The organism is Amycolatopsis sp. NPDC101161, assembly GCF_044768185.1.
Classification (GTDB): Bacteria; Actinomycetota; Actinomycetes; order Mycobacteriales; family Pseudonocardiaceae; genus Amycolatopsis.
In genome coordinates this window covers 109,270-221,222 of record NZ_JBIWPI010000001.1, presented here as the reverse complement: position 1 = coordinate 221,222, position 111,953 = coordinate 109,270, and the positions used below count along the sequence as shown (strand labels likewise).

The window sequence follows — 111,953 nt, the reverse complement described above, 5'->3', positions numbered from 1 at the left end:
GAGTCGCGCGGCCCGGCCGCCGGCCCGGCACGAGGCCGACTTCGCCGCGCTGATCGCCGCCGACCTGAAGATCGAGCCCCGGGACTGGATGCCGGCGGGCTACCGCGCGGCGCTGGTCCGCCAGCTCGCGCAGCACGCGCACTCCGAGGTCGTCGGGATGCAGCCCGAGGCCAACTGGATCACCCGCGCGCCGGACCTGGCGCGCAAGGCCATCCTGGTCGCCAAGGTCCAGGACGAGGCCGGGCACGGGCTCTACCTCTACTCCGCCGCGGAGACGCTGGGCGTGTCCCGCGCGGAGCTGCTCGACGCGCTCCACAACGGACAGCAGAAGTACCTGTCGTTCATCAACTACCCGACGCTCACCTGGGCCGACACCGGCGCGCTCGCCTGGCTCACCGACGGCGCGGCAGTCGTCAACCAGGTCACCCTCTGCCGGACGTCCTACGGCCCGTACGCGCGGGCGATGGTCCGCGTCTGCCGCGAGGAGTCGTTCCACCACCGGCAGGGCTTCGACTCGCTGCGCGCGCTCACCCACGGCACCCCGGCCCAGCGGAAGATGGCCCAGGAGGCCGTGAACCGCTGGTGGTACCCGGCGCTGGCGATGTTCGGCCCGCCCGACGAGCACTCGACGCACTCGGCCCGGTCGATGGCCTGGCGGATCAAGCGCTGCGGCAACGACGAGCTGCGGCAGCGGTTCGTCGACCTCTGCGTGCCGCAGGCGGCCGCGCTCGGCGTCGAGCTGCCCGACCCCGCCCTGCGCTGGGACGCCGAAACCGGCCACCACGTCTTCACCCCACCCGACTTCGCCGAGCTCAAGCGGGTCGTCGCCGGGCACGGGCCGTGCAACCGGCAGCGGCTGCGCCACCGGCGGGCCGCCCACGAGGACGGCGCGTGGGTCCGGGCGGCCGCGACGGCCTACGCCGCGAAGCGCCGGGACGCCGTGGCGGTGGCGGCATGACCGGCGCGACGGGCGACTGGCCGCTGTGGGAGGTCTTCGTCCGGGCCCGGCGCGGCGTCACCCACGCCCACGTCGGCAGCCTGCACGCGGCCGACGCGACGCTGGCCCTGCAGCACGCCCGCGACCTCTACACCCGCCGCGGCGAAGGCGTCTCGATCTGGGTGGTGCCGACGGAAGCGATCACCGCGAGCAGCCCGGACGAGAAGGACGCCTACTTCGACCCCGCCGCCGACAAGGCCTACCGCCACCCGTCGTTCTTCACCCTGCCGGCGGGGGTGGAGAACCTGTGACCGGGATCGTGCTCGAGCTGGCCGACGACGCGCTGATCGCCGCCCAGCGGCTTTCGCAGTGGTGCGCGCGGGCGCCCCAGCTGGAGGAGGACGTCGCGCTCGCCAACATCACGCTGGACCTGCTCGGCCAGGCCCGGGCGCTGCTTTCGCACGCCGGGGACCTCGAAGGCGCGGGCCGCGGCGAAACCGAGCTGGCCTTCCTGCGCGAGCCCGAAGAGTTCCGCAACGCGCAGCTGGTCGAGCTGCCCGACGACGACTTCGCGACGGCCATCGCGAAGCTCCTCTTCTTCGCGGTCTTCCAGTCGCTGCGCTACACCGCGCTGCGCGACGCGGACGATCCGGTGCTGGCCGCGATCGCCGGCAAGGCCGCCGTCGAGACGCGCTACCACGTCGAGCACGCGCACGCCTGGACCGTCCGGCTCGGCGACGGCACGCCTGAGTCGAAGCGCCGGATGCAGGCCGCGGTCGACGACGTCTGGCCCTTCACGCACGGGCTCTTCGAACCGGGCGCGCCGGGCTTCGACCCGGAGTCGCTGCGGGCGGCGTGGACCGGCCGCGTCGAGAGCGTGCTGCGCGAGGCGACGCTGGAGCGCCCGGCCGACGGCTGGACGCCGACCGGCGGCCGGCGCGGCGAGCACACCGAAGCGTTTTCCTACCTCGTCCAGGAGATGCAGGGCCTGCACCGCGCGCACCCGGGGGCCCGGTGGTGACCGCGGCGGTGCGGGCCGCCATCGCCGCCGTCGCCGACCCCGAGCTGCCCGTGCTCACCATCGAGGAGCTGGGCATCCTGCGGGACGTCACCGCCGAGGCGGACGGCCGCCTGGTCGTCACGGTCACCCCGACCTACCTCGGCTGCCCGGCCCTCGACACGATCCGCGCGGACATCCGGGCCGCCGCCCGCGCCGCCGGCTGGCCGCGGGTCGACGTCGTGACCGCGTGGGACCCGCCGTGGACCACCGACCGGATCACCGAGTCCGCCCGCGTCAAGCTCGCCGCCGCCGGGATCGCCCCGCCGCGCCCGCTGCTCACCCTGCACGTCGAGGCGCCGCCGTGCCCGCGGTGCGCCGCCCCGGGGTCGGAGGAGATCGCCCGGTCCGGCGCCACGGCCTGCACGGCGATCCGCCGGTGCACCGCCTGCCTCGAGCCGTTCGACCACCTGAAGGAGCTGCCATGACCGCCGTCGCGGACGCACGCGCGCACTCGGAAGCCGACGGGACCGCGGTCGAAGCGTTCCTGCGCCGGCTCGGCGTCGACCACCCGGGCCGGCCCACCCTGGCCGCCCTGCGCCGGATCCACGAGCGGCACGTGCTCACCGTGCCGTTCGAAAACCTCGACTTCGTGCTGCGCAAGCCGATCGCCCTCGGCGCCGCGGCGCTGCCGAAGCTCGTCGAGCAACGCCGTGGCGGCGGCTGCTACGAGCTCAACGGCTGCCTGGCCGAGGTGCTGCGCGCGCTCGGCTACGACGTGACGATCTACGGCGCCCGCGTCTACATCGACGACGTCCCCGGTCCCCTGCTCGGCCACCTCGTGCTGCGGGTCCTCGCCGAGGACTCCGCCGAGCCGTGGCTGGTCGACGTCGGGTACGGCCGCAGCTTCCGGTTCCCGCTGCGGCTGGACGACCGCGAGCCGCAGCCGGACCCGCAGGGCGTCTACCGGATCGCCGAAGCCGCCGACGGCGACCTCGACGTCCTGCGCGGCGACGTGCCGCAGTACCGGCTCGAGCCGCACCCGCGCACGATCGCGGACTTCGAGCCGACGCTCTACTGGTTCCAGACCGCGCCCGAGTCGCCGTTCCTCACCGGCCTGTTCTGCTCGCTGCACACCGAAACCGGGAAGATCACGATCAGCGGCGACACGCTGGTGCGGCTGCACGAGGGGCAGCGCACCAAGACCGTGCTCGGCAGCGAGGCCGCCCGCCGGGACGCCTACCGCACCTGGTTCGGCTTCGACCTCGCCGAAGTGCCGGAGCCACCGCGATGACCCGGACCCGGTTCCACCGCCTGGCCGTCCTCGGCGCCGAGCGCGTCGCGGCCGACGGCAGCGCGGTCGCGCTCACCTGCGCCGTGCCGCCGTCGCTGCGGGAGGCGTTCGCCTTCCGGCCGGGGCAGCACGTCACCGTGCGCGCCACCGGCGACGACGGCGGCGAGCTGCGCCGGTCCTACTCGGTCTGTTCCACTCCCGCGGACCTGGCCGGGCGCGGGCACCTGCGGCTGGGGGTCCGGATCGTGCCCGGCGGCGCCGTGTCCGGCAGCCTGGCCGACGCGGACGCGCTGGACGTCCTCCCGCCGGTGGGCGCGTTCGGCACGACACCCGACCCGGACCGCCGTCGCCGCTACGGCGCCGTCGCGGCCGGCTCGGGGATCACGCCGATTCTGTCCATTGTGGACTCGGTGCTGCGGACCGAGCCGTTCAGCACGTTCACCGTCTACTACGCCAACCGCACCACCGACTCGGCGATGTTCACCGAGGAGCTGGCCGACCTCAAGAACGCCCACGCCCGGCGGCTGCACCTGGTGCACGTGTTCTCCCGCGAGGAGCGGCCGGCCGGGCTGGCTCCCGGCCGGCTGGACGCGGCCACCCTGCCCCGGCTGCTGGCCGGCCTCGGCACGCCGGCCCCCGGCCGCGAGTGGTTCGTGTGCGGCCCCGACGGTCTCGCGACGGCGGCCCGGCGGACCCTGCTCGACCTGGACGTCCCCGCCCGCGCCGTCCACACGGAGCTGTTCGGGCTCGCGGTCCGGCCGGTGCCGCCGGCCGCGGAGGGCGGGCGCGTCCGGATCGTGCACGACAGCCGTACGTCCACTGTGGACATGACGGCCGCCGGGTCCATCCTGGACGCCGCGCTCGCCGTCCGGCCGGAGCTGCCCTACTCGTGCCGGACCGGGGTGTGCGGCACGTGCCGGGCGCGGGTGCTGAGCGGCACGGTCCGGATGAGCGGCGGCTTCGCGCTCGGCGCCGACGAGGAAGCCGCGGGGTTCGTGCTGACCTGCCGGGCGCAGCCGGCCGGCGACGACGTCACCGTCGAGTTCGACGCGGCGTGAGGAGACGGGGATGACCGGGTACCAGTGGCCGCCGTACCGGCTGGAAGGCGAGCTCGCCGAACGCGTCGAGAGCGTGCGGGCGGTGCTCGCGGAGACCGAGGCCGACGCGGAACAGCGGCGCATGCTGCCCGAGGAGGCGTTCGGCACGCTCGCCGACGCGGGCCTGTTCCGGCTGGCGCTGCCCACCGAGCTCGGCGGCCTGGAAGTGCCGCCGCTGGTGGAGATGGAGGTCTACGAAGCGGTCAGCCGGGTGAGCACGGCGGCCTGCTGGAACCTCTCGGCCGGCTGCCTCTACTCGTCGTGGGCCGCCGCGTACCTCTCCGACGACGCCGTCCGCGAGATCTTCGGCTCCGGCGGACCGGCCGTGGTCGCCGGCCAGGGACCGCCCCGCGGGACGGCCGTCGCCGCCGAGGGCGGGGTCCGGGTGACCGGCCGCTACGGCTTCGGCAGCGGGATGAGCCACGCGACCTGGGTGCTCGGCGGGTTCACCGCCCCGCCGCCGGACGACGAGTGGCGGGCGTTCGTCGTCCCGAAGGAACGCGTCGACGTCCTGGACAACTGGCACGCCGTCGGGCTCGCCGGCTCCGGCAGCGTCGACTACGCCGTCCGGGACCTCTTCGTCCCCGACGGCTACTGGTTCCCCCTCGGCCGGCCGCGGCCCTTGCGGGGTGGGCCGCGGTTCGCTGCGCCGATCGCGGCCCAGGTGGCCGCGGCGCACTGCGGGGTCGCGCTCGGCGCGGGCGAACGGGCCCTCGACGCCGTCGTGTCGGCCGCCCGGTCCGCGGGCTCGCCGCTGGCCGCGCGCGGCGCGTTCCACCGCGACCTCGGCGAAGCCCACACCCGGCTGAGCGCCGCCCGCGACCACGCCGCGCGGTTGCTCGGCGCGCTCGGCGACCGGCTGCGCCACGGCCCGCGCCCGGACCGCCTGTTCGTCCAGCAGCTGGTCGCCGCCGAAACGTACGTGACCGAGGTGGCCACCGACGTCACGACGATGGCCTACCGGTACGCCGGCACCGCGGCGATCCGGCTGGACCACCCGCTGCAGCGGATCCTGCGCGACCTGCTCGTCGCGCTGCAGCACAAGTTCATCGCCGACACCAGCTACGACGTGCTCGGCACGACGCTGCTCGACGACGTCCGGCGCACCGCCTGACGCACCGATGGAAAGGGAGATCATGGGCAAGCCCCAGAACACCGACGAGTACCTGGCGAACCTGGCCGAGCCGTTGCGGGAGATCGCGAACCGGCTGGCCAAGGTGATCGACGCGAACCTGCCCGACGCCCACGGGCTGCTCTACTACGGCCACCCGTGGTGGGGCCACAGCGAGACCCCGGGCAAGCAGCTCGTCACCTACCTGAAGGCGTACAAGGCGTACGTCACCTTCGGGTTCTGGCGCGGGCAGGCGATTTCGGACTCCTCCGGTCGCCTCGAAGCCGGCTCGGGCGGCATGGGCCAGGTCAAGATCCGCTCGGTGGACGAGATCGACGAAGAGCTCTTCGGCGACTGGCTGCGCCAGGCGGCCGCGCTGGAGCGCGCCGGGAAGTGATCAGCCGGGCCGATGGGGATCGGCCCGCTGGGGGAAGGACGACCAGATGGCACACCTGCGCGCCGCCGACGTGCCGGCCGAGTTCAACCTCGCCGCGCACTTCCTCGACCGCAACGAAGACGGGCGGACCGCGCTGCACACCGCGGCCGGCCCGGTCACCTACGGCGAAGTCAAGGCGCTGGCCAACCGGACCGGCCACGCGCTGCGGGTGCTCGGCGTCCGGCGGGGCGACCGCGTCCTGCTGGCGCTGGGCGACGGCACCGAGTTCGTCGCGACCTGGTTCGGGGTGCAGAAGGTCGGCGCCGTGACGGCCGAGGTGTACACGTTCCTCAAGCCGGCCGACTACCGCTACTACCTGGACTACAGCCGGCCGGCGGTGGTCGTCGCGGACACGACGACGCTGGGTCCGCTGCGCGCGGCCGGCGCCCGGAACCTGCTGGTGGTCGGCGCGGACCCGGAGTCGCTGCGCCCGGGCGAGCACGACTTCGCCGCGGTCACGGCGGAGCAGCCGACGGCGCTGGAGGCCGCGCCGACGCGCAGCGACGACATCGCGCTGTGGCGGTTCACCACCGGCAGCACCGGCTCCCCCAAGGCGTGCCTGATCCACGCGCGCAGCCCGCTGCTGAGCTTCGAGTGGTACGCCCGCGCCGTCATGGACATCCGGCCGGACGACGTCGTGCTGCCGGTGCCGAAGCTGTTCTTCGGCTACGCCAACAACATGGCGGTGACGTTCCCGTTCGGCATCGGCGCGGCCGGGGTCGTGTTCCCGGAACGCAGCACGGTGGACCGGATGTTCGCGCTGATCGCCCGGCACCGCCCGACCGTGCTGGTCAACGTCCCGACGATGATGAACGCGATGCTGGAGCACCCGGCCGCGGCCGAGCAGGACTTCGGCTCGCTGCGCCTGTGCGTCTCCGGCGGCGAGCTGCTGCCGCCGGACCTGCACCGCCGGTTCGCGGACACGTTCGGCGTGGACACGATCGACGGGATCGGCGCGTCCGAGTCCTACCACGGCTACATCTCCAACTCCCCCGGCCGCTCCCGGCCCGGCACCCTCGGCCGCGTGATCCCCGGTTACCGCGTCCGGGTGGTGGACGACGAAGGCACCGAAGTCCCGCGCGGGGCGACGGGCCGCTTGGAGGTGACCGGCGAGACCGTGGCGGCCGGCTACTGGCAGGCACCGGACAAAACCGCCGAAGCGTTCCCGGCCCCGGGCACGGTCCGCACGAGTGACTTGGTGTCCCAGGACGCGGACGGCTTCTTCCGCTACGAAGGCCGCGCCGACGATCTGCTGAAGGTGGGCGGCCTGTGGGTCTCCCCGACCGAGATCGAGAAGTGCCTGGCGACGCACCCCGCGGTCGCGGAGTGCGCGGTCGTCGGGTTCCAACGGGACGGCCTGACCCGCACGCGGGCCTTCGTCGTCGCGCGCGACGACGTGTCCGGCGAAGCGTTGCAGCAGTACGTGAAGGGACGGTTGTCGCCGCACAAGTACCCGCGGGAAGTGCGGTTCGTGCCCCGGCTGCCCCGGACCGCCTCGGGGAAGGTCGACCGGATCGCCTTGCGGGCCGAGGAGCTCCCGGAAGCGGCGTGAATCAGGCCACGAGGTCGGCCAGCACCGCGGCGGCCGCCCGCTGGCCGGACACGAGCGCGCCCTGCACCGACGGCGTGTCCCGGTGGTCTCCGCAGACGTACCGGCCCGGGCCGATCCGCACCGGGCGGCGCAGCGGCGCACCGGGACCGAACACCGGCAGCGCGTTCGGGATCGCGTACGTCTCGAGCAGGTCCCACCCGCGCGTGTCCGTGTCGTAGATCCGGGCCAGCCGCTGCCGCACCCGCGGTTCCAGGCCCGGGTCGGCGCGGTCGGGCACCGACGCCGCGATCAGCGCCGAGCCGGCCGGAGCGTAGGCCGGGGAGACCTCGCTGAGCACCGCCGTGTTCAGCAGCAGGTCGTCGAGGCTGTCGACCAGCTGGGTCGGCGAGCGCAGCGGGGAGGTGTCCGCGCGGTAGTAGAACGTCGTGACCGCGTGCCAGCCCGGCGCTTCGACCCCCGGCAGCAGCCGCGCGGCCGTGTCCCCGTCGGTCGCCACCACCACGGCCCGCGCGCGGATGTCTTCGCCGTCCCGCGTGCGGACGCCGTCCTCGGTGACCGCGTCGACCTCGACGCCGGTGCGGACCGTCAGCCCGGTCGCCAGCTGCCGCGGCAGGGCCTGCATCCCCTCGGCGGGCAACGCGCCCCCACCGCGCAGGAAGCTCCGCCAGAGCAGGTGGAACAGGCGGCTCGACGTCGCCAGGGCGGGGTCGAGGAACACCCCGGCCAGGAACGGCCGCAGCACCTCCTCGACCGTGGCCCGGGTCAGCCCCCAGCGGCGCAGCTCCTCGGCGGTGCTGCGCCCGGTGTCCGTGCGATCGGCCGCCAGGACGTCCTTGGCCGCCAGCGCCGCCATCCGCGCGCCGTCGAAGGGCCGGCTCACCGCGAACGCCGCGGCCCCGCGCACCGCGGGCAGGCCGTGCCACGGCCCGGCGAGCCACCGGCGTCCGGAGCCGGTCATCGCGATCGTGCCGCGCGTGAACGGCCGCGGCCGCAACGCCGGCACGTCGGTCAGCCGCCGCAGCGCCGGGTACGCGGGCAGCAGCACCTGGAACCCGCGGTCGAGCCGGAACCCACCGACGACGTCGGTGCGCACCCGGCCGCCGACGTCGTCCCCCGCCTCCAGCACCGTGACCTCGGCGCCGGCCCGGCGCAGCCGCCGCGCCGCGCTCAGCCCCGCCACCCACGACGACGACGTCCATGCCGCGCTCCCTCCGTCTGCACCGAGGGTGCCCTGATCGCCGGGGGCCAACCACTCGAGCGCCGGATCTGGCACGATCGGGCCGTGGCCACGACGCGGCGGAGGCAGGTGCTCGCGATGGCGGCCGCCCTGGTCCTGGTGCTCTCGGCGTGCAGCTCCGGGTTCGGCGACCTGAAGCTGCGGATCGCCGCGGGCAACCCCGGCGGCGTCTACGACAAGCTCGCCCAGACCCTCGCCACGGCGTGGGCCGCGGGCCTGGACATCGACCGGCCCACCGTGCTGCAGACCCAGGGCTCGCCCGACAACATCGACAAGGTCCTCGCCGGGAAGGCCGACGTCGCGTTCGTCGCCGCCGACGTCGCCGCCGACCGGTACAAGACCGACCCGCGGCTGACCACCCTCGCCCGGATCCACGACGACTACCTGCACATCGTCGTCCGCACCGACTCCGACATCCAGAACGTCCGGCAGCTGCGCGGCCACCGGATCGCGACCGGCTCGCCGTCCTCGGGCGTCGAGTACATCGCCCGCCGGCTGCTGCAGGCGACCGACCTCACCGGGGCAGTCACCACGAGCGCCCGGGGGCTCGACGACTCCGTCAAGGCCCTGCTCAACGGCGACATCGACGCCTTCTTCTGGTCCGGCGGCCTGCCGACGCCGGTGCTGGCCGGCTACAACGGCAAGCAGTCGCTGCGCCTGCTCGACATCGCCGACGTGATGCCGAAGATGCAGGAGATCAACCAGGTCTACGGCACCGCGTCCATCCCGGCGAGCACCTACAACCAGCCGGGCCCGGTGACGACGCTGCTGGTGCCGAACTTCCTGATCGTCCCGAAGTCGATGAGCGACGACGTCGCCGAGGCGCTGGTCCGCGGGCTGTTCGACGCGCGCCAGCAGCTGGCGCTGGCGAACCCGGCGGCGCTGTCGATCGACGTCCACCCGGGCATCGAGACCCAGCCGATCCCGCTGCACCCCGGCGCGCTGAGGTACTACCGCGACAAGAAGACCTAGGCGGCCGGGAACGTCATCGTGATCCGCAGGCCGCCGCCGTCGGGCAGGTCGAGCGCCAGCTCGCCGTCGGAGTGCGCGGTCAGCTCGCTGACGATCGCCAGCCCCAGCCCCGACCCCGGCACGTTCTGGTGCGCCGGGCTGCGCCAGAACCGGTCCAGCGCGCGGTCGAGCTCCTCGGGCGGCAGCCCGGGGCCGTGGTCGCGGACGGACAGGCGCACCCGGTCGCCGTCGCGTTCGACGGCGACCCGGATCTCGGTGCCGGAAGCGGTGAACTTCAGCGCGTTGTCGAGCAGCGCGTCCAGGATCGTCTCGGCGCCGCGCGGCGGCATCCGGACGCGGGCGCCGTCGCCGGCCGCGTCGACAACCAGCCGCACGTCCCGGGCCTCGCCGACCACCGACCAGTCGGCGACGCGCTCGGCGACGGCTTCGTCGAGCACCACCGGGTCCAGCTCGCCGCCGGAAGCTTCGGCGCGGGCCATCGAGAGGAGGCCGTCGAGGATCTGGTGCAGCCGTCCGGCGTCGACCCGCGCGGCCTCCAGGTCGGCGGCGGACTGGTCGTCGACGACGTGGCCGTCGAGGTTGCCGAGCCGGATCTTCAGCGCGGTCAGCGGGTTGCGCAGCTGGTGGGAGGCGTCCGCGACGAACGCGCGCTGCGCCGCCAGCGCGCCCGAGACGCTCTCGGCCATGCGGTCGAAGGAGCGGCCGAGCTGCCGCAGCTCCGGCGGTCCGCCGCCCTCGCCCACGGGCTCGGCCTCGCGTCCGCTGACCACGGACGCCACCAGTGCGCCGGTCGCGTCGTCGAGCCGCTTGACCGGCTTCAGGATCCACCGCACGACCGGGATCGCCACGGCCAGCGCCAGCACGAAGGCGAGGATGCCTCCCGCGGCGAGCAGCAGCCACCACCACAGCACGGCGGCGCGTTCGGAGTCGGTGGTGGACACGGTGAGCACCGCCCCGCGCACCTCGCCGTCGGCGAGCACCGGCTCGGCGAGCACCAGCGGCGTCGAGTCCCACGGCATCAGCACGCCGGCGGGCTGCGACCGGCGGCCGGCCAGCGCCTCGTGGACCGGGTCGCTGATCCGCTCGTCCTTGAGGTCGATCCGCGCGGCGGCCGGGCCGAGCGCCGTGACGACCGGGCGGCCGTCCTGGTCGACGACCACCACCTGGACGCCGTACACCTCGGTGTAGCGGCGCACGTCGGGCTCGATCAAGTACGGCTTGTTGTCCAGCAGCGGCCGCTGCGCCAGCGACGCGAAGCGGGCGGTGTCGGTGAGCCGGTCGAGGAAGAGGTCCTGCTGCGCTCCGGCGGCGATCGAGATGGCCAGCGGGATGCCGAGGCCGAACACCAGCAGCGCCACCAGCGTCAGCACGATGCCCTGCAGCCGGACGCGCACGCCCCTCAGCTCCGGGCGGCCGCGCCGCCGAGCCGGTAGCCGACCCCGCGGACCGTTTCGATCAGCGCGGGGCGGCCCAGCTTCGTCCGCAGCGTCGCGACGTGGACGTCCAGGGACCGGCTCTCCGCGGCACCCCGGTGGCCCCACACCTCGGTGAGGACGTGCTCGCGCGAGCACACCGCGCCACGCGCGCCGGCGACCAGCGCGAGCACCTGGAACTCCTTGCGGGACAACGCGATCGCGCGTCCGTCGACCAGCACCTCGTGCCGGGCGAGGTCGACGCTGACGTCGCCCACCTCGATGACCACCGGCTCGGTGACCGTGTGCTCCGGACGGCGGCGCCGCACCGCCTCGACGCGGGCGAGCAGCTCCTCGACGTCGTAGGGCTTGACGAGGTAGTCGTCGGCGCCCGCTCGCAGGCCCCGGATCCGGTCGTCGACCTCGCCGCGGGCGGAGACGACGATGATCGCGACGTCGCTGACCGCGCGGATCTGGGTGCACAGGGTGACGCCGTCGATGTCCGGCAGGCCCAGGTCGAGCAGGATGACGTCGACCTCGTGGACGCGTTCGAGGACGCCGGCGCCGGTCGCCAGCCGGGCGATCGCCAGGCCGCGGCGGGTCAGCGCCGGGATCAGCGCGCCCGCGACCCGGTCGTCGTCCTCCACCAGCAGCACCCGCACCCGTCCGCCTCCCATGGTGACCCCGCTCCACCGGCCGGTAGCGCCGAACTCTAGGACGTCCCGGCTCACCGCGCACGGGCCACCCGGACGGTGACTGTGGGTTACGCTGATGCCGATACCCCCAAAAGGGACATCGATACGCAGTTGAAACCCTAAGTATTGCTCAACTCGGCTTGCCAGCCGGGGAAGCAACGGTAGGTTCTCGCCATCGCGTGGTGACCCACGCCGCATTCGAACGACCCTGGAGGCCAGATGACCGCGGAGGTGGCGGCGCCGATGATCAAGGCGTCCGCCGTGAACAAGTACTTCGGCGACCTGCACGTACTGAGGGAAATCACGCTCGAGGTGCCTCGCGGCCAGGTCGTCGTGGTGCTGGGTCCGTCGGGGTCGGGCAAGTCGACCCTGTGCCGGGCGATCAACCGGCTCGAGCCGATCAACTCGGGCGAGATCGCCGTGGACGGTGTCCCCCTGCCCGCCGAAGGCAAGGCCCTCGCGGCCCTGCGCGCCGACGTCGGCATGGTGTTCCAGTCGTTCAACCTGTTCGCGCACAAGACCATCCTCGAAAACGTGATGCTGGCGCCGACGAAGGTCCGCAAGGCCTCGAAGGACGAAGCGCGCAAGACGGCGATGGAGCTGCTGGAGCGCGTCGGCATCGCCAACCAGGCCGACAAGTACCCGGCCCAGCTGTCCGGCGGCCAGCAGCAGCGCGTGGCGATCGCGCGGGCGCTGGCGATGCGGCCCAAGGTCATGCTGTTCGACGAGCCGACCTCGGCGCTGGACCCGGAGATGGTCCAGGAGGTCCTCGACGTCATGACCGGCCTGGCCAAGGACGGCATGACGATGCTGGTCGTCACCCACGAGATGGGCTTCGCCCGCCGGGCAGCCGATCGGGTGATCTTCATGGCCGACGGCGAGATCGTCGAGGACACGACGCCGGAAGCGTTCTTCACCGCGCCCAAGAGCGAGCGCGCGAAGGACTTCCTCGGCAAGATCCTGACCCACTGAGCATTTTTTTCCCCGGCCCCGGGTGGCCGGTCGAGATTCGGAAGGAACCTGAGAGACGATGCGGTTGAACCGAGTTCTGCAGGTCGGCGCGGTCGTGATGGCCGCCGGGCTGGCCCTGACGGCCTGCGGCGGCGGGTCCGGCAGCGGCGCGAGCGGCGACAAGAACCTGGTCCAGCGGGCCAAGGACAACAAGAAGCTGACCATCGGCATCAAGTTCGACCAGCCGGGCCTCGGCCTGAAGAAGCCGGACGGCACCTACGCCGGCTTCGACGTCGACGTCGCGAAGTACATCGCGAAGCAGCTCGGTGTCGAAGAGTCGGGGATCACCTGGAAGGAAGCGCAGTCGGCGCAGCGCGAGGACCTGATCAAGAAGGGTGAGGTCGACTTCATCGTCGCCACCTACTCGATCACCGACAAGCGCAAGAACGACGTCTCCTTCGGCGGCCCGTACTTCGTCGCGCACCAGGACCTGCTGGTGCGCGCGGACACCACCGACATCACCGGCCCCGAGTCGCTGACCGGCAACAAGAAGCTCTGCTCGGTCAAGGGCTCGACCCCGGCGCAGAACGTGAAGTCGAAGTACGCCAAGGACGTGCAGCTGCAGGAGGTCGGCAAGTACACCGACTGCGTCACCGCGCTCCTGAACGGCACCGTCGACGCGATGACCACCGACGACGTCATCCTGGCCGGCTACGCCGCGCAGCAGCCCGGCAAGCTGAAGCTGGTCGGCAAGGGCTTCTCCGACGAGAACTACGGCGTCGGCCTGAAGAAGGACGACGCGGACGGCAAGGCCGCGATCAACAAGGCGATCCAGGCCATGGAGCAGGACGGCTCCTGGGAGAAGGCGCTGCAGACCAACGTCGGCCCGTCGGGCTACAAGATCCCGGCCGCCCCGGCGATCGCTCCCTGATATCCGGTTTGTGAAGACGAACGGTGCGCCGTGAAAGCGGCGCACCGTTCCCATACCGAGGCCAGGTTGGACAACCGTGTTCGATTTCCTCAAAAACCCTGACTACGACCTCGTCGGCGCGTTCTGGACGACGCTCCAGCTGACGTTCTTCTCCGCGATCGGGGCGCTCGTCTGGGGCACGATCCTCGTCGCGATGCGGGTCAGTCCGGTGCCGATCATGCGCGGCTTCGCGACGGCGTACGTGAACATCTTCCGGAACACCCCGCTGACCGTGATCATCATCTTCACGTCGCTGGGTCTTTCGTCCACGCTGGGCATCAACCTGGCCGCCGCGAACTCGCCGACGTCGCTGGCCGACAACGCGTTCCGGCTGGCCGTGCTGGGCTTCGTCGTCTACACGGCGACGTTCGTGTGCGAGTCGCTGCGGTCGGGCATCAACACCGTCCCGGTCGGGCAGGCGGAGGCCGCGCGGGCCCTGGGGCTCAGCTTCGTGCAGGTGCTGGGCCTGATCGTGCTGCCGCAGGCGTTCCGCTCGGTGATCGCGCCGCTGGCGAACGTCCTGATCGCGCTGCTCAAGAACACCACGGTCGCCTCGGTGATCGGCGTCGCGGAGGCGTCGCTGCTGATGTCGACGATGGTGGAGAACGAGTCCGACTCGCTGTTCCTGGTCTTCATCCTCTTCGCCCTGGTGTTCGTCGCGCTGGTGCTGCCGCTCGGCCTGCTGCTCGGCTGGGTCGCCAAGAAAGCCGAGGTCAAGCGATGAGCACGCAGTCCGTCCTCTACGACGTCCCGGGCCCGAAGGCTCGCGCGCGCAACTGGATCTACACGGTCCTGTTCGTGCTGGTGCTGCTCCTGGTGGCCTGGTTCGTCTACACCGGCTTCGACGAGAAGGGCCAATGGGCGGGCGCGCTCTGGAAGCCGTTCATCGAGGGCTCGACCTGGACGCAGTTCCTGCTGCCCGGCCTGCTGAAGACGCTCGAAGCGGCCGCGCTGTCCATCGTGATCGCGCTGCCGATCGGTGCCCTGCTCGGCATCGGCCGGCTGTCCCAGCACAAGTGGGTCCGGATCCCGGTCGGCGCGGTGGTCGAGTTCTTCCGGGCCATCCCGGTGCTGCTGCTGATGGTGTTCGGCGCGGCGCTCTACGCGTACTACACCCCGATCGAGGCGGACACCCGGCCGCTGTTCGCCGCCGTCACGGGCCTGGTGCTCTACAACGGCTCGGTGCTGGCCGAGGTGTTCCGCGCGGGCATCCTGTCGCTCCCGAAGGGACAGACCGAAGCCGCCTCGGCGCTGGGCCTGCGCAAGACGCAGCTGATGACCAACGTGCTGCTCCCCCAGGCCATCACGCTGATGCTGCCGGCCCTGGTGAGCCAGCTGGTGGTCATCTTGAAGGACACGGCGCTCGCCGGTCAGCTGACCATCGGCTACGACGAGCTGATCCGCGGGTCCGGGCCGATCACCGGCAACTTCAACAACACGATCCCGACGCTGATCGTCATCGCGATCATCTTCATCACGCTCAACCTGCTCCTGTCGTGGTTCGCCTCGTGGCTGGAGCGCAAGCTCTCGCGGCGCAAGAAGGCACCGCGGGGCGCGAAGCCGCTGGAAGCCGCTCCGGCGGCCGTGACGGCGGCGACCGACTACGCCACCGGGAACAGCTCGGCCTGATCGCCGGTCAGCCGGAAGCGGGTGGGTGCGCGCGTCGCACCCACCCGCTTTTTCGTTGCCCTGGGTTGTCGTACCCGGGGGTCTCCCCTAGCGTCGGGCGCATGGGTGTCGCACTGGTGACCGGCAGCTCCCGCGGACTCGGCCGGGTGATCGCGCGCAGACTGGCGCGCGACGGGCTCGCCGTCGCGGTGAACGGCCACCACGACGACGCCGACCTCAAGACGGCGGCGGAGGGCATCCTCGCGGAGGGCGGCAAGGCGGCGGCGTTCGCCGCGGACGTGACGGACCGGCGTCAGGTCGGCGAGCTCGTCGACGGCGTCACGGCGCTCCTGGGCCCGATCACGGTGCTGGTGCTGAACGCGACCGGCCCCCAGCCGGAGGCGCCGGTGTCCCAAGTGGACTGGCCGGACCACCTGGCGCAGCTGGACTTCTTCGTGCGCTCCCCGGTGCTGCTGGGCCACGCGGCACTGCCGGGCATGCGCGCCCGCGGCTTCGGCCGCATCGTGCACATCGACTCGGAGGTGGCGGACCGCCCCCCACCCGGCCGGTCGGCGTACGCGACGGCGAAGAGCGCCCAGATCGGCCTGACCCGCGCCTGGGCGCGCGAGCTGGCCCCGGACGGCATCACGGTGAACACGGTGGCCCCGGGTTTCATCCCGGTGGAGCGCCACGCAGAGGTCGACGAGGAGGAGCGCGAGGCATACCGCGCGACGGTCCCGTCGGGCCGCCTCGGAACCCCGGAGGACGTGGCGGCGGCGGTGAGCTTCTTCGCCTCGGAGGAGGCGGGGTTCATCACGGGCCAGCGCCTGCTGGTGGACGGCGGCCGAGCCCTCGGCTGACCGGCCCTCACGCCGCCGGCGCGGCCTCGCTCCGGCTTTGGCGGTACTCGAAGGCTTCGGGTTCGTCGCGGTAGATTCCCGGCCAGGTCGTGGAAGGCGTGCACGTCGAACCGGAAGGGCACCGACGCGTCCCCGAGCTCGCGCACCCGGTCCATCGGCTCGAACCGGACGTAGCCCGCACGGATGTTGGCCTGCCGCTCTTCGATGCCGTTCAGCGCGGCCTCGATCTCGTCGAGCTTCCGCTCAAGGTCGGCCGCTCCTTCCGCAGGTACAGGTTCTCCCGCTGCGCGGCCTCGGGCCCGAAGATCACCTGGTGTCAGGCGGAGTCGCGGCCGGCGGCCGGCTTCGGCTGACCTGCAACACCGCCAGCACAACGAGGATGAGCACCAGGGCCAGCGCCAGCGCCGTCCACATGGCGACGTGCAGCTGCAACAACCCCCCGGCCAGCGCACCCACCAGCATCGCCCCCACCGCCGCCACCTTCCGCAGCGGGTGCGACCCCGGTCCACCGGCCGCCTTCGAATCCGCCGCGAAACCCGTCAACGTCATGGTCAACACCGTCGTCGTCAGGTCGGGCGCGCCGATGCGGCGGACCGCCGCGTTCTGCAGGCCCATCGCCACGCCCAGCACGACGATCAGCAGCTCGCTGCCCACCCGCGTCCCGCTGCCGAGCGTCGCCGACAGCACCACGGCCACCGCCACCAGCGCCGCCTGGACCGCGGTCGCCTGCCGGAGGGCGTCGTAGTCGTCGTCACGGCGGGCCAGCCGGCCGCCGGCGAGCGCGCCCGCCAGGAACGCCAGCACCGCGGTCAGCGACGCGAGCACCGACAGCGTCGCCTCGCCCGCCGCCGCGAAGCCGAGGAACACGACGTTGCCGGTCATGTTGGCCACAAACACCCGGCCCAGCCCGAGGAAACTGACCGCGTCGACGACCCCGGTCACGACGGTCAGCGTCAGCAGCAGCGCGGCCAGGTCGCGCGGTTTCGGTTCAGCCATGCGCGCAGTCAACCACCGCGCGGGTCAGCTCGCGGTGTCCGAGCGCGTCGGTGCTGTCGACGAACTGGTCGATCGCCCCGATCACCGGCGTGTCGCCGGCCAGGGAGCGGACGAACCGCTCGGCGTGGATCACCTGGAACGGGCGGTCGAAGAAGCAGCTCACGCGCGGCTCGACCGGGTCGGTGAGGCCGAGGGCGTTGTGCTGCTCGGCGACGTTTTCGCAGGCCGCGACGAGGTGCCGTTCGCGCTCCCGCCAGTCCGTCGCCGCGAGGGCGCCGGTGAGGTGCGGGGTCAACGCCGTCGCGGCCGGCAGCCGCGCGAAGGCGCTCCCGAGCCACTTGCTGTACGGCGGGTACCGGCGCGCCATGAGCAGGCACAGCCGCATGAGGTCCCGCACGAGCCGCGCCGCGACGACGGCGGAGCCCAGCTCGTCCCCGACCTCCCCGCACCGGCCGACGAACGCGTCCTCCTGGCCGATGCGCTGCCATTGACCGGCGAGGACGTACCGCCAGACGTCGTCGGGGTACCAGGCGACGCACTGCCGGAGTTCGTCGAACCCGAGGTCGTCGTGGTGCACCGCCCCGCCGGTGAACTCGGCGAAGACCTGGGTCGGGGTGGCGAGCCAGTCGTGGCGGCCGGCATGCCGCGGGTCGAAGCCGAGGAAGCCGCGCACCCATTCGTCGAGCGTCGCGACTTCGAGTTTCGTCGGGTGGCCCAGGAAAGTGTCCGGGATCGGGATGTCCCGGACCTCCGGGAGGAAGAGGAAGACGCGGGCGGTCCAGTCGTGATCGGTGGAGCGCGCGGTGTCGAAGCCGAGGACCTCCGAGCCGGGCCCGACCAGCGCGGCGGTGTGCGGCCCGCCGACGACCGGCGCGACGGCGTCGGCGTAGAACCGGCGGCTCAGGTCGATTCCGGAAAGCGACGTCATGAATGCCAGTGTGGCTTACTAACGCGCGAAGCGCGCTTCATTATGCGAAGCTGCTTCGCAGGCGCTTCGCGGGCGGAATCCGTTGTCGCACAGGCAGAACAGCAACATCCGTTCCGGTGAACCCCTGCGCGGCAGGGGCCGTTTTGTCGGTGGTTGCCTTTAGCGTGCGGGCATGACCGAAAAGAGCACGGTGCGCACGCGGGAGATGGGCGTCGAGTTGAAGGCCCAGCGCGAGGCGAAACAGATGTCCCTGCGCGAGGTGGCCCGGCGCGCCCACTGGTCGGCGTCGAAGGTGTCCGGCTGGGAGAACGGCAGGCGCATCTCCCCGATCGACCTGGCGATCTACCTCGCGCACTGCGGCACCGAGGCACCCGAGCGCGAGCGGCTGCTGCACCTGACCCGGCCACCGAGTGAGCTGTACTGGGTGCGGCCGTACTTCGACGAGCTCGTCGACCCGATGAAGTCCCTGATCATCCAGGAAAACTTGGCGACGGCGGTGATCTCGAACAGCCCGGCGGCCCTGCCGGGCATGCTCCAGACCGAGGACTACGTGCGCAGCATCTACGAGCTGTCCGGCCGCTACACGACAGATCGCCTGAAGACGCTGGTCCGCGCGAGGATCGACCGGCAACGGCTGCTGCAGCGCCGAAACCCGCCCCACTGCGTCTACTTCCTGTACGAGCACACGCTGCGATCGATCCTGCGCGACCCGGCATTGATGCACGAACAGCTGCAGTCGTTGGTACTGGCCACGAACCTCCCCCACTGCACGATCCGCGTCGTGCCGGCGTCGGCACCGCCGTACCACTTGGTCGGCAGCCGGTTCACCATCTTGGAGTTCGCGGAGCACCCACCGGTGGCGTACGAGGAGACGTTCGCCGCGGGGCTGTTCGTCGACGACCGCGTGGCGGTCGAGGCGTTCTACGTCCTGCGCACGCGCCTGGAGCAGGCGGCGTTGTCCGAACGCGAGTCGCGGGAGTTCCTGGTCCGCCTGACGGAGGAGTTCGAACGCATGGAGAAGTAAGCGATCCGTTTGGTCCCACCAAGTTCCGGCGCGCTCAGCCCACCCGCTCCCCGTCACGCCAAACCGCCCGCACCCGAGCAGGCAGATCCGACACGTCGAGCCCCACGCCGTCCAGCAACACCAGATCCGCCCGCAACCCCGGCTCGATCCGGCCCCGGTCGTCGTCCAGCCTGAGCAGCCGCGCCGCCTCGGAGGTAGCCGCCTTCAACGCCGCCGCGTCGCCCAGTACTGCGGCCAGCAACCTCAGCTCGGTCGTCAAGTCGACATGGGGACGCGGCGCCAGGTCCGACCCCGCGGCGATCCGGACCCCCGCCTCCACCGCGAGGCGCAGCGAACGCCGGTGCGTCTCGGCGAACTCCGTCTCGCTCAACGGCGACAACGTCGGCACGTACCAAGTGTCCGCCAGCGCCGCGACGGCGGAGTCGTCGAGGAACGTTCCGTGCTCGATGCTGCGCGCCCCCGCGCGGGCCGCCGACTCCACCGCCGCCGCGGTGTGCGCGTGCGCCAGGACGTCGCGGCCGCAGCGGGCGGCCTCGTCGACCACCACGGCGAGCTCCTCGTCGGTCGGGCGGACGTCCACGCCCGCGCGGACCGCCCGCATCGAGCCGCTCGCGCCGACCTTGATCCAGTCGGCGCCCGCGCGCACCATCCGGCGGACGGCCGCGCGGGCGGCGTCCGGCCCGTCGAACAGCGGGTCCGGCAACGACGGGTCACCGTAGTTGTCGACGGCGCCCGCGGCCGGGTCCCACACGTCGCCGAGCCCTCCGGTCGGCCCCAGCTGGCGCAGGCTGACCAGCAGGTCCGGCCCGGAAATCCACCTCTGGGCCAGCGCGTGCTTGAACCCGGCGTCGGCGCCCCACGCGTCCCGCACGGTCGTGATCCCCCGCGCCAGCAACCCCCGCAACACCGGCACGGCCTCGAGAATCCGGGCACTGCGCGGCAACGATTCGGGCCGCCGGAACGCGACGTGCACGTGGCAGTCGATGAGCCCCGGGATGAGCAGCCCGCCGGAACAGTCGACGGGCGGCCCGTCGAGACCCGGCCCGACTTCGGCGATCCGCCCGCCGTCGAGCCGGACGTCCGCGCGGGTCGTCTCGCCGGTCTCGGGGTCGAACACGCGCGCCCCGGCGAGCACCGTCACGCGAAAGCCTTGCGGTAGACGAGGAAATCGCACGGCGTGGCCAGCGACGGCGCGAGGTGCGGGTAGTCCACGGCGAGGTCGGCGCGGTGCGTGACGCGGTAGCCGAGCCGGTCGTACCACTCGGCGAGGAACTGCTTGGCCGGGTGCGTCCACTCGCGCGGCACCAGCAGTTCGAGCTGCATCTCGCGGCAGCCCGCGTCCCGGCTCACCCGCTCGGCGAACGCCACCAGCTCACGCCCGATGCCGAGGCCGCGCCGCGCGGGGTCGGCCGCGAGCATGCCGAACTCGCCGGTCGCCTCGCCAGGCCGCTGGACGCGCACCGACCCGGCGAGGTCACCGTCCACGAAGGCGACGGCGATCTCGCCGGCCCGCACGAGCCCGGCCACCTCGTCGGCGGACGTCCGGTCGGCGTTCCCTTGCCAGAGCCCCTTCTCGGACTCGGCGTAGACCTGGTTCACCAAGCCGGCGATCCGGGCGATCAAGGCGAGGTCGGCGGACGGCGGCAGCAGCTCGATCTCCAGCACCCCACCATCCTGCCGGGATCACGGCTTGAGCGCTCGCACGCAGTGCAGGAATCCACCGGTCCAGCTTTCCGACTCCACTTCGAAGCCGGCCTCCGCGAGCATCGGCGCAATCCGTTCGACCGGGTTGTCCCGCATCTCCGGCCCGGCGATCGCGCCCACGAGGTGCCGGCCCAGACGTCCCCGAGGCGGGCGGAAGTCCGCCAGCAGGATCCGGCCGCCGGGACGAAGGACCCGGAACATCTCGCGGAACGCCTTGCCTCGCACCGCTTCCGGGATGTGGTGCACGGCGAGGCTGGACACCACGACGTCGAACGAGCCGTCGGGCGCGGCGAGCGCCTCGGCCCGGCCCACTTCGAACGAGCAGTTCGCCGTGCCGCGCAGGCGGCGCGCCTGCCCGACCATCGGCTCGGACGGATCGATCCCCACCGCACTCCCGCCGGGCGCCGCGGCTTCGGCCGCCAGCGCCGTCAGGTACCCGGGCCCGCAGCCGACGTCCAGCACCCGGTCGCCCGGCGCGACGCCCGCCAGCGCCACCAGCCGGCCGAACGTGCGCTTCCGCCGGCCGGCGAACACCGCCATCGACAGCACTTCGTACGCCAAGGCGTGCTGGATCGCCCCCGGCGCCTGCGCGTCCGGCTGTCCGTGCACCAGCTGTCCCAGTCTCATGACCGGCTCCCTAACTTAGTCGTGACTAAGTAATTGAGGTTAGTCGTCACTAAGTTCGAGGGCAAGGGGCACTAGGCTGAGGCCGTGACCGAGTCAGCCCGCAAGCTCCGGATGAGCGCCCCGGACCGTCGCGAATCGATCCTCGCCGCCGCCATCGAGGTCTTCGCCGAGGTCGGCTACCTGCGGGGCAAGACCTCGACCGTGGCGCGCCGGGTCGGCGTCAGCGAGCCCGTCGTGTTCCAGAACTTCGGCACCAAGGCCGCCTTGTTCGCCGCCGTGGTCGACCGCGCCGCGGACCACGTCTGCCGGCTGATCGACCGCACGACCGACAGCGCGGCGCCGGTCGCCGGACTGCTCGAGACGATGCTGGACCCCGGTCACCTCGACGAGGTGCACAGCGCGGGCATGATCGGCGCGATCTTCGCCGACGCCGCCGCCGTCACCGGGGAACCCGAGGTCGAGGCGGCCGCGAAGAGGTCCACCCAGCGCTTCGCCGGCTCGCTCACCGCGTTGCTGGAGCGCGGCCGGGCCGAGGGCGAGCTGCGCGCGGACCTCGACGCCGAGGCCGCCGCCTGGTGGCTGCTTTCGCTGGTCGCGTCACAGAAGTTCCGGCGCCGGACCGCCGCGGAACCGGCCGCGGTCGAAGCCAAGCTCGCCGCCGGCACGCTCGGCTTCCTGCTGGCGCCGCGGAAATGAAGACGCTCGCGAACCGGCTTGGTCGCACGGTTCGCGAGCGTCGGGAGGGAAGCGTTACTTGTCGCGGCGGAAGAGCTTGTTGCCCAGCCACACGATCGGGTCGTACTTGCGGTCGGCGACGCGCTCCTTCATCGGGATGAGCGCGTTGTCGGTGATGTGGATGCCTTCCGGGCAGACCTCGCTGCAGCACTTGGTGATGTTGCAGTAGCCGAGGCCGTGCTCCTCCTGAGCCGCGTCACGCCGGTCCGCGACGTCGAGCGGGTGCATCTCCAGCTCGGCGATGCGCATCAGGTACCGCGGCCCGGCGAAGGCTTCCTTGTTCTCCTCGTGGTCGCGGACCACGTGGCAGGTGTTCTGGCACAGGAAGCACTCGATGCACTTCCGGAACTCCTGCGACCGCTCGACGTCCACCTGCTGCATCCGGTACTCACCGGGCTTGAGGTCCGCGGGCGGGGTGAACGACGGGATCTCCCGCGCCTTCGTGTAGTTGAAGGACACGTCGGTGACGAGGTCGCGGATCACCGGGAACGTCCGCATCGGCGTCACCGTGATCACCTCTTCCTCGGTGAACGTCGACATCCGCGTCATGCACAGCAGCCGCGGCTTGCCGTTGATCTCCGCCGAGCACGAGCCGCACTTGCCCGCCTTGCAGTTCCAGCGCACCGCGAGGTCCGACGCCTGGGTGGCCTGCAGCCGGTGGATGATGTCGAGGACGACCTCGCCCTCGTTCACCTCCACCGTGAAGTCCTGCAGCTCGCCGCCCGTGTCGTCGCCGCGCCAGACCCGGAAACTCGCCTTGTAGCTCATGCCTTGCTCCCGGGGTGCGCTTCGAGCTCGTCGTCGGTGTAGTACTTCCCGAGTTCGCCGAATTCGAACAGCTCCAGCAGGTCCTGCCGCAGCGGCACCTGCTCCTCCACCGTGACGCTGATGTCCGGGACGACGGGGTTGTCGCCCTCCGACGCCGCGCACACCAGCAGCTTGTGCCGCCACTCGGCGTCCATGCCCGGGAAGTCGTCGCGGGTGTGCCCGCCACGGCTCTCGGTCCGCGTCAACGCGGCCTTCGCGACGCACTCGCTCACCATCAGCATGTTGCGCAGGTCGATCGCGAGGTGCCAGCCCGGGTTGAACTGCCGGTGCCCTTCGACCGTGACGCGCAGGATCCGCTGCCGCAGCTCGGCGAGCTTCGTCAGCGCCTGCTCGATCTCCCCGGCCTTGCGGATGATGCCGACCAGGTCGTTCATCGACTGCTGCAGCTCGGTGTGCAGGGTGTAGGGGTTCTCGGCCGTGGCGCCCTCGGGCGGGTCGAACGGCGCGAGCGCCATCCGCGCCGCGGCGTCCACATCGGACTGCCCGACCGCGGGCCGCTCGGCCAGGCCGAGCACGTACTCGGCCGCGCCGAGTCCCGCGCGGCGGCCGAACACCAGCAGGTCGGACAGCGAGTTGCCGCCGAGCCGGTTGGACCCGTGCATGCCGCCCGAGCACTCGCCGGCCGCGAACAGGCCGGGCACGCTCGCCGCGGCCGTGTCCGGGTCGACCTCGATGCCGCCCATGACGTAGTGGCAGGTCGGGCCGACCTCCATCGGCTCCGCCGTGATGTCGACGTCCGCCAGCTCCTTGAACTGGTGGTACATCGACGGCAGCCGCTTCTTGATCTCCTCGGCCGGCAGCCGGCTGGCGATGTCGAGGAAGACGCCGCCGTGCGGGGAGCCGCGGCCCTCCTTGACCTCGGAGTTGATCGCGCGGGCGACCTCGTCGCGGGGCAGCAGGTCCGGCGTGCGCCGGTTGTTGTCCGCGTCGGCGTACCAGCGGTCGGCTTCCTCTTCGCTTTCCGCGTACTGGCCCTTGAAGACGTCGGGCACGTACTCGAACATGAACCGCTTGCCGTCGGAGTTCTTGAGCACGCCGCCGTCGCCGCGCACGCCCTCGGTGACGAGGATGCCCTTGACGCTCGGTGGCCAGACCATCCCGGTCGGGTGGAACTGGACGAACTCCATGTTGATCAGCTTCGCGCCCGCCCGCAGGGCCAGCGCGTGGCCGTCGCCGGTGTACTCCCACGAGTTCGACGTCACCTTGAACGACTTGCCGATGCCGCCGGTGGCGAGCACGACCGCGGGCGCCTCGAAGAGGATGAAGCGGCCGCTCTCGCGCCAGTAGCCGAACGCGCCGGCGATCTTCCCGTCGGTGGTGAGCAGCTCGGTGACCGTGCACTCGGCGAAGACCTTGATCTTCGCTTCGTAGTCACCGGTCTCGGCGAAGTCCTCCTGCTGCAGCGAAACGATCTTCTGCTGCATCGTGCGGATCAGCTCGAGGCCGGTGCGGTCACCGACGTGCGCCAGCCGCGGGTAGGTGTGCCCGCCGAAGTTGCGCTGGCTGATCCGGCCGTCGGCGGTGCGGTCGAACAGGGCGCCGTAGGTCTCGAGCTCCCAGACGCGGTCCGGCGCCTCCTTGGCGTGCAGCTCGGCCATCCGCCAGTTGTTGAGGAACTTCCCGCCGCGCATGGTGTCGCGGAAGTGGACCTGCCAGTTGTCGTTCGAGTTCGCGTTGCCCATCGACGCCGCGCAGCCGCCCTCGGCCATCACCGTGTGCGCCTTGCCGAACAGGGACTTGCAGACGACGGCGACGCGGAAACCGCGTTCGCGCGCCTCGATCACAGCTCGCAGACCGGCGCCACCGGCACCGATCACCACCACGTCGTAGCTGTGCCGTTCGACCTCGGTCATAGAAGAATTCCACCTCGGAACTGGGGACGTCGTTGTCGGGAGGGGCAGGGCGTCAGTTCACGAATCTCAGGTCCGTGATCGCCCCGCTGGCCACGAGCATGACGTAGAAGTCGGTCAGCACCAGCGTGCCGAGCGTCGTCCAGGCCAGCGCCATGTGGCGGGTGTTGAGCTTCGAGACCTTCGTCCAGATCCAGTAGCGCACCGGATGCTTGGAGAAGTGCTTCAGCCTGCCGCCGGTCACGTGCCGGCACGAGTGGCAGGAGAGCGTGTACGCCCACAGCAGGACCACGTTGCCGAGCAGGACGATGTTGCCCAGCCCGAACCCGAAACCGCCGGTCTTCCCGTGGAACGCCGTGATCGCGTCGTAGGTGTTGATCAGCGAGACGATCAGCGCGACGTAGAAGAAGTAGCGGTGGACGTTCTGGATGATCAGCGGCAGCCGCGTCTCGCCGGTGTACTTCGCGTGCGGTTCCGCGACGGCGCAGGCGGGCGGGGAGAACCACACGGCCCGGTAGTAGGCCTTGCGGTAGTAGTAGCACGTCAGGCGGAACCCGAGCAGGAACGGCAGCACGACGAACCCGAGCGGGATGAACCCGGGCAGGTCGCCGAACCAGTGACCGAAGTGGCTCGAACCCTCGACGCAGGAAGTGGACAGGCAGGGCGAGTAGAACGGCGTCAGGTAGTGGTAGTCGGGCACCCAGTACGCGGTGCGCACGAACGACCGGACCGTCGCGTAGATGATGAACGCCGACAGTCCGAGCACGGTCAGCAGCGGCTGGAGCCACCACCGGTCCGTGCGGAGGGTGCGCTCGGCGATCCGGGCCCGCTTGGGGGCCCGGACGCCGGTGCCGACGCCGTTGTCAGCGGGAGCGCTCACCGCTGGTCGCGCTTGTAGCCGCCGACGCCTTCGTCATCGGCGCCGTGCCACAGCGACGGGTCGTACGGCGTGTCGGGTACGGGGACGCGTTCGGCCGCCTTCGCCTGGGCGGGCACCGCGAGCGGCGTGCCGTCGAGGTCCGCGGTGTCGATGTCAAGGCGCTCAACGTCGTTCGCGAGCCGGCGGACCGCCGACGCGTCGCCGTAACGAGAGCGCAGTGCGCCGACGCACTGCCGGAGCTGGCCGATGGTTCGCCGCAGCTCGGCGATCTCGGAGGTGGACATCAATCCTCCCGGTGTGGTGGGGCCGGCGAAGCCGGGCGATCACTCGCCCGTACGGCTTTACCGTGCGTCGTGCAGTGTGACAACTAGCACACTAACGGTTCTGGGGGTGATCGGGGTCACGCGGGTCGATCTTCTGAATCGATTTTGATTCGGCGTTTTCGCGAGGTACTGTGGCCAGTGTCACGACCCAGAGGCGCCAGCGCTGCCGTCCCGCGGACCACCCCACACCAGTGATCCGGAGCCGGACATGAGCCCCACCCCCACCACGAAGCTGCACCGAGTCGTCGCCGACGTCACCGAGCGCATCGCCGCGCGCAGTGCCGCGACCCGCACCGCCTACCTCGGCCGGATGGCCGCCGCGTACGAAGAAGGCCCGGTCCGCCGCGGTCTCGCGTGCAGCAACCTCGCCCACGGCTTCGCCGCCATGGACGGCGTCGACAAGGAAGCCCTGCGGGCCGCGCGCGCCCCGGGCGTCGCGATCGTCTCGTCCTACAACGACATGCTGTCGGCGCACCAGCCGATGCAGGAGTACCCGGCCTGGCTGAAGAAGTCCGTCCGTTCCGCCGGCGGCGTCGCCCAGTTCGCCGGCGGCGTGCCCGCGATGTGCGACGGCATCACCCAGGGCCGCGCCGGCATGGAGCTGTCCCTGTTCAGCCGCGAGGTCATCGCGATGTCGACGGCCATCGCGCTCTCCCACGACATGTTCGACGCGGCGCTGCTGCTGGGCGTCTGCGACAAGATCGTGCCCGGCCTGCTGATCGGCGCGCTGTCGTTCGGGCACCTGCCCGCCCTGCTGGTCCCGGCCGGCCCGATGAGCTCCGGGCTGCCGAACAAGGAGAAGGCGCGCGTCCGGCAGCTGTACGCCGAAGGCCTCGCGACGCGCGAAGACCTCCTGGACGCCGAAGCTGCGTCGTACCACTCGGCCGGCACCTGCACGTTCTACGGCACGGCCAACTCCAACCAGATGGTCGTCGAGGTGATGGGCCTGCACCTGCCCGGCGCCAGCTTCGTCCAGCCCGGCTCGGCGCTGCGTCAGGCGCTCACCGAAGAGGCCGGGCGCCGGATCGTCGCCATCTCGCGCGGCGAGGAGTACACGCCGGTCTCGCGGATCCTCGACGAGAAGGCGTTCGTCAACGGTGTCATCGCGCTGCTCGCCACCGGCGGGTCGACCAACCACACGATGCACCTGGTCGCGATCGCCGCGGCCGCGGGCATCCAGCTGACCTGGGACGACTTCTCCGACCTCTCGGCCGTCGTGCCGCTGCTGGCGCGGGTCTACCCGAACGGCAGCGCCGACATCAACCACTTCCACGCCGCCGGCGGCATCCAGTTCCTGGTCGGCACGCTGCTTGACGCCGGGCTACTGCACGAGGACGTCCACACCGTCGCCGGGTTCGGCCTGCACCGCTACCGCGCCGAGCCGATCCTGTCCGACGGCGAGCTGGTCTGGCGCGACGTGCCGACCCGCAGCCTCGACGAAGAGGTGCTGCGCCCGGCGTGGCGCCCGTTCGCCGCGGACGGCGGGCTGCGGATGGTCGAGGGCAACCTCGGCCGCGGGGTGGTCAAGGTGTCGGCGGTCGCGCCCGAGCACCGGGTCGTCCAAGCGCCGGCGCGGGTGTTCACCACCCAGGAGGCGTTCAAGACCGCGTTCGAGGCCGGCGAGCTGGACCGCGACGTCGTCGTGGTGCTCCGGCAGCAGGGGCCGCGGGCCAACGGCATGCCGGAGCTGCACGGCCTGACCCCGGCGCTGGGCGTGCTGATGGACCGGGGGCACGCCGTGGCGTTGCTCACCGACGGCCGCATGTCGGGCGCGTCGGGCAAGATCCCGGCCGCCATCCAGGTGACGCCGGAAGCCGCGGCGGGCGGCCCGATCGCGCGCATCGCCGACGGCGACGTCGTGCGGCTCGACGCGGCCACGGGCAGCCTCGACGTGCTCGTCGGTGACGAAGAACTCGCCCGCCGTGAGCTTGTGGACTCGCCGCCGTCCGAAGCATCCTGGACCGGCACCGGCCGAGAGCTGTTCGCCGCGTTGCGCCGTGCCGTCGGCCCCGCTGACCAGGGCGCTTCCGTCTTCGGCGGCTTGACGCCGGAGCACTTCGGAACGCCCGCTTTCACAATCCAGGAGGTCGGTCAGTGACCACCGGTCAGGACCTGCTCGAGCTGTCCCCCGTGATGCCCGTCGTGGTGATCGACGACGCCGACGACGCGGTGCCCACGGCCCGGGCCCTGCTCGCCGGCGGGATCGGGGTCATCGAGCTGACCCTGCGCACCCCGGCGGCGTTGTCGGCGATCGAGCGCGTCGCCACCGAGGTGCCGGAGATCGTCATCGGCGCCGGCACCGTCACGGCGGCGGACCACGCGAAGCAGGCGGCGGACGCGGGCGCGAAGTTCCTCGTGACGCCGGGCTGCACCGACGCGGTCGTCGACGCGTGCTTCGAGACCGGGCTGCCGTTCCTGCCCGGCGCGAGCACCGTGTCCGAGGCGATGCGGCTGGCCGAGCGCGGGCTCACGGCGTTGAAGTTCTTCCCGGCCGAGGCGTCCGGCGGGGTCGCGTACCTGAAGTCGATCGCGGGCCCGTTGCCGTCGTTGAAGTTCTGCCCGACCGGCGGGATCACGGTCGCGTCGGCGCCTTCGTACCTGGCGCTGCCGAACGTCGGCTGCATCGGCGGTTCGTGGCTGACGGCCTCGCTCGATCCCGTCACGATCGAGAAGCTGGCCGCGGAAGCCGCACAGCTGTAGCGGAGATCACCCCGTGTCGTAGCCGCGCCCCGAACGGCGGAATACGCGTCCGCATCGCGGGAGCACCGTTCCAGTTCCCTGGAACGGTGCTCCGAGCGGGTGTGGCGGCAGTCATGAATCCCGCTGAATGGAGCAATCGCGGCCCCGGTGGGTGATTTACCGGCCTGTTATCGTTTCCCCTCGCTGTTTCGAGCGAGGAGATCCGGTGTCCCTGACCGATGTGGTCGCCCCCAGTCCTGCCCCCGAGAACGTCGCCGCACTCATCGGCGAACGCCTTTCGCTGTCCGCCCTCCACCAGCTGGGCGGCACCCTCGGCGGCTATTCCTTCGTCAAGGTCGTGGTCGACCGCGAAAACGCGGTGATCCACTTCCTGAACGACGCCCGCCATTCCTTTCACGCGATCTATATCGGGGAAGAGATCCTCGGAGTCCCCGAAGAACGGGTGCGCGCGGAGATCGACTCCTACAACCAAGACTTCTACCACGCACCGGACCGCCGGTTCCTGCTCGGCATTATCGCCCGCCACCCGCAGCTGCTTTCCCTGGAGACGGTCGAGGTCGACACGATGCCGGCCGCGCTGATCCGCGAGTTCCACGCGTTCGTCGCGCGGTACGTCGACCCGGCGCTGCCGCTGGTGTTCAAGCCGGCCAACCAGCTGCAGGAGCGGATCGTCCGGGAGATCCCGCCGAGCGAGCTGCCGCGGGTGTTCGCGCACGAACTGTTCTCGACGGCGCCGTTCGTCCCGCTGAACCCCGGCACGGCCACGGGCCGGCTGCGCGCGTTCCGCACCGACGCCGAGTACCGCGCCGCGACGCTGGACTGGTCGGACATCATCGTGATGGACCGCGTCCCCGACGACATCCCGCGGCTGTCGGGCATCGTCAACGCCCGCCACACGACACCGTTGTCGCACACCAACGTGCTCGCCACCGGCTGGCAGATCCCGAACGCCGTCCAGGTCGGCGCCCTGGCCGACATCGAGCAGCGCGGCCTCGACGGCAAGTGGGTCGAGTACACAGTGGACGCTCAGGGGCTCACGCTGCGGGAGGTCCCCGAGCCGGCCTCGGCGGCCCCGCCGGTCTGGTACGCCCAGCGCGTCAAGCTGGAGGAACCGGAGTCCGAGCACAGCCCGATCGTGAACTTGACGCGGCTGCGCGCGGCCGACCGCTACCGGTACGGGACGAAGGCGGCCAACCTCGGCGAGCTGCACCACGTGCTGGCGCACGGTTCGCAGCGGCTGCTCGGCTTCTACCAGGTGCCGCGTCCGCCGCGCGAGAACCTGCTGCCGTACCTGGCGCGGCTGCTGGACGTCCCGCTTGACGCCGATCTGGGCGCCGCGGCCCGGCGGCTGCTCGACGAGCGCGTCCGCGTGCCGCGCGGGATCGCGCTGCCGTTCTCGCTGCAGCGGCGGTTCCTCGAGTCGTCGCCGCGGATCCAGCAGGCCATCGGCAAGCTGAAGATGGCCCTGGAGCTGGGCGCCCGCGAGATCGAGCCGCTGTGCGTCGAGCTGCAGGGCCTGATCCGCTCGGCCCGGATGCCGGGCGCGCTCGCCGGGGAGATCGACTCCGCGCTGGTGTCGCAGCTGGCCGGGGTGCGGTCGTTCGTCGTGCGCAGCTCGTCGAACGCCGAAGACCTGGCCGGGTTCTCGGCGGCCGGGATCTACGAGTCGCTCAACCACGTCACCACGGCCGAGCGGATCTTCGCCAGCGTCAAGGAGGTGTGGGCGTCGCTGGTGTCGGTGCGCAGCGTCCGGCTGCGGCGCCAGGCCGGCATCTCCCTCGACGAGTGCTACATGGGCGTGGTGATCCAGGAGCAGGTCGCGGCCGACTTCGGCGGCGTGCTCGTGACGACGAACCCGATGAACCGCGCGGACTTCCGCACGGTGTACGTCAACGTGTCGCCGCGCGTGACCGACGTCGTCGAGGGTTCGGCGCTGCCCATGCAGTACCTGTACTCGACGGTCGAGGGCGGTGGCCGCACCGTGTCGCTCGGCGACGCCACGTCGGACCTCGACTCGCGCGCGCACGACCAGCTGCAGCGGCTCGCGATCGCCGGCCGCCTGCTGCAGGGGCACTTCTCGCCCGACTACACGTTCGACTCGCCGGTGGACGTCGAGTGGCTCGCCGACGGCGAGCACCTCCACCTCGTGCAGCTGCGTCCGTATTCCGTTTGAGCTCCAGGAGAAACCGCCATGCTGGGCCTTCGCCTGCCCGCGAACCCCGCCGTCCGGCGCACCGTCCGGCTGACCTACGGGTTCCAGTTCTTCTTCGGCCTGCTGCTGTGGGTGCCGATCTTCTACCAGTACCAGAAGCTCGTCGGCCTGTCCGACGGCGAGATCTTCGGCATCCAGAGCATCTACTACGTCGTGTTCTGCCTGCTGGAGATCCCGACCGGGATGATCGCCGACCGGTTCGACTACCGCACCTCGCTGGCGGCCGGCGCCGGCGTGCTCGTGGCGGCGAACCTGGTGCCGGTGTTCCTCGGCTCGTACACGGGTTTCCTGCTGCACTTCATCCTGATCGCCTTGGCGCGGTCACTGGTCTCCGGCGCGCAGAGCGCGTACCTGTACGAGTACCTCCACGCGTCCGGCGCCGGTGAGCACTACCTGCGCGTGGAAGGCGTCGGCCGCGCGTACAGCCTGGTCGGCAAGATCGTGTACTGGCCGGTGATCGGCTTGCTGATGGCGTGGAACCTCCCTTCCCCGTATTGGCTGACGGCGATCAACGCCGGCGTGGCACTGGCGTTCGCGCTGAGGCTCCCGCCGATCCCCGGCGGCCGCCGGGTAACGGGCAAGACGGCGTCGCTGCTGGCCGGTGTCGGCGGCGCGCTGTCGGCGCTGCGGTCGTCGCGGTGGCTGATGCTGTTGATGGTGCAGGGCATCGCGATGTTCACGCTGGTCCGGATCTGCCAGGTGAACCTGTTCCAGCCGATCCTGGAGTCGAAGTCGCTCTCGGTGAACTGGTACGGCGCGGTGCTGGCCGCCATGACGGTCTTCGAAGCCCTGGGCGCGGCCCGCCCGCACCGCCTCCGCCGCGCGATCGGCCCGGTGGGCTCGGTGTTCACGCTGACGATCGTGATGGCGTTGTGCCTCGGTGTGGTCGTGTTCGTAGGTTCCTTCGCGACGGTGGTCCTGTTGTGCGTCTTCGCGGTGGCGACGGGAATTTCGTTCCCGGTGCAGAAGCAGCTGCTGAACGACTCGATCCCGGACTCCCGCTACCGCGCGACGCTCCTGTCAATGGAGTCCATTGTGGACCGAGCCGTGTGCGCCTTGGTGGCGGTGGCACTGGGCGCGTACCTGGCGGCCGGACAGCTCGACGAGTTCCTGGTGCACTCGGCGGTGGTGACGTGCGTGGCGATGGGGTTGCTGGCGGTGTTGCTGCTGGCGGTCCGCAAGCACCGCTCGGACCGCCGGGTACCGGTGGCTCGCCGAGGCGACCAGTCACCCGTCCGCGAAGCTGCGACGCATCGCTTCCCGCCGACTGGCGCAGAACGCCGGCCCACGGAGCTCCGCCGGCCGGAGGAGCTCCACAACTGACCCACCCGACCATCCCTCGCGTCGACCCGAAAGCTCGCCGCAGAGGCCAAAGCTCAGCTGATCAACACCCACTTGCGTGAGCGCCGCGAAACCTTAGGACTTACTCAGCAGCAAGCAGCAAGTCGTTCAGGGGTGTCAGTAGCCACATGGCGTCGCCTCGAATCCGGCGACGGACCACTCGTCCCACCTGGCGGCCTGCAGGCCCTTCGTGCTGGCGAAGATGTCCCGCCGCCGCCGGGAAAAACTCGATCACCGGATAGAGAGTGGATCAGGAAGATTGGTCGCTCTTTCTCTGGTGATCCACTGACTCCGCGTCCGTACCCCCGATGCATGGCCGAGCAGGTTGCGCTGTGGATCACACTCTTGTGGGCGCATGACAGGAGCGATGACATCACGGCTGACATGATCGATGACGACGAGGAGGTAGCTGAAGCCCTGCCGGAAGTTCCCGACCTCGACGACGACTGGGAGAAGGCCGAGGACGGCCTTTTTGATGACGACTTCGACTTCAAGATCATCTGGCTGAAAAACTTCACCAAAGTCATTTTTGGCGAATCCACTGCCGCGTTCTCCAGCCGCTTCGGCGTTGATGCAACGTCGTATCACCCATTTCGCTGGTGGGAGACCGTAGACAACGACCAGTAAGACGCCCTGCCGCCGCACGCCGCTCCCAAGCCGCGCCGGGACCGGTCAGTCGATGACGGCGTCGTCCAGGAGGGTGGACTCCGCGCCGTACTCGCGGAGTTCCTCCCTGATCACCGTGTACGCCAGCCCCTGCGGGTAGCCCTTGCGGGCGAGGAAGCCGAGCAGCCGGCGTAGCGCCGTCTGCTCGTCGACGTTGCCCAGGGACCCGAGGCGCTTGCGGACCAGTTCCCTGGCCATCTGCTCCTCGGACTCGCGGTCGACCTCGCCCGCCGCCTGCGCGGCGACCTCACCGTCGACGCCCTTGCGCCGCAGTTCGGCCACCAGCGCGGTGCGGGACAGCCCCTGGTTCGCGTGGCGGGACTTCACCCACAGCTGGGCGAACTCCTCGTCGTTGACCAGCCCCGCCTGATCGAGCTTGCCGAGCAGGGTTTGGCTGGTTTCTTCGTCGAATCCCTTGCGGTGCAACGCCTGCCGGAGCTCTTCCTGAGTCCGCGGCCGCGCGGCCAGGAGATCGAAGCAGATCTCCTTGGCCTTCTTGTACCGCTCCTCGGGAGGAAGCTCGGCGGGCGGCACCTTGGGCGCCCTCGCCACGTGAGTCACTCCTTCGTCACGCCCCACCGCGAACCACGGCCACGGCGGGGCTCATCCCCATCGGACCTCAGAAGTCGACCGGCGCCGGAACAGCTTCGACGGCTTCCGCGTCGAGCTGCGGGCCGATGCCGAGCTTCTCCTTGATCCGCTTCTCGATCTCGTTGGCGATGTCCGGGTTGTCGCGCAGGAACCGGCGCGCGTTCTCCTTGCCCTGACCGAGCTGGTCGCCTTCGTAGGTGTACCAGGCGCCGGACTTGCGCACGATGGACTGGTCGACACCCATGTCGATCAGCGAACCCTCGCGGGAGATGCCCTGGCCGTACAGGATGTCGAACTCGGCCTGCTTGAAGGGCGGGGCCACCTTGTTCTTGACGACCTTGACGCGGGTCCGGTTGCCGACCGCCTCGCCGCCGTCCTTCATCGTCTCGATGCGGCGCACGTCCAGGCGGACCGACGCGTAGAACTTCAGCGCCTTACCACCGGTGGTCGTCTCCGGGGAGCCGAACATGACGCCGACCTTCTCGCGGAGCTGGTTGATGAAGATCGCCGTGGTGCCCGAGTTGGACAGCGCACCGGTGATCTTCCGCAGCGCCTGGCTCATCAGGCGGGCCTGGAGACCGACGTGCGAGTCACCCATCTCGCCTTCGATCTCGGCGCGCGGCACGAGCGCGGCCACGGAGTCGATGACCAGGATGTCGAGCGCGCCGGAGCGGATCAGCATGTCCGCGATCTCCAGCGCCTGCTCACCGGTGTCCGGCTGGGAGACGAGCAGCGCGTCGGTGTCGACGCCGAGGGCCTTGGCGTACTCCGGGTCGAGGGCGTGCTCCGCGTCGATGAACGCCGCGATGCCGCCGGCGCGCTGCGCGTTCGCCACCGCGTGCAGGGCGACCGTCGTCTTACCGGAGGACTCCGGGCCGTAGATCTCGACGACCCGGCCGCGGGGCAGCCCGCCGATGCCGAGCGCGACGTCGAGGGCGATCGAGCCGGTGGGGATCACGGCGATGGGCGGCCGGGTGTCCTCGCCGAGGCGCATCACCGAGCCCTTGCCGTACTGCTTGTCGATCTGCGCGAGCGCGAGCTCAAGCGCCTTGTCCTTGTCGGGTGCTGCAGGCATGGAAGTCCACCTCGCTGGTCGAAGCCCCGGCTCTCCGGGGGCTCTGTGTCGGTTCTTCAGCTGTCCGGTCCGACGCTAGCGGCGGGGACCGACAATTCCAGGCGCGGCGCCCAATCTGTGGATCGCTGGACCCGATGTGGACAACACCATAGACGAACACCTGTTCGAGGTCCGCAGCGACACACCCTTGCGCTAGGATTTTTCGCCCACCCGGGTCGCGTGCCCGGGGATCCGCCCAGGTCAGCGCCGTTCGCGGGGGACGTCGAAGGCGTCGCAGACCTCTCGCCAGACCTCTTTGGCCGGGATTCCCGCGGTCAGCGCCTGGTCGACGGTGCGGCCGCCGAGCCCGCTGAGCACGTGGTCCCGGGCCAGCACCTGGGCCCGTCCGGGGCCGAACTCCTCGGCCATCAGCCGCCGGAAAACCGTGATCCGCATCGGACCCACTCTAACCGGCGGGCGCGAACGGTCCGTTCGCGCCGTCTACTCCCCCGGCTGGACGCTCGCCTCGAAGTAGTCGGCCAGCGTGCCCGGCGTGGTCGCCGCGGCCTGGTCGGCCGAATTCAGCTGGTAGATGAACCCGGCGAGCGGCCGGTCCGACACCGTGAACACGAGCACCGCCGACGTCCGGCCCGCGGCCGACGAGTAGTGCCCCTTGAGCCCGTTGCCGCCCCAGTCGGCCTCGGTGCGGTCGCCGCCCGCGGAGGCGAGCAGGCCGTCGGTGTACTGCTTGAGCGTGTCGGCGTTGTCGCCCTGGACGTAGGTCACCTGCGTGCCCGCCCGGCCCGGCGCGGAGCAGGTCGAGGACACGCCGAGGCTCTCCGCCGGCGCCGCCGGGCCGTTGCCCATGCCCGGCTTGCAGTCGCCGGTGTCGGCGATCTTCCCGGCGAGCTGGCGCAGACAGCCGGTGAGCCCCTTGGCGTCGGCCTGTCCGGGCGTCTTGCACTGGTCGGCGGTGTAGGTCGTCGCCGAGGACGACGCCGTCAGGAAGTACGTCAGCCCCGCCGCGAGCACCACGACGACCGCGGCCGCGATCCCGATGAGCAGCTTCTTCTTCCCGCCGGACTTCGGTTCTGCCTTCTCCGGGGGTGAGTACGCGGGGAAGTTCGACGGCACCGGCTGCGGCCCGCTCGGCGGGAAGTTCGACGGCACCGGCTGCGGCCCGCTCGGCGGGAAGTTCGACGGCGCGTACCCGGGGTACTGCGGCGGCGGGGGCGCGTACTGCGGGCGGTGCGGAACGGCACCGGCTGCCACGGCGCCTTCGACGTTCTGCGTCCGCGCGCCGAGGCCGTCGCGGGCGACGTGCTGGGCGCCGAGCGCGACGGCGGTTTCCGGCTGGTCGAGGCTGCCCGGCACGACGCCGAGCTTCTCCGCGATCATCGTGCCGACCAGCGGCAGCCGGCTCGACCCGCCGACGAGGTAGATGCCGGCCAGCCGGTCCGGGGTCAGCCCGGACGAGCGCAGCGTCCGCGACAACAGTTCGACGCTGCGCAGCATCGCCGGGCGGACCAGGCCTTCCAGCTCACCGCGCGTGACGAGGACGTCCTTGAACGGCTCGGGCATCGGCACCTCGGTCTGCGGGTGCCGCGACAGCGCCTCCTTGGCCGCCTTGACGTCTTCCTGCAGCGCGCGCCGGGTGCGGCGGTCGCCGGTGGACTCGGGACGCAGGAGCCGCTGCCAGCGTTGCGGATCCGAGTGCGAGACCTCGCGCCCGACGTGCACCATCAGCGCCTGGTCGACGTCGAGGCCGCCGAGGTCGGGCAGGCCGTCCTCGGCGAGCACCGTGAAGCCGTTCTGCGTGGCGCCGACGACGGCGACGTCGAAGGTGCCCGCCCCGAGGTCGTAGACGGCGAGCGCCTGGCCGGGCGCCAGCGACTTGCCGGGGAACGACGCGAAGTGCGCGGCCGCGGCGACGGGTTCGGGCACCAGCAGGATGTTCCGGCCCATCCCGGCGAGCCGGGCGGCGGACATCAGGACGTTGCGGCGGGTCTGGCCCCACTGCGCCGGGTGGGTCAGCCGGACCTCGTCCGGCTGCTCGCCGCCGAGCTGGCGGGAGGTTTCTTCGAGGACGCGGCGCAGGATGGCGGCCAGCGCGTCGGTCACCGGGACGACGTCGGTGCCCAGCAGCAGGGTCTGCTCGTCGATGCGGCGCTTGGGGTTCGGCTCGAAGCGCGTCGGGTCGAGGCGGGCGCGGCGCTCGGCGTCGCGGCCGACCATGATCGTGCCCTCTTCGGTGGCGAACACCGCCGACGGCATGTTGGCCGAGCCGTCGACCTCGACGACCCGGGGCGGCATGCCGTGCGCCGAAAGGACAGCGACGGTGTTGGACGTCCCGAGGTCCACCGACAGTATCCGCACAGCACTCCCCTTCGCGAAACACGCCGTACACGGCGTTCGCGGTGATGCTGCCATGCGCGCGGTCACCGTGCGTGCGGACCCGGGAAAGTCGCCGGCGCTTGACGGAGAGGTGGATCACGGTGCACGATAGTTGCGCAGTTCGGTCAGCCGAGTTGCACGAACCGCGCAAAGGAGCGTGCGATGCCGAAGCTGCTCGTCCTCGGGGACGACCTGACCGGCAGCAACGCGACCGGAGCGCTGTACGCCCGCTTCGGGCTGCGCGCGGTTTCCGTCAACGCGCCGCTCGAACCGGACGCGCCCTGCTTCCGCGCGGGAAGCGGGATCGACGCGCTGGTGGTCAACCTGGGTACCCGGCACGCCCCGCCGTCACACGCCGCGCGGGCGGTGCGGGACGCGGTCGGGCTGGCCGGGCCCGTCGAGCTCACGGTGAAGCGCGTGGACACGACACTGCGCGGCAACGTCGGCGTGGAGACCGAGGCCGTCCTGGCGTCGGCGCCGGAGGCCCGCGCCCTGGTGGTGCCCGCGTTCCCGGACGCCGGCCGGGTCACCCTCGGCGGCCTGCACCTGGTCGACGGCGTGCCGCTGGCCGAAAGCCCGGCCGCCCGCGATCCCCTCGCCCCGGTCAGGACTTCGCGGATCCGCACGCTCCTGCGGCCCACCGACCGGGAGATCGCCGAGCTGCCGCTGGACGTCGTCGAGGAGGGCGTGGACGCGGTCGAGGCCGCCTTGCGCGGCCCCGCCGGGATCGTCGTCTGCGACGCCACGACGAACCGGCACCTCACCACCGTCGCCAAGGCCGCCGCCCGGCTGGCGGCCGAAGGCACGCGCTGGATCTCCGTGGACTCCGGGCCGTTCGGGGTCCGGCTGGCGGCCGCGCTGGGCCTCGCGCCCGGCCACGGCACCGTCCCGCCGATCCTCGCCGTGGTCGGCAGCATCACCGGGCAAACCCGGGACCAGGTACTGGAAACCGAGCTGGTGCTGGACGCGCGGTACGTCGACGTCGACGCGGAGCGGCCCGATCCACCCGCCATCGCCGCCGCGGCCGGGAAGCTGCTCGGCTCCGGGCACCGCGTGGTCGGCATCCGGACCCGGGCCCCCACGCCGGGCGTCCCGATCGACCCGCATGTCGCGGCGCGGATCCCGCCCGCGCTCGGCGAAGCGACCCGGCTGGTGCTCGGCGCGCACCGGATCGGCGGGCTCTACGCCACCGGCGGCGACATCGCCGTCGAGGTCACGAAAGCGCTCGGAGCCGACGGCTTCGAGATCGACACCGAAGTGCTGCCCCTGGCGGTCGCCGGGCGGCTCTCCGGCGGGCCGCACAGCGGGCTGCCCTTCGCCACCAAGGGCGGGTTGATCGGCGGGCGCGATGCCGCCGTCGCCTGCCTGGAACACCTGAACCACGTGCTGGCCACCGGAAGGAACAACCCGTGAGCGACCTCCCCATCCTCGCCGTCACCCTCGGCGACCCCGTGGGCATCGGCCCCGAGATCACCCTCAAGACCCTCGCCGAGCCCGAGTCCCTGCAGATGGCCCGCGGGGTGGCGGTCGGCGACGCGATCGTGCTGGAACGCCTGGTCCGGCACCTCGGCCTGCACCTGGAGATCAACCCGATCGCCACGGTCGCCGACGCGCGCTTCACCACCGGCGTGATCGACATCCTCAACCTCGGCGTCGTCCGTGAAGACCTGCCGTGGGGCGAAGTCAACGCGACCGCGGGCGCCGCCGCCGTCGGCGCGATCGAAGTGGCCACCCGGCTCGCGCTGGCCGGCGAGGTCGACGCGGTCGTGACCGCGCCGATCAACAAGGAGGCGATCTGGGCCGCCGGTTCCCAGCACCTCGGGCACACCGAGATGCTCGGCGAGCTGACCGGCTCGACCCGGTACAACACGATGTTCTGGGTGTCCGGGCTGAAGATCTTCTTCGCCACCCGGCACCTCTCGCTGCGCGAAGCGATCGACCAGATCACGCGGGAGAACATCGAGCACGCGATCCGCGAGGCCTACACCGCGCTCGAAGTGTTCGGCACCGAGAAACCGAGACTGGCGGTGGCGGCGCTGAACCCGCACGGCGGCGAGAACGGCAAGTTCGGCAACGAGGAGATCGTCGCGATCGCGCCCGCGGTGGCCGCCGCGCGCGCCGCGGGACTCGACGTCGTCGGCCCCATCCCGGCGGATTCCGTGTTCCACCAAGGGATCCAGGGCCGGTTCGACGGCGTGCTCTCGCTCTACCACGACCAGGGGCACATCGCGTCGAAGACGTACGACTTCGACGGCACGGTGTCGGTGACCGTCGGCCTGCCGATCCTGCGCACCTCGGTCGACCACGGCACGGCGTTCGACATCGCCGGCACCGGCCGGGCCTCGCACGGCACGATGGTCGCGGCGTTCAAGGCCGCGGCGACCCTGGCGCCGTACGCGCGGAAGCTGCCGTCGATCTACCCGCCGGGCGTCCGGTGATCCCCCGCAAGCGCTGGGCGTACGTCATCCCGGTCGCGGTGGTCATGTACATGCTGGCCTACCTCGACCGCACGAACGTCGCGGTGATCCTGCCCTACATCGGCGACGACTTCCCGCTGTCGGCCAGTGCGAAGGGCCTGGCGAGCGGCATCTTCTTCGTCGGCTACCTCGTGCTGCAGATCCCGGCCGCGGTGCTGGCGGTGAAGTGGAGCGCCCGCAAGACGGTGCTGATCCTGATGGTCGCGTGGGCGTTCGCGGCGGTGCTCTGCGGGCTGGTGCAGAACGAAACCCAGCTGCACCTGGCGCGGCTGCTGCTCGGGCTGTTCGAAGGCGGCGTGTGGCCCGCGGTGCTGATCCTGCTGGCGTCCTGGTTCCCGCAGGCCGAACGGGCCCGGGCGAACGCGCTGTGGATGACGTGCCTGCCGATCTCGGCGATCGTCATGTCCCCGCTGTCCGGGCTGATGCTCGACCACATGTCGTGGCGCTGGGTGTTCGTCATCCAGGGCCTGCCGCCGCTGCTGTGGGCGGTCGTCTGGTGGTTCGCGGTGGCCGACCGCCCGGCGAAGGCCCGCTGGATCTCCGCGGAAGAACGCGAGTACCTCGAAACCACCTTGCGGGCCGAGGAAGAGGCGAAGCCCGCCTTCGTGAAGCAGGGCTACCGGCAGGCACTGGCGAACCGGCAGGTCCTGCTGCTGATCGGCGTCTACTTCTTCTGGATCACCGGCTTCTACGGCTTCAGCCTGTGGTTGCCGTCGGTCGTGAAGACGATGACCGGCGGCTCGGCCACCGCGGTCGGGTTCTTGTCGGCCGTGCCGTACGTCCTCGCGCTGGTTGGGATGGTCGCGTGCGCGCACTGGTCGGACCGCACCGGCAACCGGCGGCTCGCCGTCGCGGTACCGCTGGTCGTGGCCATCGCCGGGCTGCTGCTCGGCAACCTCGTGCACTGGCCGGCGGCGGTGCAGCTGGTGCTGCTCTGCGTGGTCGCGACCGGTGTCTACATGCCGTACGGGCCGTTCTGGGCCATCCCCAGCCGGATCCTCGGCATCGAGGTCGTCGCCGTGGCGATGGGCCTGATCAACGCGCTGGGCAACCTCGGCGGGTTCGCCGGGCCCTACCTGGTCGGCTGGCTCACCGACGTCACCGGCACCGCGACCACCGGGTTCGTCGTCCTGGCCGCGTTCCTCGCCGTGGCCGCCGGCCTGGCGTTCTTCGGGCTGAAATCCGCGAATGTGGAAGAGTCGGCGCATGTCCCAGCCGCGACCAGGCACCCGTGACCGGCGCGCGATGCTGCTCGAAGCCGTCCGCGACGGTTCCGGCGGCATCGCGGAGCTGGCCGAGGAGTTCGGCGTCTCGGAGTCGACGATCCGCCGCGACCTCGCCTCCCTCGCCGGAGCCGGGCACGTCGTCCGCACCTACGGCGGCGCGCTCGACACCGAACGCAGTCCCCGCGAGAAGGACCGCGAGAACGCGACGGCGAAGGAGGCCATCGCCCGGCAAGCCGCCGCGCTGGTGCGTGACGGCGAGGTCGTGCTGCTCGACGCCGGCACGACCACCGGCAGGCTGGCCCGCCACCTCGCCCACCGCGAGGGGCTGACCGTGGTCACGAACGGCGTCACCGCCATCCGCGAGCTGGCCGGCTTCGCCGGGATCGACCTGATCGTCCTCGGCGGCCGGCTGCGGCACCCCAACGAGGCCATCCTCGGCGAGAGCGTGCTCGCCCAGCTGAGGCACATCTCACCCGATCGGGTATTCCTGGGCGCGGACGGCCTGGTGCCCAGCCGTGGGCTGTGCTGCCCGTCACTGGAGCAGTCCGTGGTCAAGCACGCGATGCTGCACGCGGGCGCCGAGGCCTACGTGCTGGCCGACCACTCCAAGCTGGACCAGGCCCCTTTTTCCTACTGGACGCCGCTCGACCGCGAGTACCGGCTGATCACCGACGAGCCGACGATCGACGCCGTGTACCCGCCGTTCGCCGAGAGCGTGATCGTGGGCGACGAGCACGAAACTGTCGGTGGTGCCGCGCATCATGGACGACGTGGCAGTTGACGTGCTCGACCTCTTCTCCCCCGCGACCCGGGACTGGTTCGCGGGGGCCTTCGCCGCGCCCACCGCGGCCCAGGACGGCGCCTGGCGAGCGGCGCACGCGGGCGAGCACGCCCTCGTCGTCGCACCGACCGGGTCCGGCAAGACCCTGTCCGCCTTCCTCTGGGCGCTGGACCGGCTTTCGGTGGAACCACCGCCGGCGGAGGCCACCAAGCGCTGCCGGATCCTCTACGTCTCCCCGCTGAAGGCCCTCGCGGTCGACGTCCAGCGGAACCTGCGCGCCCCGCTCGCCGGCATCTCGCAGGCCGCGCGGCGGCTCGGGCTCCCGGTACCGGAGATCGAAGTGGGCATGCGCACCGGCGACACCACCGCCGCCGAGCGCCGCTCGTTCGGCAAGACCCCGCCGGACGTGCTGGTGACCACGCCGGAGTCGCTGTTCCTGATCCTCACGTCGTCGGCGCGGGAGTCGCTGCGCGGCGTCGAGACCGTGATCGTCGACGAGGTGCACGCCGTCGCGGGCGGCAAGCGCGGCGCGCACCTCGCGCTGTCGCTGGAGCGGCTGGACTCACTGCTCCCGAAGCCGGCGCAGCGGATCGGCCTGTCGGCGACGGTCCGCCCGGTCGACGAGGTGAGCGCGTTCCTGGCCGGCGGCCGCCCGGTGCGCGTGGTCCAGCCGAAACTGGCGAAGACCATCGAGGTGCGCGTCGAGGTTCCGGTCGACGACATGAGCAACCTCGACGCACCGCGCAGCGGCCCGGCGCCGAGCCCGCTCGACGAGCTGGAGTCGCTGACCGAGGCGTTCCCGCCCGGCGACATCGCGCCGGGCGGCCTGGGCACGCTGGAGGAGATCGCCGGCACCCCCGTGCAGCGGCCGTCGATCTGGCCGGCGGTCGAAGAGCGGGTACTGAGCTTGATCCAGGCCCACCGCTCGACTATCGTGTTCGCCAACTCGCGCCGGCTCACCGAGCGGATGACGGCCCGGCTCAACGAGCTGGCCGCCGAGCAGACGGAACTGACGCCGGAGGACTCGTTCCCGGCCGAGGCGGTCGGGCAGTCCGGGGTGAGCACCGGCGCGCCGCCGGTGATCGCCCGGGCGCACCACGGGTCGATGTCCCGGGAGCAGCGCACGCGCGTCGAGGAGGACCTCAAGTCCGGGCGGCTGCCGTGCGTCGTGGCGACCTCGTCGCTGGAGCTGGGCATCGACATGGGCGCGGTCGACCTGGTGGTGCAGATCGAGGCGCCGCCGACGGTGGCGTCCGGCCTGCAGCGCGTCGGCCGCGCCGGGCACCAGGTGGGCGCGGTCTCCTCCGGCGTGATGTTCCCCAAGTTCCGCGGCGACCTCGTCTCCTGCGCGGTGGTCGCCGAGCGGATGGCGAGTGGCGCGATCGAGGCGGTCCGCTACCCGCGCAACCCGCTGGACGTGCTGGCGCAGCACATCGTCGCGATGGTGGCGCTGGAGCCGTGGACGGTGCCGGACCTGGCTTCGCTGGTGCGGCGGGCGGCGCCGTTCGCGTCGCTGCCGGACGACGCGCTGCACGCGGTGCTCGACATGCTCTCGGGGCGCTACCCCAGTGAGGAGTTCGGCGAGCTGCGGGCCCGGATCACGTGGGACCGCATCGGCGGCGAGCTGCGCGGACGCCCCGGCTCGCAGCGGCTGGCCGTCACGTCGGGTGGCACGATCCCGGACCGCGGCCTGTTCACCGTGATGACGCCGGGCGGGGACGACAAGCCCGGGTCGCGCGTCGGCGAGTTCGACGAAGAGATGGTGTACGAGTCGCGCGTCGGCGACACCATCCTGCTCGGCACGTCGTCGTGGCGGATCACCGACATCACGCACGACCGGGTCATCGTGGTGCCCGCGCCGGGCGAACCGGCGCGGATGCCGTTCTGGAAGGGCGACGCGCCGGGCCGTCCGCTGGAACTCGGTCGGGCACTGGGAAAGTTCGTCCGCGAACTGTCCACATCGGACGACGAGAAGGCGCGTGAGCGGGCCGCGGCGGCGGGGCTGGACGAGCGGGCGTGCGACAACCTGCTGAACTACCTGGCCGAGCAGAAGTCGGCCACGCGGCACGTCCCGAACGACCGGACGATCCTCCTCGAGCGCTACCGCGACGAGCTGGGCGACTGGCGGATCGTCGTGCACTCGCCGTTCGGCGCCCAGGTGAACGCGCCGTGGGCGCTCGCGATCGCCGCGCGGCTGCGGGAAAACCGCGGGGTCGACGCGCAGGTGGCGCACTCCGACGACGGCATCGTCCTGCGCCTGCCCGACGCGCTCGACGCCGACGGCGGTGACGTCACGATCGGCGCGGACGACATCCTGCTCGACCCGGAAGAGGTGGAGCAGCTGATCGTCGCCGAGGTCGGCGGTTCGGCGGTGTTCGCGGCGCGGTTCCGGGAGTGCGCCGCGCGGTCGCTGCTGCTCCCGCGCCGGGACCCACGGCGGCGCACCCCGCTGTGGCAGCAACGGCAACGCGCGTCGCAGCTGCTGTCGGTCGCGTCGAAGTACGAACGGTTCCCGGTCGTGCTGGAGGCGATGCGCGAGGTCCTGCAGGACGTCTACGACGTGGGCGGCCTGCGGGAGCTGATGGCCGACGTCCGGGCCCGCAAGGTCCGGCTGGTGGAGGTCGAGACGCCGGCCGCGTCACCGTTCGCGCGCAGCCTGCTCTTCGGCTACGTCGGGATGTTCCTGTACGAGACCGACGCGCCGCTGGCCGAGCGGCGTGCGGCGGCGCTGTCGCTGGATTCGGCGCTGCTGGCCGAGCTCCTGGGCACCGAGGCGATCCGCGAGCTGCTGGATCCCGAGGCCGTCGTCGAGGTGACCCGGTCGCTGCAGCGGCTCGACCCCGACCGGCATGCCCGCTCGGCGGAGGACGCCGCCGACCTGCTGCGCTTCTTAGGCGACCTGACCGTCGAGGAAGCCGCGGAGCGCGGGATCCAGGCGGAGTGGCTCACCGAGCTGGAGAGCGCGCGGCGGGCGATCCGGGTGCGGATCGGCGGTTCCGAACGGTTCCTGGCGATCGAAGACTCCGGCAAGGTGCGGGACGCCCTCGGCACCGCGCTGCCGGTGGGGGTGCCCGAGGCGTTCACCGAACCGGTCGCGGACCCGCTCGGTGACCTGCTGTTCCGCTACGCCCGCAGCCGGGGGCCGTTCGCCGCGGCGGACGTGGCCAAGCGGTTCGGGCTCGGACTGGCCGTCGTCACCGGGGTCCTCGACCGGATGACCGGCGAAGGCCGCCTGGTCCGCGGCGAGCTGAGCCCGGTCGGGCATCCGGACACGCACGGCGTGGGTGTCGAGTACTGCGATTCCGCGGTGCTGCGGCGGCTGCGGCGGGCGTCGCTGGCCAAGCTGCGAGCCGAAGTGGAGCCGGTCGAACCGGCGGCGCTGGGCCGGTTCCTGCCGTCGTGGCACGGGTTCGGCGGCCGCGTCCGGGCGGCGCCGACGGCGGACGACGTGCTGTCGGTGGTCGAGCAGCTGGCCGGGGCGCCACTGCCGGCGAGCGCGGTGGAGTCGCTGATCCTGCCCGGGCGGCTGCCGGGCTACTCCCCCGCGTTGCTGGACGAGCTGACGACCGCGGGCGAGGTCACGTGGGCAGGTTGCGGCGCGCTGTCGGGCGGGGACGGCTGGATCGCCCTCGCGCCGACGGACGTCGCCGACCTGCTGCTGCCGGAAGTCGTCGAAGACATCCCGACCGGCCCGCTGCACGACGCTCTTCTGTCCACTTTGGAGGGTGGTGCGCTGTTCTTCCGCCAGCTGGTGGACCGCGCGACCGTCCTGGTGGACAAGGCGCCGAACGACGCCGAAGTCGTGGCCGCGCTGTGGGACCTGGTGTGGGCCGGGCTGGTCACCGGCGACACGCTGGGGCCGCTGCGGGCCCAGGTGGCCGGGCACGGCGCGCACAAGCCACGGCGTCAGGCACCGCGCGGCCGGTACGCGCGGTTGCGGGCGGGGCGGCCGCAGATGCCGTCGCGATCAGGGCCGCCGACGGTCGCCGGCCGCTGGGCGCTGACACCGAACCGCGAGACCGACGCGACCCGGCGCGCCCACGCCCGGACGGAGGCGTTCTTGGAGCGCCACGGCGTCCTGACCCGCGGGGCGCTCGACACCGAACGCGTCACCGGCGGGTTCTCCGGGATCTACAAGGTGCTGCGCGGCATGGAGGACACCGGCCAGGTGATCCGCGGCTACGTCGTGGAAGGGCTGGGCGCCGCCCAGTTCGCGGCGAAGGGCGCGGTGGACCGGCTGCGCGCGCTGTCGGGGCCGGGCCGGCCGGCGCCCGGCCGCGCGGTGGTGCTGGCGGCGGCGGACCCGGCCCAGCCGTACGGCGCGGCGCTCCCCTGGCCGGCCGCGACGGGCGACACGAAACACCGTCCGGCCCGCAAGGCCGGCGCACTGGCGGTGCTGGTGGACGGCGTGCCGGCGCTGTACGTCGAGAGAGGAGGCCGGTCGCTGCTGAGCTTCACCGAGGATCGGCAACCGTTGTCGGACGCGGCGCAGGCGCTGTCGGCGGCGGTCCGGGAAGGCTGGCTGGGTCAGCTGGCGGTCCAGCGCGCCGACGGCGAGCAGGCCCTGACGTCGGAGCTGGCGGAGGTGCTGAGGGAGGCGGGTTTCCGGGCCACACCGTCCGGTCTGCGGCTGCGGGCCTAAGCTGCCAGTTCGACACCGCACGAAGGATGTTCTGCTCATGGCGATGCGCGAACTGCGCTATTTCGGCGACCCGATCCTCAAGTCCGTCTGCGACCCGGTCACCGTGTTCGACGAAAAGCTCGAGGCGCTCGTGCGCGACCTGGTCGACTCGGTGAAGCCGGCGGGCCGCGCCGGGCTGGCGGCCCCGCAGATCGGCGTCGGGTTGCGCATCTTCAGCTACGACGTCGCCGGGCTCACGGGTTACGTCATCAACCCGGAGATCGCCGAGCTCTCCGAGGAGACGCACGAGATCAACGAGGGCTGCCTATCGGTCCCGGAGCTGTGGTTCCCCACGAAGAGGGCGAAGCACGCGAAGGTCCGCGGCGTCGACATCCACAACGAGCCGATCGAGGTCGAGGGCGAAGACGTACTGGCCCAGTGCCTCCAGCACGAAACCGACCACCTCGACGGAATCTTGTACCTGGACCGCCTCACGGCCGAACGCAAGAAGACTGCCCTGCGCGAAGCGCGCGACAAGGACTGGTTCTGGAAGCGCTGATCGGCTGACCAGGCGGCCCCCGGACGCAAATCGATCGGGCCGCCGCTACCGGCCGCCCGGCACGCGGCCACGCAGGGCGGCGCGTCCGGCCCGCGACATCTCGGCAGCCAACCCACCTCACCCGGCCACCGCCGGCGGCTCGCCTGATCCACACACCTCGGCAGCCAACCCAAGCTCGCGGGCCGCTGTCTCCGCAGCCGGAGCACCGCGGCCCGGTGGCTCACCCGGCTCCTGCGGACCCCGAGCGGCCGTGTTCGCGCGCGCCGCTGCCCCGGGCAGCCGACCCACCTCGCCAGGCGCCGACCGAGGCGCCCGGGCCGGTCAGTCGCGCAGGAACATTCGCAGCTGGGTGCTTTCCGCGGCCGAGCGTTCCGCGCGCAGGCCCGCCCGGGCCGCCGTGCGCGGCATCACGTCGTCCCCGGACAAGCAATCCGCTCGCAGCTCCATGATCCCCTGCGCCTCCGCCAGCACCGCCACGCGGGACAGCAACGCCGTGCCGATGCCCTGGCGCTGCCAGTCGTCCTCCACCAGCAACGAGATCTCCGCGCCCCCCGAAGCCGACGGGATCAGCTGGGCCAGCCCGATCACCTCGCGGCCGAAGACCGCCAGCACGCTCGTCCCGCGCGGCGGCACCAGCAGCCGGTGCAACCAGCGGCGCGGGACCGTGCGGACTCCCGTGTGGTAGCGCCGGAAGAGCGTCGCCGTCGAGCAGCGGCGGTGCAGTTCGGCCACCGCTTCGGCGTCCGCGGGGAGACCCTTGCGCAGGACGATCGCCGCGCCGTCGGGGCGGTTCAGCACCACCGGGCCCGCGACGTTGCTGGCCGCCGCGCCCAGCAGCGTGACCAGCGCGTCGGCGCGGGTCAGCTCCAGCTGCACGAACGGCGCCCACTGGCGCCGCGCCACCAGCGCTTCCCCGCCGCCCAGCTCGAACACCGCGCGGTGCCCGCTCTCGGTGCGGCCCGGGTTCGCCTCGGCCGCGGGGACGCGCGTGACCACGTCCGCGGCCAGCACGTCCTTCAGCACCTCGGCGAGCCGGGCGGGGTCGTCGATCGCGCGGCGGGCTGCGAGCAGCGTCGACGACGAGGGATCGACCAGCTCGTGGACGTCGGCGTCGATGATGGCCGTGCACTCGCAACCCTCGGCGCGAATCGCGTCGACGAGGTGCCGCCGCGGCAAGCCGGTCGCCGGGCGCAGGACGATCTCGTCGAGGACGCCGCCGGGAACCGGCAGCACCGCCAAGCCGAGGATGTTGCACTCGAGGTCGGCGAGCCGGATCGCGATGCGGGCGAGGGTGCCGGGGTGGTCGTGCATCCGGACCCGCACCCGCCACGCCGTCGGCGCGCCCGGCACGTCGACCGCGGCCGCCGGACCGAGCTGGGGCAACGCTCTGGAGGTCTTCATGCCCCCACGGTCCCGCGCGGTTGTTGCCGCCCCGGGACGCGGGTGTTTCGCGCAGATCAGCGTTCGAGGGAGCTCGGCAACCCGGCCGAAACGCTCAACGCGGGGTCAGCACGCAGAACTCGTTGCCTTCCGGGTCCATCAGCACGCGCCACGGCAGGTCCGGGCCGCCGAGGTCAGCGGGCGCGGCGCCCGCGGCCACCACCTCGGCCACCGACTCGCCGTGGTCGGCACCCGCGGGAGGCGCCACATCGAGGTGGACGCGGTTTTTGACGCGCTTCACGTCGTCGTTGCGGAGGAACTCCAGCCACGGCCCGCGGCCCGACGGCGCGCGCAGCCCGACCAGGACGTCCTCCTCGCGGGCGCTGATCGGCCAGCCGGTCAGCCGCGTCCAGAAACCCGCCATGCGCTCCGGGTCGTGGGCGTCGACCAGGATCGAAGCCACCGCTCCCGCCGCGGCGTACCGGTCACGGGGCTCGAGGACGCAGAACTCGTTGCCCTCCGGGTCGGCCAGCACGACCCACGGCACCGCGCCCTGCCCGAGGTCGACGCGGCTGCCGCCCAGCTCCAAGGCGCGCGACACCAGCTCCTCCTGGTGCGCGGGCGTCGTGCTCGCCAGGTCCAGGTGGATCCGGTTCTTCACCTCCTTGGGCTCGGGCACCGGGACGAACACCAGGTCCAGGTCCCAGCCGTCGGTCTCCGGGGCGCGCACGTCGACCTCGTCCGGCTCGTCGACGGCGACGCGCCAGCCGAGCAGCGCGGCCCAGAAGTCCGCCAGGACCCTCGGCCGCGCCGCGTCGATCACCAGGTTCACCAGGCGCGTGTTCATGCGCCGCAGGCTAACCGCCACCCCCGACAGTTCCGGTTCGGCTTCCCCACCTACCGGAGTCATCGGGTCGCGAGCCGCAGCAGCGCCCAGAGCTGGGCCGCCTGGTCGTGTACACCGCGCACGGTCACCGAGGTAAGGGACGACCGGCCCCACAACCAGAGGTAGATGCGCTCGGGCTCGGCGGCCGTGACGACGTCGTCCGCGGCCTCGGCTTCCTCGGCCGAACAGCGCCAGGCCTCCGTCACGTCGGGTCCGGCGCGCGCGATCCAGCTGTGCGCGCCGGCGCGCACGCCGACCGAGCCCGCCTTCGTGCCGGTCAGGCCCAGCATCGGCAGCTTGTGCCCGAACCAGAGGGTCAGGGCCTCGTCGATGCCGTCGACCGCCAGGTCTTCGTCGATGCCGCGCGCCTCGGCGCCCGCGGCTTGTTCGACGTCGACGCGGTGGACGAGGGTCTCGTGCAGCATCCGCCGTCGCCAGAAGCCGTAGGTCGGGTCCGCCGGCCACCACGTGTCGGCGTGGTCCTCCGGGTCGTGGGCGGCGAGCTCGCCGAGCAGCTCGGTCAGGCCGGTTTCGAGGTACTCGGCCAAGCTCTGGCCCGGTTCGGGGTCGCGCGGCCACTCGTCGGGACTGCGGCCTTCGACGAGCCGGCGCCGGACCATCCGGTAGAGGCTCCCGACGTGCCGGGCCACCTCGGCGAGCGACCAGCCCGGGCAGGCGGGCACCGGCGCCTCGAGTGGCGCCGCCTGGACGGCTTCGGCCAGCACCCGGCCTTCGATCCCCAACGCCGTGAGCAGCCGCCCCTGGTCGACCGGGCCGTGCTCACGCGACATGGGCTTCCCCGGTGATCGGGAGGCCGTGCACCAGCCGGCGGACGAGCTCGAGGAACGACGTGGCGGCGCGCACCAGCTCCGCGGCCGACTCGGCGGTGACCTTCCCGGTGATCCCGGCCTGCGCGGCGGCGCGCGCGGCGGAGTTGCCGGCGAAGAAGGCGGACCATTCGCGCAGTTCGGGGGCGACGGAGTCGAGCAACACCCAGGAGCTGGCCGGCCGGGCACGCCCCCGGTGCGGCCGCCCCCGCGCGGCAAGCACCGCGGCGGCCCCGCGCAGGGCGGCGAGGTAGGCGCCGATGAACCGTTCGACGGGATCGGTTTCCCGCTCGGCCTCGGCGAGTCCGCGCCGGGCTTGGGTGAGCAGGCCGGCGGCCACGGGCGGAGCGGGCGGGCGCAGGGACGTGGGCGGTTCAGGCTCGGAGACCTCCGGGCGCGATTCGGTCGGCTGAGGCCGCCCAGGCACCGAACCCGTCGCCGCGGGCAAGTGCGGCCGGGACTCCGCGCCGGCGGCGGCCGGGCGCAGTGACATGGGCAGCTCAGGCTCGGCGACCGGCCGCTGCTCCGCAGAGCCAGCAACCGGCGGGCGCGACTCGGTCGGCCGCGGCCGCTCAGGCACCGAACCCGCCGCAGCGGGCAACTGCGGCCGGGACTCCGCACCGGCGGCAGGCGGCTTCGGCAGCTCAGGCTCGGCAGCCGGACCCGGGGTCATCGGCAACTCCGGCTGGCCGGCGTCCACCGGGCGGCGCCGGGGCTTGCGGGGTTCCACGCAGCCCGGGACCGGCGGGGCCGACGACACCGACGGGCGCAGCGGGGACCGCCCGGTGTGCGGGCGCAGCGACATGGGCAGCTGCGGCTGCCCGGACTCCGTGGGGGACACGACCTTGACGGACATGACGACCCTCCTCCTGCGCGGGGTGAGCCCGATCATGTGCCCGGCGCCGAGACGCTTCCCCCGCCCCGGAGCCGGGCACCTGACCGGTGCGCGCTCACCGATGTCGAACGTCTGTTCGAACAAAATCCAGAGTAACCCTCCACCCGGCGTCCGCTCAACCCCAGGGGTGGATTCCCGCGGGACAGCAGGTCGGCGGCGTGATCTCATAGGCTCATGAGTTCGCTGGACCACCCCGCCGTCGCCAAGGTGGCGGCCGCGCTCGCCGAAGCCGGGCAGCACGCGGCCGCCGAGGGCATCCGCGTGCTGCCCGCCGAAGTCCGGACCGCCGCCCAAGCGGCCGACGCACTCGGCGTGCCCGTGGGTGCCATCGCCAACAGCCTCATCTTCCGCCTGGGGTCCGACAAAAAAGCGCTCCTCGCGCTGACCTCCGGCGCCCACCGGGCGGATCCGGCCACCCTCGAGCGGCTGGCCGGCGGCGAAATCGGCAAGGCCGACGCCGATTTCGTGCGGGCGCACACCGGGCAGCCGATCGGCGGCGTCGCGCCCACCGGGCACCCCACCGAGCTGCCGACGCTCGTCGACACCGCGCTGCGCGCCCACGACGTCGTGTGGGCCGCCGCCGGGCACCCGAAGACCGTCTACCCGACCACCTTCGCCGAGCTGGTCGCCTTGACCGGGGGCACCCCGGGCGCGCTCGACGGCGCGGAGGAAGATGGACAGCCGTGACCGCGATGCCCGCCGGCTGCTCCCGCTACGTCCAGCTCTCGACGGACGAGTTCCGCGCACGCCTGCCCGAAGCCCTGGACATCTACGTCCGGGCGATGCGGTACCCGGCCGGCACCGCCGAGCAGCGCGCGCCGATGTGGCTCACCCACGCGCTGCGTGAAGGCTGGCGCTGCATGGCCGCCCTCGACGCCGACGACGTCCTGCTCGGGCTCGCCTACGGCTACCGCGGCCGGGCCGGCCAGTGGTGGCACGAGCAGGTCCGCCACGGCCTGAGCCGCCGGTTCGGGCCCGAAGCGGCCGAACGCTGGCTGTCCGACTACTTCGAGCTGACCGAGATCCACGTCAAGCCGGAGAACCAGGGCCACCAGATCGGCGAGGACCTGCTGCGCGGCCTGCTCGACGGCGTGCCGAGCGCGAACGTCCTGCTGTCGACGCCCGAGGGCACCAGCCGGGCGTGGAAGCTCTACCGCCGCACCGGGTTCGTCGACGTCCTGCGCGACTACCACTTCGCCGGCGACCCGCGGCCGTTCGCGATCCTCGGGCGGACGCTGCCCCTCGACGCGCGCTGAACCTCAGCGTCGTTCGGGCCGCCAGTAGCCGATCGCCAGCGCCGCGACCAGCACGGCGGCGCCGCACCAGGCCGTGACGCCCAGCCGTTCGCCGAACAGCAGCGCGGCCAGGATCGTCGCGGTCAGCGGCTCGAGCACGGCCGACAAGGCGCCGAGGACGGGGTGCGCCGTCGCGAGGCCGCGCAGGTAAGCGGCGTAGGCGAGCGCGGTCGGCACGGCGCCGAGGTAGCAGACGATCGCGACGACGTCGACGTGCAGCGGCAGCGCCATGCCGGTCCAGCCCGCCACGGGGGCGAGCAGGAGACCGCCGATCAGGCAGCCGAACGCGGTGGTGGCGAGCGGGTCCATGACCGGTTTCGCCGTGAGCAGCGTCAGCGTCGCGAAGCCCGCGGCCGCGAGCAGCGCGAAGCCGAGGCCGCCGAGGAGGTGGGCGGGTTCCTCCGGCGACCAGCGGAGCAGGACGAGCCCGGCGAGGGTGCCGGCGACCGAGACGAGCGTCCAGCGGCCGGGTTTCCGCACCGCGGCGAGGGTGACGAAGACCGGGGCCGCGCCGATGGTGGTCATCGTGGCGACGCTGACCGAGCTGAGCGCGACGGCGGCGAAGTAGCTGGCTTGGAAGAGCGCGAACAGCCCGCCGACGGCGAGGAGCCGTTTGCCGGCTTCGGCCGTGCGCGGGAAGGTGCCGCCTTTGAGGAGGACCGCCAGGGTGGCGATCCCGCCGCCGACGAGCAGCCGGTAGGCGGCGACGGCGAGCGGGTGAAGGCCGGCGCGCTGGGCGAGCAGCGAGCCGGCGAGGCCACCGGTGCCCCAGAGGACCCCGGCGAGAACGAGCGCGGCCGAAGACCGGGCGCGCGTGGACATGTCGACGGACATGGGAATGCTCCTGCGTCGAAGGAAAAGGGAGTTCGACGCGGGGCGGTTTGTGCACGACAGATCAGCCGCGGGCGTTGAAGGCCACGCGGCGGAGAACCACCCCGCTCAGACGCGGGGCGGCGGGGTGACAAAGAGAATTCGGCTCACGAAAGGGGAACCTAGCGGCGGGTCCGGCGCGACGCGACGGGTTTTCCACAGGGCGGCGCGGTTGTGGACAGTCGAGGCGTGAGCTGGCTTTCCGGACGGTTTTGTCGGGCCGGGCCGATAGACTGGACGTGGGACGCCCCCCAGGGAAGGGCGGGGGCCGCCCGTTGTCGGACGGCCCCGGACACCTCAGTCCAGCTGGGCCAGCTGCTCCCGCAGCGTGTCCAGCCCCATCCCGCCCATCCGCAAAGCCTCCGTGTGGAACCGCTTGATGTCGAACCCGGCACCCGCCCGGCTCTGCGCCTCGGCCCGCGCCGCCAGCCACAGCCGCTCGCCGATCTTGTACGCCGGTGCCTGCCCGGGCCAGCCCAGATACCTGTCGATCTCGTCCCGGACATGCGCCTGGTCCGTGATCGTGCGCGTCAGCATGAACTCCAGGCCCAGCTCCGGCGTCCACCGCGAACCCTCGTGGAAGCCCGTGCCCGACGGGATCACCAGCTCCAGGTGCATGCCCAGGTCCACCACCACCCGCGCCGCGCGGAACAGTTGCTCCGACAGCATTCCCAGCAGATCTCCGTCGTCCGCCAGGTAGCCCAGTTCCTCCATCAAGCGCTCCGCGTACAGCGCCCAGCCCTCCGCGTGGCCCGACGTGAACGCCATCAAGCGCTGGTACTTGTTCAGCCCTTCGGACTGGTCCACCGCCGTCGCGATCTGGAGGTGGTGGCCCGGTGCTCCCTCGTGGTACACCGTGCTCGTTTCGCGCCACGTCGAGAACTCGTCGCGGCCGGCCGGGAGGGACCACCACATGCGGCCCGGGCGGTCGAAGTCCTCGCTCGGCCCCGTGTAGTACGCGCCGACGCCGCCGCCCGGTGGGGCGATCTTGCACTCCAGCGCCATCACGCGGTCGGAGATGTCGAAGTGCTTGCCGCGCAACGACTTCAGCGCCTCGTCCGACAGGTGCTGCATCCACGCCTCGAACTCGGCGCGGCCGCGGACGCGGTAGCGCGGGTCGGCGTCCAGGGCCGCCGCGGCCTCCGCCGGCGACGCTCCCGGCTTGATCCGGTTCGCGACCGCGCGCATCTCGGACTCGATGCGCGCGAACTCCGCCCAGCCCCACTCGTACGCTTCGCGCAGGTCCAGCGCCGCGCCGACGAAGTAGCGCGACCACAGGCGGTAGACGTCCTCGCCGACCGCGTCCTTCACCGGGGCCTTCGGGGCCAGCTCGGCGCGCAGGAACCCGGCGAACTCCGCGAACGCCTCGTCGGCCGCCCGCGCGCCGTGCGTGAGGTCCGCCGCCAGCGCCGGGGAAGGCGCGCCGCTGACGAGCTGGGTGAAGTAGCCCGTCTCCTCCTTCAGGCCGGCCCACGTCTCGCACTGCTCCGCGACCTTGGCGACCTGGCGCAGCGCCGCGACGTGCCCCGCGTCGGCCGCCGTGAGCAGGCCGTTGCGGACGTTCGCCAGCGCCCGCGGGACCTCGCCGAGGCGGGCCGAGACGACCGACCAGTCGTGCTCGGTCTCCAGCGGCATCAGGTCGAACGCCATCCGCAGCTCCTGAACGGGGCTGGAGATGACGTTCAGGCTCGCCACGTCGAGGCCGGCCTCGTGGATCTCCAGCTCCAGCCCGACGCGCTCGGTGAACACGGCCTTGGCGGCGCGCTCGGCGGCGTCGCGCGGCTCGGCGGCGGTGACGGCGGCGTGCGCCCGCGCGGCCAGCCCGGCGCGCTCGGCGAACCCGTCCGCCGAGTAGTCGGTCAGCCGGTCGTCGTGACCCTTGACGCCGTAGGCGGTCGCGGCGACCGGGTCCACGGCCGAGTAGTCGTCGACGTAGCGGTCACAGATGCCGTGCACGCCGTCGGAAGCAGTAGAAGCCATGCGCCGCACGCTACCGGGCCACCGGGACCCGGTGGTACGTACTTAAGCACGGGCCGGGACGAGCCCCAGCCGCGCGATCACCTCGCGCGTCGCCTTCGACCGGTTGAACGTGTAGAAGTGCAGGTTCGGCACGCCTTCGGCGATCAGCTTCTCGCACAGCTCCGTGGTCACGTCGATGCCCGCCGCGCGGAACGCCTTGGGGTCCTCGGCCAGCGGTTCGAGCCGGTCCAGGAGCTTCCGGGGCGCCGGCGCCCCGGACAGCTTGATCGTCGTCTGCAGCGTCCGCCACGTCGTCAGCGGCATCACGCCGGGCAGCACCGGCACGTCGCAGCCGGTCGCGGCGACCCGGTCGCGCAGCCGCAAGAAGTCCTCGGCGCCGTGGAACAGCTGCGCGATCGCGAAGTCCGCGCCCGCCCGCAGCTTGCGGACCAGGTACTTCGTGTCCGTTTCGAGGTCGGGCGAGCGCGGGTGCCCGTAGGTGTAGGCCGAGACGCCGACGCAGAAGTCGCCCAGCTCGCGGACCAGCTGGACCAGCTCTTCGGCGTAGGTCAGCCCCTCCGGGTGCGGGATCCAGTCGCCGTAGACGTCGCCCGGCGGGTCGCCGCGCAGCGCGAGGACGTTGCGGACGCCGACCGAGGCGTACCAGCCGATCACGTTCCGCAGCTCGGCGACGGAGTGGTTGACCGCGGTCAGGTGCGCCATCGGCACCAGCGTCGTCTCGGTCGCGACGCGGGCGATGCTGCGGATCGTGCCGTCGCGGCTAGAGCCGCCGGCGCCGTAGGTGATCGACATGTACGCCGGGTCGTACGGCTCGAGCTCCCGGATCGCCTTCCACAGGACGGCCTCGTCCGCCGCGTCCCGGGGTGGGAAGAACTCGATGGAGAACTTCGGCCCGTCTCCTCGCAACCGCTCGATCACCGACGTCATGCCTCGAATGTTAAGGGGCCCGGCTCTAGACTCGATACAGGAGTGAGCGATGAGGGATGACGACGCCAGCTGGGACGAGGACGTGCGCCTCGCCGTGTACCACGCCTTCGCCGACCGCGGCCGCGCGCCGAGCGGGCCGGAGCTGGCCGACGCGGCGGGCGGGTCCCTCGCCGTGGCCAAGCAGGCGCTGCACCGGCTCGCCGACGCCCACCACCTGGTGCTCGACGAGTGCGAGCACGTCGTGCTGGCCCACCCGTTCGCCGCGAAGTCCCTCGGCTTCTCCGTGATGGGCTCGCACACGCTCTGGTGGGGCGGCTGCGCCTGGGACTCGTTCGCCATCCCCCACCTGGTCGACGACGAGCCCGAGGTGCTCGTCGCGACCCGCTGCCCCGGCTGCGCCCAGCCGCACGCCCTGGTCGTGGACCGGGCGAAACCGCCGGAGGGCGCGCAGGTGGCGCACTTCCTCGTGCCCGCCGCGCGGATGTGGGACGACGTGCTGCACACCTGCGGCAACCAGCGGCTGTTCTGCTGCGAATCCTGTGTGGACGCGTGGCTCGCGGCGACCGGGCAGGCCAAGGGGTACGTCATGGACCTCGTCACGCTCTGGCGGCTCGCCCGCGGCTGGTACGCGGGCCGGCTCGAGCGCGGCTACCGGCGGCGCGAGCCGGACAGCGCGGTCGCCTACTTCGCCGAAGCGGGCCTCACCGGGCCGTTCTGGGCACCGGCCACGGCCGGAGTCTGATTCGCCACATCCGGGTGCCCCGGCGGCCCGCGGCCCCGCCGGTTCCGCGAGGATGGCGGCATGAACGCGCCCGTCTCCGACGCCGACCTGCCCGCCCACGTCGAGCGCGCGCTGGCCGGGTTCCTCGAGCGGGCGGGCACCGCGATCCTGGACACCGAACCGACCGTGGCCGCCGGGATCGACGCGCTGCGCGGGTTCGTGCTGAACGGCGGCAAGCGGCTGCGCCCGACGTTCGCCTGGTGGGGCTGGCGCGGCGCGGGCGGCGACCCGGCGGGCCCGGACGCCGAGGGCGTGCTGCAGGCGGTGGCCAGCCTCGAGCTGATCCAGGCGTGCGCGCTGATCCACGACGACCTCATCGACTCCTCCGACTCCCGCCGCGGCAACCCGACCGTGCACATCGCGGGCGCGAAGCTGCACGCCGACCGGGGATGGCTCGGCTCCCCCGCGACGTTCGGCCTGGCCACCGCGGTGCTCGTCGGCGACCTGGCGCTGGCCTGGGCGGACGACATGTTCGCGGACGCAGCCCTGCCCGCGGAGACGCTCGCCGCGGCGCGTCCGGCCTGGCGCGCGATGCGCACCGAGGTCCTCGCCGGGCAGTACCTCGACGTCCGCACGCAGGCCACCGGCGACGCCTCCGTCGAGGCCGCGCTGAAGATCGACCGGCTCAAGACCGCCGCCTACACCGTGCAGCGGCCGCTGCACCTGGGCGCCGCGCTCGGCGGCGCCTCCCCCGAACTGATCGGCACGCTGCTGGAGTTCGGCGGCGAGGTCGGCGTCGCGTTCCAGCTGCGTGACGACCTGCTCGGCGTGTTCGGCGACCCGTCGGTCACCGGCAAGCCCGCCGGCGACGACCTGCGCGAGGGCAAGCGCACGCTGCTCGTCGCGCTCGGCCTGCAGCTCGCCGCGGAGAAGGGCGAGACGGCCGCGGCCACGGTCATCGCCGACGCGATCGGCGACGCGGACCTGTCCGACGAGGGCGTCGAGACCGTCCGGATGGCGTTGCGGCAGGTCGGCGCGGTCGACGCCGTCGAGCGCCGGATCGACGAGCTGACGACGGCGGCGATGGCCGCGCTGGACCGCGCGCACCTGGCCGAGCCCGCGCCCGAGGCGCTGACCGGGCTGGTCGTCAAGGCCACCCAGCGGACGTACTGACGTGCGGACGATCGACGGTCCGGCCGACCACGTCGTCGTCATCGGGGCCGGGCTGGCCGGGCTTTCGGCGACCCTGCACCTGCTCGGCGCCGGACGGCGCGTCACGCTGCTCGAACAGGCCGCCACCCCGGGCGGCCGCGCCGGGCAGGAGAACTTCGACGGCAACGCCGTGGACACCGGCGCGAGCGTGCTGACCATGCCGGAGCTCCTCGAAGAGGCGTTCGCCGCGGTCGGCGAGCCGCTGGCCAAGAACCTGCGCCTGACCAGGCTGGACCCGGCGTACCGGGCGCGGTTCGCCGACGGCAGCTCTCTCGCGTTGCACACCGACGGCGACGCCATGGAGGCCGAGATCCGCGCCTTCGCCGGCGCCCGCGAGGCCGCGGGCTACCGGGCGCTGCGGCGCTGGCTGACCGAGCTGTACGCCGTGCAGAAGGACCGCTTCCTCGCGGTGAACTTCGACTCGCCGTTCGACCTCGCCCGTCCCGAGCTGGCGAAGCTCGCCGCGCTGGGCGGGTTCGGGCGGCTCGGCCCGCGCGTCGGCCGCTACCTGCTCGACGAGCGCGTCCGGCGGCTCTTCACGTTCCAGGCGCTCTACGCCGGTCTCGACCCGGCGAGCGCGATCGGCGCGTACGGCGTCATCGCCTACATGGACACCGTCGGCGGCGTCTACTACCCCGAAGGCGGGATGGGCGAGATCGGCCGGGCGATGACCGGCGCCGCCGCACGAGCGGGCGCCGACGTCCGGTTCGGCACCGAAGCCGCCTGGCTCGAACGGGTGAACGCGCGGGTGCGCGCGGTCCGGACGCGCTCGGGCGAGCGGATCGCGTGCGACGCCGTCGTCCTCGCCACCGAGCTGACCGCCGCGTACCGGCTCATCGGCGCGCGGCCCCGGCGCCCGGTGCCGCTGCGCTACTCGCCGTCCGCCGTCGTCCTGCACGGGCGGACGAGCGCGAAGTGGGACCTCGGGCACCACACGATCTTCTTCGGCGACGCCTGGGAGCGGACGTTCGCGGAGATCATCCGCGAGGGGAAGCTGATGAGCGACCCGTCGCTGCTGGTCACGCGGCCGACGGCGACCGATCCCGGGCTGGCCGGCCGCGGCGGCGAGATCGTCTCGGTGCTCGCGCCCGCGCCGAACCTGCGGCGCGGGCCGATCGACTGGGACCGCGTCCGCGGGCCGTACCGCGAAGAGCTCCTCCGCACGCTCGAAGCGCGCGGGCTGACCGGGTTCGGCGACGAGTTCACCGTCGACGAGACGATCACCCCGGCCGACTGGGCGGCGCGCGGGCTCGCCGCCGGGACGCCGTTTTCGCTGGCGCACACGTTCGCGCAGACCGGCCCGTTCCGGCCGGCGAACCTGGTGCGCGCGGCGGGCAACGTCGTGCTGGCCGGCTGCGGCACCACGCCCGGCGTCGGCATCCCGCCCGTGCTCATCTCCGGACGACTGGCAGCGGAAAGGATCACCGGCCGGTGAACGAACTCGACGCCGCGGGCATCCTCTCGCCGGACCTGCGGGCCGCGTACGCGGAGTGCCGCCGCATCAACGCCCACCACGGGCGCACGTTCTTCCTGGCCACCCGGCTGCTGCCGGCCCGGGCCCGGCCGGCCGCGCACACGCTGTACGGGTTCGCGCGGATGGCCGACGAACTGGTCGACAACCCGGAGCCGGGCAGCGATCCGGCGGCGGCCCTCGATCGTGTCGGCGACCTGGTCGACGTCGTCTACGACGGCGGCACCCCGGACGACCCGGTGCTCGTGGCGCTGGCCGACACCGTGCGGCGCTACGGCATCGCGCGGGACCTGTTCGACGCGTTCCTGAAGTCGATGCGGATGGACCTTTCACCGGTCGAGTACCGGACGTTCGCCGAGCTGGGCGAGTACATGTACGGCTCGGCCGCGGTGATCGGGCTGCAGATGCTGCCGGTGTTCGGCACGGTCGGCCCGCTGGCCGACGCTTCGCCGGGGGCCATCGCGCTCGGCGAGGCGTTCCAGCTGACGAACTTCCTGCGCGACGTCGGCGAGGACCTCGACCGCGGCCGGCTTTACCTGCCTTCGTCGGAACTTGCGGCGTTCGGTGTCACGCGCGCGTTGCTGGAGGAGAGGCGGCCCGACCCGCGGATCCGGGCGGCGCTGGCGTACTTCGTCGCGCGGACGCGGGCGGTGTACCGGCGGGCGGAGGCGGGGGTCGCGCAGCTGCGCCCGGAGTCACGGCCGTGCGTGCGAACGGCGTTGACGTTGTACGAGGGGATCTTGGACGAGATCGTGGCGCTGGACTACGACATCCTCACGCGGCGCGCGGTGGTCCCGAAGTCGCGCCGGCTGGCGGTGGCGGGAACCGCGCTGCTGCGCGCGGCCTGGCGCCGCTGACCTCTTTCGGGTGGTCCGCGGGTGACCGCTCAACCGCGTCCCGGCTCCGGGCGTTTTGTGGCGGGTGCGCCGGACCGACCGGGCGCCGCGCGGCTCTCCGCTCTGCGTGACGTTCTGGGGCCGGAGCGCCGACGGCACGGCCGGCCGAGGCTGGTAGTCGCACCACCAGCCTCGGCCACGCTCTGGGCGCGCGAGACGTTCCGGAGCGGTCGTAGGCTGCGATCATGACCGAACGACGCATCCGGATCGGCCTGCAGCTCCAGCCGCAGCACGCCGACTACGACAGCATCCGGCGCACCGCGTCGGCCGCCGAGGACCTCGGGGCCGACATCGTCTTCAACTGGGACCACTTCTACCCGCTGTACGGCGATCCCGAGGGCAAGCACTTCGAGTGCTGGACCATGCTCGGCGCGTGGGCGGAGTCGACGTCCCGGGTGGAGATCGGCGCCCTGGTGACCTGCAACAGCTACCGCAACCCCGAACTGCTGGCCGACATGGCGCGCACGGTGGACCACATCTCCGGCGGCCGGCTCATCCTCGGCATCGGCTCGGGCTGGTTCGAGAAGGACTACGACGAGTACGGCTACGAGTTCGGCACCGCGGGCGGCCGCCTCGACGACCTCGCGGAGTCGCTCCCCCGCATCGAGTCGCGCTTCGGCAAGCTGAACCCGCCGCCGACGCGCAAGATCCCGGTGCTCATCGGCGGCGGCGGCGAGAAGAAGACGCTCAAGCTGGTGGCCAAGCACGCCGACATCTGGCACGGCTTCGGCGACCCGGAGGTCGTCGAGCGCAAGGTGAAGATCCTCGACCAGCACTGCGCGGACGTCGGCCGCGACCCGGCCGAGATCGAGCGCTCGTGCGGCGTCCAGGGCGAGCCGGACGAGCTGGGCCCGAAGCTGCTGGACCTGGGCGTCACGACGTTCACGGTCGGCGTCGGCGGCCCGGACTACGACCTCGGCGCGCTCGAGAAGTGGATCGCCTGGCGGGACAAGACCAACAGCTGATCACGCTCGCGCCCGGTGTGCGGCGACTCGTTCACGCGTCGCGCACCGGGTTGAGCAGAACCTCCGGGGACTTCCTCCGCCCGTGTGGGCGAACGGCTTCCCGCACGACGGCGACGCGCACAACCCTCCCGGCACGTCCTGGCGCTCCGCCAGCAGCGACGCCAGCCCCAGCGCCGACGACGTCACCAGCCACGCTCCCCACGGCCCGTCGTCCGCCGCGTCCACGTGCAAGTGCCAGCCGTAGCCCTCTTCGTGGTCCGTCAAGCGCGGTGGACGCGCGTACGCCGCGAACAACGCGTTGAGCACCGAAGCCGCCGAAGCCACGTCCGGCGCCGCGAACACCTCCCGCAGTTCAAAAGCAGCCCTCTGCAACTCCGAGACGTCCGCCGCCGACAGCCGGACGTCCGGCTCGCCGTGAGCACGCAAAACCTGCGCGACAGCCGGCGGCGAAGGGTCCGGAACCAGCAGCACACCCAGCAGGTCGACCGCGCGCTGCACGGAATCCCGGTGCGGAAAGGCCATGCCCCACTGTAACGTCTTGTCCATGATAAGGCGTTACCTGGCCGGGGCGACGCTCGCGCGGACCGGGGACGAGCTGTCCGGCCCCGCTCTGCTCCTGCTCGGCCTCCAGCACGGCGCGCACGCCGGCTCGGCGCTGCTCGCCGGGCTCACCGCGGCCGCCGCCGTGGGCGGCCCTGTCTTCGGCGCCCTCCTGGACCGCAGTCCGGCGCCTGGGCGGCTGCTCGCCACCGCCCTCGCCGGGTACGCCGGCGGCCTCGCGGTCGTCGCCACGGCGTTCGGGCACCTGCCGCTGGTGAGCGTGGTCGCCATCGCGGTCGTGACCGGCCTGCTCAACCCGGCCATCGCCGGCGGCTGGACGGCCCAGCTGCCCGCCGTCGCCGGACCACGACTGCAAAACGCCAGTCGCCTCGACGCCCTGACCTTCACCGCCGCCGCGCTGGCCGGGCCCGGCCTCGCCGGCCTCCTCGGCGGCACGAGCGGCCTCGCCACCGCGGTGGTCCTGGTCGCGGTGGCCACGCCGATCGCCTGGCACCTCCCCAGGAAACGCCCCCAGAAGAAGACCCGCCTGCGGGACGGCTTCACGGTCCTCGTGCGCAACGCCCCGCTGAGGCGGGCGACGACGGCGTCGACGATCTCCTGCGCCGGCATCGGCATGGTCACCGTCTGTTACCCGCTCCTGGGCGCGGCTCACCTACGCGGCCCAGAAGACGGCGCCCTGCTGCTGACGGTCCTCGCGGTCACGTCCCTCCTGGCCAACGCGGTCTTCACACGGCGGCCGCTACAGCCGGACCGGACCGTCCGGCTGAGCACGCTGGTCCTGGCCGCGAGCGCCGCTCTGGCGGCCGTCGGCACGGACATCGTCTCGCTGGCGGCAGCCGCCGCGATCGCCGGGATCGCCGAAGGACCGCAGCTCACGGCCTTGTTCGCGATCCGCCACCGGGAAGCCCCCGAGCACGTGCGGGCTCAGGTGTTCACGACGGCGGCGAGCGTGAAGATCACCGGCCTGGCGGCGGGAGCGGCCCTGGCCGGCCCCCTCGCGGCGTGGTCGCTCCCGGCGTGCCTGCTCACCGCCGCGGCCGTTCAGCTGTGCGCCGCGGCGGCCTGTTCACGCAGGTCAGAAGGCCATCGCCTGCGCGCGCCGCTTCACCTCGGTGCCGTGGCTGGTGCGCAGGGCGTTGATCGGCGTGTTGCCCGGCAGGCTCTCGTCGGTCTCGAAGAGCCAGCGCAGCATCTCGGTCCGCGAGAACCCGGAGTCGGCGAGCACCGTGATCGTGCCGGCCAGGCCCTTGACGATCCCGTCCTTGACGAAGAAGTCGCCGGGAACGCACAGGTCACCGCCGCGCTTGAAGGCGATCAGCTGCCCGTCGCGCAGCATCTGGCGGACCTTGTTGGCGGAGGTCCCGAGGACGTTCGCCACCTCCGCCAGCGGAAGAACCGCGATGGCGGTGTCGAGGACGTCGTCGGCGACAGGAATCCCACTCACGCGTGACACTCTGCCACATTCCGCACCCACTCCCGCTAGTGCGCACGGGTGACCCGCGAGGTCTCCTCCACGAACCGTGTGCGGTTCCGTACGATCCATACTCGTGACTCGCACCCACCCCAGCCTGGTCGGCACGCTCCTCGAGCGGCGCTACCGGGTGGACCGGCTGCTCGCGCACGGGGGGATGTCTTCCGTCTACCGGGGGACGGACACCCGGCTGGACCGTCCGGTCGCGATCAAGATCATGGACCCGCGGTTCGCCGACGACCGGTCGTTCGTGGACCGCTTCGTCCGCGAGGCGCAGTCGGCGGCGCAGCTGCACCACCCGCACGTGGTGGCGGTGCACGACCAGGGCTTCGACCTGCCCCAGGGCGCCGAGTCGGGCCTCGCCTTCCTGGTGATGGAGCTGGTGGACGGCGGAACCCTGCGGGACCTGCTGGACGAGAAGGGCCCGCTGGACGTCCCGCTGGCGCTGAGCGTGGCCGAGCCGGTGCTTTCGGCGCTGGCCGCCGCGCACCGGTCCGGGCTGGTGCACCGCGACGTCAAGCCGGAGAACGTGCTGATCGGCCGGACCGGGCCGCACACCGGCGGCGCGGTGAAGGTCGCCGACTTCGGCCTGGTGCGGGCGGTGGCGAGCGCGGGCACGACCAGCTCGAGCGTCATCCTCGGCACGGTCGCCTACCTGTCGCCGGAGCAGGTCGAGACCGGCGCGGCGACCGCGCGCGGCGACGTCTACTCGGCCGGCATCCTGCTCTACGAAATGCTGACCGGGCAGGTGCCCTACACCGGCGACACCGCGATCTCGGTGGCCTACCGGCACGTGAACGACGACGTCCCGCGGCCGAGCGCGCTGCGCCCGGACCTGCCGCCGGAGCTCGACGAGCTGATCACCCGCGCGACCCGGCGGGACCCCGAGCTGCGGCCCGCCGACGCCGGGGAGTTCCTGACCGAGCTGACCGCGGTGCGCGCGCAGCTGGGCCTGCTGCCGGTGACCGTCCCGGTTCCGGTGTCGCACGGCCAGGGCGACCTCGCCGACACCGAGCGCACGCTGCCGCGGATCCCCCAGGTGGCGCCGGACAGCGAGAAGACGATGCCGGTGCACCGCCCGAACGCGACACGGGCGCTGAGCCACCCCGGCACCCCGCCCCCGGGCTTCACCCAGCAGATCCCGCCCGTGCGGCCGCCCGCCGGGCGGCGCCGGAGCGAGCCGGAGCCGGAGAAGCCGGCGGACAACCGGAAGCGGATCGCCATCATCGCCGGCGCGGTGCTGCTGTTCGGCGGCCTGATCACGGCGTTCGTCTTCATGCTCACCGACACCGGCGGCGAGAAGACCTCGACCGTGCCGCACCTCGCCGGGCTGAACCAGGCCGCGGCGGGTGACGCGCTGCGCGCGGTGAAGCTGACCCCGAAGTTCAGCCAGGAGTACGACAACACGGTCCCGTCGAACACCGTGCTGCGCGCCGAGCCCGCCGAGGGCACGACGCTGGCGCCGAACTCGACGGTGTCAGTCGTGCTGTCGAAGGGCCGCCCGGTCGTGCCGGACATCCGGCCCGGCACCGCGCTGCCCGACGCCGAGCAGGCGATCAAGACCGCGCAGCTGACCCCGACGCGCGGCACCGACGACTACGACGCCGAGGTCCCGCAGGGCGCGGTGATCCGCACCGAGCCGTCGTCGGGCAGCCAGCTGAACATCGGCGGCCAGGTCACGATCATCGTGTCGAAGGGCCCGCTGCCGCTGCCGCCGGTCCCGGACGTCACCGGGCGGAGCAAGGACGAGGCGTTCCAGCTGCTGCAGCAGGCCGGGTTCGAGCCGTTCCAGGCGGGCGAGGAGTTCAAGCAGGAGGTCCCGGGCGGCGCCGTCACCCGGACCGACCCGCCGGCGAACTCCCAGGCCAGGGACAAGCGGATCGGCGTGTTCGTCAACAACGCCGTCCAGGTGCCGGACGTCCGGTTCCGCTCGTTCGACGACGCCCAGAAGATCCTCGAGCAGGCCGGGCTGAAGGCCGACCGCGACGGCAAGGGCGGCGGCCGCGGCGGAGGCGGCGGCGGGTTCGACTTCGTCTTCCAGCAGGACCCGCAGCCGGGCACGTTCGTGCAGAAGGGCTCCAAGGTCAAGCTGAAGGGCTTCGGGGGATGATCGGCAGCCGAGGCCGCGTCACCGGCACGATCGGCCCCGGCCTCATCGGCGAAGTCCTGCTGAACGTCCGGGGCGGCACGGAGGCGTTCTACGCCTACCCGGCCGACCCGGACGCGACCTTCTCCTCCGGCACCCAGGTGCTCGTCGTGGACTTCGAACCCCCGCGCACGGTTTATGTCGAGCGGTGGCAACCGCTGGGCCGATGACGGCGTCGTAGAGGCACCAACGCACCCACAACAGAAAAGCGAGGGGGTCGGTGCCATGAGTCTCGTGGAAATCCTGCTGCTTTCCGCCGGCGGACTCGTCGTCGTGCTGTTCGTGATCTTCGGGATCCTGCGGCTGCTGTACAAGGTCGCCGAGCCGAACGAAGCCCTGATCATCTCCGGGCTCGGGGTCCGGGTCGACCGCGCGGACACCGCGGACAGCCTGGGCTTCAAGATCATCACCGGCCGCGGCGTGAACGTCCTGCCCGGCTTCCAGACCGCGCGCCGGCTGTCGCTGGACACCCGCGGCGTCAACCTGCAGGTCTCCTGCGTCACCAAGCAGGGCCTGCCGGTCACCGTGCGGGCGGTCGTCATCTACAAGGTCGGCGACGACTTCGCGTCGATCGCCAACGCCGCCCGCCGGTTCCTCGACCAGCAGAAGGGCATGAACGACACGATCCACGAGCTCTTCTCCGGGCACCTGCGCTCGATCGTGGGCGGGCTGACCATCGAGGAGATGATCCACAACCGGGACGCGCTGACCGGCGAGGTCCGGCAGTCCTCGGCCACGGAGATGATCAAGCTGGGGCTGATCGTCGACTCGCTGCAGATCCAGGAGATCGACGACGAGTCGGGCTACATCACCAACCTCGGCAAGCCGCACGCCGCCGCGATCGCCGCGTCGGCCCGCATCGCCGAGGCGCGCAGCGACCAGGAGGCCGCCGAGGTCGAGCAGGTCTCCGCGGCCAAGAAGGCCGCCGCGGTCCGCGAGAGCCAGATCCAGCAGGCCGGCTACCAGGCCGAAGTGGACCAGGCGCGGGCGAAGGCGTCGCAGTCCGGCCCGCTGGCCGAGGCGACCGCGCGCCAGGAGGTCGTCGTCCAGGAGACGCGGGCGGCCGAGCTGGAGGCGGCGCTGGCCGAGCAGCGGCTGCAGTCGCAGGTCCGCAAGCCGGCCGACGCGAAGGCGTACGACACGCGCACGACGGCCGACGCCGCTCGTGACGCGTCGATCGCCAAGGCCCAGGCCGAGGCGAAGGAGACCGAGCTGCGCGCCGCGGCGGACGCGACCCGCGTGAAGACGGCGGCCGAGGCGGAGGCGCAGGCCATGAAGGCCCGCGCGGAGGCGTCGGCCGGGGCGACGCGGGCGACCGGTGAGGCCGAGGCGGCCGCGGCCAAGGCGCGCGGCCTCGCCGAGGCGGAGGCCGCGAAGGCGAAGGGGCTCGCCGAAGCCGAGTCGGCCCGGGCGAAGGGCCTCGCCGAGGCGGACGCGATCAAGGCACGCGCGGCGGCGCTGGCGGAGAACCAGGAAGCCGTCGTCGCGCAGCAGCTGGCCGAGCGCTGGCCGGAGATCGTCGAAGCGGGCGCGAGCGCGTTCGGCAACGTCGACCACATGGTGGTGCTCAACGGCGCCGACGGTATGTCCGACATGTTCGCCAAGGCGCTTTCGCTCGGCGGAACCGGTCTCGGCCTGGCCCGGCAGCTGATGGACGCCATGGGCAAGCCGCCCGAGAAGGAGCTGGACGAGCCCGCGCGGAAGAACGGCGAGCTCAAGCTGACCGACTAGCCGAGCGACCACCGCGTCACGCTGCGTACGGCCCTTGTGTCCCGGATCACGGGAGGCAGGGGCCGTACGCCCGTTCGGGGGCGGCAATTCCCGGGCCGTTGTCCTACCGTGGGCGCATGGTGCCGGACAGCGTGTCGCGGGCCGCCCGATGAGCAGCTTCTTCACCGGCGGTCCCCGCGAGCGTCCCCTGTTCCCCGTCCCGGAACAGGAGCTGTACGCGTTCAACGGCCGGCACTGGACCGATCCCCCGCGCGAGCACATCGTCCCGGCCGTGCTGCCGCTGGCGCAGCCGCTGGGCCGGTCCGAGCGCACCATCGTGGCGCTGCGCTCGGTCGAGGTGTGGCCGCAGGCGTTCACGCTGCGCATCACGGTCTACTCCCGGGACAGCCTCGTCGACGACCCCGCCGAGGGCCTGATCGACCACCGCCGCAAGCCCGACTACAACGGGCTGCTCATCGGCGTCCTCTACGCCGACGGCAGCCGGGCGAGCTCCGAGGCCGTCTCGGTGCCGTCGGCGTCCGAACCGGAGGAACCGGTCCTGCGGGCGCACCCCGCCGGCGGCACGCGCTTCGCCGTCGAGCACGAAGTGTTCCTGTGGCCGCTCCCGCCGGCCGGCCCGCTGAAGCTGGTCGTCCAGTGGACCGACCGCGAGATCCCCGAGACGCGCACGACTCTCGACGGCGGCGCGATCCGGGCCGCGGCGAAGGACGCCGCGGAGATCTGGCCGGGGCTCGGCAAGCGCCAGGTGAACGGCCTGCCCGTGCGCCGCGTCGGCAAGCAGGTGGCGCTCACCCCCGAATGGGGGACTTCGGTGGTCCGGGCGGAAGAAACCCCGCCTACGCCGGAAAGCTGAACGTTTTTCTTGATCTGTGACCCCGGGCACCGACGGCCGGGGTATCTCGAATGGATGAACGGGGTGGGTAGTTAGCGTCGTGGAAACACTTCGACCACCCGCTCGTCACGTCGGGCTGGTGCAGTGGGGTTTCTTCCCTTCCGACGCACGTGGCCGTGCACACCCGCGAACCCGGAAAGGTCGCCCATGGCAGGCTCGCCGCTCAGCGCACTCGACGTCGCTTTTCTGTGCCTGGAAAGCGAAAACTCCCCGATGCACATGGGCGCGGTGGTCACCTTCACCGCCCGCGGCCCGGTGGACCCCGCCGCGCTGACCGCGGTGCTGGCCGAGCGCGCCGCGCGACTGCCGAAGCTGCGCCAGCGCGCCCGCGCGGAGCTGTTCCCGCCCGGCTCGGCCAGCTGGGCCGACGACCCGGACTTCCGTGCCGCGGACCACATCCACCACGCGACGCTCAGCTCACTGTACGAACCGGACCCCTTGGCCGCGTACGCGTCGCGGTGGATCGCCGAGCCGCTCGACACGTCCCGGCCGCTGTGGCACCTCACCCTCGTCACCGGGCTGCCGGACGGGAAGTTCGCGCTGCTGCTGAAGCTCCACCACGCGCTCACCGACGGCGCCGGCGCGTACGCGGTCGCGGCCGGCCTGCTCGACGGCGTCAAGCTGCCGGAGCGGATCTCCTCGCCGGCCCGGCCGATCCCGGCGCCGCGGTCTACTTTGGACACGGTGAAGGACGCGCTGGGCACGGTCTGGGGCCAGGCGAACGAGACGGCCGGGATCGCGTCGTCGCTCGTGCGGGCCGCGCGGCCGCCGCTGTCGCCGGTGTCGGCGCCGCAGTCGGCCGAGCGCCGGCTCGGGTTCGTCCGGCTGCCGCTGAGCGAGCTGCGCCGCGTGCGCAAGGCCCACGGCGGCACGACCAACGACGTCGTGCTGGCGGTGCTTTCCGGCGCACTGCGCGAATGGCTGGTGAACCGCGGCCACCGCGCCGACGGCCGCACGCTGCGCGCGCTGATCCCGGTGAGCGTGCGCGGCCGGACGGGCGACCAGCTCGGCGGCAACAAGCTGTCGGGGTACCTGTGCGACCTGCCGGTCGGCGAGGACGACCCGGTCGAGCGGCTGCGTGTGGTCCGCCGCGCGATGACCCGCAACAAGGCGGCGGGCCCGAGCCGCGGCGCGGGGGCGCTGCCGCTGCTGGCCGGCCGCGTCCCGCCGCTGCTGCACCGCCTGGGCACGCGCACCGCGGGCCTGGCCGCGCCGATGCTGTTCGACCTGGTGATCACGACGGTCCCGGTGCCCCCGGCCCGCCTGTCCCTCGGCGGCGCCCGGCTGGCGGAGATGTACCCGTTCGTCCCGCTGGCCCCGCGGCACGCGGTCGGCATCGCGGTGGCGACCTACCGCGACTCGGTCCACATCGGACTGCAGGTCAACGGCGAGGCGGTCCCGGACGTGGGTTCCCTGCGGGACGCGGTCCTGAAGTCCGCGGCCCGGCTGGTCGACGCCTCCTGACTCAGGGAGCCACGCCCACCACTTCCAGGAACGCCAGCGCCTCGGCGCCGCGGGAGCCGGGCGGTGCGGTGTAGAGCACCAGGTGCTGGTCGGAGTCGGGCAGGACGAGGGAGTCGCAGTCGACCGTCACCTCGCCCACGGCCGGGTGCCGGAAGGTCTTCGTGAGCACTGGCGTCGCCTGCACGTCGTGCCGCTCCCACAGCCGGGCGAAGTCGGCGCTGCCCGCCCGCAGCTCCTCGACGAGCCCGCGCACCGCCGGGTCCGCGGGGTAGCGGGCCAGGGTGGCGCGCAGCTCCATGACGACGGTGAGCCGGAACTCCGCGGCGTCGGAAATCCCGTACGGCGGCTCGGCCGGCCCCAGGAACGCCTTGCGGGCGAGGTTGCGCCGCTCGGGCGGCACGGCGGCGAAGTCCTCCATGAGCGCCGCCGCGAGGTCGTTCCACGCCAGCACCTCGAACGTGGCGGAGATGACGATGGCGGCCGTCTGCGGCAGCCGCCGCAGCAGCGCGAGGATGCTGGGCCGCACGTCCCGGCGGTGCACGGCGTTCCGGATCGGCGCGGTGCCCGCCACGACGTGCAGGTGCTCGGTTTCGGCGTCGGTCAGCCGCAGCGCGCCGGCGATCCCGGCCAGGACCTCGCCCGACGGCCGCGGCGCCCGGCCCTGCTCGAGGCGGACGTAGTACTCGGTGGAGATGTGCGCGAGCACCGCGACCTCCTCGCGGCGCAGGCCCGGCGTTCGCCGGCGCGGCCCGGCGGGCAGGCCGACGTCCTGCGGCCGCAGCCGCTCACGCCGGCTGCGGAGGAACGCCCCGAGCTCTTGCTTGTCCACCTCCCCAGTATGCGGACGCACCCGCGCCGGATCCTGGTACGGCTTGTGCCTGCCTCCGCGTCGCGGACCGGAGCACCGTCGGAACCATGACGAATTCCCCTTCGATCGGCCTGCTCACCGGCAAGGTCGTGCTCATCACCGGAGCCAGCCGCGGCATCGGCGCCGCCGCGGGCCGCCTCTTCGCCCGGGAGGGCGCCGCCGTCGTGCTGGCCTCGCGCGGCACCGAGGCCCTCGACCGCGTCGCCGGCGAGATCCGCGCGGCGGGCGGAACCGCCGACACCGTCGCGCTGGACCTGGCCGATCCCGCGAGCATCCGGGCCGCCGTCGACCGCGTGGAGCAGCTTCACGGCCGCCTCGACGGCGCGTTCAACAACGGCGCGGCCATCCAGCGGCCCGGCCCGCTCGAGACGACCGCCGAGGAGGACATCGACGAGCAGTTCGCGGTGAACTTCCGCGCGCACTGGACCGCCATGACCGCCGAGGCCGCGCTCATGCGCCGCGGCGGCGGCGGGGCGATCGTGAACACGTCCAGCATCGGCAGCCGCCGGGCCAACCCGGCCCTGCCCGCCTACGGCGCCATGAAACGGGCGCTGAACAGCCTCACCGAGACCGCGGCCGTGACCTGGGGCCCGCAGGGCATCCGGGTCAACGGCCTCACCCCCGGCGGCACCGCCACGGACATGATCGACGCGTGGGAAGCGGCGTCACCCGGGGTCGTCGAGCAGATCACCGCGTCGGTCCCGCTCGGGCGCATGGCCGAACCCCACGAGGTCGCCGAGGCGGCCGCGTGGCTGCTCAGCGACCGCGCGGCCATGGTGACCGGCGCGATCGTCCCGGTCGACGGCGGTGCCGGGGCCTAGCTCGGCAACACCTAGCCGCGGAGCATCTCCGCGACCAGGAACGCCAGCTCCAGCGACTGCTGCGTGTTCAGGCGCGGGTCGCAGGCGGTCTCGTAGCGGCCCGACAGGTCGATGTCCGAGATCTCCTGGGCCCCGCCCAGGCACTCCGTGACGTCCTCGCCGGTCAGCTCCACGTGGATGCCGCCCGGGTAGGTGCCCAGCTGGTTGTGGACCTCGAAGAAGCCCTGGACCTCGTCGACGATGCGGTCGAAGTGGCGGGTCTTGTACCCGGTCGACGACTCGTGCGTGTTGCCGTGCATCGGGTCGCACTGCCAGATGATCTTGTGGCCGGAGGCTTCGACCTTCTCCACGATCGCCGGCAGGACGTCGCGGACCTTGCCGTTGCCCATGCGGGAGATGAGCGTCAGGCGTCCCGGCTCGAAGCGCGGGTCGAGCCGCTCGACGTACTCCAGCGCCTGCTCGGGCGTGGTCGTCGGGCCGATCTTCAACCCGATCGGGTTGGCCAGCAGCTCGGCGAACGCGATGTGCGCGCCGTCCAGCTGGCGGGTCCGCTCGCCGATCCACAGGAAGTGCGACGAGAGGTTGTACAGCTTCGGGTTCGCCGCGTCGGCCTTGTCGAGCCGCAGCATCGACCGCTCGTAGTCGAGCAGCAGCGCCTCGTGGCTGGCGAAGATCTCGGTGGACTGCAGCGAGGTGTCCGTGACGCCGCAGGCCGACATGAACCGCAGGCCGCGGTCGATCTCGTTGGCCAGCGCCTCGAAGCGCTGCGCCGCCGGCGACGCCGAGACGAAGTCCTTGTTCCAGTCGTGCACCTGGTGCAGGTCGGCCATGCCGGCGCCGGTGAGGGCGCGGACCAGGTTCATCGCCGCACCCGCGTTCGCGTAGGCGCGGATCATCCGGCCGGGGTCGGGCACGCGCAGCTCGGGCTTCGCGACGAGGGAGTTGATGATGTCGCCGCGGTAGACCGGCAGGCCCAGCGCGTCCGTTCCCGCCGACCGCGGCTTCGCGTACTGGCCGGCGATGCGGCCGACCTTGACCACCGGCAGGCTCGCGCCGTAGGTCAGCACGACCGCCATCTGCAGCAGCGTGCGCAGGTTGGCGCGGATGTGCGGCTCGGTGTTGGACTCGAACGTCTCCGCGCAGTCACCGCCCTGCAGCAGGAACGCCTCGCCGCGGGCGACCATCGCCAGCCGGTCCTTCAGGCGGTCGATCTCGGCCGGGACCGTGATCGGCGGCACGCTCTCCAGCACGCCGCGGACCCGCCGGGTCGCGTCCGGGTCGGGCCACTCCGGCTGTTGCGCCGCGGGCAGGGCCAGCGCCTTGTCGAGCCGCGCGCGCAGCTCCGGCGGCAGCGGCGGCAGTTCGGGCAGGGTGTCGACGGGGACGTCCACAGTCCAGTTCACGAACACCAGGATAGGGTTTCCGCCCTTCCGCGCTTCGCCCGGTTCGCCGTCCCCAGGTCGTGGGGGGGGGGCCCCGGGGGCCCCCCCCCCCCCCCCCGGCCCCCCCCCCCGCCCCCCCCGCCGGCGCCCCCCCCCCCCCCCCCCCGGGGGGCCCCCCCCCCCCCATCACCCCCCCCCCCTTTGTGGGGGCCCCCCCCGCCCGCGGCGCCGGGGGCGCCCCCCCCCCGGGGGGGGGGCCCCCCCGGGCCCCCCCCCCCCCCACCTCCGGGGTCAGCCGCGCGGGACGAGCCGGACGACCGCGCCCGTGCCCTGCGACGTGCCGTTGGTGGTGACGAACACCTCGTCACCGCGCACGGCCAGGCCGGTCCGGGTGCCGTTCTTCTCCACCCGGGTCAGCACGCCGGGAGAGGGCGGCGCCGCGATCCCGTCACGAGCGAACGTCAAGGCGAGCAGCCGGCCCGCGCGGTCGAACGCGAGGTCGGTCAGCGCCGTGAAGCCGTCGGCGTGGATCTTCGGCCGCTTCCCCGGCACCACGCGCCACACGCGCGCCGCGCCCACCGCGATGCTGCTCAGCTCGGACACGTAGAGCGCGCCGTCCGGGCCGACGACGACCGACGTCGGCACGCTTCGGCGGGAACACCGCGAGCACCCTGATCCGGCCCCGGCCGTCGACGTAGAGCAGGTCGTTGCCCGCCGCGTCGGCGACCGCGAAGCCGTCGCGGTAGCGCGTCATCCCGAACGGGTTCGAGTCGATCACCGGCGTGGCCGGATCCGCTCCGGCACCGTGGTCCGGGTTGTTCTTCGCCTCGAACGCGGCGAAGTCCGGGCCGGGCACGACGTGCCGGCCGAAGGCGGCCGACAGCCTCCCGAGCAGCCGCCCGTCGGGGCCGAACGGGCTGGCTCCGGTCGCCGGGTCGATGAGCACGTCGCCGGCGAGCAGGACCGGGACGCCGTGGACGAACGCGACGTCCGTCGGGCCGGCGACCGCGGCTCCGCCGGGCGCGGCCGCGGACGGCAGGCCGGTCAGGATCCGGCGCACGCCGCCGTGGCCGTCGAGCAGCGCCACCGAGCCGGCGAGGCCGAAGCAGGCGGGCCCTTCCGGGCCTTCGACGCACGTCCCGGCGCCACCCGCCCCGGCTTCGGCGACTTACAGTTCGCCGTCGTGGACGGTCAGGTGCCGCGGGTTGTCGAGCCCGGTGGCGACCGTCTTCAGGCCGCCCTGGCCGGCATCGGCCCCGATGACCGGAAGGGTGGCCGGGTCAGCCCCGTCGGGCAGCGGAGATCTTCAGCAAGGCCGCCCCGACGCGAGGTGCGGCGAGCAGGGGCAGGAAAGCCAGGAGTACCAACGTTTTCCGCAGCACCCGAGCGTGGCCCGGCGGTCACCCGGCCTGTGCGCGGTTGTACAGGTTCTGCGCGTCGGTGCCGAAGTACGGCCCGAACATGTACCCGGGCAGGAACGTATAACCGAAGCTGTTCACCGAAGCCTGGACGCCGGCGCCGGTGCTCTCGGTGAAGGACAGGAACCACGGGCCGCCGCTGGAGCCGCCGGTCATGTCGCACTTCATGCCGTGGTCCTGCGTCAGCAGGAAGTCGGTGAAGGTGCTGCCGCTGCAGTAGATCAGCTTCGTGCCGTCGTACGGCGAGGCGGCCGGGTAGCCGAAGGTGTACATGCTCTGGTTCTTCGGCTGGTTGAAGGCGATCCCCTGCGCGCCGACGACGTCGGTGAGCCGCTGCCCGTTGAGCGGGTTCACGACGGCCATGCCGACGTCGTAGTTCATGTCCTCACTGGCTTCCCACTGCGGCGTGGTCAGCGTCGACTTCGCGGCCCACTGGCCGTACGGCGCGTTGCCGTTGTTGTAGCCCGGCACGAAGACCCACTCGGTGTGCCAGGTGCCCTGGTACTTGACGCAGTGCCCGGCGGTGACGACGACGCTGCCGTTGGTGCTGGTCACGGCGTCGCCGGAGCACGAGGCTTTCTGGCCGTTGAAGAGGAAGAACACGCGGCCGGCGGTCTGGGTGACCTTGCCGCCGCCGGTCCAGGCGCCCCCGCCGTTCGGGATGCTCCGGATGATCGCGCTTCGGCCGCGCGCCACGTCTTTCGGCGTGAAAGCCGGCGCTTTGACGAGGTTGTCCATGGGCACGGCCGCCCGCATGGCATCGGGCGTCCAGAAGGGTTTCGGCGCGGCCTGGGCGGGCGGCCCGGCCAGGGCGAACGCGAGGGAGAGGACCGCGGTGACGACCGCTGCCCGGAAAGTCGTGTGCTTCAAGACGCCCCACCTTCCGCGGAAGTGAATTGTCGCAAAAGCGGCACAGCTACTCGAAAGTAGTTGGCCGTGCACGGAGTGCACAGCCGCCATCCGGAGTAATGGGTCGAAACGGTCGAAAGCCCCCTCGTCAGCGGCGAGGGGGCTTTCGTGAACCGAACGTCAGACGACCGCGAGCGGCAACGCCGTCGGGTGGACCGGGGCCGGGAGGTCCGACGCTCCCGTCAGGAACGCGTCGACCGCGTTGGCCACCGAGCGGCCCTCCGCGATCGCCCACACCACCAGCGATGCGCCGCGGTGGGCGTCGCCGCAGACGAACACGCCCGGGGTCTCCGTCTGCCAGTCCGCGCCGCACGACAGCGTGCCTCGCTTCGTCAGCGACAGCCCCAGCCCGTCCAGCAGCGGCATCTCCTCGACGCCCTCGAAGCCGATCGCCAGCAGGACCAGGTCCGCCGGGAGCGTCTCGACCTCGTCGTTGACCGGGATCACCTCGCGGCGGCCCGTCGCGGGGTCCTTCTGGACGCGGACCTGCTGCAGCTCCACCGCCGTCACGCGACCCTCGGAGTCGCCGACGAACCGCTTGACCGCCACCGCGAACTTCCGCTCGCCCGCTTCCTCGTGCGCCGGGTAGGTGCGCAGGATGTACGGCCAAGTCGGCCACGGCGACCGCTCGTCGTCCCTTGTGGACGGTGGCATCGGGTACTGGTCCAGCTGCGTCACCGAAAGCGCGCCCTGGCGGGTGGCCGTGCCGTAGGAGTCGGCGCCGGTGTCGCCGCCGCCGATGATCAGCACGTGCTTGCCGCGCGCGTCGACCGACGGCGGGCCGTCGCCCTCGACGAACTTGTTGGCCGGCACCAGGTGCTCCATCGCCAGGTGGATGCCGGCCAGCTCGCGGCCCGGCGTCGTCGTGTCGTCGCGGCCGCGCAGCGCGCCGACCGCGAGCACGACGGCGTCGTACTGCGCGCGCAGGTCCTCCACCGACAAGTCGACACCGACCTCGCACCCGGTGACGAACCGGGTGCCTTCCTTGCGCAGCTGCGCGAGGCGGCGGTCGAGGACCTTCTTCTCCATCTTGAACTCGGGGATGCCGTAGCGCAGCAGGCCGCCGAGGCGGTCGTCGCGCTCGAACACCGTGACCTCGTGGCCGGCGCGGGTCAGCTGCTGCGCGGCGGCGAGCCCGGCCGGGCCGGAGCCGACGACCGCGACGCGCTGCCCACTGGCCACTTCGGACACCTGCGGCTGGACGTAGCCCGCTTCCCACGACTGGTCGGCGATCGTCTGCTCGACGCGCTTGATCGCCACCGGGCCGCCCGACAGCGGCGAGATGGACAGGACGCAGCCCGCCTCGCACGGCGCCGGGCACAGCTTCCCGGTGAACTCGGGGAAGTTGTTGGTGGCGTGCAGCCGGTCGCTCGCCGCGGCCCAGTCGCCGCGGCGGACCAGGTCGTTCCACTCGGGGATCAGGTTGCCGAGCGGGCAGCCCGAACCGCCGGAGTGGCAGAACGGGATGCCGCAGTCCATGCAGCGGGACGCCTGCTTGCGCACCTTTTCGTTGCGCTCGCCCGGGTCGACGTCCGCGTAGACCTCGCCCCACGATTCCAAGCGGTCCTTTTTGGACTTCTTGGGCGGCTCTTCGCGGTCGTACTTCAGGAAACCGGTCGGGTCAGCCACGAGCGGCCTCCATGATCGCCTCGTCGACGTCGCGGCCGGCGGCCTTCGCCGCCTTCGCCGCGTCCAGAACCCGCTGGTAGTCGCGCGGCATCACCTTGGTGAACGCCACGGACCGGCGCGGCCAGTCGCCGAGCAGCGAGGCCGCGACCGCGGAGCGGGTGAGATCGTGGTGCTGCTGCACCGTTTTCTTGAGCCAGGCCAGGTCGTCCGCCGTCGGCTTGAGCAGGTCCACCATGTCCTGGTTGACCTTCTTGCGGTCGACGTCGAGCACGAACGCCATGCCGCCGGACATGCCGGCCGCCAGGTTCCGCCCGGTCGGGCCGAGCACCACCGCGCGGCCGCCGGTCATGTACTCGAAGGCGTGGTCGCCGACGCCCTCGGCGACGACCGTGGCGCCGGAGTTGCGGACGCAGAAGCGTTCGCCGACCTGGCCGCGCAGGAAGATCTCGCCGCCGGTGGCGCCGTAGGCGATCGTGTTGCCCGCGATCGTCTGCGCCTCGGCCGCGAAGGACGCTTCCGGGTCGGGGCGGACGACGATCCGGCCGCCCGAAAGCCCCTTGCCGACGTAGTCGTTCGCGTCGCCGACCATGTCGAGGGTGATGCCGCGCGGCAGGAACGCGCCGAGCGACTGGCCCGCCGATCCGGTGAGCGTGACGTGGATCGTGCCCTCGGGCAGGCCGTCCCCGCCGTAGCGGCGGGTGATCTCCGAGCCGAGCAGCGTGCCGACGGTCCGGTTGACGTTGCGCACCGGCAGCTCGATGTTCACGTGGTGCGCGTCTTCCAGCGCCGCCTCGGCGAGCTGGATGAGCGTGCGGTCCAGCGCGTGCTCGAGGCCGTGGTCCTGGCCGCGGGTGCGTCGCTTGGCGCCGCCGTACGGGGTCTCCGAGGGCATCTCGAAGATCGGCGCCAGGTCCAAACCGGACGCCTTCCAGTGGTCGACGGCCTCGTCGGTGTTCAGCAGCTCGGCGTGACCGATCGCCTCGTCGAGCGTCCGGAAGCCCAGCGCCGCCAGGGTTTCCCGGACTTCTTCGGCGACGAACTTGAAGAAGTTGACGACGTGCTCGACCTGGCCGGTGTAGCGCTTGCGCAGCTCGGGGCTCTGCGTGGCGACGCCGACCGGGCAGGTGTCGAGGTGGCAGACGCGCATCATGATGCAGCCCGCGACGACGAGGGGGGCCGTCGCGAAGCCGTACTCCTCGGCGCCGAGCAGCGCCGCGATGACGACGTCGCGCCCGGTCTTCATGGCGCCGTCCACCTGCACGGTGATCCGGTCGCGCAACCCGTTGAGCAGCAACGTCTGCTGGGTCTCGGCGAGGCCGATCTCCCACGGCGTGCCCGCGTGCTTGAGCGAGTTCATCGGGGACGCGCCGGTGCCGCCGTCGTGCCCCGAGATGAGCACGACGTCCGCGTGCGCCTTGGAGACGCCCGCCGCGACCGTGCCGACGCCCAGCGAGGACACCAGCTTCACGTGGATGCGGGCGTGCTCGTTGGCGTTCTTGAGGTCGTGGATCAGCTGCGCGAGGTCCTCGATGGAGTAGATGTCGTGGTGCGGCGGCGGGGAAATCAGGCCGACGCCCGGCGTGGAGTGCCGGGTCCGCGCGATCCACGGGTACACCTTGTTCGGCGGCAGCTGGCCGCCCTCGCCGGGCTTCGCGCCCTGCGCCATCTTGATCTGGATGTCGTCGGCGTTGACGAGGTACTCGCTCGTGACGCCGAAGCGGCCCGAAGCGACCTGCTTGATCGCGCTGCGGCGCTCGGGGTCGTAAAGCCGCTCGGGGTCTTCGCCGCCCTCGCCCGTGTTGGAGCGGCCGCCGATCCGGTTCATCGCGATGGCCAGGGTTTCGTGCGCCTCGGCCGAAATCGAGCCGTACGACATCGCGCCGGTGTTGAAGCGCTTGAAGATCGCCTCGGCGGGCTCGACCTCGTCGAGCGGCACCGGCTCGCGGACGCCGTTCTTGAACGAGAACAGCCCGCGCAGCGTGCCGCCCTCGCGGTAGAGGCGGTGCACCTCGTCGGTGTACTTGCGGTAGACCTCGTCGCGGCCGGTCTTGGACGCGTGCTGCAGCAGGAACACCGTCTCCGGCGTGAACAGGTGCAGCTCGCCCTCGCGGCGGTAGGCGTACTCGCCGCCGGTGTCGAGTCCGCGGTGGACTCGCTCGGTCGGGTTGTCCGGGTACGCGCGGCGGTGCCGGACGGCGACCTCTTCGGCGAGCACCTCGAGCCCGACGCCGCCGAGCTTCGACGACGTCCCGGTGAAGTACTCGTCGAGCAGGTCCTGGCTCAGGCCGAGGGACTCGAAGACCTGGGCGGCGGTGTACGCGCCGACCGTCGAGATGCCCATCTTGGACATGATCTTCAGGACGCCCTTGACGAGTGCCTGCACGTAGTTGCGGATCGCCTTGCCCGCCTCGATGCCGGTGACCGCGCCCTGCCCGATCATGTCCTCGATGGTCTCGAAGGCCAGGTACGGGTTGACCGCGGCGGCACCGTAGCCGAGCAGCAGCGCGATGTGGTGCACCTCGCGCGCGTCCCCGGATTCGACGACCAGCGCGACGCGCAGGCGTTCCTTGGTGCGGACCAGGTGGTGGTGCACCGCGGAGACCAGCAGCAGCGACGGGATCGGCGCCATCCGGTGGTCGGAGTCGCGGTCGGACAGCACCAGCGTGCGCGCGCCCGCCGCGATCGCTTCGGACGCCTCCCGCCGGACGCGTTCGATCGCGCCGGCCAGCGCCTCGGCACCACCGTCCACTTCGTACAGTCCGGAAAGGACGCTGCACGCGAAGCCGGGGAGGTCGCCGTCGTCGTTGATGTGGATGAGCTTGGCGAGCTCGTCGTTGTCGATCACCGGGTACGGCAGCTTCAGGTGGCGGCAGGACGCCGGCCCGGGGGCCAGGAGGTTGCGCTCCGGGCCCATGATCCGCGCCATGCAGGTGACGAGCTCCTCGCGGATCGCGTCCAGCGGCGGGTTGGTCACCTGCGCGAAGTTCTGCTTGAAGTAGTCGTAGAGCAGGCGAGATCGCTGGGACAGGACCGCGGGCGGGGTGTCCGTGCCCATCGAGCCGATCGGCTCGGCGCCCTTCTCCGCCATCGGCGCGAGCAGGATCTTGAGCTCTTCTTCGGTGTAGCCGAAGGAAAGCTGGCGGCGCAGCACCGAGTCGTGGCTCTGCACGACGTGGTCGCGGTCGGGCAGCTCGGCGATCTTCAGCAGGCCCGCGTGCAGCCAGCCCTCGTAGGGCAGCTTGCCGGCGAGCGCGGACTTGACCTCTTCGTCGTCCACGATCCGGCCGGCTTCGGTGTCCACGAGGAACATCCGGCCGGGCTTGAGCCGCCCCTTCGCCACGACGTCCTTCGGGGCGACGTCGAGGACGCCGGCCTCGCTGGCGAGGACGACGCGGTCGTCGGCCGTGCGCCACCAGCGCGCCGGGCGCAGGCCGTTGCGGTCCAGGACCGCGCCGACGAGGGTGCCGTCGGTGAAGGTGACGCACGCCGGGCCGTCCCACGGCTCCATGAGACTCGCGTGGAACTGGTAGAACGCGCGGCGCTCGGGCTTCATGGTGGCGTGGTTTTCCCACGCCTCCGGGATCATCATCAGCACCGCGTGCGGCAGCGACCGGCCGCCGAGGTGCAGCAGCTCGAGGACCTCGTCGAAGGACGCGGAGTCCGACGCGTCCGGCGAGCAGATCGGGAACAGCCGCGACAGGTCGCCCGGGATGACGTCGGATTCGAGCAGCGCCTCGCGGGCCCGCATGCGGTTGCGGTTGCCGCGGATGGTGTTGATCTCGCCGTTGTGCGCCACGAACCGGAACGGGTGCGCCAGCGGCCACGACGGGAAAGTGTTGGTGGAGAAGCGGGAGTGCACCAGCGCGATGGCGCTTTCCAGCCGTTTGTCGCGAAGGTCGCCGAAGAACGCCGGCAGCTGCTCCGGCGTCACCATGCCCTTGTAGACGATCGTCCGCGACGACAGCGACGGAAAGTACGTGCCGCAGCCGGAGTTCGCGCTTTCGTGCTCGACGCGCTTGCGCAGGCAGAACGCGAGCCTGTCCAGCTCCAGGCCGGTTTTTCCGTCCGCCGTCACGAAAAGCATGGCGAAGTGCGGCATGACCGAGCGGGCGGTCGGGCCGATGTCGGCGCGGTCGGCGTCGACGGGGACCTCGCGCCAGCCGAGGACCTCCAGGCCCTCTTCGACGGCGATGCGTTCGGCCAGCCCGACGGCCTTGCGGCGCTGCTCGGCGTCTTCGGGCAGGAAAGCGATACCGGCGGCGTAGGCGTGGTGGCCGTGGGAGTCGGGTTCGGGAAGCGCGAAGCCGGCTTCTGCGCGCAGCAGCGTGTCGGGCAGCTGCAGCAGGATGCCGGCGCCGTCGCCGCTGGTGGGTTCGGCGCCGGCGGCGCCGCGGTGGTCGAGGTTGGTCAACGCGGCCAGGCCGTCGGTGACGATTCCGTGGGAGCGGCGCCCGCGGATGTCGGCCACCATGGCCACACCGCAGGAGTCCTGTTCGGTCTCCGGGTCGTAAAGACCCTGCTTGCCGGGAATGGCGGAGAAGATCATGAAGGGACCTCCTTCGTCGTCTGTTCGTGCGGGGCCGGGCTACCGGCCGGGGAGCGCACGGGACGACGATGGCCCGCTTGTTAGCGCGACTTTAACACCTGGGAAACATGCCAGCACCTGTTCAGAGCGCCCCGAGCGACGTCGGACGGTAACGATCTGGCTGCGCGGAACGACGTAGTTCCTGATGGGTTCCCGGTAGTTCGTTGTGCTAAGTATACGGCCCGGAAACTCCCGTCAAGCCTAACGTGACGGGCCCGACCCGGCAGCCCGGGATTGTGCTTCCGGTCACTAGAACGTGTTACATTTCGCCGCATGATCCTCGATCGGTTCAAGCTCACCGACCAGGTCGCGGTGGTCACCGGCGCCGGACGCGGAATCGGCGCGGCCACGGCCGTGGCGCTCGCCGAAGCGGGTGCCGACGTGGTCATCGCGTCCCGCACTTCCGCTCAGCTCGACGAGATCGCCGCGCGCGTCTCGGCGGCCGGCCGGCGGGCGGTGGCGGTGCCGGTGGACCTGTCCTCCCCGGACGCGGCCGCGGCGCTGGCGTCGACGGCGGTGTCGGAGTTCGGCCGGCTCGACCTGGTGGTCAACAACGTCGGCGGCACGTACCCGCGGCCCCTGCTGGAGTCTTCGGTGGACTTCATGGAGGAAGCGTTCCGCTTCAACGTGGCGACGGCGCACGCGTTGACGGTGGCGGCGGCACCGTCGCTGGTGGAGGCGGGCGGCTCGATCGTCAACATTTCGTCGGTGATGGGCCGGGTCTCCGGCCGCGGCTTCGCGGCGTACGGAACGGCGAAGGCGGCCCTGGCGCACTACACGCGCCTGGCGGCGGCGGACTTGGCGCCCCGCGTGCGGGTGAACGCGATTTCGGTGGGCTCGGTGGCGACGTCGGCACTGGAGATCGTGGTCGGCAACCCGGAGCTGAAGGAGAAGATGGAGTCGGCGACGCCGCTGCACCACATCGGCGAGGCGGAAGACATCGCGGCGACGGTCGTGTTCCTGGCGTCCCGGGCCGGCGGCTACATCACGGGCAAGATCCTCGAGGTCGACGGCGGGTTGCAGGCGCCGAACCTGGAACTGGGTCTGCCCGACCTCGGCTGACCCCCACCTCTCGGAACCTCGTTTCTTGACTTGTGATCAAGAGGCTTCTAGCCTTCGCCTCTACTTGCTCTTGATCGCAAGTCAAGAGCGGCGGGTGAGCTGAGCGGGGCAGGCGATGGAAACTTCGGCGGAGAAGGACAGCCACACCGCGTCGGTGCGGCGGGACGTGTGGTTCGAGTCCGGGGGCGTGCGGTGCGCGGCGTGGCTGTACGCGCCGTCAGCGGAGGGCGGGCCTCGGCCGTTGGTGGTCATGGCGCACGGGTTGGGCGCGGTCCGCGAGTGGCGCTTGGACGCGTTCGCGGAGCGGTTCGCCGCGCAGGGGTGGATGGTGCTGGTGTTCGACTACCGGTACCTGGGGGCCAGTGAGGGATCTCCTCGGCAGTTGCTCGACATCGGCGACCAGCTCGACGACTGGCGGGCCGCACTGGCCTACGGCCGGTCCCTGCCGGAGGTCGACCCCCACCGGGTCGCGGTGTGGGGGACCTCGTTCGGCGGCGGGCACGTGCTGCGGATCGCGAGCGAGGACCACGATCTGGCCGCGGTGGTGGCCCAGTGCCCGTTCACCGACGGGCCGGCGTCGTTGCTCTCCCGGTTCCGGGCCGGCCCGGTGAGCATGGCCGGGCTCGTCATCGCCGCGCTGCTCGACGTCGCCGGGTCGGTGTTCGGGGCGAAGCCGGTGCTGGCTCCGGTGGTCGGGGTGTGGTGGATGCCCGCCTTCCTGGTGTCGCCGACCGCGATCGCCGCGGCGTCCCAGCTGATCCCGGCGGGGTCTCGGCTCTCGCCGCGCACCGCGAAGGTTCTGACCCGGGTTTCAGCCGTGGGCAAGGGGTTGTCCGCGACCGTCGAGACGGGCGGGCAGCCGTTCCGCCCTGGCGACACCGCGGTCGGCCGCGACACGATCTGGGGTGTCATGAGTGGCCCGGACGGTGGCGGCGACAGCGCCAACGCGGTCGCGGCCCGGCTCGCGTTGCGGTTACCGCTGTACCGGCCCGGCAAAGACTTGCGCAAGATCGCCGCGGCGACCCTGTTGTGCGTGTGCGACGACGACCGCGCCGCCCCCGCGCGCACCACGGCCCGCCTTGCGTCCGGGCAGGACCACGTCCAGGTCAACCACTACGACGGTGACCACTTCGACATCTACGTCGGTGACCTGTTCGAGCGAGCCGTCGCGGACCAGATCCGGTTCCTCGCGGCCCGGTTCACGGCCGCGGCGATCCGGTAGCCGGCACAGCGGCGATGCCGCGGGCACTGCGGACCAGCGTCTCGACGACGGCGCGATCGCCCACGGCGTCGCCCGCGTGGGTCAGCATCCCTTCGACGACGAACACCCCGATCCGGGTCATCGCGGCCTGCTCGGTCTCCGGCACGCCCAACGCGGCCAGGTGCCACCGCAGGATCGCCTCCACCTGCGCGTGGAAACCGTCGTGCCACACCCGCAGTGCCTCCGACGCCGCGACCCTGGCGTGCACCGTCGTGATCAGCCGATCGACCCGCCGCAGCTCGGCGACCGCCCACAGCAACTGCTCGACCGGCGGTTCGGCCGAGCGTTCCGCCACGCCGGCCAGGAACTGCGCGAACAGCGCGTCCAGCACGGCGACCAGTACCTCGTCCTTGTCCTTGAAGTACCAGTAGACGGTGTTGGAGGTCACCCCCGCCTCGCGCCCGATCCGCGTCACCGTCGTGGGGTCGTAGCCGTCTTCCACGAACAACCGCGTGGCCGCGGCGACGATCTCACCGCGCTTCTCTTCCCTGTCCTGCGGGCGTCGGTTACGCGGCATCCCCCACCTGGCCAGATCAGCTTTCTTCGGTCTTCTTCGGTTCCTCGGTCGAGGCGTCCTCCGAAGCGGGCTTTTCCGCCGCCGGAGCCTCGGCCGCCACCTTCGCGTGCTCGGGCTCTTCTTCCGAAGCCTCCTCGGACGGGGACTCCGCGACCGGCGTCTCGTCCGGACCGGGCGCGTCCTTGCTCCGCAGCGTCTCCGGAGCCTCCCGCGGCCCGCGCTTGCCCGCGAGCACGAAGTACACCACCGCCGCCGCGAACAGCAGGATCGACGTCCACACGTTCACGCGCAGCCCGAGGATGTGGTTCGCGGTGTCGGTCCGCATCATCTCGATCCAGCCGCGGCCCACGGTGTAGCCCGCGACGTACAGCGCGAACGCCCGGCCGTGCCCGAGCTTGAAGCGCCGGTCCGCCCACACCACCAGCAGCGCGACCAGCAGGTTCCAGATCAGCTCGTACAGGAACGTCGGGTGGACCGGGCTCTCCGGCAGCGGGATGTGCCCGGTCGCGACGCCGTTCAGGAGGTTGTCCGGGTCCTCCGGGTTGAAGCGCTGGTAGACCTCGAGCCCCCACGGCAGGTCCGTGTGCGCGCCGTAGAGCTCCTGGTTGAAGTAGTTGCCGATGCGGCCGATGGCCTGCGCGACGACGATGCCCGGGGCGATCGCGTCCGCCACCGCCGGCAGCGGGATGCCCTTGCGGCGGCAGGCGATGAGCGCACCGACCGCGCCGAGGGCGATCGCGCCCCAGATGCCGAGGCCGCCGTCCCAGATCGCGAACGCCTTCCACGGGTTCTTGCCCTCGGTGAAGTACAGCTCGGGGTCGGTGATCACGTGGTACAACCGGCCGCCGACCAGGCCGAACGGCACGGCGAACACGGCGACGTCGATCACCGTGCCCTTGGTGCCGCCGCGGGCGGCCCAGCGCCGCTCGCCCCACCAGATCGCCACGATGATGCCGGCGATGATGCACAGGGCGTACGCGCGGATCGGGATCGGCCCCAGGTGCCAGACCCCCTGGTCGGGGCTCGGGATCGTCGCGAGGTAGGCGCTCATCACGCGGCCACCGTAGCGCTAGCGGCTCTCGGCATCCACAGCGGCCAGGTAGCCCGCCACCAGCGCGTGCGCCACCTGGACGACGGCCTGGTCGCGCGGGAGGAACTGGTCGTCGTGCAGGCTCGGCACGCCCGCGGTGTCGCCGAGGCCGACGAACAGCATCAGGCCGCGGGTCGCGCCGCCGCAGTAGTGGGCGAAGTCGTCCGCACCGAACGACCGGAACTGGTCGTCGACGACGAAGCCGCCGTGGCTCAGCCAGTGCCGCGCCCCGGCCGCCAGCGCCGGGTCGTTGTCCAGGACCGGCTCGCACGGGCTGATCTCCAGCTCGGCGGTGCAGCCGTGCGCCCGCGCGGTGCCGTGCACGATGTCCGCGAGCGCTTCCAGCGCGTCCTCGCGGTCCTTCGCGCGCATCAGGCGCAGCGAGCCGAACGCGGTCGCGGTGTTCGGGACGACGTTGGCCGCCGAGCCGCCCTGGATCCGGCCGATCGAGCAGACCGCGCCGAACACCGGGTCGATCCGGCGCGACGCGAGCTGCTGCAGGCTCACGACCAGCTGCGACAGCGCGAGGATCGGGTCGCGCAGCAGGTGCGGGTAGCCGGCGTGGCCGCCCTGGCCCTGCATCGTGACCTCGAACTCGTCGGTGGACGCGTTGACCGGGCCCGGCACCGCCGCGACGACGCCGTGCGCGATCCGCGGCTGGACGTGCGCGCCGATCACCGCGTCCACCCTGGCCTCGGTGAGCACCCCGGACTCGACGACGTCGAGCGCGCCGGGCGGGGACGTCTCCTCGCGCGGCTGCAGCAGCGCGAGGATCGGCCGCGGGACGCCGACGCGCCGCGCCGCCCGGCAGACGGCGACCAGCGCGGCGAGGTGGACGTCGTGGCCGCACGCGTGCATGAACTCGTTGCCCGACGCCCACGGCACGCCGGTGCCCTCCAGCACCGGGAGGGCGTCGAGCTCGGCCCGCAGCGCCACGGCCGGGCCCTCGCCGCCGGGCAGGAGGATCGCGCGGCCGGTCTTGGCGACGGGGACGCCGTCGCCGGCCCCGAGCGCGGCGACGACCAGCCGGGCGGTGTCCTCTTCGTCGCCGGAGCCGCGCGGGTCGGCGTGCACCGCGTGCCGCAGCTCGATCGCGGCCGGCAGCTCCTCCTCGATCGCCTCGGTCCAGGCGTCCCACAGATCACTCACGCGCGCTCCCAGCGGTAGATCCTCTTCGCGTTCTCGTGTCCCACCAAAGCACACAGCCGGACGGCGTCCACTTCGGACATCGCGCCCGCGTCGAGCCCGGCGCGCACGAAGTCCGAAAGTCCCTGTCGGAACAGGGCCGTGCCCAGGTGGTACAGCTCGGCCAGGCCGAACGCGTCGGTGGAGAAGAGGACCTTCCCGAAGGGCGCGATCTCCAGCAGCTCGGCCAGGATCGACGGCGCGCGGAACCCCGCGTTGTGGGTGGCGAGCCCGACGTCCACGAACACGTGCTCGAAAACCTGCGCGAGATACGCGGCGTTGCGGTGGAACGGGTAGTTGTGCAGCAGGAGGATCGGCACGCCGCGGTCGCGGGTGGCGCGCAGCAGCCCCGTCAGGTGCAGCGGGTCGCAGCGGTGCAGGTCGACGTCGGAGTCGCCGTACCCGACGTGGAACTGCACCGGCAAGCCGAGGTCGAGCCCGGTGAAGACGAGGAACCGGTGCAGCACCTCGTCGGCCAGCCGGCCGCCGCCCGCGGCGAGCCACCGTCCCGCGGCGGCTTCCACCTCGGCCGGCGAAGGCCGCTCCCCCGCCAGTTCCAGGCCGACGCGGTAGGCAGCGATCGACTTGAGCCCGACCGCGGTCTCGGCGCGTTTCCCCAGCTCATCGGTGAAGGCGGCGGCGAACCCCTGAGCCGTGCTGCCGCGGATGACGTGCTCGGCCACCTGTTCCAGCCGGACGATGTCGTGCGCGCGGGTGCCCGCCAGCTCCGCGAACTCGCCGGTCGTGGTCAGCGCGTCGGGCAGGAACCCGCCGTCCAGCAGGAAGTCCGTCGTGCCGGTGGCGCGCAGGAAGCGCCGCGCCACCTCGGCCGCGCCCAGTTCGGCGCGGCGGTCGAGGTAGACGTCGGCGGGGGCGTGCGCCGGCAGGTCGAGCACGGGTGCGCAGCGTGCGCGCACCGCGAGCCCGATCAGCGAGTCGAAGAGGCTGGTACCGAGCGGCGACGTCGTGTCCGCCTCGGTCAGCATCGCCTCGAAGTCCGCGCGGGCCACGTCGTGGGTGACGACGCCGTGGCAGTGGTGGTCCACCAGCGGCAGGTCCGCGACGAACGGGAGCAGGTCGGTCATGCGCCTCCGTCCGCGGTGGTCAGCCTCTCCCCCACCCTACGAGCGAACCCGGGTGCGGACAGCACCAAGATCACCGCCAGCACCAGCACGGCCCCGGCCACCACGGGAAACCACCGTGCCGGGCCTTCGGTCGGGTACGGCACGACGTTGACGTAGACGGTGTAGCCGAGCACGGCGAGCGCGCCGATCGGGAACACGAGGTGCCACGCCGGCACGCGCATCCGGCGCTTGACGAACAGCAGCAGGATCGCGCCGGCCGTCGTCAGCAGGTAGATCACCAGCAGGATCAACGTCCCGATCGAGCCGCTCCACGCGAAGGTGTCCGACGCCGTCGCGCCGAAGAACAGCGCGCACACCAGGATGATCAGGACGGCCGCGCCGGTCACCGCGCTGACCGCCGCCACCGGCGTGCCGCGGCTCGACGTCCGGCCGATGCCGCGGCCGCCGACCGCGTCGCGGCCCAGGGCGTAGAGCAGCCGCGAACCGCCGACGACACAGGCCAGGCAGCAGCCGAACGCGCTGATCGCGGCCCCGACGCTGATGACGTCGCCGACCCACGCGCCCGCGTACCGGCTGCCGAGGTCGCCGAGCAGGGACGGCGAGTCGTGGAACGCCGTCGCGTCCGAGCCGAACGCCATCATCTCGACCGCGGTGACCACGACGAAGTAGACGCCGCCGAAGACCGCCGTGCCGAGGATCGCGCGCGGGATGTTGCGCTTCGGGTCGTGGGTCTCCTCGCCGAGCGTCGCGGCGGCTTCGAACCCGGCGAAGGACAGGAAGCCGAAGACCGCGCCGAGGAAGACCCCGGACAGCCCGGTTTCCGGGACGAAGACGTCCATCGTGAAGCGCGCGCCACCCGGGGCGCCGCCGGCCAGCAGCCGGACCAGGATCACCACGGTGACCAGCAGGATCACCGCGATGGTCGCGCCTTCGACGGCGAGCAGCGTGCTCGTGCCGCGGCGCGCGGGCACCACCGACAGCAGCCAGGCGCCGACCAGCGCCACGGCCGTCAGCACGAACGGCCCCCAGGACGGCGGGTCCGGCCAGATGCCCACCTGCGTCAGGAAGGCCGTGCCGAGCGTGCCCGCGGCCGAGCTCGTGACGACGGCGTAGAACGTGTACGTGCCGAGCAGCCCGATGCCGGAGACGACGCCGGCGCGCGGGCCGAGCGTCGCGCCGACGAACGCGTACACCGATCCCGCGTGCTGGTAGTACTGGCAAAGCTTGACGAAGCCGTACGCGACCAGCAGCACGCCGACCGCCGAGAGCAGGAAGGCGAGCGGGACGGCGCGGCCGGCGGCGGCCGCGGTCTGCTGGGGGTTGATGTTGGCGGCCATGCTGGGCGCCATCAACGCCACCGACAGGCCGACGGCCTGCCAGACGGAGAGGGAGCGGCGCAGCCCTGGACGGGTTTCGACGGTGTCTGACACGATCTCCACCTCTTTCTCGAAGTACCAGTGAACATCGACGGGAGCACGATGAGCCAGCTCGACCGGGCGGAACTCGCACAACAGGGCGCACTGCGGGCGGACGCCCTGCGCGCGGCCGGCGTCGAGCTCGTCGCGCTGACGTTCGTGGACAACAGCGGCATCGCGCGCGTCAAGGCCGTCCCGGTGGACCGGCTGTGGTCGGCGGCGGCGTGGGGCGTCGGCGCGTCGAACTCGTTCGATTTCTTCCTGGCCACCGACGACATCACCGACGGCACGTACTCGCGCGGCCCGGTCGGCGACCTGCGGCTGCACCCGGACCTCGACGCGCTCGTGCCGCTGGCCGCGCAGCCGGGCTGGGCGTGGGCGCCGGTCCGCAAGTACGACACCGAGGGCGAACCGCACCCGCAGGACGCGCGGGCGCTGGCCGCGACCGCGACGGCGCAGGTGGCGGCGCTGGGCTACAACGTGCGGACGGCGTTCGAGATCGAGTGGGTGATCACGGCGGCGGACGCGCCGGACGACCCGCGCTCGGCCACGGCGGGCCCGGCCTACGGCTTCGCGCGGCTGTCCGCGCGGGCGTCGTACTTGCGTGTGCTGGTGTCCACGCTGTCCGCCCAAGGCGTGACGGTGGAGCAGATCCACCCCGAGTACGCGGCCGGGCAGTTCGAGCTGTCGGTGGCGCCGGACGACCCGGTGCGCGCGGCCGACATCGCGGTGCTGACCCGCGAGACGATCCGGATGGTGAGCGAGCAGCACGGGCTGCGGGCGTCGTTCACGCCGAAGTTCTCCCCGGACGGCGTCGGCAACGGCGGGCACGTCCACCTGAGCCTCTGGGACGGCGACCGGAACCTGTGCGCCGGCGGCGCCGGCCGGTTCGGCCTGACGCCGACGGCGGAGGCGTTCGGCGCGGGGATCTTTTCGCGGCTGCCGGCGTTGCTGGCGATCGGCGCGCCGTCGGTGGTCAGCTACCTGCGCCTCGAGCCGCACCACTGGGCCGGCGTGTTTTCGGTGTGGGGACTGGAAAACCGCGAGGCACCGCTGCGGCTGGTGCAGGGGCCGGCCGGGCAGCGCGACCGGGCGGCGAACTTCGAGGTCAAGTGCTTCGACCTGACGGCCAACCCGTACCTGGTGGTGGCGGCGCTGCTCTTCGCGGGCCTGGCCGGGATTTCGGAGTCGTCTTCGTTGCCGGAGCCGGTGGACGTCGACCCGGGGACGCTCCCCTCGGCGGTCCGCCTGCCGACGTCGCTCGCCGACGCGGTGACGGCGTTCGAGGCGGATTCCGTGTTGACGAAGGCGTTCGGCGCGGAGTTCGCGACGACGCTGATGGACGTGCGCCGGGGCGAGATCGCCCAGCTCGGCGAGCTGCCGGCCGACGAGCTGTGCGCCGTGATGCGCTACCTCCATTGAGATCTTTTCACCGGAAACCGTTCGCGCCGAATGTCGCATTCATGCCCGGAAATCATTCTGTGATCGGGCCGTTATCTGTGCTAGCGTCCCGCTCCGGGTGAGGTGAGGAGGCCGAAAGAAGGCACAGTCCATGCCAGACGCTCGTCCCCGCCACCGGCAGAAGCCTTGGAAGCTCAAGGTGGCCGTCGTGGTGGCAGCGGCGTCGCTGGGCGCGGTCGGGATCGCGGTGGCCGCACCGCGCACCCCGGCGCCGCCGCCCGCGACCCCGAACCCCGGCTGCACCCTCAAGGTGCCCGACGACCCGTTGTCCGCCCGTGGCCTCGCCACGCCGTACCAGCTCAGCGCGACCGATCCGCGCCTGGGCGCGTGCCACGAACCGGTGGACGCGCAGGGTGCGTTCGCCGAAGCGGCGATCCTCGATCCCGCCACCGGCAAGCTTTCGGTGTACCGCCCGCTCGTCGTCGACGCGGGCCGCGGGCCCGCCGCGCCCCCGGTCGTCCCGGTCCTGCCCCGCGGCGCCGTCGTCGGACTGTGGTTCGGCTTCAACGGCGACACCTTGACCCTCGGCGGCAGTCCGGCCGCACTGCGCGCGGGCCAGTGCGTCAACGGCCTGGGCCGCTCGCTGTTCGGCCAGGTCGCCTTCTGCGGCGCGCAGGCGTTCTTCGACGCGGCCAACAAGGCCGTGCGAGCGGGCAAGCTGCGGATCCCGCCGCTCGGCCGGGCGAAGGACGGCCGGCCGTGCCCGTCGGTGCGCGACTTCTCGCTGGTGGACCAGGACCAGAGCGACAACGTCACCACGACCTACCTCGCGACGCCCGACGGCCGGACGGCCCAGGCCACCGCGGCCAACGCCCGCGCGCTCGGGAGGGCCGCGACGCTCGCCAACGGCAGCGACAACCGGCTGCTCGACGTGTTCGTGGGCCCGGCGCTGGGCTGCACGCCGTTCACGGCACCGGACCTCACCGACGGCGGCCGGCCCGCGACGTCGCTCGCCCTCAACGAGTTGCAGGCCGCGGCCGCGCAGCGGGCGCCGGTCGCGCTGGTGCCCCAGGGCGACCCGATGACGCTCGTCGACGGGAAACCCAGCCAGGCCAAGGCGAACCTGTACCGCGCGGGCGTCGACCAGCCCGCGCTGGACCGGCGGTCCGCCAGTACCCGGTCGTACTGCCGCAACCTGCGGAACTCCGGGCTGGACCGGCTCACCGCCGACCGGCGGCTGCTGCGGGCGGCGCCGTCCCCGGACGACGGCGTCGGCCTGCTGAAGTTCCTGACCGACCGGCTCCAGGGTTCGCTGCAGCAGCTGGGCTGCACCCGCCCGGCGGCGTCGGCCCACCCGGACGCGGCCGCCGAACCGGACCCGGCCGACCAGGCGGCGGCGACCGACGCCGTGCGGACGCTGGACACGCTCAAGGACGGCTGAGCGGTCACCGCAGTGCCCCGGCGACCTCCTCGCGCAGCTGCGGCAGCTTGGCGTAGAGGCGGTCGCCGGGGCACTCGGTGTTGTAGAAGTCGCGGTGGCCCTTGATCTCGGCGACGGGAATGCCGTACTGGCGGCAGATGAAGGCGCAGAAGGTCACGAGGGACGCCCACTGCGCCTCGGGCGGCTCGACGCTGGTGTAGGTGCCTTCGTTCTCGATGCCGATGGCGTTGGTGTTCTGCCCGGGGCAGTGCGCGCCCTGGATCATGGTGGTGCCGCCGAGCAGGGCGTCGAGGCTGCCGTGCCGCCCTTCGAGCCGGTACCCGCCGCGGCTGACGGTGAAGTGCTGCCCGGTGTCGGACCAGCCGTTGTTGTCGATGTGGTCGTGCTGGTCGTCCCGGGCGACCTGGAAGGCGTGGGCCAGGGAGTAGTCGGTGCTGTTGGGGCAGGCGATGTGGTGGATCAGTACGCGGTTGGCGGGGTGGTCGAGGGTGGTGAGGGCATCGGCGGGCGGCCGCGCACCCCACTCGGCGCACGAGTAGATCCGCGGGCCGGCTTGTGCTCGGGCGGCTCCGGGGAGCAGGAGTCCGGTCGCGCCCGCGGCGACCAGGCCGGCGGCGCCGCGAAGAAAGATGCGCCGCGGGAGGTGGCTGAGGTCCATGGGAGAGAGCTTGGGCCGCCCGCGTACAGCTTTCGTACAAACGGGCGGGGCGCCGGCGGCTCAGCCCGCCGAGGCCAGCTGCCCCGAACCGCTGTACAGCCGGATCTTGAACTGGATGTGCTCCCGGTGCTCCTGCAGCCGCGCGATTTGAGACGCCACCCGGGCCTCGTGCTCCCGGAGCACGTCGACCCGCTCCTCGCGCGTCGCCTCACCTGACCGCAGCAGCTCCACGAACCGCAGCATCTCGGCCACCGGCATGCCCGTGTACCGCAAGCACCGCAGCAGCTGCAGGAACTCCACGTCCTGCTCGGTGAAGAACCGGCGCCCGCCGGCCGTTCGGCCCACTTCGTGGAGCAGGCCGATGCGCTCGTAGTACCGCAACGTGTCGATCGTGAAACCGGTCTTTTCGGTCACCTGGGCCGGGGTGTAGGACGTCACCAACCCAGAGTGGCACCTGGAGTGCGCTCCAGGTCAAGCGGTGGCGACCGCCCGGCGCACGCCCTCGGCCAGCTCCGACGACAGCGCCCGGACGCCGGACGCGCCCTCCGCCGCCGCCGTGACCAGGGCCGAGCCCACGATCACCGCGTCCGCGAACGACGCCACCTCGGCCGCCTGGTCGCCCGACCGGACGCCCAGACCCACGCCGATCGGCAGGTCCGTGTGGGCCCGCGTGCGGCGGACCAGCGTCTCCGCTCCCGCGCCCACCTGGTCGCGCGCGCCCGTCACGCCCATCACCGCGGTGGCGTAGATGAACCCCGAGGACGCCCCCGCCGTCAAGGCCAGCCGTTCCTCCGACGACGAAGGCGCCACCAGGAAGATCCGGTCCAGACCATGCTCGTCGGAAGCCGTCATCCACGCGCCGGCCTCGTCCGGGATCAGGTCCGGCGTGATCAAGCCGAGCCCGCCCGCCGAAGCGAGGTCACGCGCGAAGCGGTCCACGCCGTAGCGGTTCACCGGGTTCCAGTACGTCATGACGACCGAGCGGCCGCCGCGGGCCGAGATCGACTCGACGACCTCGAACACGTGCTTGAGGCGGAACCCGTTGTCCAGCGCGGTCACCGACGCGGCCTGGATCGTCGGGCCGTCCATCACCGGGTCCGAATACGGGACGCCGACCTCGATCAGGTCCGCGCCGCCGTCGACGCACGCCGCGATCAGGTCCTTCGAGCCGTCCACCGTGGGGAACCCGGCCGGGAGGTAGCCGACCAGCGCGGCGCGGCCCTCCGCGCGCGTCGTCGCGAAGAGGTCGTCCAGCCCGCTCATCCGTTCACCAGCCCGAACCACTTCGCCGCCGTGTCCATGTCCTTGTCGCCGCGGCCCGAAAGGTTGACGACGATCAGGCCGTCCGGGCCCAGCTCGCGGCCCAGCACCAGCGCGCCGGCCAGCGCGTGCGCCGACTCGATCGCCGGGATGATGCCCTCGGTGCGGGACAGCAGCTTGAACGCGTCCATCGCCTCGGCGTCGGTGACCGGCCGGTACTCGGCGCGGCCGGTGTCCTTGAGCCACGCGTGCTCCGGGCCGACGCCCGGGTAGTCGAGCCCGGCCGAGATCGAGTGCGACTCGACCGTCTGGCCGTCCTCGTCCTGCAGCAGGTACGTCATCGCGCCGTGCAGGTTGCCCGGGGTGCCCTTGGTGAGCGTCGCGCCGTGGCGGTTGCCTTCGATGCCCTCGCCGCCCGGCTCCAGGCCGACCAGCCGCACGGACGGATCGTCGTAGAAGCCGGAGAAGATGCCGATCGCGTTGGACCCGCCGCCGACGCACGCCGCGACGACGTCGGGCAGGCGCCCGGCCTGCTCGAGGATCTGCTCGCGGGCCTCGGTGCCGATGACGTGGTGGAAGTTGCGGACCATCGCCGGGAACGGCGCCGGACCGGCGGCCGTGCCGAACAGGTAGTGCGTGGTGTCGGCGTTGGTCACCCAGTCGCGCAGCGCCTCGTTGATCGCGTCCTTCAGCGTCCGCGACCCGGTCTTGACCGGGATCACCTCGGCGCCGAGCAGCCGCATGCGGGCCACGTTCAGCGCCTGGCGCTCGGTGTCGACCTCGCCCATGTAGACGACGCAGTCGAGGTCGAGCAGCGCGCACGCGGTGGCCGTCGCGACGCCGTGCTGGCCCGCGCCGGTCTCGGCGATCACGCGCTTCTTGCCCATCCGCTTGGTGAGCAGCGCCTGGCCCAGCACGTTGTTGATCTTGTGCGAGCCGGTGTGGTTCAGGTCTTCGCGCTTGAGGAAGACCCGCGCGCCGCCGGCGTGCTCGCCGAAGCGCTTGGCCTCGGTGAGCAGCGACGGACGGCCGGCGTAGTCGCGAAGCAGGCGGTTGAACTCGTTCAGGAACTCCGGGTCGTGGCGGGCCTTGTCGTACTCGGCGGCGACCTCGTCGACGACGCCGATCAGCGCCTCCGGCATGAACCGGCCGCCGTACGGGCCGTAGTAGCCGCGCTCGTCCGGGTCGTGCGTGCCGACGTTGTGAGGCTGTTCAGCACCGTGCTCTTCGGTCACCGCGAGGGCCTCGGGCAGGCGGGGTGGGAGCCGGCGGTGACCAGCTTGACCAGGGCGCCCTTCGGGTCGCCGGACGCGACGAGCCCCTCGCCGACCAGCACCGCGTCGGCGCCGTGGCCGGCGTAGGACATCAGGTCGCCCGGCCCGCGGACGCCCGACTCGGCGACCTTGTAGACGTCCATCGGCAGGCCGGGGGCCAGCCGCGAGAAGACGTCGCGGTCCACCTCGAGGGTGTGCAGGTTGCGCGCGTTGACGCCGATGACCTTGGCGCCCGCCTCGAGGGCCTTGTCGGCCTCCTCGGCGTTGTGGATCTCCACCAGCGCGGTCATGCCCAGGGACTCGACGCGGTCGAGCAGCGCGGCGAGCGCGTTCTGCTCCAGCGCGGCGACGATCAGCAGCACCATGTCGGCGCCGTGCAGGCGGGCCTCGTGCACCTGGTAGGGGCTGACGATGAAGTCCTTGCGCAGGATCGGGATGTCGACCGCCGCGCGGACCGCGTCGAGGTCGGCCAGCGAGCCGCCGAACCGGCGCTGCTCGGTGAGCACGCTGATGACGCGCGCGCCGCCGTCTTCGTAGTCCTTCGCCAGCGCGGCCGGGTCGGGGATGTCGGCCAGGTCGCCCTTGGAGGGGCTGCGCCGCTTGACCTCGGCGATGACGCCGATGCCGGACTCGCGCAGCGCGGACATCACGTCGCGGGGCGCCGGGGCGGCCGCCGCGCGGATCTTCAGCTCGTCGAACGGCAGCACGGCCTCGCGTGCCGCGAGGTCCTCGCGCACGCCGGCGACGATGTCTTCGAGCACGGTCACCGGACGCCCCCGTCCGGGTACGCGCTCACGGTTTCCTTCGCAAGGTCGCTCACAAAAACCTTCCCCTTCCCGCCGAAACGATGCTAACCCCCGCATCTGGAGCGCCCGGTTCCGGGTGCGCGCGTTACTCCGAATGCCTCCCCCGGACGTCGGTCGGATCCTCTCCTTCCGACAGCGCTTCCCACAGCTCGGCGTCCGGATCCCGAGCCTTCTTGCGCGTGGCCGGTGCCGCGTACTTGGTGCCCAGCCGCGCCGTCTTCGCCGCGCCCTTGACGGCTGCCAACCCGCCGGCGGCGACGAGAATTCCCCCGAGCACGGCCAGGCCGCGGCCCAGCAGCATCTGCGTGACGGGCAACCCGTCGGCCCAGCCGGAGAACCGCACGCCGGACACGCCCGACCAGACCGCGGCGACGCCCGCCAGCGCCAGCACGACGCCCAACACGCGCCGCGCCCAGCCGCCGGTCGCGATCACCCCGGCCACGCCGGCCAGCGCCAGCAGGGCCAGCGGCACGAGCGCCGTCGCGCGCTGCTCGCCGGTCTCGCGGTACAGGATCGTGCCGCGCACGCCACCGTCGCGGAACTCGGCGAACCACGTCAGCCGTGACGCACCCCACAGCGCGAGCGCGCCCAGCAGGAGCGCGACCACGATCATCCACAGTGGACGCCGCGAGGGCGTGGTCTCCTCAGACATGCGCGGAGTCCGCGGCCGGGTCGAGGGAGCCCGCCGCCACCATCGTCTGCGCGGCGGCGACGGCCGAGAGCACGGTCTTGGCCTTGTTGAGCGACTCGGTGTCCTCGTAGTCCGGCACCGAGTCGGCGACCACCCCGCCGCCCGCCTGGACGTGCGCGATCCCGTCCTTGACCAGCGCGGTGCGGATCGCGATCGCGGTATCGGCGTCGCCGGCGAAGTCGAGGTAGCCGACGACCCCGCCGTAGAGCGCGCGGCGGACCGGCTCCAGCTCCTCGATCAGCTGCATCGCGCGGACCTTCGGCGCGCCCGAGAGCGTCCCGGCCGGGAAGCACGCGGTGACCGCGTCGAACGCCGTCTTGCCCTCGGCCAGCTCGCCGGTGACGGTCGACACGATGTGCATGACGTGGCTGTAGCGCTCGATCTGGAAGAAGTCGACGACCCGCACGGTGCCCGGCTTGCAGACCTTGCCGAGGTCGTTGCGCCCGAGGTCGACGAGCATCAGGTGCTCGGCGCGCTCCTTCTCGTCGGCCAGCAGGTCCTTGGCCAGCTGGGCGTCCTCCTCCGGGTCGGCGCCGCGCCAGCGCGTGCCCGCGATCGGGTGCGTGGTCGCGCGGCCGTCCCGCACGGTGACGAGGGACTCCGGGCTGGAGCCGACGATGTCGAAGCCTTCGAGCCGCAGCAGGTACATGTACGGGCTCGGGTTGGACGTCCGCAGCACGCGGTAGATGTCGAGCGCGTCGGCCGCGGTCGGGATCTCGAACCGTTGCGACGGCACGATCTGGAACGCTTCGCCGGCCTTGATCGCCTCGACGGCCTTCTCGACGGCCGCGTGGAAGTCTTCCTTGGACCGCTTGCGGACGAACTCCGGCACGGGCCGCTCGAACGCCGCGACGGTGGCCGGCGCGGCCACCTGGAGCTGCTCGGTCATCGCGTTCAGCCGGGCGACGGCGTCGTCGTAGGCCGCGTCCACGCGCTCGGGCGAGTCGTCCCAGTTGACGGCGTTCGCGATGAGCGTGACCGTGCCCTCGTGGTGGTCGAACGCCGCGAGGTCGGTCGCCAGGAGCATGGTCAGCTCGGGGATGTCGAGGTCGCGCTCGGCCAGCTCGGGCAGCTTTTCCAGCCAGCGCACGGAGTCGTAGCCGATGTAGCCGACCATGCCACCGGTGAGCGGCGGCAAACCGGGCAGCGGCTCGGTGTGCAGCGCTTCGATCGTTTCGCGCAGCACGGTCAGCGGGTTGCCCTCCGACGGCAGGCCGACCGGCGGCGTGCCGGTCCAGACCGCTTCCCCGGCGCGGACGGTCAGCGCGGCCGGGCTGCGGACGCCGATGAACGACCAGCGCGTCCAGGAGGCACCGTTCTCCGCGGACTCGAACAGGAACGTGCCCGGCCGGTCGGCGGCGAGCTTGCGGTAGACCCCGATCGGCGTCTCGCCGTCGGCGAGGACCCGGCGCACGACCGGGATCACCCGGCGGCTCTCGGCGAGGGCGCGGAAGTCTTCGCGGGAGGGACTGACCGAGCCGGGACCGGTGGATGCGCTGACCATGGCCCTCATTGTGCTGCACCCCTCGTTGGGGGTTCTCCTGGACCCTGAATTCAATGATTGTTGAATTCAGGGTGGACGTGGGTCATGATGGGACCGTGAGCACCACCGACAGCACCGAGCCTACTTCGCGCCGCCGCGGCCGGCGGCCCGCCGGCCAGGACACCCGCACGGCGCTGGTCGAGGCGGCCCGGACCGTGTTCGCCGAGAACGGCTACGACGGCGCGACGGTGCGCGCGATCGCCACCCACGCGGGCGTCGACGCGGCGATGGTCAACCACTGGTTCGGCGGCAAGGAGGGCCTGTTCGCCCAGGCGGTGCTCAAGCTGCCGTTCGACCCGCTGGAACTGCTGGGCGTCCTGCGCGACGGCCCGGACGACGAGCTCGGCGAGCGCATCGTCCGCACGTTCATCACCCGCTGGGACAGCGCGGGCGGCGGGGTGTTCGTGGCGCTCATCCGCAGCATCACCAGCCACGAGCAGGCCGCGCACGTGCTGCGCGACTTCTTCCAGAAGTTCTTCACCGCGCTGATCTCGTCGATCGGCTCGGACGACGTGGCGCTGCGGATGACGCTCTGCGCGTCCCAGATGGTCGGCATGGGCATGATCCGGTACGTGGCGAAGTTCGAGCCGTTCGCCACCGCGGAGGTCGAGGTCCTGGTGCGCGCGGTGGCGCCCAACCTGCAGCGCTACCTCACGGGCGAGATCGGCTGACCCGCTCCCCGGTCGCATGGACGGCCAGGACGTAGGGGGCGTCCTCGGTCCCCACGACCATCGTCCTGCCCCAGCCGCCGACCCAGGCCTGCTTGTTCTTCCAGCCGGCCGACGGCGACAGGCGGAGGAACGCCCAGGAGCGGCGGAGCGTGACGCCCGTCCCGTCGCGGAACTTCGCGTCCAGGTGCCGCCCGTCGTGCGGTCCCGGCCCCTCGCTCACGCGGGCTCGCCGCCACCCGGTGCGCTCGACGGCCCGGATCCGGCGCCACCAGCCCGCCGCCCGCCCGATCCAGAACGGCAGGCCGAACAGGGCAACCAGCACCGCGACCATGCCGAAGCCGTACTGGACCTGGTCTTCGTTCGTTTCGTCCTCGGTGCGGACGTGCGCCGGGTCGGCCGGGTCGTAGACCACGGTCACCGCCTCGCCCTCCTGGTACGCGCGCCCGGAATCGCGGACGATCTCCTCGGTCCAGGACGCACCCGGCGAGTGGTAGCGCACCCAGAACGTCGGCGTGCCCCGGCCCTGCTTCCCGACCGACAGCACCGTGCCCTCGGTGTGGACGCCGGTGGCGAGGAGGTCCGCCGCCGCGTGGTCGGCGGCGATCACGGTGGCGAGGCCGCCCGCGAACAACACGGCCCAGGCGCCCGCGATCGCCGTGGCCCGGCGGGCGGTCCGGCGCAGGCGTGCGGTCCGGGCGCCGAGGTCGACGCGGTCTTCGCCGTGGGAACCGTCGCGCCCGGGCAGCCAGGCGCCGAAGTCCGGCACGCTGTCGCGCAGCCGCACGTCGGCCGCGCGCAGGCGGCGGACGCCGAACGCGGCGAGCGCCAGGGAACCGGTCAGGATGACGGCCTCGCCGAGGAGTTCACCGTCGGCGAAGGCGTAGTCCGGAGTCAGCAGCGAGTACGCCGTGCCCGCGCCGAAGAACAGGAAAACGAGCACCGCGGCGACGATCAGGGCAAGCCACCCCGCACGCCCCTTCACCGGTGACCCCCGCCTTCGGTGCGCCGGGTCGTCGCGAACGCCGGCACCGCGTACGGACCCGGGCGGCGCGGGCCGTTCGGGAACAGGACGACCACGTGCCGCCCCCAGCCGCCCACCCACGCGAGCCGGTCGGTGAAGTCCGCCAGCGCGTTGGCCCCGTGCGTCGAAGACACGGCCCGCAGCCGGATCCCGGTGCCCTCGCGGTAGCGGACGCGGATTTCCGGCGGCGCCCGCCTCGGCGAGCGGCCGTGGTAGGAGATCACGCGCACGATGTCGACGGTCGCGTTCCGCCACCCGGTGGCCGCGACCGCTCGGGCCCGGCGCCACCAGCCCACCGCGGCCAGTGCGGCGACCGGCGTCCCGAGCGAGCCGGCCACGATCGAGACGATCCCGAGGTTGACGGCGAACTCGTTCTCGTTCTCCTCGGACGAGGTGCGCACCCGGTCCGGGTCGGCGCGGTCGGCGATCACGGTGACCTGCTCGCCGACGTGGTAGGGGTGCTTCGAGTCGCGGACGACCGTCGCGGTCCGCGTGCCGTAGCGCACCCGGAACGTCATCCCGCCCCGGCTGTGGTTCTGCACGGACACCACTTCGCCGGGGATCCGGGCGCCGGTCGCGAGGAGCTCGTCGGCGGCCCGGTCGAGCAGGACCAGGCCGGTGCTCCCGCCTCCGGCCAGCGCCACCCAGACGAGGACGAGCGAAGACGCGCGACGCGCGATCCGGCGCAGCCGCACGGTTTCGGCCGCGAAGTCGATCCGGCGGTCGTGGTCGTGCGCCGTCGGCGGCGGCAGCCAGCCCGCGAAACCGTCCTCGCCCGCGGCGGCGCGGTTCCGGGCCGACACCCGCAGGCGCCGGACACCCAGTACCACGCAGCCGGACACCGCGACGAACGCGACGACGAGGACCGGAACCATCCCGTGAGCCGCCACCACCTCCGCGGAAACGGAAAAGACGGCCACCACGGCCGCCGGGAGGGCGAACCACACCCACCGCCGCCGGACGAAACCGCCGAAGGGATCCATCAGCCGAGCTTAGGAGCTCGTGAGCCGCGGTGATGCTGCGAGAAAAGGCACAGGGGACGAAGGCAACCGGACGGCCACGTCGAACGTGCAAGTGAGCAGGCGGTCGTCACCCGGATGCCGGACGGAATGGCGATTTCTCGCATTTCGTGGACACCGTTCGCACATTCGGGGAATCGACGAGATTCGTATTATCGGCTCATGAAGCCAACGTCTTCGGGGCCCGCCGCGCGCACTCTCGCCGCTTCACTGCGCGAAGAACGCGAAGCACGCAACGTCGGTCTGCGCGCGCTCGCCGACGAGCTGGGGATCCTGCCGCAGCTGTTGTCGGCGTGGGAGAAGGGGCAGCGCCTGCCGAGCGTCGAGGACGTGTCGGCGATTCTCGCGCTGCTCGGTATCCGCGGGGAGCAACGCGACCGGATCCGGACGCTCGCCCGCCACGCCCGCGAACCCAATTGGCTCGCGTCGAGCAACGCCGACATCTCGCATGCCCTCACGGCATTACTGGCGCTGGAAAGCGCCGCCAGCAAGATCACCACCTGGTCACCCCTGCTCGTGCCCGGGCTGCTCCAGACCCCGGACTACATCCGGTCGATCATGGAGGCTTCTTCGGTCCCGATCGAGGAAGCCGACCGGCGCCTGCGCATCCGCCTCAAGCGCCAGCGAGTGCTGAAGCAGCGGGACCCGGTCCTGTTCCGCGCCCTGATCGGCGAATGGGCGCTGCGGGAAAACATCGGCAGCCCGGCGATCATGTCCGACCAGATCGATCATCTGCTCGAAATATCGCAGCTGAGGAACGTTTCCGTACGGATCGTGCGGTCCGGGCTTGGCTACCACACCGGTCTGCTGGGCCCGTTCGAGATCTACGAGTTCCCCGGCACGCCGCCGATCACCTTCGTGGAACACGCCCACTCGAGCGCATTCCTGCATGAAGAAACGCAAACGCTCGCCCACCAGGGGGTTGTTAAGATGCTCGGCGAGCAGGCGTTGAGCGAAGCCGCCTCCCGGGAACTGCTCGGAGAGGCAGCACCCTAGCGGAGGCGACCACATGGCCGTTTGGCGGAAATCCTCGCACAGCGGGGAAAACTACAGCTGCGTCGAGGTGGCGCTGGGGCCGGTCGTGGGCGTGCGGGACACCAAGGCCCGCCAAGCCGGCCAGCTGACCGTCTCCGCGCGAGCCTGGCGTTCCGTTCTCGACCGGTTGCGCTGACCTACCGCGCCAGCAGCAGCGCGATCAGCGCCAGCGCGCCCGGCAGCACCTGCACGAACAGGATCCGCTTGCTGGCCGTCGCGGCGCCGTAGAGGCCCGCGATGATCACGCAGACCAGGCCGTACAGCTGGAGCTGGAACTGGCCGGCGACCAGGCCCCAGACGAGGGCCAGCGCGAGGAAGCCGTTGTACAGCCCCTGGTTCGCGGCCAGCGTCTTGGACTCCTCGGCGAACTCCGGCGTCGTGCCGAAGGCCGCGCGGGCGCGCGGGGTCGTCCAGAGGAACATCTCGAGGACGACGATGTAGACGTGGATCAGGGCGACCAGCCCGATCAGGACGTCGGCGACGATGGTCACGCGTGCTCTTTCTCGTCGGCCAGGAGCAGGCGCTCCTCGGTGTCGAAACAGGTGTGCGTGCCGGTGTGACAGGCCGGGCCGGTCTGGTCGACGCGCAGCAGGACCGTATCGCCGTCGCAGTCGATCCGCACCTCGCGGACGTGCTGGTAGTGGCCGGACGTCTCGCCCTTGACCCACAGCTTCTGCCGGCTGCGGGACCAGTACGTGCCGCGGCGGGTGGCCAGCGTCGCCGCGAGGGCGTCGTCGTTCATCCAGGCCATCATCAGCACGTCCGAAGTGGCGTGCTCGACGACGACCGCGGCGATCAGGCCGTCGGCGTTGCGCTTGAGGCGCGCCGAAACGGCCGCGTCCAGGGTCATGCCCGTACTCCCAGGATGTGCCGCTTGAGCGGCATCGAGTTCAACAGGACGAAGGCGTAGCCGTACCCGGCGAAGGACAGGCCGGAGAACAGCTTGTTCCACCAGAGCGCGGCGCCGAGCAGGAGGAACGCGTGCAGCAGCGCGAAGACGACGCTGACGACCAGGCCGCCGATGCGGGCGCTGCCCATCTTGAGCACGAGCCCGGTCGTCACGACGCCGCCGAGGATGAGCGCGAGCGCGGGCATCCGGTAGATCTCGAGGCCCGACCCGGCGCTCAGCACCGGGATCAGGTCGAGCAGCGCCCACGCGAGCGGCAGCCCGACCAGCAGCGCGGCGGTGACCTTCACCTCGACGGGTGCCTGCCAGGACTTCACCGGACCTCGACCCCGCCTTCGCGCAGCGCGTCCTTGACGTCGCCGATCTTCAACTGTCCGAAGTGGAACACGCTGGCCGCGAGCACCGCGTCGGCGCCCGTCTTCACCGCGGGCAGGAAGTGCTCGACCGCGCCCGCTCCCCCGCTGGCGATCACCGGGACGCGCACGGCCTTGCGGACGAGCTCGATGAGCTCGAGGTCGAAGCCGTTCTTGGTGCCGTCGGCGTCCATGGAGTTGAGCAGGATCTCGCCGACGCCGAGCTCCTCCCCGCGCGCGGCCCACTCGACGGCGTCGATGCCGGTGCCGCGGCGGCCGCCGTGGGTGGTGACCTCGAAGCCGGACGCGGTCGGCTCGCCGCCCTCGGGCACGCGGCGCGCGTCGACCGACAGGACGATGCACTGGGCGCCGAACCGTCTCGACGCTTCGCTGAGGAACTCCGGCCGGGCGATGGCGGCGGTGTTGATGCTCACCTTGTCGGCGCCGGTGCGCAGGAGCCGGTTGACGTCGTCGTTGCTGCGGACGCCGCCCCCGACGGTGAGCGGGATGAAGACCTGCTCGGCGGTGCGGCGGACGACGTCGTAGGTGGTCTCGCGGTCGCCGGAGGAGGCCGTGACGTCGAGGAACGTCAGCTCGTCGGCTCCCTCGGCGTCGTAGCGCCGGGCCAGCTCGACGGGGTCGCCGGCGTCGCGGAGGCCGGCGAAGTTGACGCCCTTCACGACCCGGCCCGCGTCGACGTCGAGACAGGGGATCACCCGCACCGCGACAGACATGCCCACCAGCGTAGTCACCGGTCTTCTAAGCTCGGACGATGGCACGGGCGGGACGGCGGCCGGGGCAGACGGAGACGCGCGAGAAGATCCTCGACGCGGCCCGGCACCGGTTCGCCGAGCTGGGGTACGACGGCGCGACGGTCCGCGGGATCGCCGCCGACGCGGGCGTCAACGCGGCCCTGCTGCACCACTTCTTCGGCAGCAAGCAGGCGCTGTTCGCGGCGGCGATGAACCTGCCCGTCAACCCGGCGTCGCTGGTCCCGGCCATCTTGGCGGGTCCGCGCGACGGCGTCGGCGAACGCCTGGTGCGGGCCTTCCTGGCGGTCTGGGCGGCACCCGAGGGACGCACGCCGTTCCTCGCGATGCTCCGCGCGGCGGCGACGAACGAGCAGGTGGCGCTGATGATGCGCCAGTTCATCGAGCGCACGGTCCTGGCCGAGGTGGCGCGCGCGCTGGACGTGCCGAAGATCCGCGTCACCGGGATCGCGGCGCAGATGATCGGGATGGCGCTGCTGCGGTACGTCATCAAGCTGCCCCCGCTGGCCGACGCGGACGACGAGGAGATCGTCGCGCTGCTCGCCCCGGTGGCGCAGTACTACCTCGACGGCCGCGAAACTGTCGGTCCCCCCGCGTAAGCTGGAAACCGGGGGCTGCGCCACACCGCTCGTTCACGTCCCGGCCATCCGATTCGTCTACTTTGCCGCGCGTGCGCAGATTCCTTCCGGTGGCCGTCGCCGCCCTTTCGCTGCTGACCGCCGTCCCCGCCTCCGCCGCGCCCCGCGATCCCGCGCCGGTGCTCCAGACCCAGGCCTTCACCGAGCCCGCCGACGCCGACGACCCCGCCATCTGGGTCCACCCCCACGACTCCGCCCGCAGCGTCGTGCTCGGGACGCTCAAGGAGGGCGGCCTGGCGGCGTTCGACCTGGACGCGCGGACCCTGCAGCTCGTCCCGGCCGGGCCGGGCGGGCGGTTCAACAACGTCGACGTCGTCGGCGACCTCGCCGTCGTCAGCGACCGGGGCCGGGACCAGGTCCGCGTCTACCGGATCGACCCGCGCGGCGCCGCGGCCGGAGCGGACGTCCTGCGGGACGTCACCGGCCCCGCCGCCGCGCGCGTGTTCCCGGAGTCCGATGTGGACGAGCAGCGCACCGCCTACGGCCTGGCCGCGGGCCGCGACCCGGTCACCGGGATCCGCTGGGTGGCGGTCACCCGGCGCCACGAGACGCGGGTGGCGCTGCTGAAGCTCGTCGACCTGCCCGGCGGCGCCGTCGGCACCGCGAAGCTGGCCACCGTCGACCTGCCGTCCTCCTTCCGCCTGCCGGACGGCACGACGTGGTCGCCGTGCGAGGAGCCGGGCGAGGGGCCGCAGCTGGAGGGGTCCGTGTTCGACGGCCGGGTGCTCTACACCGCGCAGGAGGACGTCGGGATCTGGCGGATCCCGGTCACGTCCCGCGGCTTCGGGCGGCCCGAGCTGGTCGACCGCGTGCGCTCGTACGGCGTCCCGCAGCGGTGGGACGCGGCCACCGAGGAGTGCGTGCCCGACGGTGCCGACCCCGGCTTCGGCGGCAAGTGGCTGACGGCCGACGCCGAGGGTCTCGCCGTCGCGCACGGGACGCTGTTCGCCTCCAGCCAGGGCGACTCGCGGTTCGTGGTCTACGGCCCGCGCACGCGTGACCTGCGGATCGTCGCGGGCCGGGGCACGGACTCGGTGGAGCACTCCGACGGCTCGGCGATCAGCACCGCGCCCCTCGGCAAGCGGTTCCCGCACGGCCTCCTGGTGGTCCACGACGGCGAGCGCCGCCCGGCCGTGGGCGACCTCGCGACCACGGGATTCGCGTTCGTCCGGCTCGACGACGTCCTCCCCCGCTAGGGGGAATTCTACCGACACCCATTGTCCGACATTTGTCGTGTCCGCCGGTCACGGTGATTCTTTAACCGTGACCGGCATTTTCATTCACGACCGGAAAATTCCACTGATGGCGGTATTCCCGTCATCGATCTCGCGTAGGTTCACGGCATGCCGCGCCCCCATTCCGCGCTCGTCGTCCTGCTCGTCGCCGCTTTCGTCATCCCCGTTTTCCCGGCCGTCGCGCCCGCCGCCGTCGCCACTGCCGCAGTCACGGGGGCCGTTTGCGACCACCAGCCCGCCCTCAACCCCCAGGCGCCGGCGGGCGCCGTGGTCGTCGACCCAGCCGTCGAGGGCGACCTGTCGGTGAAAACGCAGTCCGCGCCGCCGGGGACGACCTTCTGGCTGCCGCCGGGGACGCACCTGCTGGCCCCGGACCAGTTCGGCCAGGTCATCCCGAAGGACGGCGACATCTACCTCGGCGCGCCCGGCGCCGTGCTCGACGGCCGCTCGGTGAACCGCGCCGCTTTCACGCAGCAGGCCAAGGACGTCGTCATCCGCGGCCTCACCATCCAGAACTTCGTCGCCCCGCAGGACCAGGGCGTGGTCAACCACGACTCCGGCGCGCACTGGGTGATCGAGAACAACACCGTCCAGAACAACCGCGGCGCCGCGCTGATGGCCGGCGTCCGCCAGGAAGTGCGCGGCAACTGCCTGCGCGACAACGGGCAGTACGGCATGAACGCCTACCGCCCCGACAACGCGATCACCGGGCTGGTCGTCGAGGGCAACGAAATCTCCGGCAACAACGTCGACGACTGGGAAACGCGCAACCCCGGCTGCGGCTGCAGCGGCGGAATCAAATTCTGGGCCGTCGACGGCGCCGACGTGCGCGGCAACTGGATCCACCACAACCACGGCGCCGGCCTGTGGGCCGACACCAACGACAACGATTTCCTGATCGAGGACAACGTCATCGAGGACAATGACGCCGAAGCGATCTTCTACGAGATCAGCTACAACGCCGTCATCCGCCACAACGCCATCCGCCGCAACAACGTGGTGGCCGGCAGCCGGCGCGCGGCGCGCGGCGACAACTTCCCGTCGGCGGCGGTGTACCTCTCGGAGTCCGGCGGCGAACCGCGCGTCCCGGCCCGCACCGACGTCCTGGACATCTACGGCAACACGTTCGAGGACAACTGGTCGGCGATCACGCTGTGGGAGAACGCCGACCGCTTCTGCAACAGCCCGGCCAACACGTCGACGGCGAGCTGCACCAAGCTGGTCACCGACCGGACGCTGTGCTCGGCGCCGGGCATCGACGACGACCCGCTGTACGGCGACTGCCGCTGGAAGACCCAGCGGGTCGAGATCCACTCGAACACGTTCCGCTTCGACCCGGCCCGGCCGGGCTGCAACGGCCTGTGCGGGCGGATGGCGGTGGTGTCCAATTACGGCACGTACCCGGCGTGGTCCCCGTACCACGGCACCCTCGTCCAGGACGCGATCACCCACGACCAGGACAACTACTGGTACAGCAACGACTACTTCGGTCCCTGGACGTTCGTGGCCGGCGACACCTCCCGCAGCCTCACCCCGGACCAGTGGCAGAACGAGCCCTGGAACCAGGACGACTGCGCCTCCTTCGACGGCGTGACGCCCAACTGCTGAGTGTGACCGCGGCCACTCCGGCCGCGTGCAGCAGTCCGGCCCGCTCATGCGTCCCCAGGGGGTGGGTTTCGAAGAGTTCGTGGCGGAGCGGCTGGACGGGCTGCTGCGCTACGCCACCGTCCTGACGAACGACCCGCACCTCGCGCAGGACATCGTCCAGGACGTGCTGCTGCGCGCCCAGCAGCGCTGGGACGGCATCGCCTCGCCGCCGACCTACGTGCGGCGGATGGTCACCAACGAGTACCTCTCCTGGCGCCGGCGGGCGGTGCGGCGGATGGTGCCGAGCAGTCACGACGTCCTCGACGCGCTCGGCCCGCCGGCCGCCGACCCCTCGGCCGCCTACGACGAGCGCGACGCGATGCTCGGCCTGCTCGCCACGCTGCCCCGCAAGCAGCGCGCCGCGATCGTCCTGCGCTACTACGAGAGCTACTCCGACGCCGAGATCGCCGCCGTCCTGCGCTGCGGGACATCCACCGTGCGCAGCCAGATCTCCCGCGCCCTCGCCACCCTGCGCCAGGCGCCGCACCCCGCGGCACTCACCACCGGAGCCGGAGAATGACCCACCGCGAGCACGACACCGAGACGCTGATCCGGGAGAGCCTCGACCGCCTCGCCACCCGCGCCCCGGACGGCCGGGCGGTGCGGGACGCGCTGGCCCGCGCCGGGCGGCAGCGGCGTCCGGCGACGAAGCTGGCCCTGGTCGCCGCGGCGGTGGTCGTGCTGGTCGCCGGGGTCTTCGTGGGCACGCGGGCGATCACCACCACCCCGGACCTCGCCCCGGCCGCGAGCCGCCCGGTGCTCGGCTACAGCCCGGGCTGGCTGCCGGACGGCTTCACCGAGCAGTACCGCGAGGGCGGTCCCGGCATCACCCCGCAGGTCCGGCGGTGGTTCGCCGGTCCCGCGGAGGTCACGCTGTCGGTCTACTCGACCGCCGACCCCGAGTGGTCGCAGACCGAGCTGCGGATCGCGTCGATCCACGACCAGGTCCTGGTGCGCGGCCGCGTCGCCATGATCACCGGCGACACCGGGTCGACCGCGCTGATCACCTGGCTCGCCGACGACGACCACGTCCTGACCGCGCGGGTCGGCGGGGTCCCGGACGCCCGCCTGGTGGCCTTGCGGATCGCGCAAGGGGTCACCCCCGAACCGGTCGGCGTCCGCGGTGAGCTGCGCTTCGGCCCGCTCCCGGCAGGGCTGACCGAGCGCTCGGCGGCGGTCAAGGGCACCGGCCCGGCCGACGCGAGCACCGAGCTGACCGCGGCCGACCCGGCCCGGCCGGCGGAACCCGCCGTCCGCGTCACGGCGAGCGCGGGCTCCCCCGGGGTGGCCGGGGCCGCGCCGGTCACCGTCCGCGGTGGCCAGGGGTTCTTCACGGCGGGCACGGTCGCCGTCCGGCTGCCGTCCGGGCGCTGGCTGACGGTGTCGGGCGCGCGGCCGGAGAGCGAGCTGATCGCCGTCGCGGACGGCGTCCGGCTCGACCCCGCGCCCGACTACCGGTGGCTCGGCCGGGCTACCAGCTGACCATCGGGAACCAGATGATCCCGAGCCTCCCGAGCACGCGGACGTCCCAGTAGAGCAGCGTGAACGTGCCGCCGACGAGCAGCGCGGCACCGGTCACCGTGGCGATCCGGGCCGGCTTCGCCGCGAACCAGCGCTGCAGGCGGCCGCGCGTGGCGTAGGTGAGGATCAGGAACAGCACCGCCATGACGACGATGTTGCCGAGCGACTGCAGGGCGAACGCGGCGGCGCCGTAGAAGACGTTGTGCTGCTCGGCGGCGCTGCGGAACATGATCCGGAACAGCGGGTACGGCCGCCCGATGAGGAACCCGCCGATGAGCGCGCCCATCAGGACGTGCGGCGCCGCGGGGTGCCGCCGGGTGAAGGCCGCGAAGGGGTTGCGGAGGATGCCGAGCGCGACCAGGCCCATCAGCAGGAAGACGAGGCCGACGACGCCGAAGGCGACCATGGACTGGATGCTGCGCGGGCTCAGCCCGCTCGTCTGCGCGGTGGAGAACTGCGGCATGCCCGTGCCGACGAGCGCGACGACGACGCCGTAGGCGATCGAGACCGTGAGCATGCCCGCGGCGATCCAGCCGAGCGGCTTGAACGGGCTGCGCTTCTCGGCGGCCTGCCCGCCCACCAGCGGCGCGACCGCTCCGAACGCGGCGATGTTGCAGGCGGTGAACGAGCCGGCGAGCCCGGAGACGAACGCGAACAGCGTCCCGGCGAGGGCGCCGCTGATCGGCGTCGCTTTCGCGTCGTAGCCGAGGAGCCCGTTGGCGACGCTGTCGCCGATCACGGAGTCCACGAACGGCGCGGACCAGATGGCGGTCAGCCCGAACCCGGCCAGGACCGCGACGAGGGCGATCGCGGCGCGGCGCGCGGGGTACGGCCCTTCGCCGAAGAAACCTGCTTGAGGATGAACGGGGACTTCCTGCTTGACGGCCATCGACGTTCCCTCCAGTGAGCGGGCGCACAGCCCGACCCATGAATCGTCGCAAGACGGAGGGTTGGCGCGCTTCTGCCGTCATGCCCCATCGCGTTGCGCCGCCTGTCCCCTTGACTCCGGAAACTCATCGCGCGCAGAATTAAACACATGACTAATTCTGCGCTGGCGGTCACCGGCCTGCGGGTCCGGCGCGGTGGCCGGCTCGTGGTGCGCGACGTGAGCTTCGAGGTGCCGCGCGGGGCCGTCACCGGGCTGCTCGGCCCGAGCGGCTGCGGCAAGACGACCCTGATGCGGGCGATCGTCGGCGTCCAGATCGTCGAAGGCGGCACGGTCACCGTCCTCGGCCTGCCCGCCGGCAGCCCGCCGCTGCGGCGGCGGATCGGCTACGCGACGCAGAACCCGGCGATCTACGCCGATCTGACCGTCCGCGAGGCGCTCAGATACTTCGCCGCGGTGCTGCGCGCGCCGGCGTCCGATGTGGACAGAGTGATCGCCGAGGTCGGGCTCGCCGACCACGCCGGAAAGCTCGTCGGCTCGCTGTCGGGCGGCCAGCACAACCGGGCGAACCTCGCCGTCGCGCTGCTCGGCACCCCCGAGCTGCTGGTGCTCGACGAGCCGACCGTCGGGCTCGACCCGCTGCTGCGCGACGAGCTCTGGGCCCTGTTCCGCCGGCTCGCCGACGGCGGCGCCACGCTGCTGGTGTCCAGCCACGTCATGGACGAAGCCGCGCGCTGCGACCGTCTCCTGCTCATGCGCGAAGGCACGCTCCTGGCCGACGACGCGCCTGCGGTGTTGCGTGAGCGCACCGGCGCCGCCGATCTCGAAGGCGCCTTCCTGCACCTGGTGAGGGCCGCGTCGTGAACCCCGCGCTGACGCTCGCGACCACGCGGCGCATCCTCACCCAGCTGCGGCACGACCCGCGCACCGTCGTGATGCTGGTCCTGGTGCCGACACTGCTGATGATCCTGCTGCGGTACGTCTTCAACTCGACCCTGGTGTTCAGCCACGTCGCGCCCGCGCTGCTCGGCGTGTTCCCGTTCCTGATCATGTTCCTCATCGCGTCGATCACGACGTTGCGGGAGCGGACGACGGCCACCCTCGAACGCCTGATGACGCTGCCGATCGGCCGGCTCGACCTGCTCTTCGGCTACGCGCTGGCGTTCGGCGCGATCGCCGTCGTCCAGGTTTCGCTGGCGGCCGGCGTCTCACTGTGGTGGCTCGGGCTCGACCTCGCGGGGTCGGTCGGGATGCTGCTGGTGATCGCCGTCCTCGACGCGCTGCTGGGCATGGCGCTCGGGCTGTTCGTCAGCGCGTTCGCGCGCACCGAGTTCCAGGCCATCCAGTTCATGCCGGTGTTCGTGCTGCCGCAGATCCTGCTGTGCGGGCTGTTCGTGCCGCGCGGCGACATGGGCTGGCTGCTGCGGTGGCTCTCGGACGTCATGCCGCTGTCGTACGCGGTCGAGGCGCTGACCCGCGTCACGGCGTCGTCGACGGTGGACGCGGTGATCCTGCGCAACCTCGTCGTCGTGGCGTGCTGCGCGCTGCTGGCCCTGGTGCTCGGCGCGGCGACGCTGCGGCGCCGGACGCCGTGACTACCGTGGTGCCATGGCCTCCGAAACGGACCGGCTCGCCGCCGAGCGCTACGTCCTGCTGACCACGTTCCGCCGTGACGGGCGCGCGGTGCCGACCCCGATCTGGCTGGCGGGCGACGCGGGCGAGCTCGTGTTCTGGTCGGAACGCAAGGCCGGGAAGGTCAAGCGCATCCGCAACAGCGGGCGCGTCGAGGTCCAGGCGTGCGATCTGCGCGGGCAGAAGACGCACGGCGCCGTCGCCACCGGGCAGGCCCGGCTGCTGGACCTCGCGGAGACCGAGCGGGTCCGTCAGGTGATCGGCCGCAAGTACGGCATCATCGGGCGCGTCACGATGTTCTTTTCGAAGCTGCGCGGCCCGGCCGACCGGACGGTCGGGATCGCGGTCAAGCTGGACGGCTGAAGCTGCGGAACCCGCGGCGCAGGTAGTTCGGCAGCGCGTTCGGGTGGTCGAGCGTCGAGGTGTGCAGCCAGACCCTTTTCGTGCCCGGGAGTGCCCACGCGTCGGCGACGACGAGGGTGAGCGCGTAGCCGCCGAGCCCCTTGCCGACGAACTCGGGCAGCAGGCCGAAGGTGGTGATCTCGACGTCGGATTCGTTCTGCGGCTCGAAGTCGGCGGCCCCCGCGATTTCGCCGCGGTATTCGACGAGCCGGTACCGGCGGCCCGGTTCGGCGAGCCAGCGTGCCCAGTCTTCGTCGCTCCGCGTCGCGCTCGGCCACTGGTAGGGCGTCCCGATCCGCACGTGCAGGTCCTGGATGACCGGGCCGGGCTCGGTGGCTCTCAGCGTGACGCCGTCGACGACCGGCGCGGGGTTGAGCTGGTCGGCGGCGGTCATTTCGAGCTCGGTGACGATCTCTTCCACCCGCGGCAACCTACGGCTCCCGGAGCGTGCTGTCAGCCCCTTTTGGGCGGGTTAGGCCATCGCGCGCAAGGCGGCGCCGAGCGCGGCCGAGTCGTGGTCCGGCCCGCAGCCTTCGACGAGCACGAGATCGCCCGGGATGTGGTCGGCCCGCATGGACAGGATTTCCCGGTAGGCGGCGGAGTCGTACCACTGGTGGGCGGCGTCGAGGTCCGGGAACTCGATGACCACCAGGGTGCCGGGCCATTCGCCTTCCATGAC

107 protein-coding genes and 3 pseudogenes (2 of these 110 only partly in view) are annotated in these 111,953 nt (G+C 72.2%); 58 read left to right on the top strand and 52 right to left on the bottom strand.

What is annotated here, in order from left to right; translation table 11 throughout:
* The 9 genes in view from paaA to ACIRSS_RS01100 are tightly spaced (at most 46 nt apart) and all read left to right on the top strand, a layout consistent with a single transcriptional unit that may run on beyond the window.
* Positions 1-958, top strand: the 3' portion of a protein-coding gene (gene paaA / locus ACIRSS_RS01140) for a 1,2-phenylacetyl-CoA epoxidase subunit PaaA (RefSeq protein WP_400889229.1). 89 nt of this gene lie to the left of the window's left edge; only the last 958 of its 1,047 coding nucleotides appear in the window; its start codon lies beyond the left edge, outside the window; its stop codon occupies positions 956-958.
* On the top strand, positions 955-1,248 hold the full coding sequence (gene paaB / locus ACIRSS_RS01135) for a 1,2-phenylacetyl-CoA epoxidase subunit PaaB (protein ID WP_400889226.1): 294 nt from the start codon (positions 955-957) through the stop codon (positions 1,246-1,248). Before paaA ends, paaB begins: the two co-directional genes overlap by 4 nt.
* Positions 1,245-1,958: a 1,2-phenylacetyl-CoA epoxidase subunit PaaC gene (paaC, locus tag ACIRSS_RS01130; RefSeq protein ID WP_400889223.1), complete on the top strand. Its 714-nt coding sequence runs from the start codon at positions 1,245-1,247 to the stop codon at positions 1,956-1,958. Before paaB ends, paaC begins: the two co-directional genes overlap by 4 nt.
* Complete coding sequence (gene paaD, locus ACIRSS_RS01125) at positions 1,952-2,422, top strand: 1,2-phenylacetyl-CoA epoxidase subunit PaaD (protein WP_400889220.1); 471 nt, start codon at positions 1,952-1,954, stop codon at positions 2,420-2,422. Before paaC ends, paaD begins: the two co-directional genes overlap by 7 nt.
* The gene (locus ACIRSS_RS01120; RefSeq protein WP_400889217.1) at positions 2,419-3,228 is read left to right on the top strand and encodes an arylamine N-acetyltransferase; all 810 of its coding nucleotides are present in this window, start codon (positions 2,419-2,421) and stop codon (positions 3,226-3,228) included. Before paaD ends, ACIRSS_RS01120 begins: the two co-directional genes overlap by 4 nt.
* The gene (locus ACIRSS_RS01115) at positions 3,225-4,286 is read left to right on the top strand and encodes a 2Fe-2S iron-sulfur cluster-binding protein (RefSeq protein ID WP_400889214.1); all 1,062 of its coding nucleotides are present in this window, start codon (positions 3,225-3,227) and stop codon (positions 4,284-4,286) included. Before ACIRSS_RS01120 ends, ACIRSS_RS01115 begins: the two co-directional genes overlap by 4 nt.
* Before the next feature lie 10 nt (positions 4,287-4,296).
* Entirely contained in the window at positions 4,297-5,439 is a 1,143-nt protein-coding gene (locus ACIRSS_RS01110; protein ID WP_400889211.1) for an acyl-CoA dehydrogenase family protein, read from the top strand.
* Positions 5,440-5,461: 22 nt separating this feature from the next.
* Positions 5,462-5,833 (top strand): DUF1801 domain-containing protein, encoded by a 372-nt coding sequence (locus ACIRSS_RS01105; protein ID WP_400889208.1) that lies wholly within the window; start codon positions 5,462-5,464, stop codon positions 5,831-5,833.
* 46 nt (positions 5,834-5,879) lie between these two features.
* Positions 5,880-7,424 carry a benzoate-CoA ligase family protein gene (locus tag ACIRSS_RS01100; RefSeq protein ID WP_400889205.1) on the top strand — a complete coding sequence of 515 codons (1,545 nt, stop codon included), beginning with the start codon at positions 5,880-5,882 and terminating at the stop codon, positions 7,422-7,424.
* Position 7,425: 1 nt separating this feature from the next.
* Here the strand turns inward: ACIRSS_RS01100 and ACIRSS_RS01095 are convergent, their stop codons facing one another.
* A complete protein-coding gene (locus ACIRSS_RS01095) occupies positions 7,426-8,604 on the bottom strand; it encodes an FAD-dependent oxidoreductase (protein WP_400889203.1) in 1,179 nt (392 codons plus the stop codon).
* A gap of 102 nt (positions 8,605-8,706) precedes the next feature.
* Here ACIRSS_RS01095 and ACIRSS_RS01090 point away from each other — a divergent pair, with 102 nt between their 5' ends.
* Positions 8,707-9,633, top strand: a complete 927-nt coding sequence (locus ACIRSS_RS01090) for a TAXI family TRAP transporter solute-binding subunit (protein WP_400889200.1) — start codon at positions 8,707-8,709, stop codon at positions 9,631-9,633.
* Here ACIRSS_RS01090 and ACIRSS_RS01085 read toward each other — a convergent pair.
* A complete protein-coding gene (locus ACIRSS_RS01085) occupies positions 9,630-11,027 on the bottom strand; it encodes a sensor histidine kinase (RefSeq protein ID WP_400889198.1) in 1,398 nt (465 codons plus the stop codon). The two genes, ACIRSS_RS01090 and ACIRSS_RS01085, sit on opposite strands and share 4 nt — an antisense overlap.
* Positions 11,028-11,032: 5 nt before the next feature.
* A complete protein-coding gene (locus ACIRSS_RS01080) occupies positions 11,033-11,707 on the bottom strand; it encodes a response regulator transcription factor (protein ID WP_400893328.1) in 675 nt (224 codons plus the stop codon).
* A gap of 276 nt (positions 11,708-11,983) precedes the next feature.
* On the opposite strand from ACIRSS_RS01080, the gene ACIRSS_RS01075 reads away from it, so the two are divergent.
* The 5 genes from ACIRSS_RS01075 to ACIRSS_RS01055 all read left to right on the top strand — a co-directional run bounded on the left by ACIRSS_RS01075 (position 11,984) and on the right by ACIRSS_RS01055 (position 16,129).
* Positions 11,984-12,712, top strand: coding sequence for an amino acid ABC transporter ATP-binding protein (locus ACIRSS_RS01075; RefSeq protein WP_400893326.1), 729 nt, complete (start codon positions 11,984-11,986; stop codon positions 12,710-12,712).
* 58 nt (positions 12,713-12,770) lie between these two features.
* The gene (locus ACIRSS_RS01070; RefSeq protein ID WP_400889195.1) at positions 12,771-13,622 is read left to right on the top strand and encodes a glutamate ABC transporter substrate-binding protein; all 852 of its coding nucleotides are present in this window, start codon (positions 12,771-12,773) and stop codon (positions 13,620-13,622) included.
* Positions 13,623-13,698: 76 nt separating this feature from the next.
* Positions 13,699-14,385, top strand: a complete 687-nt coding sequence (locus tag ACIRSS_RS01065) for an amino acid ABC transporter permease (protein ID WP_400889192.1) — start codon at positions 13,699-13,701, stop codon at positions 14,383-14,385.
* Positions 14,382-15,290, top strand: coding sequence for an amino acid ABC transporter permease (locus tag ACIRSS_RS01060; protein WP_400889190.1), 909 nt, complete (start codon positions 14,382-14,384; stop codon positions 15,288-15,290). The genes ACIRSS_RS01065 and ACIRSS_RS01060 overlap by 4 nt, the downstream gene beginning before the upstream one ends.
* A gap of 101 nt (positions 15,291-15,391) precedes the next feature.
* Entirely contained in the window at positions 15,392-16,129 is a 738-nt protein-coding gene (locus ACIRSS_RS01055; protein ID WP_400889187.1) for an SDR family NAD(P)-dependent oxidoreductase, read from the top strand.
* A gap of 306 nt (positions 16,130-16,435) precedes the next feature.
* Here the strand turns inward: ACIRSS_RS01055 and ACIRSS_RS01050 are convergent, their stop codons facing one another.
* Entirely contained in the window at positions 16,436-17,125 is a 690-nt protein-coding gene (locus ACIRSS_RS01050; protein WP_400889184.1) for a YoaK family protein, read from the bottom strand.
* On the bottom strand, positions 17,118-18,053 hold the full coding sequence (locus tag ACIRSS_RS01045) for a DUF4037 domain-containing protein (protein ID WP_400889182.1): 936 nt from the start codon (positions 18,051-18,053) through the stop codon (positions 17,118-17,120). The genes ACIRSS_RS01050 and ACIRSS_RS01045 overlap by 8 nt, the downstream gene beginning before the upstream one ends.
* A gap of 172 nt (positions 18,054-18,225) precedes the next feature.
* Between ACIRSS_RS01045 and ACIRSS_RS01040 the strand changes: the two genes are divergently transcribed.
* Positions 18,226-19,077 (top strand): helix-turn-helix domain-containing protein, encoded by an 852-nt coding sequence (locus ACIRSS_RS01040; RefSeq protein ID WP_400889179.1) that lies wholly within the window; start codon positions 18,226-18,228, stop codon positions 19,075-19,077.
* Between the two features lie 34 nt (positions 19,078-19,111).
* Here the strand turns inward: ACIRSS_RS01040 and ACIRSS_RS01035 are convergent, their stop codons facing one another.
* Genes ACIRSS_RS01035 through ACIRSS_RS01025 form a run of 3 tightly spaced genes read right to left on the bottom strand, consistent with a single transcriptional unit; the run spans position 19,112 to position 21,408 of the window.
* Positions 19,112-20,218 (bottom strand): amidohydrolase family protein, encoded by a 1,107-nt coding sequence (locus ACIRSS_RS01035; protein ID WP_400889176.1) that lies wholly within the window; start codon positions 20,216-20,218, stop codon positions 19,112-19,114.
* Positions 20,215-20,742, bottom strand: coding sequence for a GNAT family N-acetyltransferase (locus ACIRSS_RS01030; RefSeq protein WP_400889173.1), 528 nt, complete (start codon positions 20,740-20,742; stop codon positions 20,215-20,217). The genes ACIRSS_RS01035 and ACIRSS_RS01030 overlap by 4 nt, the downstream gene beginning before the upstream one ends.
* A gap of 18 nt (positions 20,743-20,760) precedes the next feature.
* Entirely contained in the window at positions 20,761-21,408 is a 648-nt protein-coding gene (locus tag ACIRSS_RS01025) for a class I SAM-dependent methyltransferase (protein WP_400889170.1), read from the bottom strand.
* An 84-nt stretch (positions 21,409-21,492) separates the two neighbouring features.
* Here ACIRSS_RS01025 and ACIRSS_RS01020 point away from each other — a divergent pair, with 84 nt between their 5' ends.
* On the top strand, positions 21,493-22,104 hold the full coding sequence (locus tag ACIRSS_RS01020; protein WP_400889167.1) for a TetR/AcrR family transcriptional regulator: 612 nt from the start codon (positions 21,493-21,495) through the stop codon (positions 22,102-22,104).
* 54 nt (positions 22,105-22,158) lie between these two features.
* Here the strand turns inward: ACIRSS_RS01020 and ACIRSS_RS01015 are convergent, their stop codons facing one another.
* Genes ACIRSS_RS01015 through ACIRSS_RS01000 form a run of 4 tightly spaced genes read right to left on the bottom strand, consistent with a single transcriptional unit; the run spans position 22,159 to position 25,985 of the window.
* The gene (locus ACIRSS_RS01015; RefSeq protein ID WP_155542045.1) at positions 22,159-22,911 is read right to left on the bottom strand and encodes a succinate dehydrogenase/fumarate reductase iron-sulfur subunit; all 753 of its coding nucleotides are present in this window, start codon (positions 22,909-22,911) and stop codon (positions 22,159-22,161) included.
* On the bottom strand, positions 22,908-24,824 hold the full coding sequence (locus ACIRSS_RS01010) for a fumarate reductase/succinate dehydrogenase flavoprotein subunit (RefSeq protein WP_400889163.1): 1,917 nt from the start codon (positions 24,822-24,824) through the stop codon (positions 22,908-22,910). Before ACIRSS_RS01010 ends, ACIRSS_RS01015 begins: the two co-directional genes overlap by 4 nt.
* Before the next feature lie 52 nt (positions 24,825-24,876).
* Entirely contained in the window at positions 24,877-25,701 is an 825-nt protein-coding gene (locus ACIRSS_RS01005) for a hypothetical protein (protein ID WP_400889160.1), read from the bottom strand.
* Positions 25,698-25,985 carry a hypothetical protein gene (locus ACIRSS_RS01000; RefSeq protein ID WP_167379786.1) on the bottom strand — a complete coding sequence of 96 codons (288 nt, stop codon included), beginning with the start codon at positions 25,983-25,985 and terminating at the stop codon, positions 25,698-25,700. The genes ACIRSS_RS01005 and ACIRSS_RS01000 overlap by 4 nt, the downstream gene beginning before the upstream one ends.
* A gap of 247 nt (positions 25,986-26,232) precedes the next feature.
* On the opposite strand from ACIRSS_RS01000, the gene edd reads away from it, so the two are divergent.
* The 6 genes and pseudogenes from edd to ACIRSS_RS00970 all read left to right on the top strand — a co-directional run bounded on the left by edd (position 26,233) and on the right by ACIRSS_RS00970 (position 32,904).
* The gene (gene edd / locus ACIRSS_RS00995; RefSeq protein WP_400889157.1) at positions 26,233-28,122 is read left to right on the top strand and encodes a phosphogluconate dehydratase; all 1,890 of its coding nucleotides are present in this window, start codon (positions 26,233-26,235) and stop codon (positions 28,120-28,122) included.
* A complete protein-coding gene (eda, locus tag ACIRSS_RS00990) occupies positions 28,119-28,724 on the top strand; it encodes a bifunctional 4-hydroxy-2-oxoglutarate aldolase/2-dehydro-3-deoxy-phosphogluconate aldolase (RefSeq protein ID WP_400889154.1) in 606 nt (201 codons plus the stop codon). The genes edd and eda overlap by 4 nt, the downstream gene beginning before the upstream one ends.
* A 205-nt stretch (positions 28,725-28,929) precedes the next feature.
* A complete protein-coding gene (locus ACIRSS_RS00985; protein ID WP_400889151.1) occupies positions 28,930-30,897 on the top strand; it encodes a PEP/pyruvate-binding domain-containing protein in 1,968 nt (655 codons plus the stop codon).
* A gap of 18 nt (positions 30,898-30,915) precedes the next feature.
* Positions 30,916-32,259: an MFS transporter gene (locus ACIRSS_RS00980; protein WP_400889148.1), complete on the top strand. Its 1,344-nt coding sequence runs from the start codon at positions 30,916-30,918 to the stop codon at positions 32,257-32,259.
* A gap of 72 nt (positions 32,260-32,331) precedes the next feature.
* Positions 32,332-32,451 (top strand): annotated as a pseudogene (locus tag ACIRSS_RS00975) (helix-turn-helix domain-containing protein); the annotation flags it as partial.
* Between the two features lie 138 nt (positions 32,452-32,589).
* Positions 32,590-32,904, top strand: a complete 315-nt coding sequence (locus ACIRSS_RS00970; RefSeq protein ID WP_400893447.1) for a hypothetical protein — start codon at positions 32,590-32,592, stop codon at positions 32,902-32,904.
* Between the two features lie 45 nt (positions 32,905-32,949).
* On the opposite strand, the gene ACIRSS_RS00965 is transcribed toward ACIRSS_RS00970, so the two are convergent.
* The 4 genes from ACIRSS_RS00965 to ACIRSS_RS00950 form a co-directional block, all read right to left on the bottom strand.
* Entirely contained in the window at positions 32,950-33,477 is a 528-nt protein-coding gene (locus ACIRSS_RS00965) for a regulatory protein RecX (RefSeq protein WP_400893323.1), read from the bottom strand.
* An 85-nt stretch (positions 33,478-33,562) separates the two neighbouring features.
* Complete coding sequence (recA, locus tag ACIRSS_RS00960; protein WP_400889145.1) at positions 33,563-34,609, bottom strand: recombinase RecA; 1,047 nt, start codon at positions 34,607-34,609, stop codon at positions 33,563-33,565.
* 240 nt (positions 34,610-34,849) lie between these two features.
* Positions 34,850-35,044, bottom strand: a complete 195-nt coding sequence (locus ACIRSS_RS00955; RefSeq protein ID WP_400889142.1) for a DUF3046 domain-containing protein — start codon at positions 35,042-35,044, stop codon at positions 34,850-34,852.
* A 45-nt stretch (positions 35,045-35,089) separates the two neighbouring features.
* Entirely contained in the window at positions 35,090-36,964 is a 1,875-nt protein-coding gene (locus ACIRSS_RS00950) for an Hsp70 family protein (protein WP_400889139.1), read from the bottom strand.
* 180 nt (positions 36,965-37,144) lie between these two features.
* Between ACIRSS_RS00950 and ACIRSS_RS00945 the strand changes: the two genes are divergently transcribed.
* From ACIRSS_RS00945 to def, 6 genes are read left to right on the top strand one after another with little or no spacing between them, the layout of a single operon-like run.
* Positions 37,145-38,395, top strand: coding sequence for a four-carbon acid sugar kinase family protein (locus ACIRSS_RS00945; RefSeq protein WP_400889136.1), 1,251 nt, complete (start codon positions 37,145-37,147; stop codon positions 38,393-38,395).
* Positions 38,392-39,420: a 4-hydroxythreonine-4-phosphate dehydrogenase PdxA gene (pdxA, locus tag ACIRSS_RS00940; protein ID WP_400889133.1), complete on the top strand. Its 1,029-nt coding sequence runs from the start codon at positions 38,392-38,394 to the stop codon at positions 39,418-39,420. The genes ACIRSS_RS00945 and pdxA overlap by 4 nt, the downstream gene beginning before the upstream one ends.
* The gene (locus tag ACIRSS_RS00935) at positions 39,417-40,694 is read left to right on the top strand and encodes an MFS transporter (protein WP_400889130.1); all 1,278 of its coding nucleotides are present in this window, start codon (positions 39,417-39,419) and stop codon (positions 40,692-40,694) included. Before pdxA ends, ACIRSS_RS00935 begins: the two co-directional genes overlap by 4 nt.
* Positions 40,666-41,466, top strand: a complete 801-nt coding sequence (locus tag ACIRSS_RS00930) for a DeoR/GlpR family DNA-binding transcription regulator (protein WP_400889127.1) — start codon at positions 40,666-40,668, stop codon at positions 41,464-41,466. The genes ACIRSS_RS00935 and ACIRSS_RS00930 overlap by 29 nt, the downstream gene beginning before the upstream one ends.
* Positions 41,447-46,108, top strand: coding sequence for a DEAD/DEAH box helicase (locus tag ACIRSS_RS00925; protein ID WP_400889124.1), 4,662 nt, complete (start codon positions 41,447-41,449; stop codon positions 46,106-46,108). Before ACIRSS_RS00930 ends, ACIRSS_RS00925 begins: the two co-directional genes overlap by 20 nt.
* Positions 46,109-46,145: 37 nt before the next feature.
* A complete protein-coding gene (def, locus tag ACIRSS_RS00920; protein WP_400889121.1) occupies positions 46,146-46,646 on the top strand; it encodes a peptide deformylase in 501 nt (166 codons plus the stop codon).
* Positions 46,647-46,967: 321 nt separating this feature from the next.
* Here the strand turns inward: def and ACIRSS_RS00915 are convergent, their stop codons facing one another.
* The 4 genes from ACIRSS_RS00915 to ACIRSS_RS00900 all read right to left on the bottom strand — a co-directional run bounded on the left by ACIRSS_RS00915 (position 46,968) and on the right by ACIRSS_RS00900 (position 50,595).
* Complete coding sequence (locus ACIRSS_RS00915; protein WP_400889118.1) at positions 46,968-48,047, bottom strand: GNAT family N-acetyltransferase; 1,080 nt, start codon at positions 48,045-48,047, stop codon at positions 46,968-46,970.
* Positions 48,048-48,141: 94 nt separating this feature from the next.
* The gene (locus ACIRSS_RS00910) at positions 48,142-48,873 is read right to left on the bottom strand and encodes a VOC family protein (RefSeq protein WP_400889115.1); all 732 of its coding nucleotides are present in this window, start codon (positions 48,871-48,873) and stop codon (positions 48,142-48,144) included.
* Positions 48,874-48,932: 59 nt separating this feature from the next.
* Positions 48,933-49,703 carry a maleylpyruvate isomerase family mycothiol-dependent enzyme gene (locus tag ACIRSS_RS00905; RefSeq protein ID WP_400889112.1) on the bottom strand — a complete coding sequence of 257 codons (771 nt, stop codon included), beginning with the start codon at positions 49,701-49,703 and terminating at the stop codon, positions 48,933-48,935.
* A complete protein-coding gene (locus tag ACIRSS_RS00900; RefSeq protein ID WP_400889109.1) occupies positions 49,693-50,595 on the bottom strand; it encodes an SAV_6107 family HEPN domain-containing protein in 903 nt (300 codons plus the stop codon). Before ACIRSS_RS00900 ends, ACIRSS_RS00905 begins: the two co-directional genes overlap by 11 nt.
* A 213-nt stretch (positions 50,596-50,808) precedes the next feature.
* Here ACIRSS_RS00900 and ACIRSS_RS00895 point away from each other — a divergent pair, with 213 nt between their 5' ends.
* A complete protein-coding gene (locus tag ACIRSS_RS00895; protein ID WP_400889107.1) occupies positions 50,809-51,321 on the top strand; it encodes a YbaK/EbsC family protein in 513 nt (170 codons plus the stop codon).
* Entirely contained in the window at positions 51,318-51,890 is a 573-nt protein-coding gene (locus ACIRSS_RS00890; protein ID WP_400889104.1) for a GNAT family N-acetyltransferase, read from the top strand. The genes ACIRSS_RS00895 and ACIRSS_RS00890 overlap by 4 nt, the downstream gene beginning before the upstream one ends.
* 3 nt (positions 51,891-51,893) lie before the next feature.
* Here ACIRSS_RS00890 and ACIRSS_RS00885 read toward each other — a convergent pair whose 3' ends face one another.
* The 3 genes from ACIRSS_RS00885 to ACIRSS_RS00875 form a co-directional block, all read right to left on the bottom strand.
* Positions 51,894-52,763, bottom strand: coding sequence for a DMT family transporter (locus ACIRSS_RS00885; protein WP_400889101.1), 870 nt, complete (start codon positions 52,761-52,763; stop codon positions 51,894-51,896).
* Between the two features lie 333 nt (positions 52,764-53,096).
* On the bottom strand, positions 53,097-54,779 hold the full coding sequence (locus ACIRSS_RS00880; protein ID WP_400889098.1) for a DUF885 domain-containing protein: 1,683 nt from the start codon (positions 54,777-54,779) through the stop codon (positions 53,097-53,099).
* A gap of 42 nt (positions 54,780-54,821) precedes the next feature.
* The gene (locus ACIRSS_RS00875; protein WP_400889095.1) at positions 54,822-55,706 is read right to left on the bottom strand and encodes a methylenetetrahydrofolate reductase; all 885 of its coding nucleotides are present in this window, start codon (positions 55,704-55,706) and stop codon (positions 54,822-54,824) included.
* Positions 55,707-55,755: 49 nt separating this feature from the next.
* Here ACIRSS_RS00875 and merB point away from each other — a divergent pair, with 49 nt between their 5' ends.
* From merB to ACIRSS_RS00850, 5 genes are all read left to right on the top strand, one after another.
* Entirely contained in the window at positions 55,756-56,448 is a 693-nt protein-coding gene (gene merB, locus ACIRSS_RS00870) for an organomercurial lyase (RefSeq protein ID WP_400889093.1), read from the top strand.
* 60 nt (positions 56,449-56,508) lie between these two features.
* A complete protein-coding gene (locus tag ACIRSS_RS00865) occupies positions 56,509-57,600 on the top strand; it encodes a polyprenyl synthetase family protein (protein WP_400889090.1) in 1,092 nt (363 codons plus the stop codon).
* A 1-nt stretch (position 57,601) separates the two neighbouring features.
* The gene (gene crtI, locus ACIRSS_RS00860; protein WP_400889087.1) at positions 57,602-59,074 is read left to right on the top strand and encodes a phytoene desaturase family protein; all 1,473 of its coding nucleotides are present in this window, start codon (positions 57,602-57,604) and stop codon (positions 59,072-59,074) included.
* Positions 59,071-59,967 (top strand): phytoene/squalene synthase family protein, encoded by an 897-nt coding sequence (locus ACIRSS_RS00855; protein WP_400889085.1) that lies wholly within the window; start codon positions 59,071-59,073, stop codon positions 59,965-59,967. Before crtI ends, ACIRSS_RS00855 begins: the two co-directional genes overlap by 4 nt.
* Positions 59,968-60,191: 224 nt before the next feature.
* Positions 60,192-60,971, top strand: coding sequence for an LLM class F420-dependent oxidoreductase (locus ACIRSS_RS00850; RefSeq protein ID WP_400889082.1), 780 nt, complete (start codon positions 60,192-60,194; stop codon positions 60,969-60,971).
* Here the strand turns inward: ACIRSS_RS00850 and ACIRSS_RS00845 are convergent, their stop codons facing one another.
* Positions 60,972-61,493: a CGNR zinc finger domain-containing protein gene (locus tag ACIRSS_RS00845; RefSeq protein WP_400893320.1), complete on the bottom strand. Its 522-nt coding sequence runs from the start codon at positions 61,491-61,493 to the stop codon at positions 60,972-60,974.
* Between ACIRSS_RS00845 and ACIRSS_RS00840 the strand changes: the two are divergent.
* Positions 61,492-62,187, top strand: a pseudogene (locus ACIRSS_RS00840) (MFS transporter); the annotation flags it as partial. The gene ACIRSS_RS00845 and the pseudogene ACIRSS_RS00840 overlap by 2 nt on opposite strands.
* Before the next feature lie 420 nt (positions 62,188-62,607).
* On the opposite strand, the gene ACIRSS_RS00835 reads toward ACIRSS_RS00840, so the two are convergent.
* Positions 62,608-62,976, bottom strand: a complete 369-nt coding sequence (locus tag ACIRSS_RS00835; RefSeq protein WP_400893318.1) for an Rv2175c family DNA-binding protein — start codon at positions 62,974-62,976, stop codon at positions 62,608-62,610.
* Between the two features lie 103 nt (positions 62,977-63,079).
* Between ACIRSS_RS00835 and pknB the strand changes: the two genes are divergently transcribed.
* The 5 genes from pknB (at position 63,080) to ACIRSS_RS00810 (ending at position 69,236) form a co-directional block, all read left to right on the top strand.
* The gene (gene pknB, locus ACIRSS_RS00830; RefSeq protein ID WP_400889079.1) at positions 63,080-65,113 is read left to right on the top strand and encodes a Stk1 family PASTA domain-containing Ser/Thr kinase; all 2,034 of its coding nucleotides are present in this window, start codon (positions 63,080-63,082) and stop codon (positions 65,111-65,113) included.
* Entirely contained in the window at positions 65,110-65,319 is a 210-nt protein-coding gene (locus ACIRSS_RS00825) for a hypothetical protein (protein WP_284741042.1), read from the top strand. The genes pknB and ACIRSS_RS00825 overlap by 4 nt, the downstream gene beginning before the upstream one ends.
* Before the next feature lie 55 nt (positions 65,320-65,374).
* Positions 65,375-66,880 carry a flotillin family protein gene (locus tag ACIRSS_RS00820; protein ID WP_400889076.1) on the top strand — a complete coding sequence of 502 codons (1,506 nt, stop codon included), beginning with the start codon at positions 65,375-65,377 and terminating at the stop codon, positions 66,878-66,880.
* Positions 66,881-67,028: 148 nt separating this feature from the next.
* A complete protein-coding gene (locus ACIRSS_RS00815) occupies positions 67,029-67,733 on the top strand; it encodes a hypothetical protein (RefSeq protein ID WP_400889074.1) in 705 nt (234 codons plus the stop codon).
* A gap of 186 nt (positions 67,734-67,919) precedes the next feature.
* Positions 67,920-69,236 (top strand): wax ester/triacylglycerol synthase family O-acyltransferase, encoded by a 1,317-nt coding sequence (locus ACIRSS_RS00810; RefSeq protein ID WP_400889072.1) that lies wholly within the window; start codon positions 67,920-67,922, stop codon positions 69,234-69,236.
* 1 nt (position 69,237) lies between these two features.
* Here the strand turns inward: ACIRSS_RS00810 and ACIRSS_RS00805 are convergent, their stop codons facing one another.
* Complete coding sequence (locus ACIRSS_RS00805; protein ID WP_400889069.1) at positions 69,238-70,065, bottom strand: helix-turn-helix transcriptional regulator; 828 nt, start codon at positions 70,063-70,065, stop codon at positions 69,238-69,240.
* A gap of 86 nt (positions 70,066-70,151) precedes the next feature.
* Here ACIRSS_RS00805 and ACIRSS_RS00800 point away from each other — a divergent pair, with 86 nt between their 5' ends.
* Positions 70,152-70,925 (top strand): SDR family NAD(P)-dependent oxidoreductase, encoded by a 774-nt coding sequence (locus ACIRSS_RS00800; RefSeq protein WP_400889066.1) that lies wholly within the window; start codon positions 70,152-70,154, stop codon positions 70,923-70,925.
* 11 nt (positions 70,926-70,936) lie between these two features.
* On the opposite strand, the gene ACIRSS_RS00795 is transcribed toward ACIRSS_RS00800, so the two are convergent.
* The 5 genes and pseudogenes from ACIRSS_RS00795 to gltB form a co-directional block, all read right to left on the bottom strand.
* Positions 70,937-72,328 (bottom strand): class II 3-deoxy-7-phosphoheptulonate synthase, encoded by a 1,392-nt coding sequence (locus ACIRSS_RS00795; protein ID WP_400889063.1) that lies wholly within the window; start codon positions 72,326-72,328, stop codon positions 70,937-70,939.
* A 270-nt stretch (positions 72,329-72,598) separates the two neighbouring features.
* Positions 72,599-73,415: pseudogene (locus ACIRSS_RS00790) on the bottom strand (ScyD/ScyE family protein); the annotation flags it as partial.
* Between the two features lie 292 nt (positions 73,416-73,707).
* Complete coding sequence (locus ACIRSS_RS00785) at positions 73,708-74,595, bottom strand: peptidase (RefSeq protein ID WP_400889061.1); 888 nt, start codon at positions 74,593-74,595, stop codon at positions 73,708-73,710.
* Between the two features lie 159 nt (positions 74,596-74,754).
* Positions 74,755-76,263, bottom strand: a complete 1,509-nt coding sequence (locus ACIRSS_RS00780) for a glutamate synthase subunit beta (RefSeq protein ID WP_400889058.1) — start codon at positions 76,261-76,263, stop codon at positions 74,755-74,757.
* Positions 76,256-80,809: a glutamate synthase large subunit gene (gene gltB / locus ACIRSS_RS00775; RefSeq protein WP_400889055.1), complete on the bottom strand. Its 4,554-nt coding sequence runs from the start codon at positions 80,807-80,809 to the stop codon at positions 76,256-76,258. The genes ACIRSS_RS00780 and gltB overlap by 8 nt, the downstream gene beginning before the upstream one ends.
* Positions 80,810-81,121: 312 nt before the next feature.
* On the opposite strand from gltB, the gene ACIRSS_RS00770 reads away from it, so the two are divergent.
* Together ACIRSS_RS00770 and ACIRSS_RS00765 are read left to right on the top strand one after the other, a co-directional pair.
* Positions 81,122-81,910 carry an SDR family oxidoreductase gene (locus ACIRSS_RS00770; RefSeq protein ID WP_400889052.1) on the top strand — a complete coding sequence of 263 codons (789 nt, stop codon included), beginning with the start codon at positions 81,122-81,124 and terminating at the stop codon, positions 81,908-81,910.
* 115 nt (positions 81,911-82,025) lie between these two features.
* Positions 82,026-83,132, top strand: coding sequence for an alpha/beta hydrolase (locus ACIRSS_RS00765; protein ID WP_400889050.1), 1,107 nt, complete (start codon positions 82,026-82,028; stop codon positions 83,130-83,132).
* Here the strand turns inward: ACIRSS_RS00765 and ACIRSS_RS00760 are convergent.
* From ACIRSS_RS00760 to ACIRSS_RS00740, 5 genes are read right to left on the bottom strand one after another with little or no spacing between them, the layout of a single operon-like run.
* Positions 83,110-83,688 carry a TetR/AcrR family transcriptional regulator gene (locus ACIRSS_RS00760; protein WP_400889047.1) on the bottom strand — a complete coding sequence of 193 codons (579 nt, stop codon included), beginning with the start codon at positions 83,686-83,688 and terminating at the stop codon, positions 83,110-83,112. The genes ACIRSS_RS00765 and ACIRSS_RS00760 overlap by 23 nt on opposite strands.
* A gap of 16 nt (positions 83,689-83,704) precedes the next feature.
* Positions 83,705-84,739 (bottom strand): prolipoprotein diacylglyceryl transferase, encoded by a 1,035-nt coding sequence (gene lgt / locus ACIRSS_RS00755; RefSeq protein WP_400889044.1) that lies wholly within the window; start codon positions 84,737-84,739, stop codon positions 83,705-83,707.
* An 18-nt stretch (positions 84,740-84,757) separates the two neighbouring features.
* Entirely contained in the window at positions 84,758-85,927 is a 1,170-nt protein-coding gene (locus ACIRSS_RS00750) for a M20 family metallopeptidase (protein WP_400889042.1), read from the bottom strand.
* Positions 85,924-87,048, bottom strand: a complete 1,125-nt coding sequence (locus tag ACIRSS_RS00745) for an amidohydrolase family protein (RefSeq protein ID WP_400889040.1) — start codon at positions 87,046-87,048, stop codon at positions 85,924-85,926. Before ACIRSS_RS00745 ends, ACIRSS_RS00750 begins: the two co-directional genes overlap by 4 nt.
* Entirely contained in the window at positions 87,045-88,478 is a 1,434-nt protein-coding gene (locus ACIRSS_RS00740; protein WP_400889037.1) for an APC family permease, read from the bottom strand. Before ACIRSS_RS00740 ends, ACIRSS_RS00745 begins: the two co-directional genes overlap by 4 nt.
* A 48-nt stretch (positions 88,479-88,526) precedes the next feature.
* Between ACIRSS_RS00740 and ACIRSS_RS00735 the strand changes: the two genes are divergently transcribed.
* Both ACIRSS_RS00735 and ACIRSS_RS00730 read left to right on the top strand, forming a co-directional pair.
* Positions 88,527-89,885 (top strand): glutamine synthetase, encoded by a 1,359-nt coding sequence (locus tag ACIRSS_RS00735; protein WP_400889035.1) that lies wholly within the window; start codon positions 88,527-88,529, stop codon positions 89,883-89,885.
* A gap of 130 nt (positions 89,886-90,015) precedes the next feature.
* Positions 90,016-91,305, top strand: coding sequence for a hypothetical protein (locus tag ACIRSS_RS00730; protein WP_400889032.1), 1,290 nt, complete (start codon positions 90,016-90,018; stop codon positions 91,303-91,305).
* Positions 91,306-91,309: 4 nt separating this feature from the next.
* Here the strand turns inward: ACIRSS_RS00730 and ACIRSS_RS00725 are convergent, their stop codons facing one another.
* The 7 genes from ACIRSS_RS00725 to ACIRSS_RS00695 all read right to left on the bottom strand — a co-directional run bounded on the left by ACIRSS_RS00725 (position 91,310) and on the right by ACIRSS_RS00695 (position 97,498).
* Positions 91,310-91,963, bottom strand: a complete 654-nt coding sequence (locus ACIRSS_RS00725) for a peptidoglycan recognition family protein (protein WP_400889029.1) — start codon at positions 91,961-91,963, stop codon at positions 91,310-91,312.
* A 60-nt stretch (positions 91,964-92,023) separates the two neighbouring features.
* Positions 92,024-92,401, bottom strand: a complete 378-nt coding sequence (locus tag ACIRSS_RS00720) for a MerR family transcriptional regulator (RefSeq protein WP_400889026.1) — start codon at positions 92,399-92,401, stop codon at positions 92,024-92,026.
* A 33-nt stretch (positions 92,402-92,434) separates the two neighbouring features.
* Positions 92,435-93,226: a tryptophan synthase subunit alpha gene (gene trpA / locus ACIRSS_RS00715; RefSeq protein WP_400889023.1), complete on the bottom strand. Its 792-nt coding sequence runs from the start codon at positions 93,224-93,226 to the stop codon at positions 92,435-92,437.
* Positions 93,223-94,458 (bottom strand): tryptophan synthase subunit beta, encoded by a 1,236-nt coding sequence (gene trpB / locus ACIRSS_RS00710; protein ID WP_400889021.1) that lies wholly within the window; start codon positions 94,456-94,458, stop codon positions 93,223-93,225. The genes trpA and trpB overlap by 4 nt, the downstream gene beginning before the upstream one ends.
* Entirely contained in the window at positions 94,455-95,264 is an 810-nt protein-coding gene (trpC, locus tag ACIRSS_RS00705) for an indole-3-glycerol phosphate synthase TrpC (protein ID WP_400889019.1), read from the bottom strand. The genes trpB and trpC overlap by 4 nt, the downstream gene beginning before the upstream one ends.
* Positions 95,265-95,388: 124 nt before the next feature.
* Positions 95,389-95,916 carry a Trp biosynthesis-associated membrane protein gene (locus ACIRSS_RS00700; RefSeq protein ID WP_400893315.1) on the bottom strand — a complete coding sequence of 176 codons (528 nt, stop codon included), beginning with the start codon at positions 95,914-95,916 and terminating at the stop codon, positions 95,389-95,391.
* A gap of 31 nt (positions 95,917-95,947) precedes the next feature.
* Positions 95,948-97,498, bottom strand: a complete 1,551-nt coding sequence (locus tag ACIRSS_RS00695; RefSeq protein WP_400889016.1) for an anthranilate synthase component I — start codon at positions 97,496-97,498, stop codon at positions 95,948-95,950.
* 95 nt (positions 97,499-97,593) lie between these two features.
* Here ACIRSS_RS00695 and ACIRSS_RS00690 point away from each other — a divergent pair, with 95 nt between their 5' ends.
* On the top strand, positions 97,594-98,208 hold the full coding sequence (locus tag ACIRSS_RS00690) for a TetR/AcrR family transcriptional regulator (RefSeq protein WP_400889013.1): 615 nt from the start codon (positions 97,594-97,596) through the stop codon (positions 98,206-98,208).
* Here the strand turns inward: ACIRSS_RS00690 and ACIRSS_RS00685 are convergent.
* The gene (locus ACIRSS_RS00685; protein WP_400889010.1) at positions 98,189-99,148 is read right to left on the bottom strand and encodes a DUF3592 domain-containing protein; all 960 of its coding nucleotides are present in this window, start codon (positions 99,146-99,148) and stop codon (positions 98,189-98,191) included. The genes ACIRSS_RS00690 and ACIRSS_RS00685 overlap by 20 nt on opposite strands.
* Before the next feature lie 38 nt (positions 99,149-99,186).
* A complete protein-coding gene (locus ACIRSS_RS00680) occupies positions 99,187-100,212 on the bottom strand; it encodes a DUF3592 domain-containing protein (RefSeq protein ID WP_400889008.1) in 1,026 nt (341 codons plus the stop codon).
* A 198-nt stretch (positions 100,213-100,410) separates the two neighbouring features.
* Between ACIRSS_RS00680 and ACIRSS_RS00675 the strand changes: the two genes are divergently transcribed.
* Positions 100,411-101,244, top strand: a complete 834-nt coding sequence (locus ACIRSS_RS00675) for a Scr1 family TA system antitoxin-like transcriptional regulator (protein ID WP_400889005.1) — start codon at positions 100,411-100,413, stop codon at positions 101,242-101,244.
* A gap of 13 nt (positions 101,245-101,257) precedes the next feature.
* Entirely contained in the window at positions 101,258-101,419 is a 162-nt protein-coding gene (locus tag ACIRSS_RS00670; protein WP_400889002.1) for a DUF397 domain-containing protein, read from the top strand.
* 1 nt (position 101,420) lies between these two features.
* On the opposite strand, the gene ACIRSS_RS00665 is transcribed toward ACIRSS_RS00670, so the two are convergent.
* From ACIRSS_RS00665 to hisF, 4 genes are read right to left on the bottom strand one after another with little or no spacing between them, the layout of a single operon-like run.
* Entirely contained in the window at positions 101,421-101,774 is a 354-nt protein-coding gene (locus ACIRSS_RS00665; RefSeq protein WP_400888999.1) for a DUF1304 domain-containing protein, read from the bottom strand.
* On the bottom strand, positions 101,771-102,133 hold the full coding sequence (gene hisI / locus ACIRSS_RS00660; RefSeq protein ID WP_086841627.1) for a phosphoribosyl-AMP cyclohydrolase: 363 nt from the start codon (positions 102,131-102,133) through the stop codon (positions 101,771-101,773). Before hisI ends, ACIRSS_RS00665 begins: the two co-directional genes overlap by 4 nt.
* Positions 102,130-102,507: a hypothetical protein gene (locus ACIRSS_RS00655; protein WP_400888995.1), complete on the bottom strand. Its 378-nt coding sequence runs from the start codon at positions 102,505-102,507 to the stop codon at positions 102,130-102,132. Before ACIRSS_RS00655 ends, hisI begins: the two co-directional genes overlap by 4 nt.
* Positions 102,504-103,277: an imidazole glycerol phosphate synthase subunit HisF gene (gene hisF / locus ACIRSS_RS00650; protein ID WP_372668787.1), complete on the bottom strand. Its 774-nt coding sequence runs from the start codon at positions 103,275-103,277 to the stop codon at positions 102,504-102,506. Before hisF ends, ACIRSS_RS00655 begins: the two co-directional genes overlap by 4 nt.
* 38 nt (positions 103,278-103,315) lie before the next feature.
* Here hisF and ACIRSS_RS00645 point away from each other — a divergent pair, with 38 nt between their 5' ends.
* The 5 genes from ACIRSS_RS00645 to ACIRSS_RS00625 all read left to right on the top strand — a co-directional run bounded on the left by ACIRSS_RS00645 (position 103,316) and on the right by ACIRSS_RS00625 (position 108,315).
* Positions 103,316-103,912 (top strand): TetR family transcriptional regulator, encoded by a 597-nt coding sequence (locus ACIRSS_RS00645; RefSeq protein WP_400888992.1) that lies wholly within the window; start codon positions 103,316-103,318, stop codon positions 103,910-103,912.
* A gap of 89 nt (positions 103,913-104,001) precedes the next feature.
* The gene (locus ACIRSS_RS00640; RefSeq protein ID WP_400893312.1) at positions 104,002-105,147 is read left to right on the top strand and encodes a phytase; all 1,146 of its coding nucleotides are present in this window, start codon (positions 104,002-104,004) and stop codon (positions 105,145-105,147) included.
* A 147-nt stretch (positions 105,148-105,294) separates the two neighbouring features.
* On the top strand, positions 105,295-106,794 hold the full coding sequence (locus tag ACIRSS_RS00635) for a right-handed parallel beta-helix repeat-containing protein (protein WP_400888989.1): 1,500 nt from the start codon (positions 105,295-105,297) through the stop codon (positions 106,792-106,794).
* Between the two features lie 46 nt (positions 106,795-106,840).
* Complete coding sequence (locus tag ACIRSS_RS00630; RefSeq protein ID WP_400893309.1) at positions 106,841-107,353, top strand: RNA polymerase sigma factor; 513 nt, start codon at positions 106,841-106,843, stop codon at positions 107,351-107,353.
* A complete protein-coding gene (locus ACIRSS_RS00625; protein WP_400888986.1) occupies positions 107,350-108,315 on the top strand; it encodes a hypothetical protein in 966 nt (321 codons plus the stop codon). Before ACIRSS_RS00630 ends, ACIRSS_RS00625 begins: the two co-directional genes overlap by 4 nt.
* Here ACIRSS_RS00625 and ACIRSS_RS00620 read toward each other — a convergent pair.
* Complete coding sequence (locus ACIRSS_RS00620; RefSeq protein ID WP_400888984.1) at positions 108,305-109,243, bottom strand: hypothetical protein; 939 nt, start codon at positions 109,241-109,243, stop codon at positions 108,305-108,307. The two genes, ACIRSS_RS00625 and ACIRSS_RS00620, sit on opposite strands and share 11 nt — an antisense overlap.
* Before the next feature lie 147 nt (positions 109,244-109,390).
* Here ACIRSS_RS00620 and ACIRSS_RS00615 point away from each other — a divergent pair, with 147 nt between their 5' ends.
* Genes ACIRSS_RS00615 through ACIRSS_RS00605 form a run of 3 tightly spaced genes read left to right on the top strand, consistent with a single transcriptional unit; the run spans position 109,391 to position 111,235 of the window.
* Entirely contained in the window at positions 109,391-110,104 is a 714-nt protein-coding gene (locus tag ACIRSS_RS00615; RefSeq protein ID WP_400888981.1) for an ABC transporter ATP-binding protein, read from the top strand.
* Positions 110,101-110,835 (top strand): ABC transporter permease, encoded by a 735-nt coding sequence (locus ACIRSS_RS00610; RefSeq protein WP_372668801.1) that lies wholly within the window; start codon positions 110,101-110,103, stop codon positions 110,833-110,835. Before ACIRSS_RS00615 ends, ACIRSS_RS00610 begins: the two co-directional genes overlap by 4 nt.
* 13 nt (positions 110,836-110,848) lie before the next feature.
* Positions 110,849-111,235 (top strand): PPOX class F420-dependent oxidoreductase, encoded by a 387-nt coding sequence (locus ACIRSS_RS00605; RefSeq protein WP_400888977.1) that lies wholly within the window; start codon positions 110,849-110,851, stop codon positions 111,233-111,235.
* Here the strand turns inward: ACIRSS_RS00605 and ACIRSS_RS00600 are convergent.
* Complete coding sequence (locus ACIRSS_RS00600) at positions 111,219-111,695, bottom strand: GNAT family N-acetyltransferase (protein ID WP_400888974.1); 477 nt, start codon at positions 111,693-111,695, stop codon at positions 111,219-111,221. The genes ACIRSS_RS00605 and ACIRSS_RS00600 overlap by 17 nt on opposite strands.
* Before the next feature lie 51 nt (positions 111,696-111,746).
* On the bottom strand, positions 111,747-111,953 hold the 3' portion of the coding sequence (locus tag ACIRSS_RS00595; protein ID WP_400888972.1) for a DUF1330 domain-containing protein. 135 nt of this gene lie beyond the right edge of the window; the window shows 207 of its 342 coding nt (coding positions 136-342); the start codon falls outside the window, past its right edge; it ends in the stop codon at positions 111,747-111,749.

Bases quoted from the DNA above. Each gene is read 5' to 3' on its own strand.
- paaB (WP_400889226.1), top strand. From the start codon at position 955: ATGACCGGCGCGACGGGCGACTGGCCGCTGTGGGAGGTCTTCGTCCGG.
- ACIRSS_RS01120 (WP_400889217.1), top strand. From the start codon at position 2,419: ATGACCGCCGTCGCGGACGCACGCGCGCACTCGGAAGCCGACGGGACC.
- ACIRSS_RS01115 (WP_400889214.1), top strand. From the start codon at position 3,225: ATGACCCGGACCCGGTTCCACCGCCTGGCCGTCCTCGGCGCCGAGCGC.
- ACIRSS_RS01110 (WP_400889211.1), top strand. From the start codon at position 4,297: ATGACCGGGTACCAGTGGCCGCCGTACCGGCTGGAAGGCGAGCTCGCC.
- ACIRSS_RS01105 (WP_400889208.1), top strand. From the start codon at position 5,462: ATGGGCAAGCCCCAGAACACCGACGAGTACCTGGCGAACCTGGCCGAG.
- ACIRSS_RS01100 (WP_400889205.1), top strand. From the start codon at position 5,880: ATGGCACACCTGCGCGCCGCCGACGTGCCGGCCGAGTTCAACCTCGCC.
- ACIRSS_RS01075 (WP_400893326.1), top strand. From the start codon at position 11,984: ATGATCAAGGCGTCCGCCGTGAACAAGTACTTCGGCGACCTGCACGTA.
- ACIRSS_RS01070 (WP_400889195.1), top strand. From the start codon at position 12,771: ATGCGGTTGAACCGAGTTCTGCAGGTCGGCGCGGTCGTGATGGCCGCC.
- ACIRSS_RS01060 (WP_400889190.1), top strand. From the start codon at position 14,382: ATGAGCACGCAGTCCGTCCTCTACGACGTCCCGGGCCCGAAGGCTCGC.
- ACIRSS_RS01055 (WP_400889187.1), top strand. From the start codon at position 15,392: ATGGGTGTCGCACTGGTGACCGGCAGCTCCCGCGGACTCGGCCGGGTG.
- ACIRSS_RS01050 (WP_400889184.1), bottom strand. From the start codon at position 17,125: ATGGCTGAACCGAAACCGCGCGACCTGGCCGCGCTGCTGCTGACGCTG.
- ACIRSS_RS01045 (WP_400889182.1), bottom strand. From the start codon at position 18,053: ATGACGTCGCTTTCCGGAATCGACCTGAGCCGCCGGTTCTACGCCGAC.
- ACIRSS_RS01040 (WP_400889179.1), top strand. From the start codon at position 18,226: ATGACCGAAAAGAGCACGGTGCGCACGCGGGAGATGGGCGTCGAGTTG.
- ACIRSS_RS01025 (WP_400889170.1), bottom strand. From the start codon at position 21,408: ATGAGACTGGGACAGCTGGTGCACGGACAGCCGGACGCGCAGGCGCCG.
- ACIRSS_RS01015 (WP_155542045.1), bottom strand. From the start codon at position 22,911: ATGAGCTACAAGGCGAGTTTCCGGGTCTGGCGCGGCGACGACACGGGC.
- ACIRSS_RS01010 (WP_400889163.1), bottom strand. From the start codon at position 24,824: ATGACCGAGGTCGAACGGCACAGCTACGACGTGGTGGTGATCGGTGCC.
- ACIRSS_RS01000 (WP_167379786.1), bottom strand. From the start codon at position 25,985: ATGTCCACCTCCGAGATCGCCGAGCTGCGGCGAACCATCGGCCAGCTC.
- edd (WP_400889157.1), top strand. From the start codon at position 26,233: ATGAGCCCCACCCCCACCACGAAGCTGCACCGAGTCGTCGCCGACGTC.
- ACIRSS_RS00980 (WP_400889148.1), top strand. From the start codon at position 30,916: ATGCTGGGCCTTCGCCTGCCCGCGAACCCCGCCGTCCGGCGCACCGTC.
- ACIRSS_RS00970 (WP_400893447.1), top strand. From the start codon at position 32,590: ATGGCCGAGCAGGTTGCGCTGTGGATCACACTCTTGTGGGCGCATGAC.
- recA (WP_400889145.1), bottom strand. From the start codon at position 34,609: ATGCCTGCAGCACCCGACAAGGACAAGGCGCTTGAGCTCGCGCTCGCG.
- ACIRSS_RS00955 (WP_400889142.1), bottom strand. From the start codon at position 35,044: ATGCGGATCACGGTTTTCCGGCGGCTGATGGCCGAGGAGTTCGGCCCC.
- ACIRSS_RS00945 (WP_400889136.1), top strand. From the start codon at position 37,145: ATGCCGAAGCTGCTCGTCCTCGGGGACGACCTGACCGGCAGCAACGCG.
- ACIRSS_RS00930 (WP_400889127.1), top strand. From the start codon at position 40,666: ATGTCCCAGCCGCGACCAGGCACCCGTGACCGGCGCGCGATGCTGCTC.
- ACIRSS_RS00925 (WP_400889124.1), top strand. From the start codon at position 41,447: ATGGACGACGTGGCAGTTGACGTGCTCGACCTCTTCTCCCCCGCGACC.
- def (WP_400889121.1), top strand. From the start codon at position 46,146: ATGGCGATGCGCGAACTGCGCTATTTCGGCGACCCGATCCTCAAGTCC.
- ACIRSS_RS00915 (WP_400889118.1), bottom strand. From the start codon at position 48,047: ATGAAGACCTCCAGAGCGTTGCCCCAGCTCGGTCCGGCGGCCGCGGTC.
- ACIRSS_RS00910 (WP_400889115.1), bottom strand. From the start codon at position 48,873: ATGAACACGCGCCTGGTGAACCTGGTGATCGACGCGGCGCGGCCGAGG.
- ACIRSS_RS00905 (WP_400889112.1), bottom strand. From the start codon at position 49,703: ATGTCGCGTGAGCACGGCCCGGTCGACCAGGGGCGGCTGCTCACGGCG.
- ACIRSS_RS00900 (WP_400889109.1), bottom strand. From the start codon at position 50,595: ATGTCCGTCAAGGTCGTGTCCCCCACGGAGTCCGGGCAGCCGCAGCTG.
- ACIRSS_RS00895 (WP_400889107.1), top strand. From the start codon at position 50,809: ATGAGTTCGCTGGACCACCCCGCCGTCGCCAAGGTGGCGGCCGCGCTC.
- ACIRSS_RS00885 (WP_400889101.1), bottom strand. From the start codon at position 52,763: ATGTCCGTCGACATGTCCACGCGCGCCCGGTCTTCGGCCGCGCTCGTT.
- ACIRSS_RS00880 (WP_400889098.1), bottom strand. From the start codon at position 54,779: ATGGCTTCTACTGCTTCCGACGGCGTGCACGGCATCTGTGACCGCTAC.
- ACIRSS_RS00875 (WP_400889095.1), bottom strand. From the start codon at position 55,706: ATGACGTCGGTGATCGAGCGGTTGCGAGGAGACGGGCCGAAGTTCTCC.
- merB (WP_400889093.1), top strand. From the start codon at position 55,756: ATGAGGGATGACGACGCCAGCTGGGACGAGGACGTGCGCCTCGCCGTG.
- ACIRSS_RS00865 (WP_400889090.1), top strand. From the start codon at position 56,509: ATGAACGCGCCCGTCTCCGACGCCGACCTGCCCGCCCACGTCGAGCGC.
- ACIRSS_RS00850 (WP_400889082.1), top strand. From the start codon at position 60,192: ATGACCGAACGACGCATCCGGATCGGCCTGCAGCTCCAGCCGCAGCAC.
- ACIRSS_RS00845 (WP_400893320.1), bottom strand. From the start codon at position 61,493: ATGGCCTTTCCGCACCGGGATTCCGTGCAGCGCGCGGTCGACCTGCTG.
- ACIRSS_RS00825 (WP_284741042.1), top strand. From the start codon at position 65,110: ATGATCGGCAGCCGAGGCCGCGTCACCGGCACGATCGGCCCCGGCCTC.
- ACIRSS_RS00820 (WP_400889076.1), top strand. From the start codon at position 65,375: ATGAGTCTCGTGGAAATCCTGCTGCTTTCCGCCGGCGGACTCGTCGTC.
- ACIRSS_RS00815 (WP_400889074.1), top strand. From the start codon at position 67,029: ATGAGCAGCTTCTTCACCGGCGGTCCCCGCGAGCGTCCCCTGTTCCCC.
- ACIRSS_RS00810 (WP_400889072.1), top strand. From the start codon at position 67,920: ATGGCAGGCTCGCCGCTCAGCGCACTCGACGTCGCTTTTCTGTGCCTG.
- ACIRSS_RS00800 (WP_400889066.1), top strand. From the start codon at position 70,152: ATGACGAATTCCCCTTCGATCGGCCTGCTCACCGGCAAGGTCGTGCTC.
- gltB (WP_400889055.1), bottom strand. From the start codon at position 80,809: ATGATCTTCTCCGCCATTCCCGGCAAGCAGGGTCTTTACGACCCGGAG.
- ACIRSS_RS00770 (WP_400889052.1), top strand. From the start codon at position 81,122: ATGATCCTCGATCGGTTCAAGCTCACCGACCAGGTCGCGGTGGTCACC.
- ACIRSS_RS00765 (WP_400889050.1), top strand. From the start codon at position 82,026: ATGGAAACTTCGGCGGAGAAGGACAGCCACACCGCGTCGGTGCGGCGG.
- ACIRSS_RS00760 (WP_400889047.1), bottom strand. From the start codon at position 83,688: ATGCCGCGTAACCGACGCCCGCAGGACAGGGAAGAGAAGCGCGGTGAG.
- lgt (WP_400889044.1), bottom strand. From the start codon at position 84,739: ATGAGCGCCTACCTCGCGACGATCCCGAGCCCCGACCAGGGGGTCTGG.
- ACIRSS_RS00745 (WP_400889040.1), bottom strand. From the start codon at position 87,048: ATGACCGACCTGCTCCCGTTCGTCGCGGACCTGCCGCTGGTGGACCAC.
- ACIRSS_RS00735 (WP_400889035.1), top strand. From the start codon at position 88,527: ATGAGCCAGCTCGACCGGGCGGAACTCGCACAACAGGGCGCACTGCGG.
- ACIRSS_RS00730 (WP_400889032.1), top strand. From the start codon at position 90,016: ATGCCAGACGCTCGTCCCCGCCACCGGCAGAAGCCTTGGAAGCTCAAG.
- ACIRSS_RS00725 (WP_400889029.1), bottom strand. From the start codon at position 91,963: ATGGACCTCAGCCACCTCCCGCGGCGCATCTTTCTTCGCGGCGCCGCC.
- trpA (WP_400889023.1), bottom strand. From the start codon at position 93,226: ATGAGCGGGCTGGACGACCTCTTCGCGACGACGCGCGCGGAGGGCCGC.
- ACIRSS_RS00700 (WP_400893315.1), bottom strand. From the start codon at position 95,916: ATGATCGTGGTCGCGCTCCTGCTGGGCGCGCTCGCGCTGTGGGGTGCG.
- ACIRSS_RS00695 (WP_400889016.1), bottom strand. From the start codon at position 97,498: ATGGTCAGCGCATCCACCGGTCCCGGCTCGGTCAGTCCCTCCCGCGAA.
- ACIRSS_RS00680 (WP_400889008.1), bottom strand. From the start codon at position 100,212: ATGGATCCCTTCGGCGGTTTCGTCCGGCGGCGGTGGGTGTGGTTCGCC.
- ACIRSS_RS00675 (WP_400889005.1), top strand. From the start codon at position 100,411: ATGAAGCCAACGTCTTCGGGGCCCGCCGCGCGCACTCTCGCCGCTTCA.
- ACIRSS_RS00670 (WP_400889002.1), top strand. From the start codon at position 101,258: ATGGCCGTTTGGCGGAAATCCTCGCACAGCGGGGAAAACTACAGCTGC.
- hisI (WP_086841627.1), bottom strand. From the start codon at position 102,133: ATGACCCTGGACGCGGCCGTTTCGGCGCGCCTCAAGCGCAACGCCGAC.
- hisF (WP_372668787.1), bottom strand. From the start codon at position 103,277: ATGTCTGTCGCGGTGCGGGTGATCCCCTGTCTCGACGTCGACGCGGGC.
- ACIRSS_RS00645 (WP_400888992.1), top strand. From the start codon at position 103,316: ATGGCACGGGCGGGACGGCGGCCGGGGCAGACGGAGACGCGCGAGAAG.
- ACIRSS_RS00635 (WP_400888989.1), top strand. From the start codon at position 105,295: ATGCCGCGCCCCCATTCCGCGCTCGTCGTCCTGCTCGTCGCCGCTTTC.
- ACIRSS_RS00630 (WP_400893309.1), top strand. From the start codon at position 106,841: ATGCGTCCCCAGGGGGTGGGTTTCGAAGAGTTCGTGGCGGAGCGGCTG.
- ACIRSS_RS00625 (WP_400888986.1), top strand. From the start codon at position 107,350: ATGACCCACCGCGAGCACGACACCGAGACGCTGATCCGGGAGAGCCTC.
- ACIRSS_RS00620 (WP_400888984.1), bottom strand. From the start codon at position 109,243: ATGGCCGTCAAGCAGGAAGTCCCCGTTCATCCTCAAGCAGGTTTCTTC.
- ACIRSS_RS00615 (WP_400888981.1), top strand. From the start codon at position 109,391: ATGACTAATTCTGCGCTGGCGGTCACCGGCCTGCGGGTCCGGCGCGGT.
- ACIRSS_RS00605 (WP_400888977.1), top strand. From the start codon at position 110,849: ATGGCCTCCGAAACGGACCGGCTCGCCGCCGAGCGCTACGTCCTGCTG.